Below are 115,343 nucleotides of genomic sequence, written 5' to 3'. Positions count from 1 at the left end.
CTAAAAGAATTAATTGATGAGTTAGATGCCATTACATTAGTCTCAAAAAAGAAGTTAATTAAAAATACGCAGGAAGGGAGTATTGTAAACGTACAAGAAAGCATTCTAACAAAAGGAAGTACCGCATTACAATTGTTAGAGCGTTCACCAGGAGTTATCTTAGATCAAAGAAATAATAGTTTTTCACTAAATGGAAAAAGTAATACAACTGTAATGATTAATGGAAAAGTAATCCGTATTCCTACTGCAGAAGTTATTACTATGTTAAATGGTATGAGTGCCGATAATATTGAACAAATAGAATTGCTAACCAACCCTTCATCAAAGTATGATGCCGATGGTAATGCAGGCATCATAAATATAGTAATGAAGAAAAATGAGAATTTAGGATTTCATGGTAATACAAGTATTTCTACTGGTTATGGTATAGGTGTTAAACAAACCAATAGTCTCTCTCTAAATTATGGTACCGAAAAGCTAGCAGCGTTTGGCACTTATTCATTTGCTTATGATGATACTTTTGATGGTTTTCGAGGTATAGGGAGTACAACTCTTCCTGTTATAGGTGGTACTACTTTGATAGATTTTAACAGCGAAACCGCTAGAATAAATAGGAGTCATAATATAAATTTAGGCTTGGATTATCAACTAAATAAAAATTCAGTAGTGGGTGCTAGTATATTACTTAATAGTTCTAACCCAACTATTAATACTAAAAACAGAGGGCTATATAATTTTGAGGTAAATCCTTATTTAGATGCACGTATCAATTTGATAAGTAGATCCAGCTGGAAAAACTATAACGTCTCAACATTTTATGAGTTTTCAAACAAAGTTCAATCTTTCACAATGACCTCAGATTATATTAAATACAATAACCAATCTCCTAATTACGTTAGTAGTAGCTATTTTAACGAGTTGGGTGAACCATTTCAACCAGAGGACGATATTTATAATACAGGAAACCGTGGCTTCAATGTAACCAATATCAATGTAGGTGTAATTAAAGCAGATTATAAAAACAATGTAAATGAAAAGTTAGTTTTTGAAGCAGGTTTGAAAGGGTCTATATCTAAAACTGAAAATGAAGCACGTATTGAAATTGAAGAAAATGATGTTTTTGTTAGTGATGACCGATTTATAAGTAATATAGAAACTAAAGAACAAATTGCAGCTCTATATGCACAAGGAAATTATAAATTGAGCAATCAATTCAGCCTGCAGATTGGAGCACGCTATGAATACTGGAATCAATCTTTTGATGCATCTAATTTAAATAGAAGGTTTGGTAAATTGTTCCCATCAGCTTTTTTTACCAAAACCATATCTGATACTACTAGCTGGAGTGTGGCATATACCAAACGTATAACACGCCCAAATTATATCGATTTGGCTTCTTATTTAAGGTACAACTCCCCTACTTCGGTTTTTACAGGTAATCCACAATTACTACCAGCTATAACTAATTCATTAAACTTTACTTATAATTATAAATCACTTAGTTTTTCTTTAGTAGGCACTTTAGAAGATAACCCCATTGCCTACTACCAGGTAACCGAAGATGATCGTAGTGATTTAGCCATTATTTCTCCTCAAAATTTAGAGTACCAAAACAGTTTAGATATGCAATTCAATATCCCATGGCGTTTATCAAGTTGGTGGAATATTAATTGGAACAGCACACTCGGATACAGAGTATACAAGCTACTACACACACCCCAAGAAACTACTAATAATTATTTGCATTTTAATTTTAATATAAATCAAACATTTAACATTACTAACAACTTATCTTTAGAATTATCTGGATGGTATACCTCAAATCATTTTAACGGATCTTATAAAGTTGATGGTTTTGGTTCATTAAATACAGGGCTTAGAAAAGATTTTAAAAATGGAGGTAGTATCCAGTTTACTATTACAGACCTTCTAAAAAGCATTCATATAAAATCATCTATAGGAAGTTTAACTCAAGAAGCATATAATAATATCTTCGATGTTAGTTACAAGCCAGAGTCTGCAAGGTCCAGTATATTTAGATTGAGCTATACCTATAACTTTGGAAATTCCAAAGCTAAAAAAGGAAGTTCCCGAACTGGAGCTCAAGATGAAAACTCTAGGATATAATTAGTTAATTATATCCTTCTCTTTTATTAAATCGTCTATAATCAAAATAAACTCCCCCAAATTTAAAACTTAGAGTTTGTCTTTTGTAGAAAACAGGTATGTTGCTTAGGGTGTATAATGGACATCTTCCTTTTATTAATTAAACTAGGACTCTAAACCTAAAAAAAATGCTATTCATTTGTATCTCTACCCCCAAATGAATCATTAGGAATATCATCTGTCTGAATCGTTTTTCTTCTTAATTCCCAGAAATTCTTAATATGGTTATTTGATAATATATAAAGTGTTGAAAAAAACACACTTCTCCCTCCTATATGATTAAAAAAAGGAATTCCAGCAGATCGCATAGGAATGCCAATGGAATCTTCTACATTATAAACCTCATGCCACCACCATGGTGGGTTAAACAAAAGATCTCCTTGGTTTAAAACCGTATGATACTTAGTAACTTTATCGAATAACGGATAGTCCTCATTTTTAGATGTCGTACTAATTGGCGAACCAAAAAAAGCAGAGCTCTTTTTTCTACCTACAGTTGGGTACATAGCCAACGTATCTTTAGGATCTACAAACACCCATCTTTTTTTACCGTTTGCCATCAAAAAGAAATTGCTTCCACCTGCACAATGAAATGCGGATCCAGAGCCTTTACCTCCAATAAAAATCTCGTTCCTAAGAACCTTCATATCAAATAGTGCATTCAATTTTTTTACGTTTAGACGCTCTAGTACCTCTGGGTAATCAACAAAAATTTGGGAGCTGCTCACAACATTTGCCATTTGTCCCTTTTCAATTTTAGATACAGCCTCCCCTATAGATTGCTTTTTAGGAATAACATACTGCCATTTTTTACTAATTTCTGCTTCTTCATGAACAGGAACGATACAATCTGAATATTTTGTTTTTAAATCTTCCCAGTTCAAAACATTATTACCATCATATATGCCCTCAACTACAAATGGCTTTCTAAACTTTTTGGCAGTTATCCAGTCATCAAGTACAAAATCCTTAATATGCACGCGCTCAACTTCAACGGTTTTTCCCAAGGGCAAGCTTTCGTTTTTTTTGTTGAGTCGTTTTCTAATTTTAGCTTCAGACTTTATATTTAATTCAGGGTTTTCAAGAAGTTGTCTTCTTAGATAAATAAAGAAAAGTTTTGGTGGTATAGTCATCATGTATATATTAGTTCTTTACACGCTAAATAGCATGAATTGAAAATTGATTTTAATTCGTCAAATCCAAAATCTTCGATACGCTTACGTACACCACTATTTTCTGAGAAAACAGCTTTAATAAGCGGTAATAATTCAGGGTCTGCAGCACCAAACTTTACAGCAGAACATACTAAAAATAAATAATGGGTTAATGAAATCTCTTCGTAAGGAACCGACCTAACGGCTAAAGGATACTGAGCGGCAGCAACCTGATAGGCTCTCTGTGATTTATTTACTAAAATGTTACCATCTTCGTTAGACCATAAAATACCGCTATCGGCAACAATTTTCACACCTTCTTCCTCATTTGGAAAAAGCCTAAACCCATCCATATTTTCAATATCTTGATTGAAAAGCTTTAAATAAAGCCACGCCATGTTAGCAGAGATCACATGTGTTGGGATAACATGTTGTGTATACATTTCATATAATAAATCGATGAGAAGCTTTTTAAGTAATACCCCTGATTTATCGGCGGGATCATTCCTTAAAATCCTATTTCCAAACCCACTTACAAAAACCATGCGAAGACCTTCTGAACAATTTTCATCTAAAATAGGTTTGGCCAATGCTAAAAACGCAGGCTGCGTTATTTCAACAATTCCATTCCCAATTACCGAAACTAAGTTTGTTAATATCAGGTCATTTGCATTTTTTAAAACCTTATTTACCCAAGTTGCTTCTAATTTAGTCCCCAATTCATCAAGCTTGGCGTGAAGCACTTCAGCTGAATCTATATAAATCTGCTTTGAAAATACTCTTTGGTTAAGATCTGCTTGATTTTCTGCCAGGACACTATGGGTTAAATAATCTGTTACAAGTATGTCCTGCCATTCCCTGTGTCCAAACCTAATAAGGTTTTTACCAATACTCAGAAAAATGGTTCTTGAAATAAGTTTACTCAACAAGTTCTTGTCTTCTAATATTGAGAGCCCTTGTTCAAAGCAATGTGAATCTTGATGATTTAATTCGCCCCATTTCTCTTTTAAACCTATAACATCTTGTTCTATTTTCTCCAATTTTACTGCACCTAAGTTCTCCTTATAAAAAATCCAGGATATGATTGATAATGCCTGTAACCAGTCATTTACGGAGTATTCTTCGGGCAAATTACCTTGTAAAAGGATTGATTTTAATGCCGAAATAAAAATAGATGTTCTCGAGTCAAACATCTTGCTATCCATATTTTCGAGCATTGGTCCTAATCTATAAAGGATTAGTGGTGTAAGGATTAAGTCCTCCATTTTACTTTTTGAAACTTCCTGAACGATTTTCTCTATTCCAGGAAACCTCTTTTCTGCATTTTTAATAGTCAACGGCAAAATTTCAAGAACTTTAGTATTGGATACCGACAAATCTTCTTTAGCAGGAAGCGTACTTCTTAACCCCAGAATTACCTTAGAATTAGAATTTACTTTTTTTAGTAATATATTAAATGATTGAACGGAAATGCATGGGTTATTAATCAAAAACTCATCAACTCCGTCTAAAACCAATACTATTTTGTTGTCCGCGATTTTATTAACAAACCATTCTTCATTTGGTTGGTACGTTTTTTCCCAATTATTGTCATGCTCTAAATACTTTTGGTTAAATACCTTCTCCTCATTAGAATCTGTTAGTATATCAAAAAACAGATCTTTCCAATATTTACTAAGGTAACCCCAACCACCATTTATTAGATTTTCATCCAAAAAATCACCTATATGTTCGGGAACTACAGAAATTTGCTGCATTGGTAAGAACAAGAAAAAATCGTAATTAGAACTTCCTTGGATGTAAAGTTTTGATCTATGGCGTGCATATCTTCTCAGGACAAATGATTTTCCTACACCAGCTGCACCTGTTAAAATAATTCTTGATTGATTAGAGGTATTGACTATATTTTTTAATTCTTCGAAAACAAAGTTCTGACTGTTTTTAGTCGTAGACCAATTAGTATTAACAGTTTCAGAAGCAAAATCATCATTGACCAAAGCGGAGTTTGCATCTAGCCAATATGACCTTCTATACGTCAAATAAGCCGATGCCATTTCTGTAGTGAAATAGTAATTTATTTTATCTCTTATTGTGTAGAGCAATTTATCCTCACTAATTTTTCGTCCATAAAAGAGATTTCGATTTGTGGGTAAATGAAGGTAGCCAGGGGCTTCTTCTTTACGTTTTCTACTTAAACTAATGAATTTTGGAATAGGAATATCATTGTTATTCAGGTATAAAAGAAACTTTTGCTTTATATCATCAGACTCGAAATACTCAACGCTTTCTTTAAAATGATTTTTAAATTTTTTGAGTCTTGTTCTATAGGTCTTACTAAAGAATCTCCAAATTCTGTTTTTTAATAGTGCTAACTTATACCTTAAGTATGATTTGGTGTCAAAGAAAGCCTTGGAATAAATACGATTTGTTGAAGCATCAATTTCATAAAGGCATCTGGTTTTACTAAGTACTAAAGGGAGCAAATTTTGCGGTTTAGAAATTTTATCTTTCTCTAAGTCAACCACTTCTCTTAGTAGTATTGATTTTGCTATAACACCACCAATACCACGAGTTATAAAAAATAAATGCATGTACTTACTGGCCTCTTTTTTTACAAGTCCTGATATTGTCTTTGATATGTCTTCAATATTTTGATTTGCGTTAACCTTAAAATGACAAGTAAGAATATCGCAGTCTTCACTTAAGTGAGATACTAACTTCTTTGGAAAATCTGCCCAAGAAGATATAACGTCCTCATTAAAACCATGAATAAGAATTATTAATATGGATTTATTGGCACTTAATTTAGCATCATGTAGATAATGATTGCCAAGCAATTCTTTATTCCAAAAATTGATGCTCTCTTCTTTTCTTTGATCGTGATTGGAGTGCTCGGGTGTACCTAAGGTTTCTAAACCCTTCTCTGGTAATGGTTGCTCAGGTGAAATATGTTGACTGGAATATATAGATTTCTCATCCCTAAGTAGCTCCTGTAGTAGTTCATTATCACTTAGATAACTGGCATTTTCGATAAGAATTGTGATGAAATCTTTTATTTTTTGGTGGCGTCTAATTTGATCTAGCAAAAGCGTACAATAATCTAATTTTGCTATCCCACCAGGCTCTGGTAATGTTTCTCGGCTTATACCAATTTCATCAACAAAACGTAACAGCGTGATAAGATCAAAATCGTTTGCTAAAATACGTGCCAGATCATATTTTCGTTGATTCCAAGGTTTACTCATTGTTGGTTTAGTAAGGTGATAGGAGATTTAAAAAACTAATTTTAAAATGGTCTGATTCGACTTGATGCGTTGGTTAAAATTGTTGGTTAGTATCTGTATTTTGCATATGTTGTATAAATTAATTGTCTATATATTTTGATTGGATTTCAGGATTTTCCACTGAGATAACTTCCAAAAAATTATCAAACTCAGCTCTTTTGTATAAATATTTTAGTATGCCATGCCAGGTATTAACTGGTTTATTGCTAAAAGCAATAGAAGAGATATCAATAGCACTTTCATCTAATATCCGTTTTATATCTTCATTATCAACATATAGGTTTGCCAGAGTATTCCTTAAAATTGTTAAATCAGACGACCACGTTGTTCTGGAGATTTTTTTAATAGACATTTTAGGGCTCCCATTCTGGGGTTCTTCTATACTTTGATTACTTTTTATATGAGTAGTGGATGTGTTTCCCATGATTACTGGGATCCTTTCATCTCCAAACCCATCGATACCTACAACTCCCATTGCAGAATCAAAAGATTTAGAAACAGGTTTTCCCGAAAAAAAAGATGTATAAAAGGCTTTGGAAAAAAGTATTGCTGTAGTGTTAGCCACTTCCTCTTTCATACCGATCAATATCGGTGCATAAGATGGGGATATGTCTTTAATCTCTGCGAGACTATAACAAGCATTTAAAAATACACATTCTAAATGTTCTGTATAATTTTTTACAAACATGCAAAACTGTTGTACAGAGACATTTTTTTTGTAATTTTCTTTATCATGAAAGAAAAGCGACCCATTTCCTCCATGCCCCGAAATATGCAATACCTGGGGTTTGTAGGTTTCTAGATACTCGTGTAAATCATCTATGGTGACAGCTCCTTTAGAAATAATAGTATATTCATCCCTATAGGCACTTTTTTGAAGTACATCTTCTATAATTTTTATCTCCGAATCCAAGAAAAGATTGCTGGTTCCTATAGGATTAATTTTAATAAAAAGAATGGTATGGCTCATGTCGTTACAGAATTAGTTTAAGATCTATTTGGGTTATATCTTGTATGGCCTCATTACGCACATCCACATTAGAAAATATGAGCTCCTCTGGGGTATCGTCTTGAAAGAGTTCATTTGCTTCAGCAAACTTTAGGTTTGCAATCTTTTCTATGAAATCTACACGAACCTGATAGGTTTCTGCATCTTTAAAATTCATAAACAAATCTTCCTCATCATCGCCCCGCATCACTGGCCTTACTATACGTCTTTCTTCAAGTTTTCTTTTCTGACTCGTTAAAAAGCCTGTTCGGTGTAATTCTCCATTTTTTAGATAGTAAATAACTTTCCAAAACATATAAGGCAATTTTATAACCTCATCCTTAACTGGCGTTACAAAATCCGGATCGTTTTCCTGAAGTATTGGCCCTGTAAATAATGATATTTTTAGACTATTCTTTACAACTTCATGATGAAGGATATAATCTTCAATTCGTCGCCAAATACCACGATTTAACCTATCTACCTGTGGTACAGCATTAGTAAAGAAAAACGTAGACTCTGCGGCAGAAATGGCCTCATCATCTTCTGCCCCCCACTGGACATCCTCTCTCTTGGTAAGATGACCTTTATCAAAGTCACTTCTTTCGGCGGTATATAATTCTCGCCCTAGTTGATGTTCTTTTGGTATACGAGAGTCTTTGCTCCATTTATCACCTTTTCCCGAAAAAAGTTCTTTTCTAGTGACATGCTTGAATAATTCTCCGTCTATGTTTGCAATGGTGAAATACGGAAATTTTCTGAATGGGTTTTGAAACACACTATAATTGGAATAATCCAACATATATTGTGAGGCCTCTAAACCGTTTGTCTTAAATTTGTCTAACTCATTCTGAGCTATAACTGGCGGGTGAATAGCAGTATTCCCCAAAAAAGTATCTGAGTATCCCATAAACAAAAAAGTAAGATTTAATCTACACGAGTGTAAGATACAAAATATTTTGTACTAACATACCTACATGTTAAAAATATGAAGACATGGGTAAAATAAAGGAATCACAAAACAAGTTTGGGACTAGCGCCACACAGAAAAACTAGAGCTTTACAACTCTTTTAATACTAACATGATTATCTTTTCTAAGCTTTAGTATGTAAACGCCTCCATTAAAAGAAGATAAATTAATAGAACCTCCCTTCAAAGCCCCTTTAGTAATTATTTTACCTTGTAGGCTGTAAATTTCATATTTAACACCGTTTAGGTCTTTTGAATCTATAATGATTTGATTAGTGGATGGATTAGGATAAATTTTTACAGAATCAAAGGGGGAATTTGTGACTTCTTCTGTACTCAGACTTCCTGCCTCCAGATTAAATAATCGTAGCATTGCGCTTGTTACATAGCCACCGCTATCTGGAAATTCAATATTTACAATGTTATTTTCTTCTAATACATTGTATGGGACTTCGAGTTCTAACATTCCAAAGAAAGAGCCTTTATCGGTTTGTACATCGCCACGAAAATCTGATGGTACTGTTAACGTAGAACCGTTCATGGTTACTGTTGGTTGTAAAGACAGATTGTGGGCCCTACCTAAACCTAATCTTAATATTGCTGAACCATTGGTACCGAGAACCAAATTATTTATATTAAAACTAATTGGAGTATTTGCTTGAATTCCTTTTTTATATGCTGTTGCATAATTTCTTGTTTCAACAGATGTAAATTCTATTTCTGGTGCACTAGTTGTAGTATACACTAAAATCATTGTCCCTAACCCTCCTACTGTCAGGTTTCCCGGGAGACTATTATAATTGGCAGTATCTAATTTAAACTCCGAATTATCATAATGAAAATGCCTGGATGTAACCCCTGTAATGTTAGTTTCTAAAATTCCTAACTCATCAATACCCACAGTGACATCATTGTCATCTATATTATTTAAAATTAGATAGGTTTTATTGCCATGAGTATAGGCATCTACTTGCAAGTCTAGATCTGAAGTTTCAGTGACTAACCGTGTACCATTAACTCCTTCCCACAATTCAAAAAACTTGATATAGTCTGAAAAAACATCTTTATTAGGAAGATCGAGCCTAAAGATATTCCATTCTGGTGTCCATACAGCCATCATAAACGGAATTGCTTTTTCTATCATATCTGTGCGATCCATAAACTGCATCATCAAAGAATTTATAGAGCTTGTAAATAACCAGTCATGGATTTGAGTTCTTGTTCCACTACCCTCATGACAATGCGCTCTCCCACCATATTCAGTAATTAAAAACGGTTTTTCTTCACCTAACGCTAAATGATTGTAATGCGAGATAAGGTCCATAAGTGCTTCCAGGTTGCCACCTTTACGGTATTTTTGGTCAGACCCCAAACAATGCAAATCATAAATATGAAACGAATAGAAATCCATATCTGCCCCAGAGTTGTCAATAAACGTTTTCCAACGGGTATCCCAGTTAAAAAAGTTATTAAGTTCTGGATCAGGGAACGCCTCTGCAAAGCCCCCTACTTTAATTTCTGGAAACTGACTATGTATTTCTTTAGCTGCTTCTTTATGGAAAAGAAAAATTTCATTTAGTATATCTATTTCTTCTGATTGACTTGGTCCACCTCCTAACCACAAACGATACTTATCTATTTGTTCCCACAAAGGTTCATTAAGCAATTCTATGAATCCAGGACGCGGCATACCATTAACACCCCCTGTCCCTGTCGCATCACTCAAATAATCACTTATAAATGCTCCATAATTTTTTCCTGCTAAGGCATAATCATTACTTGCATTAGAAACAAAGACATCGTACAAATTATACTGCCCAGCAACCACCAAATCTTGAGAATCCTCGTAAGTGTGCGCGGTGGTATTATTGATGTAACTATTCTTCCAAGAATTTAGAGCATTTGAATAATTTGGATATTGGTTTCCAAACCCCGTAATAGCACCTGTTTCTCTGCCATAATACACTTCTAAATCATTGATTAGATAATCCATTAATGCCTGCTGGCCAATACTTAACTGCTCGTAATTAGCAGAATGAAGTGTTATAAATTTAGATCTTTCAAAGGTATCTACACCACCAACCATTTGTTTATGATCGAAATGAATTGATACATCTATTACCTGAGAAATCAGCGTACTAAAATTCAACAAACTAACAATTAAAAAGAGCATTATTGTTTTCATTTTCATTATTGTTTTATACTAAATTATTGACTATATAATACTTTAGATTGGGTTACATTTATTTTTGATTAAATTACTAAGTTTCACCTAAAAAATGATGAAAATCAACAAGATAAAAACTAGACAAGGGGTATAAATCATTTACTGTTACCTAAAAAACATCCATATATTAAACCTTTACGTAATTTTAATATGATGTTTTAACTATTTAGTATCCTACTGAATAATAAAACATAAACACTAACCCCAAATAATGTGTTATGAAAAACTTAAAATACTATCTAGCAATTGTTGTCATGATTTTTATGACATCATGTAATAGTGATGATTTTGATGCTGGCGACAACGATGCCATTTATCATGCCGACCCTGAAAATTTAGACGCAAACGGCATACCTGTACGCCTTTTTGATGCCCAATTACCGGTAATGCCAAGCAACCTTGAATATACTATTGATTTAAATCAATGGGATATACCCAATAACGGTACCGATGCCATTAAGACTACAGCTAACTTACAGGCCGCAATAGACTGGGCGCATCAAGAAGCTTATAGCAAGGTTATTTTACCTAAAGGGAACTATTTAGTTGGTAAAGACGTAAACGATATTTACCAAGGTGGTATCGAAATACATGGCGACACCGAATTTATCTTTAGTGAAGGCACTGTTTTAGAAATTGACACCAATAACAAATGGAATTACTGTGTAATTAGCCTAAAAGGGGATAATATAATTATTCGTGACGGTATCATAAAAGGAGATAGAAATACACATATTTTCACACCTCGTGATGGGGATGGGAAAACAGCTCATGATGAAGGTCATGGTATCTGCGTTTGGAATAAAAGTAATCAGGTATTAATTGAAAACATGAAAATTCATAATTTAACTGGAGATGGATCTTTAGTGCTAGATGCCAATGATGTTACTTTTACCAACAATGATATTTATAATAATAGACGTCAAGGAATCTCTATAGTTGGTGGCAAACGTATCGAAATAAAAAATAATGAAATCCATCACATTAAAGGTACAAGTCCTCAGTTTGGTATTGATATAGAAGGTCCTGGACGTATTGATGAAGATATTTTAATTCAAAACAATTATTTTCATCACAATACTGGAGGTGATATTGTAAATGCTAGTGGCGAAAATGTATATATCCTTGATAATGTTATGGAACAAGGAGAAGGAAGTACTTATGTAGATGGTCCTATTGTTAGCTGGCATAAAACACATAATATTATTGCCAGAAATACGATAACTATGAAAACGGGATCGGTTAACGGACGATTAGGATATATTCAATATTCTGGTGGTGGAGATAAAGGACATAATCGCGCTACTTATGTTCACGAAAATGTATGTAACAGCTGTGGCATGTATATGTATAAAAGTTCTGATGCTGATGTACGCCGTAACAAATTCCTTGGTTATTTTATGGCATTTTCTGAATTCGATAATGCTGTATTAATTGACAACCTGGTTACATACTCTGAAGAACACCCCAAACTAAGATATTGTTGGTCATATCGTTTTAATGATGTTACAGGTTTTGCTAGTGGAAATTACTTAGGAGATACCCTTGAAGATATTCCTTTATCGGAAACGACACCTCATACACTACAGTGTGTGTTAGATGGTTGGTAATGATTTATTTTTAAGTATTGAAAAATTGTACCCCCATTTGAAGCATTGTAAAAGAAAACCAGCTAATGTAATACTGATAAAACTAATTTATATGTTTAGGGTCATATCTAAATATAACGGTTATTATAGTTGATATTGTAAACATGATATTGGTAATTAAAACTTTTGTTGATGACACATATGACAATTCTGAAGATACTCCATAAGCTGTGAGATATAAATCTACATATTGAAAAATTGACAAAGTAGCTACTAAAATTAGTATTCTCATGGCTTTTGATTCACTGGTTTTAATAGTTAGAATGATATACTCAGTTAACAGAATTCCTAATATAAGCGGGACTACAAAACCAAATACACTAAACTTCATCAAGTTCCCTGTTGTTAAAGCAGAAATCAAAATATCTGTTACAGAAAATCCAAATGTTTTGAATATTAAATAAATAAAACACGCACCTGTCACCGCCAAGGCTCTAATTAAAGATTCCACACCAGAACTATAAGAAATTATAAGGCGGTAAATAATATATACTTTTCCAATAATACCGATAATAATAACAAAATTTAAAATAATAAATATTAATTTCTCATTCATTATGATGGTTGATTTTCAAAAAATAGGTTTTTTACTATTAAGATGAATACCCTACACAATACTATTAATTTTTTGTTCCTGTGGCTACCTATTATTTATACAAAAAAAACAAAAAGTGGGTAGTGCAAAACCTATTAGAATTGCTTGATTTTATAAAAATAGATTTATTTAATATCATTCCATATCACACGATCAAGTAAAAAAAGCTCCATATCAATATATGGAGCCTCAGTTTTTATTAAATTAATCAAATTATTACTCTAAGCAAAAACCTCTAGATACATTTGGGGAGTGTTTGCCTACATAAGAGCTATTAACCACCGTTCTGTCTTCTGCTCTAATATGAATGGTATAACCACAAGCAGGTAAACTTGCTGTATCTATTCTCCAGGTTCCTGTAATATAATCTAAATGACTGTCTTGATCATCTATAGAAATCGTCAAACTACCCGAAGATACCGTGGTATCACTTGATGCAATACTCGTTGTTTGAATGGTACCTGCTGGGTTAAAAGGCGCCAAACTTAACCTTACATAATCAAGATGTCTGTCGTTTTTAACTTCAAAGGTACCTTCAATAATCTGTCCTACAGTAAATTTACCACAATTACCACTTCCTGTTGTGATATCTATAGCAACAGTAGGCACGTCTCTATCTACCATAAACTTAACAATATCACTTTGCTGACCTGTATCACTTTCAACATATAACTCATGAATACCACGCTCTGTAGGTTTAAATAATGCTAGAATATCATCATTGACATGTTTTTGAATGATTCCAGTAGGTTTGGGTAAATAATCGTAAAAATCTCCAGTAGGTGATTGCAATACATTGGCATCAGATTCCGTACCTAAAAATGTATTGAATGTGGTAACAACAACATTAAAATTCTTATTGAAAGGTAAAAATGTCCCACCTGGTTCTTTTATCATCATTTTATATTTAGAAACGGGGTTTTGATTTAAAATTTTTCCCGTAACATAAACATTACCATCAAATGGGCTGTAATCGGCGACAATAGAATTTGCCATGCCACTTGGCCCTTTAGCTAAACCTGTTATTTGATTAATAATATCATTATCTACCCCCCCTACGCTTTCTATCCAAGGCTGGTTAACAAAACCTGGGAAGCCCTGTGGCAAAGGTTTGATCTCTGCAGTACAAATTTCCCAATCTCCCCATGTAGCCACATAATTAGGATTATTGGGAGTAGGTGGTGTATTCCATGACAGAATACCTTTTATTTTCACTTTACCTTCTTGGCAATACTTTTTTTGATGTGGTGTTAAATTTATTGGTAAGAAAGCATTATACCAAAGACCATCATTTGGTATTTGATTGATATCAAATACTGTAACAGACGAGGTGCCCATAAATTGCCAACCTGATCCAAAATCCATATAAAAGGCAACATATTCTTTACTTCCATTGCTACACAAATCTCCAGAATACCCCGAAGCTTTTTTAATATGAATGTCGGCATGCAACTCATTAAACTTCCTGTTTAAACCAATGCATTTTAATTCCTCATAACTTGTATTAAATTGTGGGTGTGTTAAGATGTCCAATATATTAGAAAAATCAATTTCAGCAAGCTCAAATTTGTTTTTACTTTTTATAATATCGCTTAAACTAAAATCTGTATCTACATTTTTTAATGCCATAGAAACCAAACGAGCATCATCGACCTCTTTTTTGTATATCTTTTTTAGTTTATCGAGGTTTACCAAAGGATTGATATTACTTAATACAGGTGGTATAATAATTTCAGGAATAATAATATCACCTAAACCAACTGGGTTCTCAAAGAATGGTGGAATTTGTAATTGCGGCCTAGGTGCTATCTGAATTCTTGCTTCTTTTACATTTCCCCATACTGGAACATAATTTGGCGTATTTGCTGGTGGGGCTATATTCCACGATAAAATGGCCCTTACATTAGGTAAAACAGGATCTGAGCTACATTTTTTGACGATTTTAGGCTTTATTTTTAGTTTAAGCCCATAACAAAGCCCTTTATGGTCTTCAATATCGTGTATTTTAAAACTTGTTACACCTACATCTTCCCAATTTCCATTGTTTTCATAATCAACATAAAACCGAACATATTCATAACTACCCGATTGGCAGTGATCACCAAGATATCCAGATTGATTTTTAATATGAACAGTACACCTTAGTTCTTTTGTTTTAGGATGATAACTAACACATTTAACTTCTTCATAAGTAACTGAAGACACTATTTTCTTCACAGGTTTTCCAAATGCCTTAATATCCAAATTACCATAATAATTTAAATTGGATAATAAATTAATTTTGAAACCAGAACGATCATCTAATTTTAATTCTTTTAATTTCATGATATATTTTTTAAATAATTAAGTAATAAAAATCAGAATTATTCTATATCACAAAAAGAGGCGTTACCTCCTATTTATAAGGGATTTAACCTATTAATTTTTCAGTGTTTCCCTTTCTTTTTCCCTCAACCTATTTAAAAAACACAATAATGCAAATAAGTTTGTTTTAAATCTGGAGCAATAATATTTTTTCATATCTTTACGTAAGTAATTACTTATACTCAATTAAATGCTTCCTAAATAACTATCATAATAGCTTGCATGATTGTAGTAACATGCTATTGTCTTAAGGGTATAATTTGTAGCAATCAGTACCTGATATTAAATCTAAAAACAAATATATTATGAGTTATTCTTACAAACCTGTTGTTAGAGCAGTTAGTGGTAATTATTATGGTGCTGCTTTGGTTGGTACATATTCTGTTATTATTGGCTGGACCTTTGATGACAAAAACCTACGCCAAGGACTTCACGGTTTTGGTATTAAACGCATTTCATTGGATCCCGAAACAGAAGAAGTTCTGAGCATTAAATGGTTAGGTGGCCATAAACGCTTTGAAGTCACAGATACAGGAAAGCTTGATGATGTGAGTTGTCTGGAAGCACCTTTTCAAAGGTTTCGTTGGAACGAATACTCGCTTAACCCCAAACGTGCTTACATTTATGAAGTTTATCCGATGCGTGGAACGCCCAAAAAACTGACACGTGATGAAGCCCCGCTAATTTTTAAAATTAGACCATCACAAGAAGTTGAAGATAAACTTGGGATTTATGTCAATCGGGGTGTTACATCATCTATGGCCTATTTAAGTAGATTTAAAAATAGGGCTCCGAAAGAAATTGGAAAAAAAGCCTACCAATGGTTATCTCGTGGTTTAAAAGAATCGTTACTTGATTTTATTGCATCGGCTAAATCGGGTGATACTTTACATTGTATTATTTATGAATTTCATGATAATGAAGTTGCTCAAGCTTTCTTGGCTGCAGAAGCCAAAGGCGTTCATGTAGAAATTATTCATGACGCTAAAGCTGGTAAGCATTCAACAGAAAAAACAGAGAAAGTGATTCACGATAATCATATGTCACACTTAACAATAGCTAGAGATATGGTGAATATAAGTCATAATAAAGTCGTAATACTTTTAAGAAATAATAAGCCGAAAAAGGTATGGACGGCTTCAGCAAATTTTAGTGAGAATGCTTTTAATTTTCAAACCAATGCAGCTATCACAATTGATAATTTGGGTGTAGCAAAAAATTATGAGGCATTTTTTCAAATCTTAAAACCCAACCCAACAAAGAAGGACACTAAAATTGCAAACAGAAAATATATGGATACTATTAATGCAATTCAGGACAGGTATGCAGCAAAAACCTTCTTCTCTCCTATTTCGAAAAAAGATATTTTGATTACTGCTTGCGATTTGATTAAAAATGCTAAATCTATGGTACTAATCAGTGCACCCTTTGGAATGGATAAAAAATTAGTTGAGGCTATGGCAGCTAACGATAATTCCATTATAGAATATGGCATCGTGAATAGCTCAGCAAAAAAGCGAATACAAGGATTAAATCATAATAACACTAGATTTTTCACACCCAATCGCTTAAAAACATACATGGGACGTTCTTGGGATGCCAAAGCATTTGGTGCGCATAAAATTCATACTAAAATTATTATAATTGATCCTTATGGTGACAACCCCAAAGTACTTTTTGGTTCTGCTAACTTCTCTAAGGCATCTTGTTCAGACAATGATGAAAATGCCATGTTAATAGTCAATAACAAACGTTTAGCAGCTATTATGACTGTTGAATTTATGCGTATGTACGATCATTATAAATCACGATATTATATAAAACGTACCGAAGATGAGAATAAGAGAATTAAAGAGAAGAATAAAGAGCGAATTTCACAAGGGAAAGCACCTAAACCTTTAAAGACGATTCCTATGTATCTGTCTGATGATTTTTCATGGAGCAGAACAACTTTTAATCCTACACCCTATAGCCATAAATTTCAGGATAGGATAGCTTTTTCTGGTAATTAATAACGAAGTGATTTAAATTATAAGGTAATTTGTAGAAGTTTTTGTTTTATTAAAAAACCGAGCATAAATATGCTCGGTTTTTCCCTCTAACTAACATGAGTTCAAAACAATTAGGAATATATTTATATAAAAAATAGTCCTTATTTTTCCATGTCAGGTTGAGTATTACGACTTACTTTGACTACACCCAACATAAATCGATTAACTTAAACAAAAATCGAAATTCATAAAACTATTAATTTTTAAAAACCTCTCGATCAAATGTATTTGCTTCCCTCAAAGCAAAGTTCATTTTTAATGTTCAGCTATACCCAAAATGACAATACCAATATTAATAAGATTGTTCAAAAAATAGATTTGTTTTTAAACTCACGGCAATTACAGTTTTTATTATATAAGTTACATTAAACAACTAATAGTAAAACAATTAATAAGTTCCTACTTCAAGTACTTCATGACCATATTTTTTGGAATATGCTTGAATTTCTTCAAAATCATCCTGAGATAATCCTGTTAATTTATTGAAGAACTCAAAAGTTCCTGAAGGAGTGAATGTTCCTATTAAACGCCCTTCTGAAGCACCTGTATTCGTAAATTTGTGAGGCACTCCTCTTGGAATATAAAGAAATGTCCCTGCAGGCGCTTTATATTCGGTTTCATCAACTTGGAATGTAAACTCGCCTTCTACCACATGAAGGCTTTCATCATTTTTATGATGGATGTGCAATGGAGCTCCTTGTCCAGCCGGAACCACCAGTTCAAAATAGTCAAGTAAATCGCCTGTCACATTCTTATCTGTTCGGTAAATGGCATCGAAACCTGTTATTTTTGTTTTTTGACCCTCGTTTGGTTTTAGTAGTCTTGTTTCACTCATAATTTTATTTTTTATATTATTTTGGTTGAATTATTTACAGTGGGAACCTTTTTAAAAGCTCATCAAAACCTCTTTGATAAAATTCTGAAATGGCATCTTCTTTATAATAAAATGTTGCAACCCATTGTACAATACTCGTGCCTCCTTTTAGATCGAATACGCGTAAATCTGAATAATATTTATGAATTGCTTCACCCCATTCGCCAGCATGCCACTTGTAACGGTAGTGAAAATTATCATTGTCCATCATAACCAATTCTTCAATGGCTTTAGGTTGACCTGGAAATGTAAGAAGCCTTCTTAGTTCGCGCGTTTCTGTTTGTTCCTTGATAACCTCAAGTTCTGTAATATCGGGATGCCATTCATGAATCGTGTAGAAACCACCGATAACTTCCCATACTTTTTCTGCAGTAGCTCCAACCTCAACAGATTGTACAACTCTCCAATCTTTGTATCCTTGTTCTTTTTCTGTAATAACTTGTTCCATAATAATTACGTGTTAATGATTTTTAGTATTAAGAATGATTTAAATTCAATGCTTTGCAAAAGGAAATACTTGGCGCAAAAAAATATTCACCACCACGTATCTTAACCAGGTCTCGATAACTAAAATCAATAGAAACTTTTTTTCCATCTATTTGAAGCTGCCATTTTTTTGCTGCTTTATCTGGTTTTGCATTTTGCCATCCAGTAATTGGATCTGTTCCTGTACCCTCATTGAGAAAATTAGGATTGTCAGACCAAGCACATTGCATAACTAAGAATTGCTGTTCTATATCGCTTTGGCATGAGAGAAAAAGTAATCCTGCATCCGTCCATTCGGAAGATGGAGACATCTCTTTAGAACCATAACTTATTCCTCTACGGGCTATTCGATGGTTTCGTTCACTGTGCATAGGAACTTGACTTTTTCTATTGGTATCTCCCCGTGGGTTTGTTTTTCTAATATGAGACTGAAATGGACATCCTAAGCCCTCTATATCTTCATCGTAATTAAAATTATTCAACAAAGATTTGGTATTTTGATTAGAATTTGCCACTAAGGTTCCATCTTTAAACCGTCCAAATGCAAGTGCGCCAGCAAATTCGGAGTCAATTTCTCGTCCAACGGCATCTGAAAGCAAAGATGCAAACTGTTTTGTTTGATCGTTAAAACCCTTTATATTTTGTTGCATCTTACGGTACACAAAATAGGATCCAAAACTATTAACGGCAGACCGACCACCAGGATCATTAACTGCTAGGAGCCCAAAAGGTGCTGACGGATCATAAAGATCTGTGCCTTCTTTTTCTTCCCAGCTTTGAAAATCGGATTTAAAAAATACAGGGTTACTAATACCATCTGCAAATCCAAAATGTTCTATAACCTTTCCTTTTCCGTTTCTTAATGTATAACCTTTTTCAATAGATAAAATAGTGGCTGTTCCTTCTATTTCGGCCTTAATCTTTTCTACAGCTTCGTCTAAATAGTTTTCACTCTTTTTAGATTCTAAACTTTCTCCACCGTAGGCAAGTATTAATAATGCATCAATGTTTTGTTTGAAAGGTTCTTCCCAATTTTCCAGGTGATCATTTAAAGGATTGATTGTACGCTTATGTAGTCCGCCAGGCCCTGTATCATATCTAAATTCAACGTCTTTCATCCCTGCTCTAAAAGCCTTGTCGTCTGGAATATTTTTATCTTCTATGCCAAGTGCCTTAAATCCAGAATAACTTAGCATAAAACCAGTAAACAGGTGTTCGTTTCCTGTTTCCTTAAAATCAAGTGACGTTTGGTGCTGTTCTAAAGCAGACGTTAATCGTGAAGCTATTTTACCTACCCATTCCCTATTACGAACTAAATCAGTGTTGAATTTCAAAAACAAATGACGGGAGTGGGAACGCCCATGACTCTTTAAAATATTGCCTTGAAAATCTTGGAAAACAACAGATAAATCTGAATCATTTATATCTAGCTGCGATTGACTTAATCTAATAGCAGGTCGATTAGTATCTAAGGTGGTATTTTGCTCTTGGTTAATTTTGGTAGATTCTAGTTTCACATCCTAAAAATAGAAAAAAAATCTATTTAACAAAAAAAAAGCTACAATTAATGTAAGATAAAGTTTTAATTTATTGCATTTTATCAAATAAAAACGTCATATAAGCAGTATAAAACCTTAATTAATTCCAGGTTTTTCGTACAATATTGACTTAATGTATTTTATTTCTTCTAAAGTTTCATCTTTATGGTTCGTTTCATAAATACCATAAACTTTGGAGGCTACTTCTCTTTCTGCCGACAACCAAAGTTTGCAAGATCCGAAATAACCAAGAATACTTATGACATAAATAATTGAGTAAACAAATAATGAAAATCAAATTTTTTTAAATCTTTTGAAAATAAATAAAGTGAATGTAAAGCACCCCAAGTAAATCATTATAAAAAAAGTATTTGATTTAATCCTCCGTCAATATTAGTAAGCGTTGGAGAAGCAAAAAATGATATGAATAAAAAAGATATTAAGCTAAATATAGTGATAACGACATTAGGCACATCAATGGTCTTTCTTAAATAGTCATATCCTTTTCAGCCCAGAGAGGAATAAACCCTTTGATACTTCAAGAACAATTTCGGCTGGATCCAAACCTTTAGGTGTAGCATATCCTTTGTCGTCAGTGGTACATAATTTTGTACGGTCATAAAAATGTAAATCTGTTTCTGTAAGTTTAAAAACATCTTTTACTTTTTTTGAGGCAAAAACATTAATTTTAGTTTTCTTAGCCATGATTAATTACTTTAAGACTGTTATTTTTATTAAAATCTCATCTACAAAGAAATTATTCATTGAACTGATAATCAATACCCAATAGAAGGCATATCGCTAACTGTTATATCCATGAAAAACCAAACCTGTACTCTTATTGATATATTTCAAATGCTTTCTCTTAATCCTTATAATATGGTAGTAATTTAATCACTTTATATTGTGATTGTACATTTTGAACGTCAATGGTTTGATTTTTACTACCTATATATGAGGGGATATAGTTTTTAGAATTGTTATAGTGAGAGAACTTCTTTATTGTTTTATTAAACGCTTTTAAGGATTGAACAAATATTAGCTTTTGATACATGGCATTTTTCAATATGTAATTATACCTAAAATCTTGAGGTCTTTTGGAACCTCCATATATTTCAAATTTATAAATACCGCCTTCTTCTAATTCATTTTTATTAGCAAAACTAAAGATCCAATGATAAGAACTATTTCTATATCTATTTTCAAAATCATCTTTTTGAAGTCTGGAAAGTTCATGTTCACTTAATTCTCTCGTATAATCATGAAAGACCGACTTAGATGGGATGGAAGAAAAATACTTTTTTTCAAATTCTTTTTTATGCTTATCAAATTTAGAAAGAATAACAACGTAATAAGGCTGTCCATAAAACGCGACAGAATCTTTAAACGAGGTTGTAGATATGGCTGCTTTTGATTTTAAATACACCCTTGCACTTAGTTTAGAGTTCGGGGTCACTAAAAGTACATCATCACTTAATATCTCAACTGATTTATTTTTAATTATCCTTTTTTTCTTTTTATGCCACGCATCAAAGAGAGCAGTTAGTCTCAATCCTGAACTTACTTTAAGCGACCCTAAATAATCCCAATAATCTGTTGTTAAATTACGTCTGTATTTCTTTAAATCATCTAAACCATACTTTGGGAGGTTATCTGTGGCTATTTTAGCTTTTTCTTTTTGACGCTCTTCGTAATCACGTATTCTTCTATTTGCCCTATAATAATTCTCCTTATATGACTTTAGTGTTTTTCCTTTTTCTGCTATAACTAATGCATAACCAGCCATGGCTATTGCATCTAATATCATATTTTGATTGGCACCATTTTGTTTTCTTGGTGCTAATTTTGTCTTCCAATAGCCCTTACCATCGCATGCGGGACACGTTCCGGTACCTATATCTTCTTTATCACAATATTTACATACACATTTACTACAAAAAACAGGTAATCCATTATCATCAACTCCTTGAGTCGTTTTTCCATGGCAGCTGCTACAAGCCACTTTTCCAACCCCAAAACATAAATAACAGATATTAAAATTATCTTGCGCATGGGCTTGTTTCAATGTAAGTATTACTGATAGCGCCGTGAGAATAACAATCAAGCGCGAGCTACGAGGTTTTTTGTTCATTCTATATTTACTGTCTAAATGATAAAAGTTATCAGCTATATTTTTTAGATCAATATTTGTAAGCTAATAGGCACATTTCAAATATATAGAATTTAACACATAAATTTTTATGGATTTTCATAATTAGTTATAAACAATAGTCGCAATATAAAAATAATACAACATCAAACCTACTTAACTATTCAAAGGGTTTAAAACATTATCCCCCCAAGGAGCTGGGTCTGCATCTTTTTCTAATTTGACATATAGTGTTTCTAGTTTTTCTTTTTCACGCTCTCTTTCTTCTTCGTTTCGGCTACGCATTCTATCGATTATAGCCTGTAGATTACTAGTTATAAAACCCACTTGAGGTTTGTCATTAATATCGTCATAATCTGGCAATTGCCCCGTAGACCTAAATGTTGTTAACACTTCACCTTCCCACATATTGGAATTGACATGAGGAAATCTAAGTAAGTGACGAATGATTGACGACCACCTTATCCCCCTATTGGCATCGCCATTTTGTATTTCTGTTGTTATAATAGTAGCAACGATGGTTGAAGCTATCGTGGCTAGGGCTCTTGCCTCTTCAAACAAAGGTTGCGATTTCGGGGTGTCTTTTGCCATTAGTGAATGGTTACCTACTGTTTCACCCGATGCCCCATTATCTGAGGCTTTATTTAGAATCTCTCTTTTACCACGCCTATCCAGTGCTACACTTCTTTTTATACTAATATCAAAATCCTTTTGTGCCATGGTTAAAAACTGCATAAGGAACCTACCTACACCACCAACAGCTTCAGAAAGCGATGATTGGTATTGCTTGTCCATTTTTAAATCAATCTCAAAGGCTTTTCGAAATGCTTCTTCCGCCTGATCATTTAAATACCCACGTTCTTTAAGCTTTGTAATGCCATCTTCATACTTGCCCGCTTCTAACTGCTCACGGTGTTTTACTTGTCGAGCAGCAAGAACATCTGCATCTTCTACCATTTCTCTTCGGTATTCTTCATTAAAAAGGGCACGCATTAAAACCAGTTCTGATTCGGACACAGGTGTATTAAAAGGTAATTCATCTTGTACTATATTTTCTGGATTCCCAGGTGCATTGGCTCTTTTTATATGCTTATCTATGTCTTCTACAACAAATTCCAAGTTACCAATAGCACCTATCATGGTATGAAACATGTCTTTTTCCCCAAAGCCTCCCGTATATATCAAATCGTAGGCAGGTCGAGAATCTTCTGTACTCGGGTCGGACTTAGACTTAAAAAGTGGATAACGTAATCGTCTGTACAGTTTTCGTAGCCACCTGGTTTTACTACCTACAATATCCCTTATTCTCCTATTTTCTTCGGCATCTTCTGAATAATTATGAGGACTGGAAAAATCATATGCTTTACTATAGCCTCCTTCGCTATCTGGAGGATTATCTATTTTGTAATTACGATAATTATCTAGGGCATGCTCGGCAAACCAGTTTTCAAAGCTTTCTTCAGACATATTAGAGCGCTGTGCTTTTAGCTCATTCCAAAGTCTTAGTTCTACATAATTTGAGTGAAAGAAATAATCTTCGATAGCATGTAAAATATGTCCCATTCTTACCAATACATCATGCCGATTCCTATTTTGTGATGATGCACGCCTTATACGTTTCCAATCATATTCAATCAATATAAGCTCTTCAACTATATATTTTATTTGCTCTTCTAAATAAATGATTAAACCTCTACGGCCTTTTTGGTATCTACGTTTTCGTTGTCTAGCTATTCCAGACTCTGTATAGGGTGGAAAATCTAAATGTTCATGAGGGTAGTATTGTGTATAAAACCTTGATTCTTCATTATGTCCATGCCCCTTAAAAACCCTATCAATTTCTCTAGAAGGCATGGTTGTTCCAACAAACATGTTTGGAAGCATGTCATTTAATTTGGCTCTTTTAGGAATATCATCAGCAAATATAATGTGTGTTACTCCTAAACAGAGTTGTTCAAAAAATTGAGCCAGCTTTCCATACCTCCTATTTTTCGGTGTTGCTTTCCCCATTAAGGCATCCATCCATTGCGTTGCTTTACCTACGCCTATTGCTAAAATTGGAAATAGTAAATATTCTGTTACCAGCAAACTGGAGACGACTAACGCCGATTTTGCCGCACCTCTTTTGTTTTTTTTATCAATAAAATCTATAATGGATGGGATAAGCGCAACACCCGCTAAAACAACATTGGTTCCGATAACATACGGATTTTCTCTAAACGCAGCCCTAGCTTGATTAAACATGGTTTTTTTAGCTGTAAGGTGCGCATATGGGTCTCTAAATTGAGAAATATCAGTCAAAAAATTACCCAATTCCATAAAAGCGTAATCTTCATCTCCTCTAATGTCACGAATCCTTTCCTGGTAATATTTATATATTTCCCCATGCCTTTTTATTTCCCCCATAACTAAATGTGTTTATACCTAAGAAGTTGGTGGTACCATTGAGGTCAAATCACCTGCTCCTCCTTCTGCCCATTTAATTTTGACATGAAAATTTGCTTTATCTGTTCCCTGGGTTACCGCAAAGCGTTCTTGGCCATTTACTGCTTTTATACCAAAGGTTATTTCGAATTCTTGTGGTTTATGATTGGGGTTTATGGCATTTATTTCGGCAGAAGAAATAATGGCAATATCTTTAATGATCCCTATAGAACCAGACAAATTACTTCCTGGGGAAATGCGATCATCTCCTCCAGGACTTATCTCAATCAATACGGCTTCATTATCACTGTAATATTGTTTGTATGTCGACATGTCGTTTCATTTAAAATTAATTAAGGCGCTTCATCTTCTGCTAAATAAATAGGCAATTCATCTGTCGTTGTATCCAGCCATACCAGATTGGTTGGGACTTTCATAAGCCAGGTATCAGGATCATCTTTACTTATTTCTACATCTTTATCCATATCATCAACCGTTATACTTGCTAATTCTTCAACTAGAGAACGATCAAAATGCGTATCGAATGCAAACGGAATGCTACTATCCCAATCATATCTGCCTGTAGCCTGATAAAATAATGTCGCATAATTAAACACGGGATTAACTGGAATTAAAACACGTGCTGCTCCCGATTTTAAAAATTTTTCAAATAAAGGGTCATTATCTTCTATAGCTAGCGTATCCAACCATTTACCCCTACGTCCCCAATAATATGGAAAGAATTCGTAGGTCATATTTTTCCAATCGAACGCCTGTTCAAAAAATTGGATTTTATCACTTTCGTTATAAGTTCTAAAAAACGAGATGTCTGGGTATCCATTGGTTCCTGCAAAAATTCTGTTTAGATCATTAAATCTATAAAATAGCCCTCTGGCACCGTAAATAAACAAAGAGATGCAGCTTTTTTTAAGCTCTTCCCGTTCTACGGCCCTATTAATTACAGGGTTTCGACCTGCGATTTGAACACCGTCCTGAATTTCTGCTGCGGCCAGCTTTTCTTCATAGTCTAGCACTTGTTTTTGAAAAGCACTCATAATAGCATTATAGGTTTCAACCTGCCATTTTTCAAAGGCCTCCTGAGTTAAAGAACAATGCATATCCACATATATAAGCAGATTTTCAACCTTTTTTCCGAAAGCACCAATAGGTAAGTTTTCTGACAAAGATGTTCTACTAAGAGCATCTAGCATAATTTCAAAGTAACCACCTTCATACCCCTGCCAGGAAAATTTCCACTTATGACCGCCATTGTATGTGTAACCATCTGGGATTTTTAAATCATCGAAAGAAATAGACCAAGGTTGATCTTTTTGAAAAGTACGGGCAACAACTTTTGATGAAATAATGTTAGATGGCGGCGGCGGATTCACACCTTGAACATTATATTTTTCAACCTCAGCTAAATAGTTGGTACGGTTTAAACTTTGAGGTGTTATTGTTGGTTTTATGGGCTCTTCTGGAAGTATTAGGTTTTCTAGTTTATATTGCTGCGCATGAATAAAAAATGCAGCGGGTTCTGGTACTGTAAACTCATACATGAGCCGTTTTCCATAATTTACAACTTTAGCCCTATAATATTTATCGACCCATCTGTAAATTCCCGAAATATGTTCATCTCCCTCTGAATTATCAAAACCATGCTCATTTATTTCTTCTGTTTCATGTAACGTACGGCTGGTTCGCTCCTCTCTTGTTTTTTCTATAATTCGAGACAAAGAGCGTTCTGAAATATCTTTAGCGTAATTCACAGCATTTTTATTAGATTCTACTGTAGAATTAGACGAAGCGAATTTGGCATAGGCACTGGCCTCAACAGGGCCATAACTTACAGAAACATCAACACCTGCTTTAAAAGAAGAGTCGGAACGAATTGTTTTTTGTGATTCTTTTTGAAGCTCAAATCGCTCGGTACTTTGTAAATCTTTTAGGTTTTCCTCGCTAAGGTCTGAAGAGGTAAAAATAATATCCTCGTTTTGATTTAATTGTCGGTGTTTTCGATTCCTTTTTTCACTTTTAAGCACATTTTCAATATGAGCAATTTCTCCTGCTCCATAATTTACTAATTTTTGTTTGACCACTTGAAGGTCTCCTATAAATGGTTTAATACGTGAAGCCATCTTATAATGATTTTATTGTTTCGTTAATATCGTCTTCTGAAAGTTTTCTTTTTACCTTGACAAAAGTTTTCCCTCTGGGAATAATTCTCTCTATAGTCATTAATTTTTCCAGTTCTGCATTTCTTTTTGCGAGCTCATTTTCTAATTTCGAAACAATCTCTGGAGATGTCGTTAGCTCTAAATCTATTTTACTTTTGGATAAAACCTTTTTAGTATTCTTTAATTTTATTTCGTCTATTTTTAATAGCCATGGTGCTTGTTCTGAGTTTTTTGATGGTGGTGATGCGAGCAATGATTCCTTTTTTAGATTAGAAGCTTCCAGTGTACCAAAATTTGAAGCATTAAAAACAATTTTATCCGTGGCTGTTTCTTGTGGGCTTTTGGTTTCTGACTTTAAATTTTTAAATTCCTGGTCGACGTATTTTTGATAATCAATCATCGATTGGTTGATAGAATCTATGGAGGTTTGAATACTAGCTAGATTTTTGTCTACATGTTTGGTATCCTTACATTTTAAATCATCTTTTATATGTGTTTTTAATTTAGAAGTAAATATGTCTTCCACTTCTTTTTTCGCATGATTTAACTTCTCTATCTCTTTTCTTTTAACCTGAATGGCTTTTACTCTAGATAAATAGGAACGGTCTGTTTCTTTAGAAGAATCAATTTCTTTGGAATCATCTCGGTCCTTATTGAAAAGCTCCTTTGGGATAATTGGCGTCAGTTTATTATAGCTATTTACCAATTCAATTTTTTCATTTACAATCATTTCCGAATTAATACCTTCCCATAATCTTAAGAGCTTAATCCACCTAACAATGATATCTCTATCCTCTGGAGATTCATTACTTAAAAGATTGGCATAAAAACTATCCCAGACTTGCTCTTTTAGATTTGAAAAATCTTTATCAATAACTTTGACATCCACTCCAATTTCTTTCACTAACTTTTCTTTAAAAGCCTTTAAATCGTTAGCATTATTTAAATTATCAGCACTCTCAATTATTTTTTCAATACGATCCAGATTAGGCGCATAAGCAGCCCATGTGTTTGAATTTTTGAAGTAAATATTTGATGATTGATAGGCTTTTGCCAGCTTTGCTTTTTCTTTGAAGTTATTTGATTTTGAAAGCTTTTCTCTGAGTACTGATCTTATTCCAGTTAAATCATATTTTGGATTAATTTCTGGAACTTTTTGTGGTGGTCGAACAGAAACAAATTTAAAAGTGTTTTCAGTTTTCATAGTGAGTTATTAAAAATGATTATTTTTATATAACTCAAACTTCTTGATATTATAAATAACTATCAACAGGAAAAAACCTAATTCCTAAAGGGGCTTTTTCCCTAATTTTCTGTGAAATCAATTTTAAAAAACCGAAATTTAAGATAATTCTAATCGGAATATTGCTTGCTATTTATTTTGCGAGTTTATCACATGTAATGTCGAAACGGTTTCACCCTCCATGGCTTTATGAAATAGCTTCATGGTATTTCTACTATTAGTAATATCGATAAAACCATCATTATCAATATCCGTCCGCTTTTCTCCAAGAGCAATACAACCATTGAGTTGCCTTGAGAAATTTGCAGCATGAAACTTACATTCACGACGGTTGGGAACATCATATATTTCCCATAAATCTTTTTGAAATTTGGGCGACCATTCTAACTTTAGTTTATAAATCCCCGCAGGGATGCATGATATATTTCTAGCATTATTTAACCAGCCTTTTTCCAGGCTTTGAGATGTAAACAAAATAGTGTTATTTTCATCTATTACAATACATAAGCCTAGGCTTAATTTTCTACCTATGATATCGCGAACAACAAGTACTTTTTTCATTTTTGAAAGGTTCTATACTATTTTAACTACCTAACATATAGCTATATTGTTACCCTCCATGAAAACAACATATATTTTCGACGTAATACACAATAATCCAAACAATTACTCTGTATTTAACGAAAATAATATAAAACCTAAAAGTTTAATTTTTGATCTTATATTATTTTAAAACACCCTGTTTTTTTCGTATCTTATAATGCTACTTTATAAGTATTTAACTTTGTTAAACGCTTAACAACTTTAGTCTCATATCGAGATTTAGAATGACAGATTAAAACTTACTTATTAAAACCTTTTAATCATGAATCCCATACAAATATTAAGCATCATAACCATTGTTTTCCTTTTAGCTGGTATACGAATTGTGTATGAATATAAACGAGCTCCTAAATTCAGGTTTGGTAAATACATAAAGACCTTAAAGCCTGGTTTTAGATGGATTATCCCAATTGTTGAAACTATACAAATTGTAGATATTCGAGTTATAACCATAAATATTGTTTCTCAAGAGGTTATGACCGAAGATAATGTGCCCTGTAGTATCGATGGGGTATTATTTTTTAAAATTAACGACCCTGAACGCGCTGTGTTAGAAGTTGAAGAATATAAATTTGCCATTACCCAATTGGCACAAGCAGCTTTGCGAGACGTTTGCGGTAAAGTAGAATTGGATACTATTTTATCAAAACGGGAAGAGATGGGAAAAAATATAAAAGCCATTGTTGAGATAGAGACCAAAGAATGGGGTATTGACATTAATGATGTAAAAATTAAAGACATTCAACTACCTGAAAACATGAAACGTATGATGGCTAATCAGGCTGAAGCCGAACGTTCTAGACGCGCACGCATCATTTTGGCTTTGGCAGAAGAACAAGCTGCAGGGAAATTACTCGAAGCAGGAAAGCTTATAGATCAATCACCATCTGCCATCAAACTAAGACTTTATCAAACCTTATCGAACATAGCTGCTGAAAAGAATTCGACCATTCTTTTCCCTTTTCCTGAAGAAGTATTGCCAAAAAACAATAAAAAAGCAGATTAATTTTTATTGAGCAGCACTAATTCTTCTATAATTTTTTCAAAAAGAATCGCAACGAAATAATAAGTTTCTTCTTCTTTATTTGGCACTTTCTTAGGCTATCAATATAAAGAGAAAAGTCAAAGCGCTTTGTCTACATCTATTGATTCTAAATCACCAGAATAGCTAATTGGCAATCTAGAATTTCCACTTAGCGTCATTCGTGCCTTTAAATTAGGATATAGCCTTATGAATACTTGAAAGCTTTCTGAATTACTTGTTGCTTGTAATGAGATTGTACAACTATTATCTTTATTTTGAACAACTTCATAATCTTCATAAGTACCATTAAATTGTATAGCACTATCACTACCATTATAAGCGACTTGCATGCGTCTTTCTCCATAATATGGCAAAAAAGATGAAATACTGTCTCCAGATATGGTTAAGAAATTACTATTTCCAATTAAACTAATAGCATTTGGTGTGTTACCTGGTTGTATCAATCCTGAACTAAGCACCTGTTGTACTGCATTTGTAACTTGAGGATATGCCCAATCTGAGTTAATACGAAACGTTTGCTCTTTTACAATTGAACTTAAAGCATCAATCTCAGCTTGAGTTGCTACAGATTTTGCCCCCTTACATGAAAAGAGCATTAGGATACCAATAAAAAAATATAGTAGTTTCATATTAATGGGGGATTAAACAGTCCTAAATTACAAAATAATTGCAGCAAATATTGTACCATATACCTTAAATTCAAACCATTAGCTAATATATCACAAAAAATTAGGCCAAATAACGAATGTTACTCGACCTAATCTGGTGACTGAATTATAAAATAATTGCTAAAAACCAGTCATGTTATTTTGGACTATTTGGACACCTGCTTATACTGGTTCCGTAATAACGATAGGTATTACATTCGTCAATAATAGGTGCTTTACCTTCTTGGAATAATAAAATAATATCGGATCCCCCAAATAAGAAATAACCAAACTCTTCTCCTTTGGCTATTTCCCTTTTTTCTGTTGCAGTCATATGTACACCAGATACCTGACACATCCCCACAGGAACGACACCTACAATCCCCATATTACCATATTCTGGTTTAGTAGCATCAATAGTTATAATTCCTCTAGATTGATTGAATTCATATCCCGTTTCTGGTGGTGCTGGTGAATCTGAATTATCAGGAGCATCAAATTGGTTGTTATCGCTAATGTTAACTTCTAAATAGGTCAATCCATTCACCGCACGACATTCGTCAACAATTCCAGATACTGGTGCATGAAATCTGTGGTATGAATAAGGTCCTAGAAAGTAGTGTACAAACGTACCATTGGCAAACTTGTTGGCATGTGGACTTCCCTCTAATAATTTAGCAATATTGCCAATAACATGAGTCTTCTTTAATACCGTATTTGTAATATTGGAATCGGCATCTATTTTATACATCTTTCTATAGGTACAGTCTGCTGGTGCTACCGCTACTGTATTGTCATTTGGTGCATCTATAGGACGTAAACCAGGGTTAAGTTCTCTTGCAAAAAACTGATTAAAAGTTAACCAACCACTTGGGTTGTTTGGTTTTCCGTTCACTAACGAATCCTCTATTCTATAGTAAGGCGCATATTCTTTAAAAGATTTCCAAATATCATCATTGAAAGATTCTGGTGTATTTAGAAAATCTCCCCACAGATTCGCGTAATCTACCAACCACTGTTTAAAGCCATCAATATTCTGTACTATAGTATCATCATTGGGTCCAACTTTTTGATCGATAAGAAAATAAAAATGGCATAAACGGTCATATACTTCTTGTGAATACCCCGTATCTGGATCTCTCCAACCAGGATTACCACTTTGGTTCGGAATCCAACGACTAAATTTTCTAATATAGCTTATCCATTCATCTACAGTTGTTGGCCAGTCCAACACGTCATATAAAGCTTTGTCTAATTTACTATTAGCATAACTTTCGGCTTTGTTAATAGATGCTACTAACAACTCTGATAGTGTCGGGTTACTTTTTAACCATTTTTCTATGTAGTCGATGGCATTATTAGTACTTGTAAATGAGGTTGTTTTCATAATATAAATTGTTTAATTGGTTAAGTGGTTAAGTGGGTATTAATTTTCGATGATGTATTTGCAATCGCAACTTGGGCTCTCACGCGAACATAAGGACCATTATTGGAATTTACATCAGGGGCAGGGTTTACAACTGTAAATTGCTTTATAGCGCCTTTTTGGAAAATCAGGCACAAACTTGAGCCTCCATAACTAAACGTTCCTAATTCTTCGCCTTTTTTAACATGGTCTCCTACCCCTACTTCTATTTTAATTGACGATATTTCGGTAATCCCAATAGGCATAACCGCTACCAATCCTATTTTTGGATCGTCATGCTTGATGATGATAAGTCCTCTGGTATTTACATTGGCTTCATAACCTTGTGAATAGGTACCAGCTGTTGGATCCCAGCCTTCTACAGGCAATTCACTAAACATATAGCCGTTTATAACGCGTGCCTCAACAATTTCTCCTGTTATGGGAGCTCTCCACCTATGATAGTCATGACCGCTTAAAAATGTTTGTAACACATCGCCTCCTTTAAACATATCTGTGTAAGGCGACCCTCCAAGCATATTTTTTAAGGAATAATTCTGGCTTTTAGTCTCAAAATTATCCGAAAGTTTAACATTTCTAGCCACTCTATAAATGGTACCATCATTGGCCGAAACTATTACGGCATCATTATCAGGGCCATCCAAGGGACGGCATAAAAGAATGATCTGGCGATGAAAATAGTCGTTAAAAGACTTAAATCCCCAATGTACAGGATCTTTAATTTTTGTTTCTTCAGTAACAAACTCGTTTAAATTATTTGCAATTACAGATGCTGGTGATAACCATCCATCTGGCTGTGTTGTCACCACACTCAGAGTTTCAGGGCTATCCAGAAAATCACACCAAGCCTGTAAAATGTTCCTTAAGGAATCATTAAATGCTTGGTTTTTAAAAACAATCCACCCAGATGGCGTTGCCATCATATACACAAACAACCCAGACATTGGAAAAGCCGAATGACTTACTTCTGGTTGAAATTTTGGTGCATTATGCAAGATATAGTTCATCGCTACAAAAAGATCATCCAACGATTTTATACCATATTTTACATCTGGTTCATACTTTTTATGAATTAAAAGTCCTTCTTCAATCATCTTGTTAACCTGACTCTCTAATTCTTTATTGTGAGTCAGCATGGCCTTCATTTCTAAAATTGAAGGAGCCAAGGTATAGTTAGCCCCAGCTGTTTCCTTTTCTTTATAAGAGTGTTCTACAAGGTCGCTTAGCCACTTGCCAATATGGATGATGTCCTTTGGCAAATAACCTGCAATAACACCAAACCGTCTTTGGTATTGTAAGCTGGTTTGTTCAAAATGTTTTGGGTTGTCAAGCTTTACTAAATCTGAAGTTTTCATGTATTTGGTTATTAATTACGAATAAATAAGTTTATACTTAATGATACCAAGTGCCAAAAATGGCATGATTACATTACAATTCATTATTAATTAACTAAATAGGGAGGTCTCGAATATATATAAAAAATCTTACAAAAAAGAAGATTTATCTTATAAAACTGTAATTATTCGATGAATTGCAGTAAAAATTCAAATTAGTATTCTCAAATATACCCTGAACTAGGGCATAAATTTTATGTGGTTGGCTTAGAAGCCAATCCTGTAGTTTTTAAGAATTTGTTGGAGAATAGTTCATACATATCCTTAGATAATAATGACTGTCTTTGTTTAATCCATTTTTTTGCTTGATCTCCATACATGTGTTCTACCAATCCTGGAAATGTCCAATCACTGTTTTTACCCCAATGTAAGGTAAAGGGAATATCATTTTCCTTCAAAACTTCTATCATGCGTTTAGAAAACTTTTTTAGGCTCATGATCTTTCTGGTTTCTTTCCAGAGTACACCATCAATTTCTAACATACAAGTAATTGGAAACTTGGTAAAGGCCATGGTGCCTTGGGATTGTTTAACAAATCGCATGGCAAAGATTCCTGGTATGGGACCTTCTTCTCTTGTTAACTTTCCTAGAAGTTCCATAGCTTTTGGAGCGTCTTTATGATCGACTCCAAAAGAACAGGCAAAAGCTGGCCCTTGGTAAGGGGCATCCCAGAATATTTCCTTCAACATCCCCGTAGTTTTATCATCTACTTTGGGCAAAATGGTATGACGTAAACGTTTTACTAACCACGGAATGCTCTTGGGTAAATTTTCCGCGAGTTTTACAAATAGATAAATAAGATCCCTGTAGAGCGATTCTTTTATTACAGGAAATGGATCGGGATAGGGTTCTTTATACTCCTTTTTGTACATCAACTCTACAACACATTCTGGATCGTTACTATATTGATTGATAAAAATTTTATAATGGTATGGTCTGTTCCCTTTTCCGTTTGAATCTGTTTCCTCGGGAATGGTAAATGAAGCATTTTTAAAATCCATTGTTTTTGCCAGTTCGTAAGCAACACTTTTATCAATTTTTTTCACATAACGCTTCAGTAAAAAAACAGGCTCTGCTTCTATAACAATACCATGAATGAACCCAAAACCTCCTAATCCAACCAAGGCAGCGTTAAATAAATCGTCGTCTCTTATAATCCTGGCATGAAACTTTTTTACAAAGTCATTACTTAAAACTGGTTTGGACGCTCTCTCCAAGTACACTATATCTTCTTTATTTGGGCCAATTATTAGATTGAGTCCAACAACATAATCCTGTACCGATCCCACATCTAAAGCAGCTCCATGTACACCCGTTGAGATGCAACCAGCCAGAGTCTGGCCGTTACTGGCACCACTTGTCTTGAGTGATTTACCATTTTCTGCTAAAATCTCAGACACTTCCTTTATAGTGGTTCCGCATTCAAATAAAAACAGGTTTGATGCATCGTAATTAGAGTTTGAATGGCAGTCACTATTATGAATAGGCATGGAAATATTCATAAAACCATTATAGTGCATTCTATCTTTATGACTGGCAATGTTGTTCATAGACCAAGCCGAGCCATAAGCACGAAATCCGTCTCCATCTGCGTGTGTTTCTTTTATTAAACGTTGGATTTCTTTTGCAGCATCATTATAACGATCCCACTTTTTAGGCATATTACGTTCACCCTCCAACTTAGTCTGATAAAGGATTTTTAATGGAAATGGTCCGTTTTTATGTAACGTATTCCATTCATTTAAAAATTTGCTTTTAGTTGTAGCCATTGCCTAATTTGTTAATTTTTCACATACATACTTAATTTTCACCTTTCGTTTCCTGCCGAATGTGATAGCGCTCAATAAAACGCCTCCAAAAGTATTACGATATTCAATAATGTTTAGTTTTCCCGATTCGCAAGCTTCTTTTTCTTTAATCAAATAAGTAAAATCTTCTGAGCTAACTTTTATACTAATAACTGTATCAAGCTCTACAACAGCCATGCCTCTGTAATAGTCATCTCTTTCTGAAAATGGATCTGGCTGCGGTGCACCATTTACATTACGCAATCTCACGGAATAACAAGCTGTTAAAATGCAGCAACAAAAAGCTATTAGTAAGTATTTAAGTGGTTTCATTTTTAAATAATTTTAATATTAAAAATAGATGCTACTAATCGTTTGGATAAACAATACATATGTTATAGTGTTAAATGTATCAAATACTCAGTTTCTCAAAATACCCTTATTACAGGTAATTTGTTAGATAGAAAGCTGTATTATAATTCTAATAGGGAGAGATTAATCACTTACATAAACGAAGCGATTGGTATAAATATAATAAAAATATTTTAGAACTTTTATTTCGTCATGTAAGATGTGAGTACATTTATACTGCATTGGGTACAAAAAAAACCATCCTGATTAGGATGGTTCTATATGAGAGTGAGTTAAAAACTCTTTATGAAAATCAAATGTTTAATAATAGGTAAAACTCTTATTTAGCATATGAATCTATTTCTTTACCTAATATGATATCTCTTTTAGCAATATACAAGCCCTCTTTTTTATCCAATTTTAAAATTCTATCACTTACCTCCGATCGTTTTACTTTCGAACGCTTATCGTTTAATAACGGGTCGTCATCAAAAAGATATGTTTCAATCTTATACTCAGGCTTTCCTGGTTCTTTAACAATTGGCAATATCTGTTTTAATTCGTTACCGTATATGTACTTTCCAGGAACAAAGGTGTAAAATGTATAATGACCGTCTGCATCTGTTCTAATCCAGCCTCTATGGTGCACATAACGTTTCTTGTTATGCCTCCTTAATTCGAAGTTTCCATTTTCATCGGCTTGATGTATAAAGAGAAGTACATTTTTTGCAGGGGTTACGCCATCACTTTCGTATATAGTCCCAACAATTTTTATTTTATTTTTCTTTGATGCAAAACCTGGTATGGTATCTACATTATTTAATTTTTTTTCTGAATAATCATAAATAGGACTACGCTTTTTATAATCTTCAGGTTTTTCGTCTAAAACACTTGCAGACTCTTGTGCAGTGATCATATGGCAACAGCATATCATGCATACCAAACAAAGATAGGATATTAGATTTTTCATAGGACTAACACTTAAAATTTATATAAAATTAAGGCATTAAATCCGTAAAAAATTAAAAATCATGTGAACTCTTAAATTACACGATGAAATGATTTTGTTGACAAAAATCATCGACAAAACGAACTGTTTTTTTAAAATTATCACATATTTTTCGTAAACAAAAACCTACTGATCAGCTAAATATTAACCTATAAGACATAAATTTTATAATATAAAAATTGCTTCTTCTGGCACATTTATATTTTATATTTCCTTGTCCATATCTAATACTTTTTACTGGTTTAATAGTTATTTAACATATAGTTAATGACTTATTATGAATTTTTCTTAAGAAGTCTAACAGTATATTAACATCGTATTCTGATATTTTTATATAAATTCGCCCAGCGAAAAATAAAAAATAGTGTGTTATTTTTTTAAGTATCGAATGTTTATATGAAATTTCTAGTCTCTCTAACTTTTTTAATCCTATCTGTATTTAGTTTCGGACAGGTTAAGCCTCATACCATCGAATTAATTGATTATTCAGATTTTCCGTTTGCAAAAACAAAAATAAACGTTGAAAATCCAAGTAGTGATCAAACTAATATTAATATCGATTTATTAAGCTTAACAAAAAAACACTGGGATACTACAACCTACAATCCGTATAAAAATGCGAAGATTAATTTTCCTGTGGAAATTAAATTCGACGATAGTACGTATACCTCGCCTATTAGTTTTAAAAAAGTGGTTACATCTCGTTATGGTTGGCGAAGAGGGCGGCCTCACAGGGGTATAGACCTTGACCTTGTTACTGGTGATAGTGTTGTTTCTATGTTTGATGGCGTTGTACGTTTTGCCCATTACAGCAGAGGACATGGAAAAACAGTGATTGTAAGGCATCCTAATGGTCTAGAAACCGTTTATGCGCATTTATCTAAATACGCAGTGAAGGCCAATGATATTGTGGAAAAAGGTGAGCTTTTAGGATATGGAGGTCGTTCTGGTAATGCCCGAGGAAGCCATTTGCACTTGGTTATTAATTACAAAGGTGTGTCTATAAACCCAGAGTATTTGTTCGATTTTAGCGAACAGAACGCTATACGTTCTAAAAATATTTGGGTAACCAAAAACTGGGTACAGCCTGGACTTCATAATTCTAAAAGGCAAACAAAATTGACTGTTTTAAAAACCAAAGAAGAGGCTATAGCTAGTTTAGAAAAACAAAAAAAGGTTTATATTGTTAAACGTGGTGATACACTATCTGGAATTTCATCAAGAAACAATGTATCTATAGCTTCTATATGTAAGTCTAACTATATTAGAAGAACCACGCCAATACGAGTTGGTCAAAAACTAATTCTTGAGTATGTATTTTAAATCTATATCGTTTTAATCCAGTATTCTATCTATTTCAACAAACCAGTCATCAATAGTAGTCTCATTAGTGTTTAAAGCCACACTACCATTACCATAAGGTTGGTATATATTCATATTTGTTACCGAAAAGAAACCAACTGTTGGTGTTAAAGAAGCACTAGCCAAGTGCATAACACCGTTATCTGCCGCAATAAACACCGAAGTGTTTTTAATAATAGCTGCCATTTCGCGAATATCTTTACTGTAAAAATTTGGTGCTTTAAACGAAATTTTTGAAATATTCTCAATAGGTAACATTTCTATAACATTGTAATCAGGATAGACTTTCTCTAAACGTCCGTAAACAGTTTCCCACCAGTCTTCAGAATAACATTTTGCTCCGGTAGCATTCGTATAGATACAAATAGTCTTTTTATCATTTTTAACAATAGCATCTAATATTTTCTTTCCATTGGATAACTCTTCCTCGCTAAGTTTAATATTTAAAACAGGGAGTTCATTATGATTTTTAGGAAATCCTAACTTCTCTAAAAAATGCCTTAAATTATAAATTGGATATTTTGAAATATGTTCATAATCTTTGTAATCAGCCTCAATGGCTTCATCAATATCGCCAAAAACCTTGTAAGTCGCTTTTGCAAATTGAGTTGACAATCTACCCGATGACGAATTTTTATCGCCATTAATTACTAAATCATAACGTTTCTTTTTTAGTTTTAACCAACACCACCCATATTTGAACAAATGGTTAAATGGTTTTTTAGGTAATTGAATAATTTTGTCAATTTGTTCGTAATTTTCAAAAACAGGATGAGCCACGCCACCTTTAACAAACAAATCTATTTTACAATTAGGAAAGGTATTAATAACTTCTTGTACCAAAGGTGTTAACAATAATTGATTCCCCAATCTGTGATTAGGTCTTGAAATAAGTATATTTTTTATTTCAATCTTATTATTTGAAGCTCTCTTGGGAATGGCATATGAGTTGCCTATATTTTTAGTAAGCCCTTTCATTATCTTACGCCTAAAATTGTTAATCTTTCCAGGTACCTTCATCAAATTAAATTAATATAGTTAGATATTTTGTATCAAAAATGCGCAAAATACGAATAAGCCAATAGCTAGCCAAATACATATTTATACAAAATTACAACTACATTTTTATTAAATACTACCTAGCTGAACCGTGCTTCATAAAAATATTTTAACATTAAATGCAACCCTCTATTTATTTTGTTGTCTATAATAGTAGCTTAAAAAATAAAACTATTTTTAAAGCAAATTAGAGCTAGCAAAATAATTGGAGACCAATATATTATACACTCATAAATCACTTGTTGAAAAAAGCAAGTTGGGAGACAGAAATGCGCAGTACAAATTGTATGAGCTATATGTCGACGCTATGTATAATATTAGTATGCGTATGATGCATATTAAAGAAGATGCCGAGGATGTTGTTCAAGACAGTTTTATTGAAGCATTTAATAATTTATCATCTTTTAGGTATGAAAGTACTTTTGGTTCCTGGTTAAAACGTATTGTCATTAATAAAAGTATCAACCAATTAAAAAAGAAAAAAATCCCGGTGGTACCAATAGAAAATCAAATGTATCATATAAAGGAAGACACAGAAGATGTATCTCCAGAAATTGATATCAAAAATATAGTTAAAGGCATCAGGTTATTACCTCCTGGTTATCAGCAAATAATAAACCTATATTTAATTGAAGGTTATGACCATATAGAGATTTCAGAAATATTAGAGATTAGCCCCTCCACTTCTAAATCGCAGTATCACAGGGCAAAGAAAAAATTAATTGAAATTGTAAAGACATTATAAATGGATAATTTCGAAAAATATATAAAAGACAACAAAGCACTTTTTGACGTACATAAAGCAGACAAAAGTAAACTTTGGGCAAATATTGAATCTGGATTAAATAAACCGGAATCTAAAACTAAGACCATTAAATTATGGAGCCATCCTATCTTAAAAGTTGCTGCCACTGTAGTTGTAGCCTTAGGTTTGTTTTCGCTAATTAATATATTTATAGTTGGTCAAGCAAATAAAAACACTCAAAACTATGCAGCTTTACAAGAGCTAAACGATATTGATTCCCATTATAAAGGTTTAGTCGCTTATCAAGTAAAACTGGTAAATAAAAGCACACAATTATCATCTGAAGAGAAAAAAGAGTTTTTATCCTTTATGGACGAATTAGATATTGAATATGGATTATTGAAAATTGAGCTTCAAAAAAATGTAGATAGCGAACGAATTTTAGAAGCCATTGTAATTAATTACAAAAAGAGAATTGAATTAATAGAGAACTTATTAGAACAAATTAATAGTTCTAAAAAATTGGACAATGATGATGTATATACTTTATAAAAAAATAATTCCAATCGTTTTATTACTACTAAGCTTTTCGATGTATTCGCAAGAAGTTTTAACAAAAACTATTGAAGAAATATACGAAATGACCAATGCTGGGGAACTACAATTAGATAATAAATATGGCAACGTAACTATTAACGGTTGGGAGGAAAATGATATTTCCATAAAAATAAATGTTAAAGTAACCAATAAGAAAAAAGAAAATGCAAGAAATCTTTTAAACCGTATTGTTGCCAATATTAAAGCAGTAGACGACTATGTTAGCATTACCTCGGAAATTTTAGAAAAGAATACCAGCCTTTTTTCTAAATATTTTAATAAAGTAAACCCTTTTGAATTTGATAAAAGCAATGTTGAAATAAACTATACTATTTATTTACCAACTAATGCCGAAATTAATATCACAAATAAGTTTGGTGATATCATCATTGATAATTGGACAGGACGCTTAAAAGCGAATATAGAACATGGGGATTTGTGGATTAACGAAGCTATTAGTAATGCCAGAATAGCCATGAAGTTTGGTAAACTAAGAAGTCAATCTATTGCATATGGAACCGTTAGTTTAAAAAATGGCGCCTTAGACATCCAATCATCTAATAAGTTACTATTAAAAACCAGCGGGACAAAAATTGAAATTGATCATGTTAAAGACTTAGAAATTATTTCAAGCAAAGATGAAATATTTATCCAAAAGACTGAAAAAATTCAAGGTGAGCTAAATTTTTCTAATGCTGAAATAGAAACAGTGGAAGAAAAAATTAACCTTAAAATGAAAGTAGCCGAACTACGCATTGCTAAAATTAACAAACCCGATGCTTTTGTTTCCATAAATCAAGAATCATCAGATATTAATATTAGCATTACCGATTTGTCTTTTATGTTCAATGCGACCTTGGAACAAGGTTTGCTGAGGCTCCCAAAAACATTTTATAATATAGAAAACAAAATGATAGACAAAAGTAAAAGAATACGAGAGATAAGTGGTGCTTACGGAAAATCCACTTCTGGTATTTTCTCTTTTAAAGGGAAAAAAGGCGTTATTGTCTTAAACGAATAAAATTACTGATTGAAAAAAAATTAAAAAAAAACATTTTGAGATGCAACCAATCGCAAACTGCAATGTCTATAAATATAAACCTAAATTAATAACCATGAAACGCATCAGTGCTTTCCTTTTATTGCTAATACTTCATAACTTACAAAACAACCTAAATGCCCAGGAAGAAGATTATATTGAATTTAACGATCGTAAAAACACAGTGCATGGTGTTTATTTAGGCTTGGGATTTGGTTATGGAACTATTGATAAAGCTGAAACCTATACATCTAGCTTTAAAGTGGCTTATGTTGCCAATCAACAATTCGAAATTGGCCTTATTCTGGCAGGGCTATATTCGGATATAAATAGGCTTGGCCTAGACAATAACAATAGAGATTTGGCAAGTGTTTATGGTGGCTTGCATATAGAACCTATATTGTTTAGTAAATCTAAAATCAACCTATCATTTCCCTTACTTATTGGTGGTGGTGGTGTAGCACTAATTGATGATGATGTTGAAGACCCTGTTATAGATGATAATGACTGGAAGCATGTTTTTGTTGCTGAACCCGGTGTAAATGTACTTTATAATATAAATAGATACATACAATTAGAAGCTGGAGTAAAATACAGATTATCCAGTAGAGTAAGTTTGCAACCTGAATACTCATTAAAGAGAATAAATGGTTTTTCTGGAGGTTTTGGCATTAAAATAGGCGTATTCAACATGGGAAGAAACCGTTATAAAAAAAATATAGATGATGAATAAGAAAAAAACAAATGGCATGAATTCACAATATGTGCATACTAAAAACAACAAAGTATATCTAAAAATTGACCATGAGATTAATGAATGGTATCCTATTAATTTTCAATGGATTCCTGTAATAGAACTTAATAAAAATATGAACCAGTAGTATCAATTCAGCATCAATCAATCAATCAATCAATCAATCAATCAATCAATCACAATGAAAACGAACAGATCATATTTAGCATTAGTGCTATTAAGCCTTATTTTATCATCATGTAGTGATGACCTCCTTACAAAGGCAAAAGAACGCGTAACATCTAGGGATGTAGATATTACCAATTACTCTTCTGTAGAAGTATCTAACGATTTTATAGCTTATATCACATTTTCTGATACAGAAGAATCCATTAAAATAGAAGCAAATGATAATTTGCATGACCATATTATCGCTACTAAAAAAAACAATGAGCTCCTGATACGCCTTAAAAACAATCTAAAAATTAAAGGTAAACGAACATTAAATGTCTACATTACTACAAAATCTATTAAAAGCTTTACTGCGGTTGATGATTCTCAAATTTATTTAGAAAACACTTTAGCCGAAGATCATGCGAAAATAAAAGTAACTGCCGATAGTTTTTTTACTGGTAGAGTTGATGTTGATTACTTGGAGCTTACAGCTGCTGCTGATGCTCATGTAGATTTATTGGGCTCTGTAAATACTTTAAATGCAAATCTTTCAGCAGATACAAAACTTTCGGGTTACGATCTAAAAATTGAAGATCTAAAAATGAAAATGTCGTCAGATTGTCAAGCCAGCGTAACGGTAACAAAAACCATAGATATCGATGCCATAGCAGACTGCACATTACGTTACAAAGGTAATGCGATGATTATCCGTGAAAACTTAAAAGCCGATTCTAAGGTTATTAAAGTCAAATAAAACATATTATTTTACCCGTTGTTCATTAAAAGTGAAATCTATTAATATGGTTTTTGGCTGGTAGGTTCTAGCTCTTAACAAATTTTGGGTTAATGCTTTAAGAACCGACACGTTTTTTGGTTTATAGATTTCAAAATGTGCAACGGGTTATTTTTGTTTTCCCTTATACAAGATATTCAAAACTAACCCTCCAATAATTAGTGCAATACCTAATAAACTCCAAAAGGTATAAACTTCACTAAAAATGAAAACACCAAGCAAAACAGTATAAATTACTTCCAAATATTTAAGCGGAGCCACTTGGTTTGTCTTAGCTATTTGAAAAGCTTTTGTCATAAATAACTGTCCAAAATACCCAAAAACTCCCAATCCAAATAATAGCAACCATTCAATACTCTTTGGAGTTATCCAGTTATTTATAGACAACACCCCGCCTACTATCGTTGAAATAATCATGAAATAATTAACAATGACTACTGGATGGTCATCTTTACCGATCTTACTAATGGTTATATAAACCAATCCACTAAAAATGGCAGAGATAAAAGCTAATAATAAGCCATAACCATTTAGCTCGGCATCAAAACCCTTTAAAATCAAAACACCTGCAAATGCCATTGCAAAAAAGAACCATTGCCATAACTTAATCTTTTCTCGCAACAGGAAAATAGCAAAAATAGCTGCAAAAATGGGAGCCATATATCGTAATGAAACGGCAGTCCCTATAGGTAAATATTTGGTAGACATAAAAAAGAAAGTCATCGAGGTAACTCCAACAAATCCCCTTATAACCAAAAGCCTTTTTTTATTTCCTACAAATGGGATTTTATTTTTAAGTAGAAAAGTAAATGTAAAAACGAGAGAACTTATCGATCTAAAAAACACAATTTGATAAGCATTAATATGCAATAAATGTTTCACAGTAGCATTCATACATGCAAATGCCAATGTACTAATAAGCATAAATTTTATAGCACGCTTAACTTCCAATGGTTTTGGTTTTTATCCTTTTGCGGGATGTAATAAAAAAAACGCCTGTTAAAAGAATGCATGCAGCTACGATGGTTCGAGTTGTGATAACTTCATCTAGAACATACCAACCCAGTATGATAGCTACAATAGGATTTACATAAGCAGATGTAGAAGCTTTCTCTGTAGAAACCATTTTAAGTAAATAATTAAATGCCGTAAAAGCGATTACACCTCCAAATACAATTAAAAGAATTAAAGCCCCTTGTGCATTTTGGCTCCAATTAGTGGGTGACACCCAATTTTCATTTAAAAGCAAGCTTATCAATATTAAAAGCACACCTGCAATACTCATTTGATAGGCTGTACTAACAAAAAAATTTGAGGGTAAATCTGCCTTGGCAACAAATACACTAGCATAACTCCAAGATAAAACACAGGTAAACGCCATGAACATGCCAAGTAACGTCTCATCATTGGTAATTAGTTCTTTCTGGCTTACTAAAAGATACATTCCAATAAGCCCTAACGCCACGCCTATTAAAGATTTTAATTGCATCTTTTTGCCATCTATAAGCCGCATTAATAATAATACAAAAAGTGGTTGGGTAGAAGCTTCAAGAGCAGCAAAACCACTATCTAAATATTTTAAGGCCCAAATAAAAACACCATTACCATATACTAGAAATAAAAAACCTGCTATAGTACAATTAATAAATTGCTTTTTGCTAATTGACAATCTAAGTTTCATAAACTTAGCTATCACAAATATAATAGCGCCAGCAATGAGAAAACGAATAGCAGCCACAAAAAATGGTGGTATTTCCGTTACTGCTATTTTATTGAGAAGGTAGGTTGATCCCCAAATAACATAAATAGCAAAGAATGCTGATATAATAAGAATCGTTTTTCGCGATATACTCATTTATGTTTGTAATATCGAAATAATAGAGGAGACCATACTACAATTATAAAAAGTTTAAAAAGATGTATTAAATCTTTTTTACTCGAACCGCGTTCATACCCTTTTGACCGCGTTCTAACTCGTAAGTTACTTTGTCGTTTTCTTCAATAGGTTCAAGTACCCCACTAACATGTACGAAGTATTTTTCCTGATTTACGCTATCGATTATAAAACCAAAACCTTTAGAATGATCGAAGAATGAAACCTTGCCTTCTTTGTTTGCTGGTTCTTCTTCCTCTCGGTCTTCTTTCTTAGGAATTCCCAACTCAATACTCTCAGCTTCAATTTTCTCACGTAATGCTGGATCTGGAGGCGTGTCTGTTAGGTTGCCATTAAAATCTACATAAGCAAATTGGATACCTTGAGGGTTTTCCTTAGCTTCAGCTCTGCGAGCTTCCTTTCTTTTTTGTTTTTCTTCTCTTTTCTTTAATCGTTTTTTTTCTTTTTCAATTTTGTTAAAAGTAACTTGAGATTTTGCCATAGTTTATAATACTGCGCTTGTTTAATGTGAATAGTTGCAAACAAAGATACGCCTTATTTTAAGGATGTTATAATAATTTGGAAGTTAAATAATATAAAAACACTCTAATCTTCTGGCGGATATCCATGAATAGCTTCAAAAACGGTATCAAAATTTGAACGTAAATAAGCATTTAGCTTTTTTCTGTAATCACCTTTTAACCATTCTACAAAATTATAAGTACTCTTACTTATACACTTAGTATAGCGTTGTATTCTAAAATCAATATCATCACCCAACATTTTTGCCAATCCTAAGGCATCATAGACATCTTCACTGTTTTCAATACAGATTTTTGCATGTTGTTCTATGGAGCGCTCTAAAACAACTTTTGAGGATTCACCACTTCTAATGGATTCGATGTAGGTTCTTTGTATATCGAAATAAACTTCTTTAGACTTAGAGAACTCCTTACGCAATTCGTCTGGCATTTCATATCTAAAATTACTTTCTAGTTCTTCATCACTTAAAATAGCATCTAAATAGTAATTTGGCGATTTAAAAATACGTTGCCAGTCTAAATTGTCTCCCCAAGGGCCAAATCGATGAAAATTATTTCCTAAGTCAATGACACTAAATGAATTCTTATCTTTTAAAATACGAGAACCACGACCTATCATTTGATAGTAAAGTGTCAATGATTTGGTTGCTCTGTTTAAAATGATGCTCTCAACCGTTGGTTCGTCAAACCCTGTAGTTAAAATACTTACCGAAGTTAAAATGGCATCTGGCGTCTTTTTAAACCATTGCAAGATAAGTGCACGTTCTTTTTTAGTGTTTGTATTATCTAAATGAGCAATAGGATATCCTGCCCTTCTAAAAGTATCGTAAACATGCAGCGAGGTATTAATTCCATTATTGAAAATCAATGTTTTTTTACCTTTAGATCGTTCTTCATAAGCCTGTAACAGCTTACTAAGCATGTCATTATCAGTATATAAGTCCTCAGAAGATTTTACCGTATAATCTCCATTGGCACCAACTACCAAAGATGTTAAGCCTACATTGTAAGAAAACATTTCAGCACGGGCTAAAAATCCGTTTTCTATCAAAGACTCTATGCTTTCCCCAACAATTAACTCATCGTAATTATCGGTCATTGGCAATTCTATACTAGAACTTAAAGGTGTTGCTGTAACTCCTAAGATAAACGACTGGCTAAAAAATTTAAAAAGCTTGGTAAAAGAATTATAATGGGCTTCATCAATAATTACCAATCCAATATCCGAAATATCCAATTTGTCATCTTGCAATCTATTATTTAAGGTTTCAACCATAGCTACAAAACAGCTATATTCGGCTTGATCACTTAAATCGGCTTTACTATCAACCACTTTATTGTTTACTCCAAACTCTGTAAGGACGTTAGATGTCTGCCTACACAATTCGATACGGTGGGTCATTACCAGTACTTTCTTTTTATGGGTTTTAAGATATTGCCTAACAATTTCAGAAAAAATAACTGTTTTCCCCCCTCCTGTTGGTAATTGATATAATAAGTGATAATCATGAGGCGATTCATCAAAACTCTTAAAAATTTTATCGATAGCCCCTTTTTGGTAGCTATACAAGTCTTTTCCAGCTTTTCTTTCTTCTAATTCTGTTATTGAAACGGACATCCCTATAATTTTATGACGTGCAAAAATAACACCTTTGTAGGGTTTATCAAGAATGTTTATTACGAAAATTGCAAATGATTATTTTTCATCACTGATAATGAATAAGTTAAGAAACAGATTAAACTTATTTCCTTTTATTGGGTCTTAATTAAGAATAAATAGTATAATTCCCAAGAACTAAAAACTTAATATTTATGATTCGCTATATGTTTATTTACTCATTTTTATTGGTGTTTTTTTCCTGTAGCAACTCTATAGAAGTCGTTGATAATAATGAAGAAACCCAAGAAACTCCTCAAAATACAACGCCAAATATTCTCCTTATCATTGCAGACGATATGGGTCTCGATGCCACTCCAGGCTATAATATAGGGAGTGTGAAACCTAACATGCCTCATTTACAAAGTTTGATGAATTCGGGAATAAAATTTACAAACCTATGGTCCAATCCAACCTGCTCTCCAACAAGAGCTACTATTTTAACAGGAAAATATGGATTTAGAACAGGTGTTCTTGATGCAAGTGATATATTGTCTACCTCTGAAACTTCTTTGCAAAGTTATATTGATGTTAATACTAACACATTATATAATCATGCCGTTATTGGTAAATGGCACCTATCAAACAATGAGAACCATCCAAACATTATGGGGATAAACCATTTTGCAGGTCTTATAGGTGGTGGTGTTCCATCGTACTGGAATTGGAACCTGACCACAAATGGCACTACTACCAAATCAACGACATACACAACAACTAAATTTACCGATTTGGCTATTAATTGGGTAGCAGAGCAAACGACACCCTGGTTTTTATGGCTGGCTTACAATGCGCCGCATACACCTTTTCACCTACCTCCTAACGATTTACACTCTCAAGGGGCACTGCCATCAGATCAGGCTAGTATAGACAATAACCCACTACCCTATTATATGGCTACACTCGAAGCACTGGATAGCGAAATGGGTAGGCTAATCAATTCAATGTCAAAGGAAGTACTAGATAATACAGTTATTATCTTTATTGGAGATAACGGGACTCCTAATCAAGTGGTACAAGAGCATCCATCAACAAGAGCTAAAGGAAGTATATATCAAGGAGGAGTTAATGTCCCTATGATTATTTCTGGAAAAAATGTGACACGCATTAATGAAACCGAAAGCGCTCTTATAAATACTACCGATTTATTTGCGACCATAGCCAATATTGCTGGAGCATCTGTAACAGAAATTAACGACAGTAAAAGCTTTAAAGGTTTACTCACTAACCCTGATGCCAATAAAAGAACTTATGTTTATACCGAAAATAAAGATTTTACCATTAGAAATACCACACATAAATACATTTATTTTGATAATGGCTCTGAAGCTTTATTTAATTTAAATAATAACCCATTAGAAAACCCCAACCTTCTAAATCCAAATCAATTACCTTTGAATAGTAGTGATAGTGCGATGAAAGATGCGTTAGCAACTAAATTATCTGAGATCAGAAATTGATACTTTATTCATTTGAAATAAAATTTTCACACGAGTTTGTAACAAAATTCATTTTTTTTCTTCTAACTAAATATCAGTATATTAATACGATAATTTGTTTTTAAAATAACAATTCTATAATCCATATCAATCAAATGAAAACGACTATTTTAAAACTAAGCAGTGCATTAATATTCTTTTTATGTACAATAGCTCAAACGAATGCCCAAGACATTGTTGGTTCTTGGAAAGGAAAACTATCTGTTCAAGGAACAGAAATACCCCTACTATTTGATATTAAAAGTGAGGATGACGGTTACATATCGACCATGGATAGTCCGTCACAAGGTGCTACAGGCATACCAATGGACGAAACGCTGTATGTAAACGATACCCTGACCATTAAATTTAAACAAGCAGGAATCAAATATGTGGCTTCATTAAAAGAAAACACATTGTCTGGTACATTTTATCAAGGTGGTCAGGAATTTCATTTGGTATTGTCTAAAACCAAGAAGACCCTACCCGGGAACACGGCGCTTCCTACCTCTGATGAAGATTTAGAAAAACTAGCCAATTGGAACCCCACTAATTACAAATATGCTGTTGAAGATTATTTTGCAAGACCAAAAGCCAGGTCTTTTAGTTTTTCACCAAATGGTACCTACCTATCATATCGAGAAAAAGATGAAAACACAAAGAATCATGTGTACGTAAAAAATCTTGAAACTAATGAGATCACCAGGGTTATTGAAGAAAAAGACGAATTAATTCGTGGCTTTGGTTGGGCCAATGAAGGCAGACTCGTTTATGTCATGGATAAGGGAGGTAATGAAGATTACCATTTGTTTGCGGTAAATATCGATGGTAGCAACGCTAAAGAACTAACCCCTTTTGAAGGTGTGAAAGTGAATATTTTAGAAGGCCTTAAAGAGGATAAAGATCATATGATTATTTCAATGAATCAAAACAACCCTCAAATATTCGAACCTTATAAAATCAATATAGAAACGGGAGTCTTAGAACAATTATACAAAAATGAAGATGCCGCTAATCCTATTAATAGTTACGTGTTTGATAAAGATGGGAACTTACGTGGTTTTTCTAAACTACGTGATGGTGTAAACATTGACTTATATTATACCGTAGACGGAGAAAATTATGAAATAAAGAAACAATTAAGCTGGAAAGACAACTTTAACATCTCTTCGTTTAATTATGCCTCCAGCAATCCTCATGAAGCCTACATCACATCTAATTTAGACAGCGATAAGGCTCAAATTTATTTATACGACCTCAAAGAAGATAAAACTATTAAAAAACTTTTTTCTAATGACGATTATGATGTTTCTGGATTAGGTTTATCGAGACATAGAAACTATGAATTAGATTATTTTTATTACGAAGGCGAAAAAAGGCATATTATACCAGTAAGCGATTATTACAAAAAGCTACATAATAAAATCATCACTAAATTTCCTGGATATAACTATTCAATCCCAGATGTTACCGATGACGAAAGCAAATATTTGATCTTCCTTCAAAGTGATAAATTATATGGTACTTATTATTCATACGATGCCAAAAAGGATACATTTAAATTACTTTATAACCTCATGCCTAATCTTATTGAAAAAGATATGGCAGAAATGCGCCCCATTAAATTTAAGAGTAGAGATGGTATAACTATTCATGGCTACATTACGTTACCTAAGGAAGCTCTTGATGGCAAAAAAGTACCTGTTATTGTAAACCCTCACGGTGGACCGCAAGGTATAAGAGATTCTTGGCGCTTTAACCCAGAGGCCCAATTGTTTGCCAGTCGCGGTTATGCTACACTACAAGTGAATTTTAGAATTTCTGGAGGTTACGGAAAAGAGTTTTTGAAATCAGGATTCAAAGAAATAGGAAGAAAAGCTATGGACGATGTTGAAGATGGTCTGCAGTACGTCATAGATCAAGGCTGGGTAGATAAAGATAATGCGGCTATTTATGGTGGTAGCCACGGTGGATATGCCGTATTGCGCGGACTGACAAAAACGCCAGATTTATATGCCTGTGGGGTTGATTATGTAGGGGTATCCAACTTATTTACTTTCATGAAAACAATTCCACCTTATTGGAAACCTTATTTAAAAATCATTAAAGAAATATGGTACGATGAGGATATTCCAGAAGAAAAAACCATTATGGAAGAAGTTTCTCCTGTATACCAAATAGATAAAATTAAAAAACCGCTTTTTGTCATTCAGGGTGCTAACGATCCAAGAGTTAATATAGACGAATCTGATCAAATTGTAAGTGCTTTGCGAGCTAAAGGCTTTGAAGTGCCTTATATGGTTAAGTATGATGAAGGGCATGGTTTTGCTAAAGAAGAAAATAGTATTGCGCTTTACAAAGCCATGATGGGCTTTTATGCTAAGCATTTAAAAAAGAAAATTGAACAGCCTTTAAAAGATTAATATTTGAAGATACCGTTATTTCCCGATAACATCATCAAATTCAATTTGAAGTCTAACTATAACTTTTATAAAAATTTTATAGTTAGACTTTTCTCTTTTAATACTGATTGACTTGGTTTGAATAGTTCTGATTTATAGAAAGTGCATTTACCACAATCTTTAATTTATCAAATAGTTACAAACAGGTCTTAATTCTTGATTCTTACTACAAAATAGTCTCGTATCTTCAATCGGATATTTACAAGAATAATTTATACATTTACACCCTCATTATTAGCGACTCTAAATATGCAAATCAACGACAAATCTGAAACAACAAACTATCAAGCTTCCAACAACAGATATGATGCTATGACCTATAAAAGGTCTGGAAAAAGCGGCGTTCTTTTACCAGCAATCTCATTAGGGTTATGGCATAACTTTGGCTTTGTTGATAATATACAAAATGGCAGAGACATTATTAGATGTGCATTCGATTTAGGTATTACACATTTAGACCTAGCCAATAACTATGGCCCTCCGTATGGATCTGCCGAAGAAAATTTTGGAACGATTTTGAGAAAAGACTTTAAGCCATATAGAGACGAATTATTTATTGCTACCAAGGCTGGTTACGATATGTGGCCTGGACCGTATGGCAATTGGGGGTCGAGAAAGTATTTAATTTCAAGCCTAGATCAAAGCTTAAAACGTATGGGCTTAGATTATGTTGATGTTTTTTATCACCATAGACCAGACCCAGAAACACCGTTAGAGGAAACTATGGGAGCATTGGCAGATATTGTACGCCAGGGAAAAGCACTCTATGTAGGAATTTCTAATTATCAACCCGAAGAAACCCAAAAAGCTGCTAAAATTCTTAAAAACTTGAATGTACCTTTTATTTTACACCAAGCACGTTATTCTATGTTCGACCGTTGGGTTGAAAAAGGGCTTTTAAATACTTTGGAACAAAACGGTGTAGGCTGTATTGCTTTTTCACCACTGGCACAAGGCATGCTAACCGAAAAGTATTTAAAGGGAATTCCAGAAGGTTCCAGAGCTGCAAAAGACCTCACCTATTTAAATGTAGATACCGTGAATAGCAATATTGAAAAAATTCAACATTTAAATGCTATTGCTCAGGAACGTGGACAAAAATTATCGCAGATGGCCATTGCCTGGATTTTAAGACAGCCGCAAGTGGCTTCTGTTTTAATAGGAGCCAGTTCTCCTGGTCAATTAAAAGAAAACATAAAAGCTGTAGATAATTTAAGTTTTTCTGAAGAGGAATTAACGTTGATTGACAAAATAGTATTTTAAATTTAGTCTATAAATACTAATTTAATGATAGAAAATGAATCTATTCAATTATTAGAAACAAAGGCCCAAGATCTTCCTCAGATTATCGAAATAGAAAAAAAGTACGTACAATTTGTTGGACAATATAATTTGGCTCAACATAAAAAAGTGACAACCAATCAGAATGAAAAACACCTCTCTGTTTTTAATAAATCTGACAACGCCCTTATTGGCTATGTGATACTTGCAGGTATATTGAATAAAAATCGTGTTATTGAATTTAGAAGAATAGCATTGCTAAAAAGAGGTTTAGGTTACGGTAAACCGATTGTTAAATTAATAAAGGAAATTTGCTTTAAACAATACAAAGCCAACAAAGTATGGCTGGATGTTTACACGGATAACGAAAGAGCTATTAGACTATATGTTAAAGAAGGTTTTGTAAAAGAAAAAAGGGTAAAACAACCAAATAAAAACGGGCGTTCAGTTTACATGATGTCCATAACAAAATAGTAAACATTACTCCTTTACAACAATAATAGTAGCTTTAACACCTGTAGCTAGATTCCAACGATTAGAAGAAATCAGACTTCCCTTATCATCAACAACTCTAAATTCGGCTGTATTAGGGCCTGATTCTCCTTGATTTAGAGCCAAGAAATCTATCTTGTTAAAACCTGGCTGTAAATCGAGTTTAAAACCTTTAAAACCACCTGTTAAAAATACCCTGGCGTGAATGATATCATCATTTACCAAAACTTGAATCACATCACCATCAACATAGCCATGATCTCGATATACAACATTCACAAACTTGGCCTTGCTTTTATAATCACCAAAATATTGATCCGTAGTACTACCATTTTTCATTTCTAATTCTTCCTCACTTAGCTTCAAGTGATCTAAGCTTTTATTAATTCGCTTATCGTAAAGTTCCCCTGGGTTACCGAATTCTTCTTCGGGAAACATAGAAAACTGCTTTTTAGGCATATTAAGGTTGGTAGATGTACGAGGTGTATTGATGTTATTAATATTTCTATTATTATTTATTGGTTTTGATGGTAATAAAGGGTTAGCATCAATAGAATCTTTGCTTTTCACTGCAGGAATAGCAATAGATTTATTCTTCGCATCAATCTGAGCATAAGTAGATAGCGAAAAAAGGAGTCCTATAAAAAATGAAAAATAAAGTCTCATTTGTTTTATTATTCCATTAAACCAATGTTCATAATATATTTCAAAGATATTTTTTTATCTGAAAACATATAAACTCTTACTTAATATTTTGTATTCATTTAACACAATAACCATTCCTAAAATGTTTAATGAGTCTAAAAAAGTAGTTATTTCTTACCATAATCCTACAAAAATTGTTAAAATATGCTAATTTATTACTTTGTTATGCATAGTACTGTAACATTTTCGATTTTTGGTCGTCTATCTAGTATAAATCAATTAAAAAACAACAATTATGAGAACATTAAACAACAATCAATTAAGCGGAACTTTAACAGGTACTAAAAGTAATCATTGGAATAAAAAGAGACGTTATAGATAAATTCGTTTCATTTTAAAAAACATCAATCAATCAATCAATCAATCAAAATTAGAAATCATGAGAACATTAAACAGCAATCAATTGAGTAGCACATTAAGCAACACCAAAAGCTACAGTTGGAATTGTAAAAGACGTTACAGATAAGTAGCGTCTTTTAAAACAAACCTTTCATCAATCAACCCAACTGAACTCGTTTCAGTATCAAAACAATCAAATTATGAAATCAGCAACAAAAATATCGAGATACTTAAATAGTATCACTCAAAAAAACTTATTTACAGATAGTGTCATCCCAAAACATTATAATTCACATGATGATGTTTGGAAACGCCTAAAACATTATGCGTATTAAAAAGGGATGTAATTAAATTACATCCCTTTTTTGAAAAACTATAAATAGCAGTGGAATATCATGAATTATTACATCGTAAACTTACCATACAATCGTCCAATAAATAACTTTATTAGACGATTCTTCTAAGATAATTCCATTTGAAAACCCATGAAAATTACCTTCTAATAATGTTTTATCTTTCAAAAACTCTCCTTTTTTATGATTAAATACTACATATTTTCCATCACTGATTTTATCCTTTAATTCATTGAAATCATCAGTAATATTAGGAACGGGAAAACTCTGCTTAGAACAGTGTATTTCTTTTTTAACTATTGGAATATAGACATTACAGGTATCTTTGATTTTAGACTCGAAAAAATTCTCTGTCCTAATTTTTTTAAGTATTTTACTAAAATCATTAACATTATGTTCATACTGTATAAATACACCACAATAGTTAGATGCATAAATTGATTCTGGAAATATTATATTTTGAGATAAGCTATTTCTAATTATTGTATTACTTAAGGGTAACAAATCAAATACTTCTGAAAATGTAGTTTCCTTAAATCTATCTATCATTAACTGTTTATGTGACTTATCCGTAGTGCAACTTAAAGCCAGTAATAAAATTAAGCCTAAATATCTGATAATTTGAATTTTAAAAGTGGTTCATTATAATTTTTCTAACCAATAAATATAACTGAATTACTCCCCTCTTCATCTACAGCCCCTTATGTTTATTGATTTCCCATGATTAAACATAACTATTATGCTAAGTGTAAAACTTCGTATCTATTACTCCTAAGTACTAACATACAAAAAAGTTATTCTATTTCTAAAGTAGTTTCTTAACTTATTTTAATTTACTTGATAGAGAGGCTTCGAAGTTGCAAACCAAGGCCATAAGAAACTCCTCTATTTAAGTTCTTTATTTCAGAAATACTCAAGATAAGTCAAAGTCTAAGTAAGTGATAAATCTTTTTAAAAATCAAAAAAACATTTATAAAAAACTAAACAGAACTCTATACTGAGACCTTATGGTATCGTTTTTGTGATTTTCTTAACATATTAACATTTAAATCTATAATTATGAGACAATCAAAACTAATGCCTGAAGTAAATGCAGGATCTATGGCAGATATCGCATTTTTATTACTTATCTTTTTTCTTGTAACGGCAACCATATCTTCAGACGAGGGTATCAATAGAGTACTTCCTAAAGAATGTCCACCCGGGACTATTTGCGATGCCAAAATAGCAGAACGTAATATACTTCGCATTATGGTAAATAATGACGATGAAATTATGATAGAAAATAATGTTGTGGCTATTTCTGAATTAAAAGAGATCACCAAAAACTTTTTGGACAATAATGGTGATGGTACTTGTAATTACTGTCATGGCTTAAAAAGCCCAAAAGCATCTGATAATCCCGAAAAAGCAGTAGTGTCTTTACAAAATGGTAGACATACCTCTTATAAACAATTTGTTGCTGTACAAAATGAACTCACAAAAGCATATTACGAACTAAGAAATACCTATAGTGTAAATGTCCTTAAAAAACCCTCAGACAAACTATCAAAAGAAGAGCTAAAACAAGTAAAAGCTGCCTACCCTTTTATACTTTCGGAAGCAGAAACTAAATGATATAATAAAAGTAATATATCATTTAGTTATAAATTGAAAAAAGCATTTTTAGAACTAAAAGATCATATGTTTATTGGCTATCTGAAAAGTAAAGCATATTGGCCCTTCGACTACGCTCAGTTTCGACAAGTGTCATACTAAGCGTAGTCGAAGTACTCAATCTGACAAATCAAATGATAATGATTTCACGATCAGTCTTTTCTTATTTAGCGACCACTATAAAAATCCAACCTTATGCGATCTGTGGCTTTTTCTTTAAAATACGTTCATAAATTTTACTACCAATAAATTGGGCTTTATCTCCCAAACTACGTTGAATACGTAAGTTCTCGTTCCACTTTATCATACGTTCGCTTCTTGCGAAAGAACCTACTTTCAACTGTCCTGCATTTGTAGCCACTGCTAAGTGAGAAATAAAAGCATCTTCTGTTTCTCCAGATCGAGCAGAAACTACCGGTAACCAACCTGCTTCTTGTGTTACTCTTATGGCTTCGAGGGTTTCTGTTACCGTACCTATTTGATTCAATTTTATCAATACCGAATTAGCCAAACCTGCCTCAATTCCTTGTTTTATACGTTCTATATTTGTCGTAAAAAGGTCATCCCCAATAATCTGAACCTTATCACCACAAACCTTATTAAAACGCTTCCAGCTCTCAAAATCGGTGTCTGCAAAAGGATCTTCAATAGATATGATTGGGTATTTGTCACACCAGTCAATCATTAAATCACAAAACGCCTCAGGGCTAAACGATTCGTTAGTCAGTTTAAAATGATATTTTTCGCCATCAAAAAGATCGCTAGCTGCAATATCTAAAGAAATAGCGACGTCTTTGCCTGCTACATAACCAGCTTTTTCAACAGCTTCTAAGAATACCTCAAAAGGTTCCTCATTGGTAAGGTAATCAGGCCACCAACCACCTTCATCGGCTATACCGACACATTTACCACGTGCCTTCATAACTTCCCCAGCAGCATGATAAATATTATGTGTCATCTCTAGGGTTTCCTCATAAGTTTTAGCACCAACGGCTATAACCAAATAGTCTTGAATGTCTATTGCCCAAGCAGCATGAGCCCCTCCTCCTAAAATTTGAATTTCATTAAGAGGAATTAAGGTTCCTTTTCCTTCACCTAAATATTCGTACAAAGGAATTCCTTTTTCATTTGCTGCTGCATTAGCAACTGCCATTGAGACTCCAAGAATAGCATTAGCGCCTAAGTTTGATTTATTTACTGTGCCGTCTAAGGCAATCATTTTTCGATCTATCTGCTCCATATCGAAAACCGAAGTTCCTTTTAGTGCATCAGAGAGTATTGTTTTTACATTGTTAATGGCTTTAAAAACTGATTTACCCCTAAAACGAGAACTATCATTATCCCTCAACTCCAAGGCTTCAAACTGACCTGTAGAAGCTCCAGATGGTACCAATCCATATCCCTGAGTACCACTAGCTAACGTTACTTCAACTTCAAGTGTTGGAAATCCTCTGGAATCATATATTTGATAAGCATCTATATCTTTAATTTTCATAATACTATTGTGTTATATTTTAACCATTTATTTTTAAAGCATTCAAAACTATTATTAGCGGAAGGTAACTCTTGATATACAAAATCCCTGATTATTTTTTTCTGAGAAGCATTTAAATACTCTACTGGGGATTTACCATCAACCCTTGCTAGCATTAACATAAGAAGCAAGTGGATTAGCTGTTTTTCAAAACCCTCATTTACAAGTATTTTTGCTTCTTTCTTATAACTTATCCAAACTTCTTTTGCCAACTGCATAAGCATCTCTATATCTTCAGATAAATAAAGGGATTTCAAAACGAAGTGATTTAATAAAAACGCGACATCGAATACAGGGTCTCCATACCATGCCACCTCACAATCTAACACCACCAAACGATTGGGACTTACTAAAATATTTTTAGGACTAAAATCGCCATGAACCAAACATATCTTTTGCTCACTTAACCTAACGGCTTCCTTTTGAAAATATGATGCTAATTCTGGGTGCCTTTCTCCAGTTTTAAGTAAATATGGATCTATACGTAGCTCATGAAAATTAGCCAGTGTATCAAAATCCTTTGCCACTCCTCGATCTCCTGCAGATTTAAAATGAATAGCTCCCAATAGCTCGCCAGCCTTTTTTGCAAATGCTACATCATAATTTTTATTGAGGAGTTGTTCCTTCCAGTTTTTTAAACCATTTTCCAGCATTTCCATACAAAAAAAATGATGTTTACTATCACTGTAAATGATAGCAGGAACCGAATCAAAGAAAAATGTCGCTACATACTTTAGGTAGCGTTGTTCAATTTCATTTCTTTTTACATCTGCAAACCAATCGTCTTCAACTTTTAATTTTTCTAAAGCACGTTTTAATACAAAACGTTTTTTTCCGTCATCTATTAAAAGTATTTCGCAAGACACGCCTCCACTTAGGGGTACGATATCCACTTTGGTAGTCGTCAATACGTCCTGTTCTACCAAATACGCTATTAATTTAGCTATTTCCATTAGTTAAATCGTAACAGGTTCTGCGATAGAGAGAGCACGTGTATAATCAAACAATGTTTGCACACTATTAACACCACCTCCATTACCGCTTCCATTGACACCTCCATAAGGAAGTCCATAGGCAAATACATTGTGGGCATTTATCCAACTATTACCAGAAACCATAGATTTAGCAACACGTTCTGCACGTTTTTTATCGGAAGTCCAGACACTATTAGCAAGACCATAATCCAGACTGTTTACTTGGCGAATGGCATCGGCCTCATCAATAAACGATGTTATGTAAGCTACTGGCCCAAATATTTCTTCTTTGAAGCAAATATTATGTTCATCTCCTCTTAATAATGTTGGAGCCACATAGTACCCTTTATCAAAATTAGCATCTTTAATACGCGCACCACCACAAATCACTTCAGCGCCTTCTTTCACACCTTTATCTATATAATCCAGAATCGTATTCAACTGCTTACTGCTAACGACAGGCCCCATTTCATTTTCCTCAATCATCCCTGGGCCTATTTTAGTTTTTTCTAACTCTTTTTTCACTTTTTCAACAAAGCTATCCATCACTTTTTCGTGAATGATCCACCGGGTAGCAGTACAACAAACTTGACCTGTATTTAAGGTAATAGCTCCTGCCAGACCTACGGCTGCAGAATCCAAATCGGCATCATCAAAAACAACAGCAGCTCCTTTACCTCCAAGTTCTAATTTTGAAGGTTTTAGGTTAAACCCACATGCCTGTCCGATTATTTTTCCAACTCTAGATGATCCTGTAAAGGACACACATTTCACTTTTGGGTGCGATGTTAAAACTTCCCCAGCTTCTGGTCCATCTGCAGGTATAATATTTAAAACGCCATCTGGAATTCCAGCTTCTTTTGCCAACAAACCAAGATACAGGGTACTTAAGGGTGTAACTTCTGCTGGCTTTACCACTACTGTATTACCAGCAGCTAACGCAGGTCCAATACCCCACATACATAAAGTAAGAGGGAAATTCCATGGAAAAATAAAAGCCACCACTCCAAAAGGCAAACGAACAGATTTACTTTCAACACCATCAATCGATAATGTTTTCTCAAAAGTCTCTTTTTGAATTAAATTAGCATAATAACGTAATGACTCAACACCAAATGGCACATCAAACCCTCTAGCATTATTAACCACCTTTCCTACATCTAGTGCTTCCAATTGTGCCAATTCTTCAGCATCTCTTTCGCACAAATCTGCAAATTTATTTATAATAGCGGCGCGTTTCTCTGGGCTTACATTTTTCCATTCAGCAAAGGCTTTATCTGCTGTTTCAATGGCACTTTTAGTATCATTGGCATCAGCTTTACTTACGTTGGCGAGTAATGATTGATCCGAAGGATTTTCAACGTTAATGATCTTATCTTCAGAATTTTTCATCCATGCACCTCCAATAAAAAGAGGAATGGGGTCTTGACTAAGAAACTGTTTTACTTTAGCTGTGTACGATACCATGACTTATATTGATTTAGTTATACTATATTGATAAGTTATTCTTGAAAAATATCAGATACTGATTTACAATAACTTGACGTGCATGTCAACAAAATTATTAACAAATTATAAAGATTATAAATCTTATATATTTCTATTTATGTACTATATTGTCTTTTTAGTGTAAATTATTTTTCTTAGGAATTCCATAAGTGATCGAAACCTTTTTCTTGCCCCAATTTCTTGCTGCTTTGACATCTGTTCCCATATAAATGTCGATGCGTTTTTTCCAACGGGCATTCATTTTGTCCTTGACCAAATAAATACTATCGCAACCTTCAATTTTGACAGGTGTATTATGTTTTAACCCTAATTTTAATAAATCTCGAGATACAGCAATACATTTCATTCCAGGCTTTAAACTATCTCCAAAAGCTCCAATACTTGGGCTAGAATCTGTTTGATATGCTAATGAATTGTAGGCAGATGCAGTAACACTTATGGTTTTCCATTCGTAAATATCCTTATCTTCTTCTTTTCCTTTGCAATAAGAGCAGGTTTCTTTGCAGTAAAAGCAGGTCAAAATGATAATTAATATGAAGTATTTATTTTTCAGCATAACATGTAAATAGTAAAAACCGATTATAAAATGCTTAACTAGTGGTTTTTTCTAAAGCCGTAAAACAACTGCTTAAAGAAGTTTTTAGGCATTTTTATATCACCAGAATATCCCAAGGTCAAATTCCCACTAGTTTCTGGGATATAATTTGTTTTAAAAATATAATCCCAAAGACTTAAACTAATTCCAAAATTAACACCATAACTCCGTTTTTTTGGTAAAGCATATGCATGATGATACAAATGCATAACGGGATTGTTGAATATATATTTGAAAGGTCCGTATGTAAGCTTGATATTGGCGTGATTGAAATGCCCAATAGCTATGGCTATAAAGTGCACAATAAAGGCTTGCTCTGGCTCAAAACCACCCAGTAACATAACAGCAAATATTTTAAGGGGCTTATAGAAGATGTTTTCCATCCAATGATAACGTAAATGAGCAGCAAATCCCATCTCTTTAACAGAGTGATGCACTTTATGAAAACGCCATAAAAAATTAAATCTATGTAATAAAACATGTGTAAACCATTGCATAAAATCTGATACTAAAAAGAATATCAGTAATTGTTGCCATATAGGTAAATCTTTCATATTTACTAGGGAGACCGATGTCATAGTAATTCCCAAACTCAAAAAAACCTGTTCTAGGATAGCATAAAACCCGCTTATAATAATAGTAAAAACAAAGAAATTGAAAAACATATAAACGGTATCTGTCCAAAAACCTTTCCTAAAAATAGCTTGTTCTTTTCGCCAAGGAAGTACTATTTCTAACCCCCAAACAGCTATAGATATAAAAACTAATCCCCAGAAATAATTAGTATACCAAGGCACCTTAAAAAGTATAGAATCGATAGTCCAATCTACAGTTCCCAAAAATTTATTTACAAATATATCTATAAGCGTTTCCATGCTTGGTTTCTAATATTCCAAAAGCATTTTAAGTGCTGCTTCAAACTTATCTTTTGGCAGATATTGTGTCTCTAATTGACTTGCAAACGGTATAGGCGTTTCCATACTGGCTACACGTTTCACTGGGGCGTCAAGAGCTTCAAAGCAATGTTCCATAATGAGTGCAGAAATATCGCTGGCAATACCACCAAACAAAGAATCCTCTTGCAAAATGATAGCTTTCCCAGTTTTTCTAACAGATTTATACAGTGTTTCTGCATCTAAAGGCTGAAGTGATCTTAAATCTATGACGTCTGCTGAAATTTCTGGATTCCGTTCCAAGGTCTCTAAAGCCCAATGAACAGCTGCTCCATAGCTAATAATTGTAACATCGTTACCCTTACTAAGTACAGATGCTTTGCCTAAAGGCAATGTATAATAATCGTTTGGAACTTCCTGTCGAATACTTCGGTACAACCCTTTATGCTCAAAAAATAAAACAGGATTAGGGTCATTAATAGCAGTAGCCAATAGTCCTTTAGCATCATAAGGAAAAGCTGGATAAATCACTTTTAAACCTGGTGTTTTTGTAAACCAAGCTTCGTTTGTTTGCGAATGAAAAGGCCCTGCAGCTACACCACCACCACATGGCATTCTAATAACAACATCGGCCTGTTGTGCCCACCTATAATGAGACTTAGCCAAGTAATTAACAACTGGATTAAACCCAGAAGTTACAAAATCGGCAAACTGCATCTCTACAACACTTTTCATACCTGCTATAGACAATCCCATGGCCGTTTCAACAATTGCAGATTCGCAAATGGGCGTATTCCGTACACGTTCTTTTCCAAACTGGGCAACAAAACCATCAGTTATTTTAAACACACCACCATATTCAGCTATATCTTGCCCCATAATTATTAAATCGTTATGGCGCTCCATACTTTGCCTTAAACCATTGGAAATAGCATCAATAAAACGAATATTATCAGACTCACCGCTACCCAAAACACTATTATAATCAAACATTTTATAAACATCATCCAATTCTTTTACTTCATCTGGAATTATGATTTCTTCCTTAAAAGCAACATCTAAGTGTTTGTTAATTTCTGTTACAATCCCCTCCCTTATCGCAGTACTTTCATCATCATTTAAAAAGCCATGATCCTTTAAGAATGTTTCATAATTTAAAACTGGATCCTTAACAGCCCAGGTATCCATAAGCGCTTGCGGAACATATTTAACACCACTAGCCTCCTCATGCCCACGCATTCTAAATGTTTTGAATTCCAGTAAAATGGGTCTTGGATTCTCCCTAATGCTTTGTGCTAATTCACTAACTTTTTTATAAACTTCAATGATATTATTCCCTTCAATAATATGCGACTCCATACCATACCCCAAGCCTCTATCCGCAATATTTGCACAATTATATTGTTCGTTTGTAGGTGTAGACAATCCGTAGCCATTATTTTCAACACAAAATAAAACTGGCAACTGCCATACTGAAGCCACGTTTAAGGCTTCATGAAAATCACCTTCGCTTGTCCCTCCTTCTCCCGTAAAAACAGCTGTGACATTATTTTTATTTTTCAATTTAGAAGCTAAAGCAATACCATCAGCAACACCCAACTGAGGGCCTAAATGAGAAATCATACCAACTATCTTATATTCCTGCGTTCCAAAATGAAAAGATCGATCCCTACCTTTTGTAAAACCTGAAGCCTTTCCCTGCCATTGTGCAAATAGCCTATATAATGGAATCTCTCGGGTAGTAAACACCCCTAGATTTCTATGCATGGGTAATATATATTCGTCTGCATTTAATGCCATGGTAACTCCCACAGCAATGGCCTCTTGTCCAATACCTGAAAACCATTTACTTATTTTTCCCTGACGCAATAGAATAAGCATCTTCTCCTCTATCAGTCTTGGCTTTAAAACATTTTTATATAATTGTATTAATTTCTCTTTGTCTAGGTTTTCGACATGATATTCTATAATAACCGATGTGGATTCTTTAGTCATGAATTGAATATATTGCTTTATCAAATATACCATAAAAAGGCAAAAAGAATATAAAAGTTATATAAAACACAGTGCTCTAAACTTTACAATGTTTTTGTACATTTGTAATACATCCATAATAAATAATAACGCATGACTAGCATACCGAGTGTAGATTTAAATGATTTTATTTCTAACGACCCTAATAAAAAACAACAATTTGTTGATGCTATAGGAAAAGCTTATGAAGACATTGGCTTTGTTGCTTTAAGAGGTCATTTTTTAAATGATACCTTGGTTGAAAACTTATATAAAGAAGTTAAACGTTTTTTTAGTTTACCAACTGCAACCAAACAAAGCTATGAAATTCCAGGAATAGGTGGCCAAAGAGGCTATGTGTCTTTTGGAAAAGAAAGCGCCAAAGGTAAAAAAGAAGGCGATTTAAAAGAGTTTTGGCATTTTGGACAATATGTTGAAAACAATCCTAAACTTGAAGCAGAATACCCTAAAAATGTTATTGTTAGTGAACTTCCAGAGTTTAACACTATAGGGAAGGAAACATATAAAATGCTGGAAAAAACAGCTAAGTATGTACTGCGTGCGTTGGCATTGCATTTAGACATTGAAGAAACCTACTTTGATGAGTTCATTCATAATGGTAATTCTATTTTAAGACCTATACATTACCCACCTATTACAGAAGAACCCAAGGAAGCTGTTCGCGCTGCTGCGCATGGAGATATTAACCTGATAACTCTATTAATGGGAGCACAGGGTCGCGGTTTACAGGTACAAAACCATGAAGGTGAATGGATTGATGCCATTGCGCAACCAGACGAACTTATGATTAACGTTGGCGATATGCTTTCCAGGCACACTAATAATAAATTGAAATCTACGATACATCGTGTCATAAACCCACCTAAAGAACTTTGGGGAACATCGCGCTACTCCATTCCATTTTTTATGCATCCTATAAGTGACATGAAATTGGATGTATTGGAAAGTTGTATCGATGATGATAATCCTAAAGCATTCGATAATATTACTGCTGGCGAATTTTTAAATGAACGATTAATAGAATTAGGATTAATAAAGAAATAGATAGCCATGTTCATTTAACAGTAGACTGTCAATAAAACCGCAGAGCAAATACTGCCAACTGAACACTGCTAACCGAATATTAAAAGATGGATTTACAAGACCAATTGAAAAACCTGTTTCCAGATCACGTTCAAACAGAATCTGCTGAAAGCGATAGTGAGACACCCAAAATATGGATGCAGGACGATCCTATTATTTGCAAATACGAAAAACGCAAAGGGAAACCTATCACCATATTAGAAGGTTACACAGGTGCTAATAAAGATTTTAAAGCTTTGGCTAAAGAAATTAAAACGACCTTAAGTGTTGGCGGTAGTTTTAAAGATGATAAAATTATCATTCAAGGTGATTATCGTGATAAAATAATGGACATGCTCCAAGAAAAAGGTTTTAATGTAAAACGTGTTGGAGGATAATTTATGAGCAAGCGAATACTTCATATTACCAATGGAGACGTTTTAACGAACTATCTGGATGAACTGGATTTTGTTGGAGAAAAACTTACCTGGAAGGAAATGCTTTGCGAAGGCCCAACTGTTGTAGAGATTAACTCGGACAAGTTTTTAGATCTTAGAAAATCATTTTTTAATACATTTTATGATATTGATTTAGATACAGAAATAATAAAGCTCGAGTTAAACAAATTGGATGCCTATAAAGAATATACTGAAATTATTTTGTGGTTCGAATATGATTTATTTTGTCATATCAACATGATTGCTGTCATCAATCTTATCATGCAAAAGCAAATAGACCTTCCTATTTCTTTAGTTTGTAGTGGCAGGATTAAAGGCAGCAAAATATTGAAAGGTTTGTCAGAACTCACTGCTGAGCAACTCATAGATCATTACAAAAACAGCGTAAAACTTACTCCTGAAGATTTAGAATTAGCTAAAACCATCTGGGGTATTTACTGTGGTAAGGACCATAATTTGTTAAAACCATACATTACAACAGTATCATCTTTTAAATATTTAAGTAATTGTTTAAAAGCACACTTAGAACGTTTTCCAGACTCAAAACACGGCTTAAATGTATTGGAAAAAAACATTTTGGAAATTGTTAAAAACAATACCATAAAATCTGAACACCATCTGTTAGGTTATGTACTTAATTATCAAGGGTATTATGGCTTTGGAGATATTCAAATATCCAGAATTATAGAAAAACTTCGTGCATTTTTCACAAATGACGAACAACAAATTATTCTAAACAGGAAAGGGCATGAAGCTTTGTTAGGTCGACATAATGTTGCCACTGAGATTGATAACAATATGGTATATGGAGGGCTTAAAAAATTTGATTTTCAATTTAATAAAAAGCAAAATAAGCTTATAAAAACTGTATTAAATGCCCATTAAAGAATCTGAATTAATATTAAATCCAGACGGTAGTGTTTATCATCTCAATTTAAAACCTGAAAACATTTCTGATACCATTATTTTTGTTGGTGATCAAAACCGTGTTGAGAAAGTATCAAAACATTTTGATAGTATTGAATTTTCTACTCAAAAACGCGAATTTAAAACTCATACAGGCCACTACAAAGGTAAGCGTATCACTGTAATTTCTACGGGTATAGGTCCAGATAACATCGATATTGTTCTAAACGAATTAGATGCTCTTTTTAATATCGATTTAACCACCAAAGTTCCAAAACAAACCATTACAAGCCTCAATATTATAAGAATAGGTACTTCTGGTTCGTTACAAAAAGATATTCCTATAGATTCATTTCTTCTAAGTACTTTTGGGTTAGACCTTAATGGTATGCTACATGCCTACCAAATTGATACTATTAATACTCCTGATATTGAAGAAGCTTTCATAAAGCATACAAATTGGCATCAAAATAAAGCTAAGCCCATCATAATTAAAAACAGTGATGTCCTTGAAAAACAATTTGAAAGCAACAAAACCCATAAAGGACTAACTGCCACTGCTGGTGGTTTTTATGGACCGCAAGGCCGTGTTTTACGATTGCCTGTTCAAGATCCAGATTTAAACAATAAAATGGATACTTTTAATTTTAATGGTATCCGTGTAACTAATTTGGAGATGGAAACATCTGCTATTTATGGCTTAGCTAAGTTATTGGGGCATCATGCCCTATCTCTAAATGCCATAATTGCGAATAGAGCTTCTGGAACTTTTAGTAAAAACCCTGCTGAGGTTATAGAAAATCTTATAAAATATACACTCGATAAAATTGCTGATTAACAGATAGATTTAATGAAGAAAGTAAATATTGGTGGCGTACCAGAGCATTTTAACCTAGCTTGGTACTTAACACTAAAAAATGGAGATTATAAAAAAGAGCATATTAATTTGCGCTGGCACGATTACGCTGGTGGCACAGGTGCCATGTGTAAAGCACTTCGAAACAAAGAGATTGACATAGCTGTTATTCTTACCGAAGGGATTATAAAAGACATTATAGCAGGCAACCCCAGTAAGATTGTACAGACTTTCGTAGATACGCCTTTAATTTGGGGGATACATGTAGCCCATAGTTCATCTTATAAAACGATAGAAGATTTAAAAGGAACTAAAGCTGCCATAAGCCGATATGGTTCTGGTTCCCATTTAATGGCTTATATAAATGCTGAAAATAATGAATGGGATTTGGAAAAAGATCTCGATTTTGAAATTATAAAAAATCTAGAAGGTGCTGTAGACGGATTAACTTCTGGAAAGGCAGATTATTTTTTATGGGAAAAATTCACTACTAAACCACTGGTTGATGATGGTGTCTTTAGGCATATAGGTAATTGCCCTTCACCTTGGCCTTGCTTCGTCATTGCTGTTCGAGAGGATTTTATTGAATCGAACAAAGCGGATTTAAAAACGATTTTAGAGATTATCAATAATACGACTACTGAATTTAAAGAGATTCCGAGTATAGACAAAACAATTGCTAACAGGTACAAGCAGCAACTTGAAGATGTACAGGATTGGTTAAATATTACAGAATGGTCTCAAAGCTTAATTGACAAGCAAACTATTATGACAGTACAAAAGCAATTACATATGCTAAACATTATACCTGAGATTGTAGATTACAAGAAACTAACCTGTAAACTATAATAGTTATTTTCACGCTACCGCCTTGTGGATAAGCCCCTTTAATGCCTAACAAAATGTTAATAAACAATAAAGTTTTGTTAAGATAGTTTATTTTTGACCGAATAATAAACCAAAAAAATGAAAAAAATACTTTTTTTAGCACTTGCAATAGCCACAATTGCTTGTGAAAACGCCCCCAAAGATTATGCAACTTTATCCGGTAAAATCACTAATAAAAATAGCGATTCCTTAGTCGTTAGAACACGAACATATTCGAAAACCATTAAAGTTAGTGATGATGGTACATTTAGCGATACTTTAAAAATAGAATCTGGGGTTTATAATTTTTTTGACGGAAAGGAGATGGCCTTCATGTTCCTTAAAAACGGAGTTGATATTCATTTAACTATGGATGCACAGAAAATTAATGAAAGTATTAAATATACAGGTACTGGTGCAGAAACAAGTAGTTATATAGCAAAAAAATCTTTATTACAAAAAAGTCTGTTTACACCAGATTTATTAGATTTAGAAGAAGATGCATTTAAAGCTAAAGTTAATGAAATAGAAAATAAACTAAGTGAGCTTTTAGAAAACAGCAAAAATATAGACTCGACACTTTATGCAAGTGAAATAGCTGGTTTAGAAAAACTTAATGAAGAGTTTTCTGCTGCTTATACTCAGAAAAAAAAGAAAGCTGTTAAATTTACCGATTTTGAGGGCAAGCCTTCACCTGAGTTTGTTAACTACGAAAATCATAAAGGAGGCACAACATCATTGTCAGATTTAAAAGGCAAATATGTTTATATTGATGTATGGGCTACCTGGTGCGGCCCCTGCAAAAGAGAAATTCCTGCTCTTAAAAAAGTTGAAAAACAATACCATGGTAAAAACATCCAGTTTGTTAGTATTTCAATAGATGATGAAACATTGCATGATGCTTGGAGAAAAATGGTTACAGATAAGGAATTGGGTGGTATCCAGCTATTAGCAGATAATAATTTTAAATCAAAATTTGTTCAAGATTATAACATTCAAGGTATTCCTCGTTTTATTCTTATAGACCCAGCTGGCAATGTTGTTGATGCTAATGCTCCAAGACCATCCAGTCCAAAGCTAGTCGAATTATTTAAGTCTTTAAATATTTAAAAGACACAATATCTAATAAAGTAAAAAGAGGCTGCCTGAAAAGTAAAATGTAAGTCATATTGAGCCTGTCGAAATATTTTTAACTTACTGATAATCAATATCGATTTCGACAAGCTCAACCTGACAAATTAAACTATAATGACTTTTCAGACAGTCTCTTTTTTTAGTAAATAGAATTTAACATAAGTAATCTACTCCTAATAATCAATGAAGGGTAGCTCAAAATATTTTCAGCTATACAACCCTACCCTACCATTCATCATGACAATAAGTTTCCGAGTTCGTTAGGACAGTTTCAAGCTCTTCGTTAGAATCTACTATAATTTCGTCTCCATTCAATGCTACTAAAGTTATCGGGTATTCTATTGTTACATATGCACTATCCAAATTTATAATTAATTCATTATCGTCTGTTATAGTTACAGGTATAATTTCATCGGTTTGGAGATTAATTTTATTGATCACAAATGGGTATTTGAAATTTATACAGTCATTAGAGCGCCCTTTATCTAAAGTACAATCTTCAAAATAATTTACCAATTGGGATTTCCATATAGCTCTTGAAGCAGTTCCCCCCGGCGATGTGAAGTCAACTAAACTAACTCCGACATTATCGATAGTATAATTTGAATTATTAGTATTGTTATACTCCAATAAAGCCTGTTCTACAGCTGTAATACCACTGCTAAGAGGTATTGGGTTGTCACTTAATGGAATATTATCAAAAAACAGGCCCTCTATGATAACATAATGTGCATCACCAGAACAATTATAATTAACACCAGACAAAGGCAATGGTTCACTATTATGATGTCGCTTATCACCTTCAAAACTGCAATCTTCAAAATATTGAATGAAATCTTCTCTACCTGATAGTATACCTCCAGAGACCGTGCTATAATCAATTAATAAATCTAAAAATAAATCATCATTGGTAAACCGAATGCCTGTTGTTGAAAAGGTACTTTCTCTAAGTACAGCTAATTGTTCCTGTATATTTTCTCCCAATGTTAGTGTAAATGCTGCATAGTCACCTTGATTATTTATAAAGTGTGCCATAATAGCACCTTCAATACAGTTAAAATTTATGAGGCTATAATCATTCTCTGAAATGGCAGTTTCAACCATTTTATCCGATAAACTTGATGTAATCTTTTCATCCGATATTTTTTGGCTTGTCTCCTCTCCAGACGAGCAGGATAGTAATGTCCCTAAAAATAAGGTTGTAATAAGTAATGCTTTAAAAAAATGTTTCATATTATTATGTTATTTGGGTTTTGTTGTTATGAAAACGATTGTAAATCACAAAACCCTCTATTGTATTTATAAAAATTATTGTACTATGCTAAAAATCAACATTTAACGATACATTAGGCGTAAATTCCAATCCATATTTATCTAATATTTCTATATTATTTTGGTCTTCTGTTAACGCATAATAACGGTTAAGAATATTCTTTTTATTACCTATATTAATTAAACCTACTGTTAGTTTATAATCGACCTTTTTTGATATATCAAAATCATAACTTACCGATGCATCAAACCTCAAATAATCTAATAAGCGCTCTTCATTTGGTTCATTATAATTAATGGTATTAAATTTTCCTTCAATAATTGGTGATGCTTCATTTATTGATGTAAAAGGCTTCCCAGAGCTGTATTCCATCCCTAAAGAAAAATTAAATAATTTGTGTTTCATATTTACCCCAGAAATAATACTATGCCTTATATCATTATTATTATAAAAATGAAAAACATTAAGGTCTTTATCCTTGAACTTGTATTTGTTTTTACTATAATTATAGCTTATCCAAGTATTTAAAAGATGACTTTTATAGTTATAATGAAACGTATAACCATTAACAGTATAGGAGCCGAAAAGATTTTCAAACTGGTTAAGATTTTGAAAGCCTTGATTATTAGTAGTAATTCCTTTTACGGTTTTAGCATAAACACTCGAATGAAGCATGTGCCTTCGTTTTTTAAAACCAAAGGCCAATTCTAACTGTTTACTTTTTTGTAAAGGCGCTATAATATTGTTTGCTAGAAACCATCTTCGCTTTTCTATACCCAGAAAATTATTTTCCAAATTAACAACCTGGGAAATATTTTGGGTTTTTCTTTCGCCTCTTAACTGAATATCTATTTCTGGAACAGGATTGTAAGTTAAGTGGAATCGGGGTTCAAACTGAAATGATTTTAAAAACTCATAATAAACATGTCTCAGGTTTAAACCTGTATTTATTTTATTTCCATAATAATTAAGCGTTCCAAACAGTCCATAAATATTACTTTGCTGTTTGGTTTGACTTTGAAAAAACTGATTAAAATTATCAATCTCATTTGAAACAGTTAAATGTTCTTGAGAAACCCCTATTTGATATGCAACGCCAGGAATTTTGAATCTCGAACTGTATTTTAAGGTCATTTCGTAATTCTGAACGCTATTACTCTGGAAACTTGAAATGTCTCTTGATAACAGAAAGTTTCCGCCTTGTAGTTTATAATTTGAATAGTTAACAAGTGTTTCTATTTGAGATTTATTGGAAAATGTGTGCTTCCAATTAAACCCTAAAGCCGTGTTTTCTTGCTTTAAACTACTTTCTTTACTAGCGTTAACGTCCGTTTCAGTATATAATAAATTGTTTGCCAAAAGCAATACATTCAATCCTATACTATTAGATTCGTTAATTATTAATTTATATTGTATCTGTGAATCATGAAAATCGAAAGTATTTCTTGCATTTACAGTATTTGTATTTGGGGTATTGAATGTTTTTATATTTGAAGATTGAAATGCCTTTTTAGCATAATTTATATACGTTGGTGAATCCCAAACATCTGTTAACGATTTTCTTGTTGAAAGCAATATTTCAGATCTCAGGTTTATAGGTACTTTAACATAACCGTCTGCACTTAAAAAATTAACGCCAACACCGCCCGTTATTTTTTTTGAAAATGACTGATCATGTTCCAAACTGATAACACTACTTGTACTATTTCCATATTCTGCTGGGGTCGCATTATCATACAATGTAATTCTAGAGAGCAAGTTTTCGTTAAACGCAGAAATCAATCCAAAAAAGTGACTGTTTTGATAGACTTTTACATCATTCCATACGAATAGGTTTTGATCCTGTGTGCTTCCTTTAACGATTAAATCTGAAATCGATTCACTGTTACTGGTAACCTGAGGTAGGTTCTCCAAGTTTTTAATAACATCGTGAGTCGTTAATCCTGCCAAGGCTCCTACCTCTTTTGTTTTTATAAAAAAGGTACCATCTTTTTTCTTATAAGTTCCCGTAGAAAAGAACGGATAGATAAATAGGGTTTCTAACCCTTGAATTTGCTTGGCTATATATATTCTATTCGTATTTAATTTACTAATATCTATACTTTGCTTACCATAGGTAATATGAGATATTAGAATTTTTTCAGGTATAATGTTCTCAAAAACAACTTTCCCCTCTTCATTAGTCATCCAATTTTTAGAGCTGTTCAAGTCCGCAATTAAGATATGTTCTAAAGGCGTATTATCTTCACTGTCGTAAAAATATAGCGTATCTTTTTTTAAAGGTCTAACTACAATTTTATTTGAAGAAACCATTGCAAAAGACACCATAAATTCTCTTTCTAAGTACTCTAAATGAACCTTTAAAGAGGCATTTTCATTATAAAAACAATCTATACATAATTTGTCTTTGATTAATGAGGATTCATAATTAAAAGACACTTTGTGGAAGCTTTCAATTCTTTTTAAATGATCAGCAAGTAAAACAGTATTTTTTTGGGCAAAGCTGCATATCGAAAAAAGCAAAAGGATTGTCCATACATTTGCTGTAGGCTTTTTTAGGGTCATTTACTTATTATTCAAATAAATACTTTTATCTTTTTTGATATACGTTAAGTTTAATGATTGACAAAAAACATCTAAAACCGTTTCTAATGAATCATCATAGTGGTAACTACCTGTATATTTTAAGTTTTTATTTAAATGATTGCCCATAATAAATTTTATATCATATTGAATACCGATATCGGCAATAACATGGTCTATTGGAGTGTTTTCAAAAACTGATGTTTTTTCAATCCAATGCGGTTTTGTTTTAACCATGGCATTTTTTTGAATCGTCTTGTCTAAAGTTTTTGAATTGAAACAGCTATTCGCTTTTAAAACGGTTTCTTTTCCCTTGTGCATAACAGATACCCTCCCTTCATAACAATACACTTCAAAATACGTATCTCGTTGTTTTACATTAAATTTAGTTCCTAAAACTGTTACAATACCTTGGGATGTTTTAACCGTAAACGTTTTACCTTTAGCTACTTCAAAATAAGCTTCTCCTTTTAAATTTATTGCTCTTGATTTCTTCCATGATTTTTTATAAGCTATTTCCGATTTTGCATTTAACCAAACTTTAGAAGCATCGGGAAGTGAAATTTGTGTAGACTCTCCTGCTAGTGTATGATGCTTCAGATTATTATTTATGCTAAACAAAGTAACAGAAACTAATAACAATATAGAGGCTGCTATAGATATAGTCTTCCATTTTTTGTACAATGGAATGACTTGTTTTCCACTTGTAGAAGTTTTTAAGCGTGTTGAATCCAACTTTTCTAAAACACCTTCTTCATTATAATCTACAGCTTTAACATGATCGAACAACTCCAAGACTTCCTTGTATTCTGAATACGTATCAGAGTTCTTGAAAGCTTCTTTTTCTTCTTCTGAAGAAAACTCAAAATTTAAAAACTTCTTTATTTTATTAGAATTATTTTCCTCCATAACTATGGTCATTAAATATGTAACGTTTCAAATCAAAAAAACCTCCTCTAAAATCGTTTTTTATTAATTTGTAATTCTCTTTGTAGAAATTCCAAAGCATTAAAAATTCTTTTTTCTACAGATTTTACTGTTACCTCCATTATTTCTGCAATCTCTTTATATTTCTTTTTATCTACTCTATTCAATAAAAATGGAACTCTATATTTTTCTGGCATATTATCGAGAACACGGTTCAGTTCTTGATGAAATTCTTTTTCTTCAAAAATATATTCTGGAGTTTGTCTCTCTATAGTAACAGATGTGTGTTTTTTATACTTTGAAATACGATTAGTGCTTCTAAAAGTATCAATGATCTTATTTTTAGAAATTGTATATAAATAGGCTCTTACATTTTTTAAAGGCACACTTTTACAGTTCTTCCATAAAGTTAAAAATGCTTCTTGTATAATATCTTCGGCAAGTTGTTTGTCTCCATAATTGAACACTAAAAAGTTAAAAACTTCTTTGGAGTGTTTCTTATAAGCTATGTTGTAATTATATTCTTCACAAACGGAATCTTTAGATGAGTAATCATCACAATTCATTAATCTTAATATTTTGAGGTTCCTAAATATATTAAATAAACGTAAGTCTAAGCTCATAAAAAATATCAATTTTTAAGACGAACTCACGATAATTAAGTAGTAAACGTTTGAAATCGAAAAACCCTCTATTTTTAAGATGTTTTTTTTAAAATGTATTTCACACAAGAGCCACGAACTATCTCTACGCTTTTTCCTGTTCTTGTTCTGTCGCTTCTGTGGGCTGTTCTGGTTGCTTAAATAAATCTATAAAAGCTTGGCCTAAATAGTCTATAACATGACTCGCAACCAAACTTTGATAGCCAAAATCTTCAACTGCAATATCTGCTGATCTTCCGTGCAAATAAACTCCAAATACGGTAGCCTCTAAAGGTTCATATCCTTGTGAGAGGAACCCCGTAATAATTCCAGTTAATACATCGCCGCTTCCCCCAGTAGACAGACCAGGATTCCCTGTAGTATTTATATATAATTTATCTCCAAATACCGTTATGGTATTCGCCCCTTTTACAGCAACGATACATGTGTATTTTTTAGAAAACGCCTTTACTTTTTTTAGCTTATCAAAATCATCTTTCCAAGCCCCTACTAAACGTTCTAACTCTTTAGCATGCGGTGTTAAAATAGTGTTTTCTGGTAATAACTTTAAAAGTGTTTTCTTTTTGGCTAGCATATTAATTCCATCTGCATCAATAACCAAGGGGATTTTATTTTTCTCTAAAAAAGCTTCAAAAGCACTAATCGTTTTAGTATTGGTTCCCAAACCTACTCCAAAACCTATAACCGTAGGTTCTATATCGAATTCAATAGCTGTAATTATTTCCTCGTCTGTATCTGTTATAACCATAGCCTCTGGGAACGAGGCCTGCAAAACCATATAGCCACATTTAGGAACGTATGCGGTAACCAAACCTGCTCCAGCAGATAAAGCCGCTCTACTTGCCAAGGTTACTGCACCTATTTTGCCATGGCTCCCTCCAATGATAAGGCTATGACCAAATTGTCCTTTATGAGAAAATTTTTCTCGTGGTTTGTATAGAGGTAATACTTCGTGTTTCCCAATTAATTCAGCTTCTGTATTCGTTGTATATAAAAACTCTTGATCCAAACCAATATCCAATACTTCCCATTGTATCGTATACTTCGCAGTTTCTGGTAAAAAGAAAATTAATTTGGGTGAGGCAAAACTCAATGTATAACCAGCCCAAACCGCTGCATCTTCATCTTCTAAAACTTTATCTGTACTTAAACCTGAAGGAATATCAATAGATAAGGTAAATGCCTTTGTTTTTCTAAAATGTATAAATAATGATTTCACCCAATCATCTACTGGCCTATTAAGCCCAATACCAAAAACAGCATCTACTATAATATCGTCTTGATGAATCTCAGGAAAATCTTCAGTGCAACTTAAAAGTGTTGGCCAATCTTTGGTCACATTTTTAATGCGATCATAATTAATTAAAAAGTCCTTTGACCTTTTATCACTGCAATTAATAACATACGTTTTAACATGGTATCCATCTAAAATTAAATGTCTGGCCAATACCAATCCATCTCCACCATTATTACCAATGCCACAAAAGATATGAATAGGTACCTGAGCGCCTTGCATACGCATATGCATCCAATTAAAAATTTGCATACCTGCCCGCTCCATTAAATCTGTTGAAGATATTTTTTGGCGTTCTGCTGTTAGTTTATCACCTTGGTATACTTGTTCTTTAGAAAATAGTTTCATGAATATGAAAGATATTTATGTTCAACGTAAATAAGATCACAATTTAGGCAATAAAAAAATCCTTAGCTAAGTTTTAGCTAAGGATTTGAATATATTTTATTTAAAATACTGTAAATAAATAATATATAAACAGCTACTATTCTCTAATAAATTTAACTATTCCATGGTTTTCTATTTTCAGAAGGTATAGTCCTTTATTTAAAAACTTAACATTTGTCTTACTATTATTTGCTATTATTCCTTTTGCCACTTTTTTTCCTAATACATTGTAAATTGTATAATTTTTAGCTGCACTTAAACCAGAAAGACTAATGTAATTATTTGTTGGATTTGGATATATCTTAATTTCTGTTTTAAAGTTTACTTCCTTATCAGGCAATATACTCGCGTCTATTGTACTTACAACAGTCACCTGACCATGCATTTGCATGACAATGAAAAATGAAAGTATTATTAAGTGTTTTTTTATAAGTAATTTTGTTTTCATTTTGCAGATTTTTTATAATTAGGCCTACACTAATATAGTTAAAAATTCTTACAAAAAATATTTTTAGACGTATTAAAATGGTATTTTAACTATGTTTTACATTCCTATAAAACAAATTAGATATAGAAAAGGCATGAAAATCTAGTTAATTTATTAGATTTAAATAAAAGTGAATGACTTATTAGTTATAAGGCATATTCTCTTTAAAAGGCTCATTTTAATATTATCATTTTTTTAATTCCAAATCAAATAAGTTGATTTTATTAAATGAAAATAGCTAGTATATAAGAATCCTGTAAAAAAGCAATTTTTGTTTTTTAATTGGGGTTAAAAGTGATACTTTTGAATTGTATTATATAGAATATAATGAATCATTTAAACCAAAATACAGATATACATTTTTCTTCTTTAACAGAAGGAACTCCTGCTATTTTTGGAACAACTACAATTATTACAACCCTTTGGGGTTGCTAACTATATATTCTTCAGGCTATCGTTGTAATTTTTACAATTACGACATCAAAAATATTTTTTTTAATTATCAATTCATTAAAAAATGAAGGTTTTAAAATTTGGTGGAACTTCAGTTGGTTCTGCAAAAAACATAAATAACGTTATAGATATCCTTACTGGATATTCAAAAAAAGATTCTATTATCTGTGTTGTATCTGCTGTTGGCGGTATTACAGACAAATTGCTTTTAGCTGGGAAACTAGCTCAAAATAAAGATACAGGTTTTAACGACACGTTTAGTACCATTAAGGATATTCATTTAAATATTATAAATGAATTGAACCCTAGCAATGCAAGCTCAATTATAGAATATACCGAAACCAGACTAGATGAGCTAAAAAATCTACTGGATGGTATATACCTAATAAATGAACTGTCTCCAAAAACATCAGATAAATTAGTAAGTTTTGGTGAATTATTATCATCATACATTATTTCGGAAACTATGAAAAACCGTAGTTTATCTGTAGATCGTAAAAATTCTCAGGAGTTAATCATAACCAATGCTAATTTTACTAAAGCTGAAGTTGATTATAACCTAACTAATAAAAATATAGTAGACTACTTCAGTTTAGCTACTCAACAAATTACAATACTACCTGGTTTTGTTTCAAAATCTGTGGCTGGAGAACAAACAACTTTAGGACGTGGTGGCTCCGATTTTACTGCTGCTATTGTTGCTGCAGCATTAAAAGTAGAACAACTTGAGATCTGGACGGATGTTAGTGGTATGTACACAACCAATCCTAAATTGGTAAAACAAGCCTACCCTATCGAAAAAATCTCATATCAGGAAGCTATGGAACTGTCTCATTTCGGTGCCAAAGTTTTATACCCGCCAACCGTACAACCTGTTTTAGATTTAGAAATTCCTATTCATATAAAAAACACATTGGAACCAGAAGCCATTGGCACTATTATTTCTAATGATGAAACAAACGCTACATCTCCCGTAAAAGGGATTAGTAATATAGGTAATATCGCTTTATTAACACTAGAAGGCAGTGGTATGATTGGTATTCCTGGTTTTTCCAAGCGCTTATTTGAGACTTTATCTCAGGAAAAAATTAATATTATATTAATCACCCAAGCATCATCTGAGCATTCTATTTGTTTGGGAATTGAAGAAAAAGATGCCGATAATGCCAAGCAAGCCATTGATAGTGCCTTTGAAAATGAAATTGCTTTAAATAAAATAAATCCTATAATAATTGAATCAAATCTTTCAATTATTGCCTTGGTTGGTGACAATATGAAAAACCATCAAGGCATTAGTGGAAAAATGTTTAGTGCTTTAGGGAAAAACAACATTAATATTCGTGCCATTGCTCAAGGTGCTTCAGAGAAGAATATTTCTGCTGTTATATCAGAAAACGATGTAAAAAAGGCTTTAAATACCTTACATGAGCAATTTTTTGAAATAGAGACCAAACAACTCAATGTGTTTATTACTGGTGTAGGCAATGTTGGAGAAAAATTGGTTGAACAAATAAAGCAGCAAAATATCTACTTAAAAGAAAATTTAAAAATCAACATACGTGTTGCTGGATTATCAAATTCCAGAACCATGATTTTTAATGAGTTTGGTATCGATTTAGAAAACTGGAAAGAACAGCTTGCATCGGGAGAAAAAGCTACTTTGGAAGGCTTTTTTGAAAAAACGAAATCATTGAATCTACGTAATAGTATATTCGTTGATGTAACGGCAAATTATGATGTTGCAAATTTATATGCTAATTATTTACGCCAAAGTATTGGTGTTGTAGCTTGCAACAAAATTGCATGTTCTAGTGATTACGAAAACTATAGTTTATTAAAACGTTTATCACTCAAATACAATGCACCTTATTTGTTTGAAACAAATGTTGGTGCAGGCTTGCCTATTATTGATACTCTTAATAACTTAATCGCTTCTGGTGATAAAATTACGTCCATACAAGCCGTTTTATCCGGAAGCCTCAATTTTGTATTCAACAATTTTAATGATACAACTAAATTTTATGATGTTGTTAAACAAGCTGCTGCAGAAGGCTATACAGAACCAGACCCCAGAATCGATTTAAGTGGTGTTGATGTAGCTAGAAAAATATTGATTCTAGCAAGAGAAAGTGGTATGCAAATGAATTTAGAAGATATTTCTAATACACCATTTTTATCAGAATCAGGACTAAAAAGTGATTCTGTAGATGATTTTTATCAAACGCTGGTTGAGGATGAAGCTCATTATCAAGGTCTATATGCTTCCGCAAAAGCGAAAAACTGTCAATTAAAATATGTCGCGCAATTAAACAACGGTGAAGCCAATGTCGGCCTACAGGAAATTCCAGAAGGACATCCATTCTATAATCTTGAAGGCAAGGATAATATCGTTATGTTTTACACGCAACGCTACCCGGAACAACCTATGATCATTAAAGGTGCTGGTGCTGGTGCCGAAGTAACAGCTTCGGGGTTATTTGCAGATATTATTAGAATAGGTAATAATTAAAAAGATATAAGAATAAAGAAAAGAGAACTAAGACACTAAAATTTCGTCTTTTTCTTTTCTCTTTTTCTTCTTTATAAAAAGATGAGCGAAATAAAAATATTTTCTCCCGCAACAGTAGCCAATGTAGCATGTGGATTTGATGTTTTAGGATTCTGTTTAGACAATATAGGTGACGAAATGGTCATAAGAAAAACTGATAAAAAAGGAATCTGTATTACTAAAATAGAAGGGTTTGATTTACCATTTGAAGCGGAGTTGAATGTTGCCGGTGTTTCTGCCTTAGCCATGTATGAAGCTGCAAAACCAGACTGTGGTTTCGAAATTGAAATCTATAAAAATATAAAACCAGGTAGTGGAATTGGTAGTAGTGCTGCAAGCGCTGTTGGTAGCGTTTTTGGGATGAATGCGCTTTTAGGTAATCCCTATAACAAAACCGAATTAACTCAATTTGCCATTAAAGGCGAAGCCCTGGCAAGTAAATGTGAACATGCAGACAACCTTGCTCCTGCTATCTTCGGAGGATTTACTTTAGTTAAGAGCGTGGCGCCTTTAGAGATTTTAGAAATCCCATCCCCAGATGATTTATATGCAACCATCATTCACCCACAAATAGAAATAAAAACTTCGGAATCCAGAGCTATACTTCCTAAAAAAGTAGCTTTACAAGATGCCGTAACACAATGGGCCAATTTTGGAAGTTTAATTCATGGTTTACATACAAGTGATTATAACCTAATCCAAAAATCGCTACATGATGTTATTGTAGAGCCACATAGAAGCAAGCTAATTCCTCATTATAATGAAGTAAAAGAAGCTTCATTACAAAATGGTGCCTTAGGTGCTGGAATATCGGGCTCAGGCCCATCTATTTTCTCATTGAGTAAGGGGTTAGAAACCGCAAAAAACGTAAAGAATGCTATGAAAAATGTATATTCTAAAACAGGAATAACATTCGAAATACACATGACGAAGATTAATACAGAAGGGATAAAGATTCTTTAAGACAGGTAATCAATGACCGAATTCGGTTTGATGAATATGATGCACACATTTAGAAAAAATATTAATTAAAACTATCACAAACCGAATTCGGTCATTCGTCTTCTGTCTGTGGTCAATCTAAAAATGAATTATTACAGTTTAAACAAACAAGCGCCAAATACATCTTTTAGAGATGCTGTTATAAAAGGATTAGCACCAGATAAAGGATTGTATTTTCCAGAAAGTATTACGCCTCTAAGCGATGATTTCTTTAAAAATATAGACCAATTATCACATACAGAAATTGCATTCCAGGCCATTAAGCAATTTGTATCTCCAGAAATTCCAGAAGATGTTTTAAAAACAATTGTTGAAGAAACCTTATCTTTTAAGTTTCCTGTAGTGCAATTAAACGATCATATTTCCACTCTAGAACTGTTTCATGGACCAACTATGGCATTTAAAGATGTTGGCGCACGCTTTATGGCACGTTGCTTAGGGTATTTTAATAAAGATAACACCAATGAAGTTACCGTTTTAGTAGCAACTTCTGGTGATACTGGTGGTGCCGTGGCAAATGGCTTTCTTGGTGTTAAAGGTGTCAATGTGATAATCCTATATCCGAGCGGAAAAGTAAGTGATATTCAGGAAAAACAATTAACAACACTTGGACAAAATATTACTGCTTTAGAAGTTAATGGCACGTTTGACGATTGTCAGGCCATGGTAAAAAGGGCTTTTTTAGATGACGCATTAACAAGCAAAATGCAGTTAACTTCTGCCAATTCTATAAACGTCGCTCGCTGGTTACCACAATTATTTTACTTCATATTTGCATACAAACAATTACATAAAAAATATAATGACATTGTGTTTTCTGTACCAAGTGGAAATTTTGGAAATGTTTGTGCTGGTATGATGGCGCAACAATTAGGATTACCTATCAATCATTTTATTGCTTCAAATAATGAAAATAATGTGGTGACTGAGTATCTAAAAACTCAGTTGTACACACCAAGACCATCAGTACAAACCATCAGTAATGCCATGGATGTTGGAGATCCCAGCAACTTTATCCGCATTCAGGAGATCTATAAAAATAAGTTTGAAACCTTAAAGGACAATGTATCTTCTTTTAGCTTTTCTGACGATGAAACCAGAGAAGCCATGCAAGAAATCTATACACAATTTAACTACGTGGCAGATCCGCATGGTGCTGTTGGCTATTTAGGATCTAAAGCCTATTTAAAAGAAAACCCCAACGCCCATTGCGTCTTTTTAGAAACAGCACACCCAACCAAATTTTTAGACGTGGTTGAAGCCGTTATAAAAGAAGAACAACCGCTTCCTGAACAAATTCAATCGGTTATGGATAAAGAAAAAGTATCTGTGTTGATTTCTACTTATGAAGATTTGAAGAATTATTTATTAAAGTGATTTTTTAGTTAGACGTCACTAATCATTTTAGCTGCTATACTTAAAAAGCCCATAGTTTTTGATTAAAAACTATGGGCTTTTATTTAAAGCTAAATCAGAATAATTTGACATAAACGGCGCTGGTGATTTATATAGACAAAAGAGCCCTGACAGGTTTTTTAAACCTGTCAGGGCTGATTCCATGTGATATTTTATTTTGATTCAGCTATATATAATGATTAACTCAATTCCAATAAAGGAATATCCAAAAAACTTCTTACACTTTAACTTTCGAGTTAAAAAACAGGTAAATCCAAATGGTTCTTGATACCTTATAATTTAGGGTACTAAGCAAAATAGCAGATAGAACGATTGTAAAAAAGGAAACCAGAAGAGATAATCCAAAAATAAAGTAAGACATTACAAAAACACCAATAAATTCGGCTACTGCTAGCGCATAACTTACAAACATAGCTCCAAAGAAAAAACCTGGCTCCTTTTCAAATTTAAAATTGCATTTTTTACACGTATCATTCATTAGTGGAATTTGAAACAACAACAAATTACCCTTCGAACTAAAAATGTTATTTTTTCTACACTGCGGACATTTACTCTTTAAAATTAGTAATAGATTCATCTTATATCATTGAAAATCATTTGACAAAGTTAACATATCATTTAAAAATAATACTCTTAAATAATACGCCATTTTTTGTATTTTTAGGACATAATAATATCTTATGAAGAACATTCCTGTTTTAAATATTCAGCAGTTTGAGCAAAGTATACCTATGTCAAACTTCTACAGTAACGACCTAAAGAGTCATTTAGAAAAGAATAAAGACTTTTTTAATAAGCCGCACCGGCATGATTTTTTTCTTTGTGTTTTGTTTTCTGAAGGTTCAGGCATTCATGAGATAGATTTTAACACTTATCAAGTAAAACCTGGCAGTGTATTTTTTTTAAGGCCAAGTCAAACGCATTATTGGATATTTGACAATCAGCCCGATGGATACATATTTTTTCATACACAGAACTTTTACGAACTGCATTTTTCAAAAAGCAAACTGGAGCAGTTTCCATATTACTATTCATATAAAAACAGACCAACGCTTCATTTAAATTCAAACGAAATAACAGCAATAGAACCAATATTTAAGAGCATTAATGATGAGTACCGAAATAGTTTGGTATATAAAAAACAAAAAATAGCAAGCCTTATAAATACTGTTTATATAGATCTAGCAAGGCAATATAGTACATACGAATCCATAAAAAATGTTACATCTGTAACTTATGTAGAAACATTGCGATCTTTAGAAAAGGATATTGATACTCACTACAAAACAAAAAAATCTGTAAAATTTTATGCTAACAGATTAAATATTACCCCAAAACACCTGAACAGAATTGTAAAAACAACTTTAGGGAAAACGACCACAGATTTAATTACCGAGCGGGTAATCCTTGAATCTAAACGTTTAATCGTTCATTCCAATAATTCTTTATCTACTATTTCGGAGCTGATAGGATACCAAGATTATGCTTATTTCTCTAAAGTTTTTAAACTAAAAACAGGAAATACTCCATTAGGGTTTAAAAAAGTGTATCAATAACTTTTTATAATTTGAATTAAAGGACAGAATTCCATAATAATTTGGACACTTCACTTTTTAACAAAATTTTTTCAATAGTAATCTTGCGAATTTGTGTAGTTTTGCGCTACAAAATTTAATTATTAATAATTAACTATGAAAAACACTGCATTAACATCAACTCACGAAGCTCTTGGAGCTAAAATGGTACCTTTTGCAGGTTACAATATGCCTGTTCAATATGAAGGTGTGAATATAGAACATGAAACCGTTAGGCAGGCAGTTGGTGTGTTTGATGTATCGCATATGGGTGAATTTTTAATTGAAGGCGAACATGCTTTAGATTTAATTCAAAAAGTATCAAGCAACGATGCTTCGAAATTAACAATTGGTAAAGCACAATACAGTTGTTTACCTAACGATGACGGAGGCATTGTAGACGATTTAATCATCTATAAAATAAAAGAAGAAACCTATTTACTAGTTGTTAATGCAAGTAATATTGAAAAGGATTGGAATTGGATTCAATCTAAAAATGATGTTGGTGCTACTATGCGCGATTTGAGCGAAGATTATTCCCTTCTTGCCATTCAAGGGCCAAAAGCTGTTGAAGCTATGCAACCCCTTACCAGCCAAGACCTATCTGCTATAAAATCCTATAATTTTGTAGTTGGCGATTTTGCTGGTATAGACCATGTTATTATCTCTGCTACTGGTTATACAGGTAGTGGGGGTTTTGAAATTTACTGTAAAAATAGCGAGGTAAAACAAATTTGGAATAACGTATTTAAAGCTGGAGCAGGTTACGATATTAAGCCTATTGGATTGGCAGCACGAGATACCTTACGACTGGAAATGGGCTATTGCCTCTACGGAAACGATATTAATGATACCACCTCCCCTATTGAAGCTGGTCTAGGTTGGGTATGTAAATTCAATAAAGAATTTACAAATTCTAAAGCCTTAGAAGCCGAAAAACAACGGGGTACAGAACGTAAATTAATTGCCTTCGAGCTTGACGAGCGTGGTATTCCAAGGCAAGGGTATGATATTGTTGATGGTAACGGAAACAAAATTGGAACGGTTACCTCGGGAACCATGTCACCATCATTAGGTAAAGGTATAGGCTTGGGCTATGTTCCAACTATTTTTGCAGATATTAACAGTAAAATAAATATTCAAATACGCAAAAAAGCCATATCGGCAACGGTAATAAAATTACCTTTTTATAAAGGTTAACAAAAGTATTTTCTATTAAATGAAAGGGAGGGGGAAAGAGAGTAAACATAGAATTTTAATACTGGGTGCCAGTGGTTTTTTAGGCAACGCTATTTATAAAGAGCTCTGCGCCTACTTCAAAACATTCGGAACATACAACACATCGAATAAACAACATGAAAAGAACAAACACTTCTTTCAATACAACATTGAGGAAGATGATGTTTATGAAATATTAGATATCGTTAAACCTACCATTGTTATTTCCGCGCTTCGTGGTAACTTTTCGGCACAATTAATCGCACACCAGCACCTTGCGGAGTATGTTTTTACAAATAAAATAAAACTTATTTTCCTATCCTCTGCCAATGTTTTTGATGCCTACAGTAAATATCCCAGTTACGAAACCGATAAAACTTTAAGCCATAGCATTTATGGGCATTTCAAGATTAAAATTGAAAATATGTTATTGCGTATGCCTAAAAAACAAATAGTCATTTTAAGATTACCAATGGTCTTTGGTGCCCAATCCCCCAGAATAACAGAAATACATGAACAGATAAAAGCAAAAGAAGCCATAGAAGTATTTCCAAACTTAATTATGAATGTGACCAATGATGCGAGAGTAACACAGCAAGTTCACTATATAATCAATCGAAATAAATCGGGAATTTTTCATTTAGGAAGTAGCGATTTGGTACATCATGACGATTTTATAAAAGAAATTGTTGATTCCTTTGAATTAAACAATAAAGTAATTTATAAAAATGTTTATACCACTAATGATGATAGATATCTGGCGGTATTGCCTAAATATAACTTATTGCCCAAGCATCTTCAACTTAAAAGTCAAGAAATAATATTGGAATTAAAAATATAATTGATTTTAATTCTTGAAATCGTTAAATTAGTAAAATCACATCTACCTAAATATCAAATTTTATGAGCAAACTTTCAGAACAAGATATAGAAAAACGATTATTACATTTTCCAGATTGGGATTATTACGACAATGCTATTCATGCCGAATTTGAATTCGAAAATTTCAAAGATTGTTTCAGTGCTATGAGTAGAATTGCCTTTGAATGTGAAGCTTTAAACCATCACCCAAACTGGTCTAATGTATATAACGTCCTTACAATTTCATTATCCACCCATGATGCCAATGGTATTACCGATAAAGATTTTAAGCTAGCTGGCGCTATAGAAGCCATAGTTGAACCTGATGAAGAATAATTTGTTTTTGACAGCAAGCTTTTTAACTTTGCGAGGCTAAATTATTTATATATTAAAATAGATTCCTTCCTTATGAGGGAACGAACATAAAAGAATTTATATTATGGGAAGAGCTTTTGAATTTAGAAAAGCAAGAAAGATGAAACGTTGGGCAGCCATGAGCAAAGCCTTTACTCGCATAGGCAAAGACATTGTTATGGCAGTAAAGGAAGGTGGTCCAGATCCAGACAGTAATTCCCGCTTAAGAGCCGTTATACAAAATGCCAAGGCTGTTAATATGCCTAAGGACAATATAGAACGTGCCATTAAAAAAGCAAGTGATAAAAGTCAAGGTGATTATAAAGAAGTTATCTTTGAAGGCTATGCACCGCATGGTATAGCAATTTTAGTTGAAACTGCAACCGACAATAATACCCGAACCGTAGCCAATGTACGCAGTTATTTTAATAAGTGTGATGGTAGTTTAGGAACATCTGGATCTGTTGTGTTTATGTTCGATCATACCTGTAATTTTAGAATTAATGCTGAAGGTTTAGATCCTGAGGAAATTGAACTAGAATTTATTGACTTTGGTGCCGAAGAGGTCTTTGCAGACGAGGATGGGATATTAATCTATGCGCCTTTTGAAAGTTTTGGAGCCATTCAGGCTGAACTAGAAGCCCGAGGTATTGAAATATTATCTTCTGGATTTGAACGAATCCCTCAAGTAACAAAACCGCTTACTGTAGAGCAAACTGCTGATGTTGAAAAACTTTTAGAAAAGTTAGACGACGACGATGATGTGCAAAACGTATACCATACTATGGAAGAAAATGCAGAATAAATTTTTCTCAATTTAATAAGACCACATGCCAAACTCTCAAAAATTAAACAGCTCTGTTAGGTGGGGAATTATTGGCTGTGGAAATGTTACTGAAGTTAAAAGTGGTCCCGCTTACAAAGCAACGGATGGTTTTGAGCTAACAGCCGTTATGAGACGAGATTTTAATAAAGCCAAGGACTATGCGCAAAGACATAATATAAATAAAGTTTATGCTAATGCAGATGACTTGATTAATGATAATGACATTGATGCCGTTTATATAGCCACACCTCCAGATACACATAAATTTTATGCATTAAAAGTTGTAAATGCAGGAAAGATATGTTGTATAGAAAAACCAATGTCTCCTTCCTATAAAGATAGCCTTGAAATATACAATGCTTTCAAAAATCAAGATTTACCTTTATTTGTTGCATATTACAGAAGATCGCTACCTCGTTTTAATCAAATAAAGAATTGGTTAGAAAAAAATTATATAGGAGAAGTGAGGCATATCGATTGGCATCTAAGCAAACCTGCCAGCGATATAGATAAATCTAAATCATATAACTGGAGAACAGATTCTAATATAGCTCCTGGTGGTTATTTTGACGATCTGGCAAGCCATGGACTAGACTTGTTTTCACACCTACTTGGTGATATAAAAAATGCTTATGGTATAAGCCTGAATCAGCAAGGGCTTTACACGTCAAAAGATGCCGTTACTGCCTGTTGGGTGCATAAAAACGGTACTACAGGGTCTGGTTGTTGGAATTTTGGTTGTGATGATCATACCGATAAAGTTCAAATTTTTGGCAATAAAGGAACCATTTTGTTTTCTGTGTTTCACAACAATCCAATCATTCTAAACAGTGATACAAAACATGAAGAATTGGTTATAGACAACCCAAAACATATCCAGCTTCATCATGTAGAAGGCATGAGAGACATGCTAGTCAAAAAAAACTATATACATCCCTCTTCTGGTAGTTCTGCTCTTCATACTAGTTGGGTTATGGACAAAATTTTAGGTAACCTCTAAGCCCTAGTCACTCATCTTTATCATAAACTTAAACGATATTCTCAAAATAAACGACATTAGAAACGTCATTGTTATTTCAAAATTACTTTACCATTCATGCGAAAGCAGAAAGCCATTTCGAATGATGATGATGATGATAGGTTAAATTTAGTCCATTAAATCTATAACAAATCACCTGTTCCTAACATAAATCAATTTAAACCGTCCATTGCTTTGATCGCGTTGTTCAATTTCAAAATGATCCAACGACTTAAAAAGCGGTGTTAACTTATCAAAACCAAAATTTCTAGAATCAAAATTAGGTTGCTTTTTTAGTATCAAAGAACCAACATCCCCAAGAAATGCCCAGCCATCATCATCTGCGGCATCAGATACTGAATTCTTAAGAAGCCTTATAACCTTAGGTGTAATATTATATAAGTTTTTCTTTTTAGAAGGTCCCTCTTTAGTGTCCTTTTCAACATCCTTTTGAAGGATTTCCAGATAAATAAACTTATCACAGGCTACAATAAAAGGATTTGGTGTTTTCTTCTCCCCCATCCCATACACCTGCATCCCAGCTTCTCGTAACCGTGTAGCCAATTTTGTAAAGTCACTATCGGAAGACACCAAACAAAAACCATTGACTTTTTCCGAATACAATATATCCATCGCATCAATAATCATAGCGGAATCTGTAGCATTTTTTCCAGTAGTATAGCTGTACTGCTGAATTGGTGTAATAGCATTTTCAAGCAATATACTTTTCCACTTAGATAAATGGGGCTTAGTCCAGTCTCCATAAATTCGTTTTATCGTTGGCGTTCCGTATTTTGCTATTTCTTCCATCATTTCAGAAATGTATTTTGATGGAATATTATCGCCATCAATGAGTACGGCAATCTTAGTGTCTTTTATCATAATGGTTAAAGATACTGATATATTGTCTACTATAAGTCTTTAAAACATACAACATTAGATTTCTTTTAACATTTTTTTATAGATATAAGCTATTCTTTATCTCTAATTTTATAGCGACTAATTCTAAACATTCAATATAAATTGAATTCTAATCGTTTTAATATTATGAAATTTAAAAATTTACGAACGGCAAAACTTATTTGTTTTGTATTGACTCTCATGTTTTTTGCTGTATCTGAAAATGCACAAGCCCAAAAAAAGAAAAGAGGAAAGAAAAAAAATCAGACAGAAATTGTTCCCAAGCCTGTCAAGAAAAAAACAAAGGAAAAAACGATTACAGAACTGGTTAAATCTAGTAAAAAAATTGATGGTCTATTCACTATTTATCAAGATACAATAACAGGATCTATAAGAATGATAATCTCTGATGATCAATTAGACAAAGAGTATATCTATTTTAGTCAAATTGCAGATGGTGTTATGGATGCTGGCAGAATTATTAGAGGCTCCTACAGAGGCTCCAAAGTATTTAAAATTCAAAAATATTTTAATAAGATTGAATTTATAACACAAAACATCTCTTTTTATTTTGACCCAGAAAGTGAGCTTTCAAAATCTAAAGATGCCAATATAAGCAATGGTAACATGGCTAGTATAAAAATTGAAAGCCAAGATAAAAAAAAGGGACTGTATTTAATAAAAGCCGATAATCTATTTTTAGCCGAAACCTTGTCACAAATTAAACGACCAAGATCACCCAGATCTACTCCAAACGCCTTTAAATTAGGAAATTTAAATAAAACAAAAACCAAAATAGCTGCCATTCGTAATTATGATAACAATACAGATCTTGCAGTAGAATATGTGTATTCTTCTCCCTCTGTATTAAACAGAGGTTCTAATGCCGTTGCCGATGGAAGAAATGTTAGCATTAAAGTATTTCATAGCTTAATAGCCATGCCCGAAAACGATTACGAGGCTAGATACGATGACCCTAGAGTAGGTTATTTCACAACTAAAGTAGATGATCAAACATCTACCAGTGCGACGCCATATCGTGATCTGGTACATCGTTGGAACTTAAAAAAGAAAGACCCAGATGCTACTATTTCAGAACCTGTTAAGCCTATTACTTGGTGGATAGAAAACTCAACACCTGCAGAATGGCGTGAAACTATAAAAAAAGCAGTTTTACAATGGAACGTCGCTTTCGAAAAAGCAGGGTTTAAAAACGCTATGGCTGTAAAAATTCAGCCAGATGATGCCCATTGGGATGCTGGAGATATAAGGTATAATGTGTTGCGTTGGACATCTTCTCCGCAACCTCCTTTTGGTGGATATGGCCCCAGTTTTGTAAACCCAAAAACAGGTCAGATTTTAGGCGCAGACATTATGTTAGAATATGTACATTTTACTAACAGGGTGATGTATGATAAATTATTTGATTTAGCATCGTTGCATGAGACTTTTGAGAATACAAATATAGAAGAAGATCACAATATGTATTGCTCTTTAGGACATGTTATGCATGAAAATACCCTCTTCGGAAATATTGTATTGAAAGCTACAAATGCTTCAGATTTGGAGATGAAGCGTATGAAAAAAGAAGCCATGACTGCTTTGATTATGCACGAAATTGGGCATACATTAGGTTTAAACCACAATATGAAGGCTAGCCAATTATTCACCCCCGAACAATTGGCAGATGCCGATTTTATAAAAGGTAAATGCCTTACAGGCTCTGTGATGGATTATGCAGCTATTAACATCACAAAAGATCGAACCAAGCAAGGTCAATATTACGATACAGCTGTTGGCCCTTATGATATTTGGGCGATTCAATTTGGTTATACCCCTTTTAAAACAAAACCTGAGCGGACAAAATTATTAAATCAATCAACCAAACCAGAGCTTATTTTTGGTAATGATGCTGATGATATGCGTTCTCCTGGAAAAGCTATTGATCCCAGAGTCATGGTGGGAGATATGTCTAATGATCAAATTAGATATTCTATCGATCGGTTTGAAACGATCAATACCATGATGGGTAGTATAAAAGAGAAATTTACTAAATCAGGGCAATCTTATCAAGAGTTAAGACAAGCCTATTATATTTTAAGTAGCCAAAGAGGAAGTGCTGCCAATGTTATTTCAAGATTTATTGGTGGTGTATATGTAGACAGGTCTATGGCAGGACAAAATAATGAAAAACAACCTTATACACCAGTTAGTTTCGCAGATCAAAAACGAGCTATGGCCGCTTTAAGCAAATATGTATTTGCACCTAATGCCTTTAATGCCCCCAACGATTTATATAACTATCTAGCAATGCAAAGAAGAGGGTTTAATTTTAGAACGCCTGAAGACCCTAAAATACATAGCCAAGTACTTGGGTATCAAAAAAATGTACTCAATCACATATTACACCCCAATACTTTACAAAGAATCACAGATTCTGAATTATATGGTAACACCTATAGCCTATCAACTTTTATGAATGATTTAAATAGAGCTGTTTTTAAGGCTGATATTTATTCCAACATCAACTCTTTTAGACAAAACTTACAGTTGGAATATACTAATATGCTCATAGACATGCTAACAGGTAAACAAAGCAGCAGGTATACCAATAATGCAAAATCTATGGCTTTATATAATTTAAAAAATATTAAAGCTATGGCATCTAATACAGGGAATATAGCATCTAGAGCACATAAGCAACATTTAAGAACACTTATTGATAATGCTCTAAAAGATACAAAATAACATCAAACAAAAATATTATAAACGAAAAGCTACCTCATTTACTAAGGTAGCTTTTTGTTTTAAGTGTTATAGAAATGTTTCTTTTTAGGAACAAATAATTGTTTACTTTATGTTTCATTTCTAATAATACAATAAATAATATTCAAAATTTATGCCATATTTATGACAAATCAAAAAAATACTACGAATATTCGACGATCCTACCTTTTACATCTTTAAAATAATCATACATAAACTCAAAATCGGTTTCTTTGTCATCCGTTGGGTAAAAAGGCTCAGATATTTTGTTCTGTTTATTTTTGAAATCAAGAGTAATCATTATAATAGGCACTTTGGCCTTCTTGGCTATATAATAAAATCCTGTGCGCCATTTGTCAACTTTTGTACGAGTTCCTTCGGGCGCTAAAGCCATTCTGAACTCTTCTTTTGTTTCAAATAGTTTAGCGATTATATTTACTTTGTTTTCTTTGGTATGCCTATCGATAGGTACGCCACCCAAAGCCCTGAAAAACCATCCTGTTGGAAATACAAATAATTCTTTTTTACCAATAAAATTTGTTTTTACATTTAACACAGAACGCAATAGAATAGCCATATAAAAGTCATGCCAACTTGTATGGGGTGCGGTTATAATTACTGCTTTTTTAATTGAAGGTTTAGAGATGTCTACATTACCAACAACTCTCCACCCTAATAACTTAAAATAAATAAGTTTAGCCAGCCATCGCATATTACATTTTTTGATAGAGCGCCCTCAATTTTTCACGTGTTATCGTTTTTTTCCAACTCTTTCCTAAAGCATTTTCCCAAAGTGGTTCTAAACTTAATGAAATATCGATCATAGTATTAAATTCATCATCAGACAAATTAGCGCAAATACCTTCTGGCAATTCAATATGATGTTTTGCTTTCATTTCCTTAAAAAGCTTTACGCCTTCAGGGTAAAACTCTTCTAAATGATTAAAAACTATACAATTTCCAATGCCATGTTTTGTTCCCAATAAATAAGATAAACCATAGCTCATCGCATGAGCAACGCCTACTTGAGAATAAACAATACTCATACCACCATGCCAGGAGGCCATCATTAATTTTTCCTGAGCTTCAACCTCAGAAAGGTCATCACTTAAAAAAATCTCTTTGCATAAATCCAGAGCCATGTCACCATAACTTTGACTAAAAGCATTTAAATAAGTACCATTTAACGATTCCACACAATGTATGTAACAGTCCATTCCAGTGTAAAACCATTGGTCTGTAGGCACATTTTTTGTAAGTTCAGAGTCTAATATAACTTGGTCGAATGGTGTAAAGTCTGAATTGATACCAAGCTTTTTATGAGGCCCCGTAAGAACGGTTGTTCTGGAAACCTCAGCTCCTGTGCCAGATATCGTTGGAATACCAACATGATAGATGCCTTCGTTTTTCACTAGATCCCAACCTTGATAGTCCTTCGCTTCTCCTTCATTTGTCAACATAATGGCTACTGCTTTGGCCAAGTCTAAAAGCGTACCGCCTCCTATACCGATAATTCCAGATGGGCGTTCTTTTGTTAATAAAATAATTTCTTCAACCAACACATCTACTTGAGAGGTTTTAGGCTCTTCTTTTGAAGAAATAAAAATGATCTTGTCATCGTATGATAGTTGTATTCTTGAGGTTAACCAGGAATTATTCTTAAAAACATCGTCTACCAAATAAATAAAAGGCGCATTGATGTTCAAACGTTTTGGGGACAAAATATCGTTTAACTGATTGAAACTACCTCTGCCAAAAATAACTCTTGGCACCATTGGAAAGTTTTTATAATTCATTTAACAGATTTTTTTTACAAAAGGTAAAAATAATATTTATTTTAAATTTTATTGATTTAAGTATTCTTGAAGTTTTTCGGAAAATAAACCTACATGATAGCCATCAACTAATGCATGATTTACATGAATAGAAACATTCATCATGAGTTCTTTATTAACTTCATTCATCTTACTGAATGCAATTTTTGGCACCGAATCCAACTCTCCAGAAACGGGTTCTTTATGTCCAGAAAAGTGGAACCAAGGTATTGCGGAACAGTGTATGCAGTTCAGTCCATTTTGAGGAGGATACAATACTGTTGAGTTTTCAATTCTTTCTTTTTCATTTCTTATATTTTTTACAAAAATATTCAAATCATTGTGATATTCAATAAAAGAAAAGCCAAACGTTTTATCATTTCTCATAATGGTAGCCGAGGCATGAATGGTTTCATAATCTACCACATTTCCACCTTCTATTCTATATCTAAAATTATCAATCGCATTAATAGCTTTCATGCAATCATGTAGATACTTAGCAAAAAAACTTATGCTATTCTCTTTCGAAAACTTATATGCTTTGGTAACATTAAAAGGAATGATTACGCCAAAATATGGATCCTTTAACCCGCAAAAATGCTCATAATGCTGTTTTCTATTCCAAGTATTAATATCTATTATCTTCAATTATTCTAATAATTTTATAATATCTCGCAAACTACTTATCGTTTTATAAGCTTTTCCGTTAGTATCTTTTTCTGTGACTTGCTCATGCGCCCAAGTAGTATGAAAAGGTACATGAACTGCATGAGCACCTATATTGACCAATGGCAATACGTCGGATTTTAAAGAATTTCCTATCATCAAAAACTCAGACGGTTTAATGTCGAGATGGTTTAATAGTTTAGAATAATTAGATTCTTGTTTATCACTTAAAACTTCTATATGATGAAAATAACTTGTAAGCCCCGATTTCTCTAGTTTTCGTTCTTGATCCAACAAGTCGCCTTTAGTAGCAAGAATTAAACGGTACTTTTTCGAAAATATTTCCAAGACCTCTTCAACACCATCAAGTAATTCTACTGGTTTTTCAAGCATATTCTTACCAATATTGAGTATGGCTTCAATAGTTTTATGCGGCACATTATAGTTTGATAATTCTAAAGCGGACTCAACCATAGATAGCACAAAAGCCTTAACCCCATATCCATATACAGGTAGGTTGGCCATTTCCATTTTAAACAATTCTTGGTCAATTTTATTGGGAGTCTCGTAATCTGACAACAATTTACCAAATGTTTCTTCAGCTTCTCTAAAATAGGTCTCATTGACCCAAAGAGTATCATCTGCATCAAAACCAATAACCTTAATGTTTTCGTATTCTTTTATCAATTTGTCTTCATTTAATTCATTGCTAAAACATGCATTCTGAATTCTGTTAAGAAAGTTTAGCTCTGATTATTTCCATAATTTTTTGGCGCGTTCCAAATCTTCAGGTGTGTCAATCTCAACACCTTGAACATCTGTTTCTACCATTTTAATTCGTTTTCCATATTCTAAATATCGAATGCACTCTATTTTTTCTGAAGCTTCTAATGGTAACATTGGTAGCTTGTAAAAATCTAGTATGGCTTCTTTTCTAAAAGCATAAACCCCTTTGTGTTTATAGTATTTTACGCCTGTATTTTTTTCTCTCGGATATGGGATTGGGCTCCGAGAATAATAAAGCGCAAAATTTGATTGATCTACAATCACTTTTACGGTATTTGGATTGTTAATCTCATCAAGATCTGTAATATGAACCATTAAAGACGCCAGGTCGATACTTTTACCAGGGTCATCTTTAAAAACTTCAATAAGTTTAGCTAGTGACTCCTTATCTGTAAATGGTTCGTCCCCTTGAACATTTATTACAATATCCACGTCCATAAGCTCAACAGCCTCTGCGATTCTATCACTACCACAATCGTGCTCTTTTTTACTCATGATGGCCTTACCGCCGTTATTTACAATTTCATCATAAATAATTTTGCTATCGGTAACTACAAATACGTCATCGAACAAATTAGTAGCCACTGTAGCTTCATAAGTACGCAATATGACCGTTTTTCCCCCTAGGTCTTGCATAAGTTTTCCTGGAAATCGCGATGCACTATAACGCGCAGGAATCATTGAAATTATTTTCATAATTATTTTGGTCAGAATCTAGTTCAAAAATATAATAATTATTATTAGGTTTTGATGTATATATCCTAAACTTTCAGACAACACGAAAAATCAAGAACAATATTTACAGCAGTTGGTCATTAAAAACCGTTACCTTATAAAGTCAACTACGCATAAATTAAGAAAACTTGCGACTAAAACTAAATATTAACTGTATCGACAAATACTTACAATTTTTTATCGAAAAGACTCAAAGAAAATATTAAATAACTGTAACTGACGCCTACTAAATACCGATTCCCCAAATCAATCCTCCTCAAAAAAGTCATCTTTAAAACCAATAAGATATAATTTTTCTTTGGCACGAGTTACCGCAGTATACAACCAACGTAAATAATCTTTATCTATACCATTTGGCAAATAAGGTTGTTCTACAAAAACAGTATTCCATTGCCCCCCTTGCGATTTATGGCATGTAATCGCATAAGAAAATTTTACCTGAAGTGCATTAAAGTGCTTACTCCCCTTTACTTTTAAGAATTTTTTATACTTACTGGATTCACTTTCAAAATCTTTCATAACCTCTTGATAGAGTCTATTGGAATCATCGTAAGATAATGATGGTGTTTCAGCTTCAATAGTGTCCAAAAGTAAAACCGTTTCAAAAGGTCTCATTTTGGGATAATCAACCATGCGTATTTTCACTTCTGCAAAACGGAATCCATAAAGCTCTTGAATACTAAAAATTTCGAGAACTTCAATAATATCACCATTCGCAATAAAACCTGCTTCTGTTGTTGGTTTAAGCCAAAAGTAATTATTCTTGACCACCATTAAATAGTCGCCAGCCGATAGTTCACTTTCATTAAATAGTATTCTGTTACGTATTTGTTGATTATATAAGTTAGCACGTTTATTGCTTCGAACTATAATAGCAGTGTCTTCTTTACCTAAATCACCATATGCATCATTGATAGCATCCATAATCTCATGTCCATCAATTAACCTGACAATATCTTCAAAATCTGCTAAATCGAATTTAAAATGATCATACATATTATGCGATAGCGCTTCTCTTAATACGGTAGCGTTGGCAAGAATACCAGAATCTTGCCCTTGTCTCACGACTTCATCTAATTCCATTCTAGTAACTTCTTTATTGTAATTTAAACCTAGAGAATCTTCATTTAAAGCAGGGCTTATATCTAGCTTAACAGGCGGTAATTGAGCTGTATCTCCAATTAAAAGTAATTTACAATGATGGCCAGAATACACATACTGCATCAAATCGTCTAACAACGAGCCATTTTCAAAAAGTTTTGATTCTCCTGGAGTATCTGGTATCATAGATGCCTCATCGACTATGAAAACGGTGTTTTTATGCTTATTAGGTTGTAGAACAAATTTAACACCGCCGTTTTTTTCCTTCTTGGGGAAATATATTTTTTTATGAATAGTAAATGCTTCCTTCCCGGAATAATTAGAGATGACCTTAGCTGCTCTACCTGTTGGAGCCATTAATACTGCACTTTTTTTTGCTTTCCATAAATTAGTAACGATCGTTCCTACAATAGTTGTCTTACCGGTACCAGCATATCCTTTAAGTACATAAAGAAGATTTGGCGTTTTGTTAAAAATGAATTCTGAAAGCTGTTGTAGAACAATATTTTGTTTAAGTGTAGGTTTAAACGGAAACTGCTGTTTTATAAGGGAATAAAATTCGGATGATGTCATTTAAAGCTTAGACAAATTAAAAATTATTCAAAGATAGAAATGATTTTTACTCTCATAGGTTTTTACGGTTAAAAAAAAATTGTAGATTTGCGAAAAGACTTTTTAATATAAAAACATCCTATGGTGACATTTATTCTTATCGCAGTAGCAGTGATACTGGTTACAATTGGCTTGGTAAAGCTGGTTGACAAATTCATACCTTCAAAATTTAAACCTATTCTAACAATTGCTCTTTGGGTATTGATTGGTTTTTTGGGTTATCAAACGTATATGTCTATCTATGAACCTATTCAATTTAACAAACTTAAAAACAAACGCTACAAACAAGTTATAGAAAGTTTAATTGACATCAGAGACTCTCAGCTTGCACACAAACAAGTAACCGGAAAGTTTTCTGGTAATTTTGAAAACTTAATTAAGTTTATTGACACAGCAAAATATACCATTACACAACGTAGAGATTCTACGATTATAGATGAAGAGTTAACAAAATTATATGGCGTTGACACAACTAAAGAAATTGTTATTATTGATACTTTAGGCTATGTATCTGTAAAAGATTCTCTATTTAAAACGTCTCAGCGTTACAAGACGATGATGCAAGTACCAGCGGGAGAAGTTGGGTCGAAATTTAAATTGCAAGCTGGGTATTTAGAGCAAAATGATATACAAATACCTGTTTTTGAGGCTTCTGTAAAAAAAGATGTTATTTTATTTGACCAAAATCCAGATCTTGTTATGCAAGAAAATCAGGTTATTTCTGTAGATGGTGTAAACGGAGATGTATTAAGAGTAGGATCTATGGAAGAGGTTAAAACAATAGGAAATTGGCCAAAAACTTATGGCTCTGCCGAATAAAAATCCTGACAAATTAACGAATCTAGAATTGTCCATTCAAATAAGTTTGAGTGGACTTTCTTTTTCTATACTACAAAAAGATACTCATACCATTTCTGCTTTAAAGCATATTGACTTCAATAAAAAACTCACACCTTTAGAGCTTTTAGACCATACCAAAAATATTTTTAACTCAGAAACTGTTCTACAAGAAGCATTCTCCAATGTTTTTGTGATTCATGATAATGAATTATCGACTGTAGTGCCTAAGCCTCTATTTAATGAAGATAGCCTAGCAGATTATTTAAAGTTCAACTCTAAAATTCTTAAATCCGATTTCATTACCTACGACGATATTGCTTTAAATGATAGCGTTAGTGTATATGTGCCATATATAAACATTAACAATTTTATATATGAAAAATTTGGTTCTTTTACCTTCAAACATGTTTCGACAATACTAATCGAAGAAATCCTGCTTATTGAAAAAAACTCCAGTTCTCCTAAAGTATATTTAAATATAAGTAAAAATCATTTTGAAATTATCGTAATAGAAAAAGGAAAACTTTTGCTATACAATACATTTGAATATACAACAAAAGAAGACTTTATTTACTATGTCCTGTTTACAGCAGAACAGCTCAGTCTGAATCCAGAATCATTAAATTTAGTTTTTATAGGCGATGTGCGAGAGACCGATGCCTTATATCAAATCGCATATAAATACATAAGACATGTAGGTTTTGGCAACCGGAATGACCATTATAAATATCAGGAAAATCCAAAATATGGTCATTCAGATTTCACACTAATAAAAAGTTTTTAATGCGAATTATTTCAGGTATTTATAAAAGTAGAAAAATTATAGCACCAAAAAATTTACCAGTAAGGCCAACTACTGATATGGCTAAGGAATCCTTATTCAATATTATAAATAACCTGTTTTATTTTGATGATATTTCCGTTTTAGATCTGTTTGCCGGTACTGGGAATATCAGTTATGAATTTGCCTCCAGAGGCACCCAAAACATTATTTGTGTAGATCAGGATTACGGTTGTATTAAATTTATAAATCAAACAGCAGAAGCTTTTAAAATGCCAATAGACACTATTAAAAGTGACGTTTTTAAATTTTTGGAAAAGTCTGGTTTACAAGCTAATATTATATTTGCGGACCCACCTTACAATTTTTCGGAAGCTCAATTTGCTAAAATTCCAGAATTGGTTTTTCAAAATAGTATGCTAATGGAAGATGGTATTCTAATAATAGAGCACTCTAAGCATACCAATTTATCTAACCTAAATCACTATAGCTATTCTAAAAGTTATGGTGGGAATATGTTTAGTTTTTTTGAAATAGCCTAAACTCATATCCTTCTTTTTTTTGTTAATTTATTTTTTTTCAGTACTTTAGGGATTACTCCCCTAAGAGTCCCAGGCTCTATTCATACTTTATCTCATAAAAAAGCGCCTCTCTTTTTGCTTATGGTTTGATTTGAGAACTAACTTAAAAACCATAAATGAAATGAAAAAAATTCTTGTAATGCTATTAGCAGTGACTCTTTTTATTGCTTGCAAAAAAAAGCCGCAACGTTACTTTGCTGAGTCGGCAGAAATTGAAACATTAAAATCTGGGATAAATGCTTACGAAACGGGCAACTGGGATAAATGGAAAAGCCATTTTTCTGATACTGCTAAAATATTTGTTAATTCAATTAAACCTTTATCCGTTGAAAAAAGACTGGAAGACTTAAAAGCTATGACCAATACAATGTCTGCTTATGGCTTTAATCATGACAAAGAATACATTGAAATGGTTTTAGACAAAGAAGACGAAACCTGGGTCTATTATTGGGCAACACATGTAGGTACTTTTGCAGCAAACAAAAAAGAATTAACTATACCCGTTCATTTAGCCGTACAATTTGTTGAAGGTAAAATTGTAGAAGAACATATCTACTTTGATGGCACTGCGATGAATTCTCAATTCGCCGCCTTAGCAGCTGCTGAAGCTGAAGCAAAAACTGCAACCAAAGATTTAGAAGACTAAAACCGCTAACTAACTAACTAACTAACTAACTAACTAACTAACTAACTAACTAACTAACTAACTAACTAACTAACTAACTAACTAACTAACTAACTAACTAACTAACTAACTAACTAACTAACTAACTAACTAACCAATAAATTATGAAAACAATTAAAACAACTTTAGCATTAGTATTATTATTGTCTCTAACATGTCAACTATCTCAAGCACAAAAAATGTTTATGGTACATCAGGACAATGTAAGACCTTCCATGGTTATGGAGTATGAAAAAATCGCAAAAGAATTCAATGCAGCGTCTGTAGAACACAACCTTCAAACCCAATGGTTCACAGCAGCATCCAATGATTTTAGATATTTTTATATCACTCCAATTGAAAACTTTGCAGATCTAGATAAACGTCCCTTTGCAGATATGGCAAAAGCTATGGGCGATAAATTTGGAGAGATGTTTAATAATTTTGATAAATGCTATGATTCGCATGGAACATACATAGTTGTACATGATGAAGAATTAAGCTATATGCCAGAAGGTTCTAAAGAAGCCCAAGAAGGACAAAACTACCGCAAATGGTTTTTTATGTATTACACACCCGAAAATGGCAAAAAAGTAAAAGAAGGCATGAAAGCTGTTAAAGAACTCTTTAAAAGTAAAGGATCAACAAATTATTACCGCATCTACCGAAATGGATTTGGTTCTATGGAAAATTACTATATGGTATCCATCTCGGCTAAAGACGAAATAGATGGTGCTACAAAAGCCAAAGCAAATGAAGAGGTTTTGGGCCCAGATCGCTGGGAAACTTTTAACAAGGTATTAAAATACATATCTAGAATGGAAGAATACAGTGGAGAAATGAGACCAGATCTATCTTATGCTCCCAAAAAAGAATAATTACTAACCAAGCTTTTTTAACCGAAAAAGAGGCTTGCCTTATAAAAGCAAATTATTTATAAGACAGCCTCTTTCTATTTATCGAAAAATCAATCTGTAGTTATCATTGATTTAATCAATAAGCATTAGATTCATACAGATTCTCCTTATAGTTCTTTATCTATTTAAGAACTAGTTTATCAATTAATGTTCGATTAGCGATTTTTAACTTAATTATATATATACCCCTATTAAAGTCTCTGGTGCTCACCTTAGAAATATGACCACTGAATATTTTAGAAAAAACAAGCTTCCCTTGCATATCCAGTATCTTTAGATCTGCATTGATAACTTCATTTTTAAATAAAACGTTCACTTGATCTTTGGCAGGGTTTGGATACAGTACCATTTTAGGAATCGAACCCTCAATAGGGTCTGAGTTAGTTCTACTTTCACGAGACTTTTTGCTTTGCGAACCAACAGCCCTACTAGCAGACATATTACTACTACCCCCTACTCGGGTTAACGTGATTTTATCGAGATTCCATTGCCAAGTATTGCTTCCCGATGCGGTCAACCGTATAGTTACAGAGCCAGATGGCAGAGCAACACTACCGCCATTTAAGGCCCCATAGGTGTCCCAGGCACCATTATTAGGCACATTAGTAGTTGATGCTACAGTTTCACCTATAGAGAGCTGAATTTGGGCATTATTAGAAGGCGTAGAAATATTATATTCTATATTATAATTTCCTGCTGTTCCCACATTGATAGTATACTCGACCCAATCACCACTATTTACAAAGTTAATCGTATTGGCAGTAGCATTTGCCCCCAAGCCAGGTCCACCAAAACCAGCATCGTTAAATGTCCCGCTAGTATTATTGAAACTCTCGGCCTCAATAACGATTTCATCATCTGGAGGCGGTATGTTATTGTTGACTGTAATAAATGCGCTTGCAGGAAAAGATCCATCTTGTGTGGTAACTGTTATTGTTGCAGAACCTAAAGCAACTGCAGTTACAAGTCCATCGGCATTTACCGTCGCAACTCCAATATTATTTGAGCTCCAAGTTACGGCCTTATTTGTAGCATTAGATGGTAGTACTGTTTCATTCAAATTCAATGTCTGCCCCACATTAAGTGTACCTGCTGTAGGGCTTACAGACACTCCAGTAACTGATACTGGTGAAGGATTAGAACCTCCATCTGTGACGGTAATAGTACTCGTATCGGTCTTACCGCCACTTAATGTGGTTCCAGTTATTATAGCCGTACCTTCACCCACAGCTGTAACTAAACCTGTTGTATTCACAGTAGCAACATTGATATCAGATGAAGACCAGGTAACAGCTTGCACCGTAGCATTGAATGGAATAACAGATCCTGTTAATTGAGCTGTCTCTCCAACCTCTAATGTTGCACTTGCAGGCAATACACTAACTCCAGTAACATCAATAGTGTCTGGTTCTCCATCTATAGGATCACCTGCAACGCTAACAATGATATTATCGGTAAAACCACCGTCAAAAGTTTCAACCGTAACAACAATATTTTCTGCTTTAATACCTTTTACAAGCCCTTGACCATTAACAGTAACAAAATCAGTATTGGCAGATGACCACGTCACAATTTTTTTAGTAGCATCAGCTGGAGAAATCAAAGCATTCAACTGAAAAGTTTCACCTGGACGAATAGTTACGGTTCGTGGTTGTATTGAAACACTTGTTACGGGCACCTTACCGCCAACTGGAACCGCATCATAAACCCTTATCCAGTCAATTAAAAATAGATTTTTGCCATTTACATCGTCAAGCTCATCTGAAGTTGGATAAATATTTAAATTACTAAGCCAAGACTGCTGCTCCATATTTATAATGATATGCTGTGGTTTACTCAAACCTGTTCCACCAGTGTAGCCATATTTGTCAATCGCATCAAAATCGGTGGTATGTTCAGACAAGTTTCCTTCTGGATCGAGAAAGCTATGTGTATTCTTTTTTATAGTTCGAACTTTAATCCCATTAATATAATACTCAACATGGTGTGGGTTTACCCAATATACGCCTATATCAAACCATTCGCCTCTCCATGATGCTTTGTCTTCTTCATAATACCATGTACCAAAAACTTCTTCTTCATCTCTTGGTTGGTAATCGGTAAATGGGTTTCTGATAAATACATGATGGCTCAGATGGATACGCTGATCAAGCCATTCTCTACCTGTTTGACTATTGGGATAAGATTCCAGCATATCCAACTCTTCGGTTTCATCGCCACTAATCATCCAAATGTTATTAGCTAGCATGCAATTGGCCTGTTTTACTCTAGCTTCCATATACATCGGATAGGTCATTTGAGCTTTAGAAGAAATACATCCTGTATATATAATTGAATACTGACTATCTTGAGCGGCGTGAATATTTAAATATCCGCCTGTTGTCCATGAATGGTCTTTATGAAAAGAGGTATTTGATGGTCCTGAAAAATTATTTATATACAGGTCATTCCATCTGCTAGTAAACGCTTCTGGTCGATTTGACCCTGTGGATTCATAGTTAAAACTATCTGAAACAGGGTTTAATTCCCATACCATTCCAGATGGTAAATTTGCTGGAACCGCCATTCCAGCCCAATCTTGTGCATTTACACTTAATGTCATACACATAATTAGTAATAATATTTTAAAAATTTTCATTTGTTATTTGTGTTTAGTTATGTAAAATATTTGTGTCGTGGTTTAAAATTTGAAAACAACATATTATCTAGACATTTCTTTTATTGCTAAAGTTTAAGTTGTAATCAAATTAATCCATACTCTATTAATCAATTAGGATATAATCCTAAAGTTAATTGTGGACAAATGTCATCTAGCCCCTGGTTTGTTATCAAACTGGAGAATCTATGTGTTAAAAAAGGGGACTGGACATAAAGCTTGCATAAATGCAACCAACGGGATCAGTATACTAAGGAGGATTTTTATATTTCATTTGATAAAAAATTAAGTTTAGTTTAAGTTTTTCTTTCCTGTATATTAGATACAGTTACCTTCAAATTAGTTAGTATTTTTTATCAACGACAAATGCCAATGGCATTTTTTAGCCATATATATTGTAATTGGCTGATCAATTAATTGTAATAACAGAGAAGCAAGACCAAATCGTTTTGGTTTTTTCTTGTATTCAACAAAACAATTGTTAAATCATTATCACAATTGTAATATTTTTCCTTAAAACGTGTCGAATATACTACAAAAAAAACATATCAACCTAATAATCAATAGTTTTTATGTTAAAAAAATTAAGAAATGTCATTTCATCGAATATCAACCATAATCAAATTAAAGATAATCCTTAAAATAGATTAAAGGTGTTAATTGACAGTCAGTTATATCTGAACAGGTCATCAAATCAAAAAAAGAGGCTACCTTAAAAGGCAGCCTCTTTTTATAACAAAGTAAATCTATAAGCCGAATTCTGTTTTCCCTGAACTTGTTTCAGAATCCTCCAAAACAAATACAAAAAATCCTTATCATTTATCTGAGTGTATTGTTACCAGTACACTTTAGCTGCCTACCCTCCAGCATCGAGCGTGCAGCCCTCAAACACTGGTTTACATGGCATTGCACCACATAGAGTTTACCTGATTTCACTACAGCATGACCTGTACATACTTTCTGTTGCACTTTTCCTAGTCTCACGACTGGTGGTTATTAGCCACTATGTTGCACTTTGGTGTTCGGACTTTCCTCCCTTATACTAAAGTAAATTCAGCATATGAGCGATAAGGCAATCTACTTAAAGCAAAATTACAATAAAGAAATTTTAAATCTTAAGTAAATAAGGTAATTCTATACCCTATAAAGACTTTTCACTTAAAGTTGTTAATAACTCGCTTTAAATTTTACATCCTTTGCCTCTAATTTTAAGTTGAATTTTTAACTTTGTTAAACATTCAACAAGAACAGAAATAAATTCAATAAAATTGGAACATTTTGTAGTATCGGCTAGAAAATACAGACCTCAGACATTTAAAGATGTTGTTGGACAACAAGCTATTACAAATACTTTGTTGAATGCCATAGATAATAATCATTTAGCTCAGGCCCTTCTCTTTACAGGGCCTCGTGGTGTTGGTAAAACAACTTGTGCTCGTATTCTAGCCAAAATGATTAATAGTGATGGCACGGAAACAAATGATGAGGATTTTGCCTTCAATATTTTTGAACTAGATGCTGCTTCAAACAACTCTGTTGACGATATTAGGAGTTTAACAGATCAGGTTCGCATTCCTCCTCAAGTTGGAAAATATAAAGTTTATATTATTGACGAGGTACACATGTTATCTCAAGCCGCTTTTAACGCTTTTCTTAAAACACTGGAAGAACCACCAAAACATTGTATTTTTATTTTAGCTACTACAGAGAAACATAAAATTATTCCAACTATTTTATCTCGTTGTCAGATTTTTGATTTCAAGCGTATTACTGTTAAGGATGCCAAAGAATATTTAAAATATATTGCTGAAGAACAAGGAATAACGGCCAATGATGATGCTTTACATATCATCGCTCAAAAAGCCGATGGTGCAATGCGTGATGCTTTGTCTATTTTTGATAGGGTTGTTAGTTTTTCGGGTAAAAACCTGACAAGGCAAGCAGTTACAGAAAACTTAAATGTATTAGACTACGAGACTTATTTTACCAGTACCGACTTAATTTTAGAAAATAAAATCCCTGAATTATTATTGCAATTCAATAATACATTATCTAAAGGCTTTGATGGCCATCATTATATTGCAGGTTTGGCATCTCATTTCAGAGATTTGCTTGTAAGCAAGACCCCAGAAACTATTGAATTGCTAGAAGTAGGGGAACAAACCAAAGTCAAGTATTTAGAGCAATCTAAAAAAGCCTCTCAAGACTTCCTGCTTAAAGGCATAAATTTGGCCAACGATTGTGATCTCAAATATAAAACCAGCAAAAATCAACGCTTACTTATTGAGTTATGCTTAATGCAACTTGCCTCTATCACTTTTGATGGAGAAAAAAAAAATAGCAGACATTACATAATTCCTGCTTCTTATTTTAAAAAGAAGGGTATTACTCCTATTCCAGTAACACCTCCTAAGCAAACCGTTTTACCCAACTCAGATAAGGAAGAGGTTCACATAAAAAAACAAGCATCAAATACTAATATTACAGCTTTTCAAGTTAAAGAACCTCCGAAGATTGTTTTAAAACAAGAAACCAAAAGAACATCTGGGCTTTCATTAAGCAGTATAAGAGCAAAAAAAGAGCATCTTATTAAGCAGATGGATGTTGTTATTGATGAAGAAGATTTGCCTAAAGAAGATTTTACCGAGAAGGAACTAATAACTGTTTGGAATACTTACATAGAAAAAATACGAGAAAAGGGAAAACATAATCTGGCCTCCATATTGTCTATAGACACTCCTAAAGTTAAAGATACCACAGTTTATTTAGAGTACCCTAATGCTACAAATAAGGTAGAAATAGAACGCAATCAATATGATCTTTTAGCTTTTATTAGAAAATCTTTAAACAATTTCGACATTAATTTGTCTATTAGTGTAAACGAAGTTATGGAAAAGAAATATGCTTATACTACAATGGAGAAATTTGAGAAATTAAAAGAAAAAAACCCAAATATTGATCTTTTAAGAAAAACTTTCGATCTAGATATATAAAAAATTAGATATGAACAAGTTAGTAGTTTTTACTTTAATCTCCATTATAACTTTAGCTAGTTGTGATGGCAGAGACAGAAAATATAAAAGTACTGTGGAGGTTTTAAAAGAAAATAAGCTTTTAAAAGTATTTTCTCAAGAAATAAAATATGTTCCCGATACTTATGTTGAAATTAAAACCGATACTATTTTAAGCAATGGATTTGAAGTAAAAGTAAACTATCATTCCTTAGAAAACGATTTTGTGATAGAGACTTTAAAATCAGAAAGAGATTCCATAAAAAAAATCCATTATAAGAATTTTGAAGCACAACTTTTAGTATTAAAAAACAACACCATAATTAATAAAAGCTTAATCAATAAAGCGCTTTTTTATGAATATGAAAATACTCAATTTTGGACTCATGCCATCATGCAATTTTTATGGATAGATGATGATGCTTCAAATGAAGAGATGCTTTACTTAAATACTTCTTTTTGTATTCCGAACACAGAGGAATGTAAAGATTTCACACTGAAAATTAATGACAAAGGAGTTATTCAAATTGAAGAAATAAATATTTTTTCCAATACCATATAATAATGCTAGGATTAAAACTCCCTACGGATCCACGTTGGGTTAATATTGCAGAGAAGAACATCGAAGAAATACTTACTGATCATGCATTTTGTGAGCAGAAAGCAACAAGTACAGCTATTTCATTAATTGTAAGCTTTCCTGAATATACAGAATTGGTTCAAGAAATGACTGCATTAGTGAAAGAAGAAATGAGTCATTTTAAAATGGTACATGATAAAATTATAGAGCGCGGATGGACTCTTGGTCGTGATAGGCGTGATGATTATGTCATTCAACTTGTAAGGTTCTTTCCTAAAGGAGGCAGCAGGACAACACAGCTAGTACATCGTTTACTATATGCAGCATTAATTGAAGCTAGAAGCTGTGAGCGTTTCAGGTTACTATCAGAAGAACTTCAAGATAAAGAATTAGCAACCTTCTATAGAAATTTAATGGTTAGTGAAGCTAATCATTATACCATGTTTTTGGGTTTTGCCCGTAAGTACGGTAATAAAAAAGAAGTTGATGCCAAATGGCAACAACTTCTTGAATATGAAGCTGAAATTATGTCTAATTTAGGAAATACAGAAGCAATACACGGTTAAAACTTGTAACCTATACCTATTTGTATATTTGAATTTTTAGCCTCTACGCCTAAATTATCGTCAAAAATATTCGAAAAGCCATAGGTATACCTCACGTCAGCAAATAATGCATAATTAATTTTGCATTCTAAACCACCTACACCAGAGTAAGCAAAATTTTTGACACCATCTCCTTCTTTATGCACCTTTATCCCGACTTGCGGTCCTACGCCTAAATAAATTTTTTCACTTAATCTAAATTTTAAGAAAATAGGAGCCTGTATATAGTCCAAATGTAAAGGCTCTGCATTGGCACCTTCTGCAGAAAATTGTATTTCTGGCATTAAAGCAACAGCTTTAGACAAACCAATGTTAGCAAAGAAACCAAGATAAATACTATTTCTGTGCTTATTTACAAAAGCAGTAGTATTCGTATCGAAATCCAAATTCGATATGTTATAACCGCCTCTTACACCATACTTTATATCTTGAGAAACGCCATAAATTGAAAAACTAAATAGGATTGCTAATAGTAATATTTTTTTCATAATAAATTAGGTTTGGGGTATAATTTTAAGCAATTATACGCCTACGAATATATATTATAAAATTAAAAAACAACAACAATAAAAGGTGAAGTGCAAAATTTTACTGTGTATTACTAGAAACAGTATCATAATAGATACTTTTAATTATACCATCTGCCAAACCTATTTTTGGTACGTAAATATTTTTTGCGCCACTCCATTTCATTGAAGAAAGATAAATTCGCATAGCGGGAATAATAACATCTGCTCTATCCTGGTTTAAACCAAGTTCGGTGATTCTTTCTTCATAAGAATAGCTCTGAAGCGTATGATAATATGACGATAAATAAAAATATGTCAACGGTTTACCTAGAGCCTTACCAGATATCTTAAATATTTTATTAATATTACCTCCAGAACCAATAACTTCAATTTTATGGTACGATTTTGCGTATGTCCCAATCCACTGCTCCAATTCTTGCCAAGACTCTTTTTTAACAATATCATTAAGTAGTCGAACTGTACCTATTTTAAAAGACTTTGAAGCCACTTGTTTTCCTCTATGGATCACGGTAAATTCGGTACTACCGCCACCTACATCAACATAAAGATAGGTTTTATTGTTATCAATGTACTTATGTAAATCGGTTGCAGCTATAATTGCTGCTTCCTCTTTTCCTTTAATAACATCAATACTTATCCCCGATTCTTTTAAAACCAAATCAACCACTTCTCTCCCATTTGCAGATTCTCGCATGGCTGACGTTGCACAAGCTTTATACTTTACAACTTTATGAGATTTCATCAACAATTTGAATGCCATCATAGTATCAACAATTCGCTGAGTATTTTCTTTGGATATTTTATTTTTAACAAACACATCAGCTCCTAAACGTATAGGCACACGAACCAATGAATTTTTCTTAAATTGAACAGGTTTCCCTTTTTGTTCAATAATATTTGAAATAAGTAACCTTACAGCATTTGAACCAATATCTATAGCCGCATATTTCTTTATTTTAAGCATATTATCCCTCTAACTTTTTTAAATAATAATTATAAGTAGCAAACTGGGACCTTACTTTTTCTTTATCATTTATTCTATAATTATTTTCTTGTGATTCACTCAATAACCTTGCTTTAACATTATCGCTCCAACTAATATTAAACGTCTCTATAATTTCTTTTTTAATATCGTCATCATATATTGGACAACTTACTTCTACTCTATTATCTATATTTCTTGTCATCCAATCTGCAGAAGAAATATAGATTTTAGAATCGCCATTATTACCAAATATATAAATTCTGGAATGCTCTAAAAATTTATCTACAATACTAATAACTTCAATATTCTCACTCATACCTTCAACCCCTGGAATCAAACAACATATACCTCTAACTATCATTTGAATTTTAACGCCAGCTCGACTTGCTTCATATAGCTTATCAATCATTTTATAGCTAGAAATACTATTCATTTTCAATCTAATACTACCCGATTTACCATTCTTGGCACTCTCAATTTCAGCATCTATTAATTTAAAAATTGCTTTTTGAGTATAATGAGGAGATGTTATTAAATGTTTGTATGTAAAAATCTTATAATTGGTCTCAAAGAAACTAAAAATTTTATTTACATCTTTTAAAATACGTTGATCTGAAGTAAATAACGTATAATCGGTATAAATCTTTGCGGTAGATTCGTTAAAATTCCCAGTACTTATAAAACCATATCGCTTTACTTTTTTACCTTCTTCGCGCTCTATAACACACATTTTACTATGCACTTTTAGACCTGCCACACCAAAAATCAAATTAATTCCTTCATCCTCCATCTGTTGAGCATAATCTATATTTGCCTGCTCGTCAAACCTAGCTCTTAGCTCTATAGATACCGTAACCGATTTACCATTAACAGCCGCATTAATAAGTGAACTGGCTATATGTGAGATTTGTGCCAAACGATAAATAGTAATTTTTATAGTTTTTACGTTTGGGTCTAGAGCCGCTTCTCTTAGAAACTTTACAACATAAGAAAAGGTTTGATATGGTGCCTGGAGCAAATAATCTTTTTCTTTAATGGCTTCAAAAATACTAGCTTCTAAACTAAGGCCTTTAACAGGTAAAGCTTCAATTTTATTATAAAGAAGGTCATTTCTACCTAAACTAGGAAACCCCATGTAATCTCTTCTGTTATGATAACGTCCACCAGGAATAACACTATCAGTATCGTCAATTCCCATCTTAGTCATTAAATACTCCAAGGTATCCTGGTCTATGGTCTTATCGTACACAAAACGAACAGGTTCACCAATTTGCCTATGCTTGACACTATCGGCTATCTTCTCAATAAAACTTTTGCTTAAATCACTTTCAAAATCCAATTCGCCGTCACGAGTAATTTTAATCATATGTGCAGAAATGCTTTTATAATCGAAAATATTGAAAATATCACTTAAACAATGGCGAAGTAAATCGTCAATCATTATAAGATAGCTCTTTTCCCCATCTTTTGGCAATTCAACAAATCGATTAAAAGTTTTAGGTATTTCAATTAGCGCAAACTGTTTTTCATTATTAGCCATTAACATTCTAACCGCTAAATAAGCTCCACTATCCTTCAAATTAGGTAGCACTACAGAATCATTTAAAATAATAGTTACTAAGGCTGGGCTTACTTTTGTTAAAAAATATTTCTTTATAAAGTCATGTTGCGCATCATCAATTTGATTTTCGTCAATGATATAGATATTTTCATCCTCTAATCTTTGATGGATGGTATTTAATATTTCTAAACTTTTACTTTGTTGCTTTATTACAATTTGAGTAATAATTTCCAGCAACTCTTTTGCTTTAATACCTCCTAAAGCATTTTTTCCTCCTTTTCCAGCTTCGACAATGCGTTTAACCGTAGCATACCTTACCTTAAAAAATTCATCTAAATTATTAGAAAAAATCCCTAAAAACCTGAGACGCTCTATTAAAGGTACATTTTCATCTGAAGCTTCCTGTAGAACGCGAGCATTAAACTGCAACCAGCTAATTTCTCTATTTATGTAATTATTGTTTTGTATTTCTGATTTTATCATTAGAACAATTCATGATTTAGAATAGAAACACAAATATATTCTATTTAAGCTTAATATTATCAATAAAAACTGTTATGAAAATGGTAAGATTTAAACGGACTGATTTTTACATAACCCATTCTAATAATGTGTTAAAAAATCATTTTAAATCCCTAGGAAATAAAGTCCACATCGTTTTCCCTTTATCTAAATTTTTCCAGTTATCAATATCAAACGCTATAACAACAACTCCGCTAGTTGGCACGTTATCTATATAACTACTACCATAAGTATTTACAAAGGAGGTAATAGCATGGTTATGACCAAAAACCATGAGTGTATCAACAGAATTATCGCATGTTTTAATAACCTCAGTAAGGTTAGTTCCAGAAAAATCATATAAGTCATGATTTAGATGCACTGTATACGTATCGACACCTAAATTAGAGATAAAAATGTTAGCCGTTGTTTTTGCGCGCATGGCATCACTTGACAAAATCAAATCAATATTTAAATCTCTGGCTTTTAGATTATTTGAAACCAAATCGGCATCTTTAAAACCTCTTTTATTTAGAGGCCTCTCATGATCTATCACATTATGTTCCCATGAAGATTTAGCGTGTCTTACCAAAATTAAATTTTTCATAAAATATCAAGTTTAGCTAATTTTTTTCTACAAAATCCATTGCTTTTTATTTTGACTAATAAAATACACATAAAGATAACATAAGTATTAAGAAAAGTTAAAGCTTAAGTTATTTTAAAGCCGTTTCTAGCTTGGAAACCGATAAAAAACTGATTATACCGACCAAAAGTTTTTTAAAATCTTTTAATCGAATTTATAAGTGATTTACCATATATTTTTGAACAGATAATGGTATATGCGTTTTTTTGTACTACCTACTAAAACATTTTAAAGTTATGAACCTGAATCTAATACCATATAAAAACACAACATTGTCAATCAATGTTTTTCCCTCACAGTTTTTTCCCTCGAAAACTTTTTTAATAATTAACATAAGTAACTCATTGTGACTATTTCGGCACATTAGTGTTTAATATATATAGCATTTAAATAAAAAATTTTACTGAACCATGAAAAATAAAACGACGATAGCGCTTTACTCTTTTCTATTATTGTGCTGCTTTTCCTTTTGTGTAAGCGCACAACAAAATGTATTTGATTTAGAAATAGTTAATTATAGTGACAAGCCAGATGCTAGTGTTGAGCATTTGCATCTCCTATCACTTAAAAATAATTCCAATAAAACATCAAACTTCGATCTTTCAAGTAATGAAATAGCATGTAAAGCGAAATATAATGATGTTATCAGTAACAAAATTGGAAAAATTGATAGTGATGAAGAAACACTCATTAATACCTCTAGCGTAACTGTTGAAATCTATAATAGAACATTAAGTAAGAAGGTTAATAAAATCACTTTAAACCCAAACGAATCTATCTCATTTTATGTAAAAACAACTCGACAAAACAATACAGAAACAGGGACATGGAAGTGCTTAAAAATAACAGCGAATCTAATAGATAACAAAAATCACAAAAAGATTGGAAAATCTGTGATAATAAGGTCTTTTATACCGAACCCTAACATTTTAGGTCACTAAAATTTATAAAATATTAATTAGTTAATTAAAGGCTTATGAAAATCTTTACCAAATTTATAAACTATCATAAAGCAATACTTATAGTTATACTTTTAATAAGTGCTTTTGCTCAAGCCCAGTTGAAAAACTCTTTTGACCCTCGTTTTAACGAAGCTGTAAATGGAGATTTCACTATTATCGCGAATAATATGATTTCCACAACAGCCACTGGTGATTATAATGGTACAAGTGATAATGATCAAATATCTACTCTAATTTATGTTGATATTGATAATGACAATACAACATTCAATTCAAGTAGTGCCAATTTTGCTAACCCAGCTCCAACTGCAAGTTGTTTAACAATTAAAAAAGTACTCTTATATTGGGCGGCTGCAGATCAAGAACCTGATGAGAATGATCCTGATTCTGAAAACCAACCTAATTGGAATTACAATGATATAAAATTGATGCTGCCTTCTGAAACAACCTACACAACATATACAGCAGATGAAGTTTTATATAGAGGCCGAGAAGATCATGTTGGACCTCCAAATGATGGTCATTTTAGTAATGATCCATACATATGTGTAAAAGACATTACAAACTCGGTAACTAATTTAGTTGATAATAATATAAGTCCTTATGGTACATATCAAGTAGCTAACGTTGAAGGGAAAATAGGATCTTTAAACGATCATGACACTGGAACGCCCACTGGTGTTTCTGGAGGTTGGCAAATGGTTTTTGTATACGAAAGCCCTACATTACCGTTAAAAAACATTTCAATTTTTGATGGATATGGCCATGTCGTAAGTGGGCAAGGCAGTTATAATATTGATTTCAATGGTTTTCAAACAGTTCCAGCTGGAAGTGTAAATGCCAATATCCTTATTGGTGCTTTAGAAGGAGACCTTGGACTAAATGGAGATAGATTACAAATAGAAAACACCTCTAATACTTTTGTAGATTTATCAACAGCACCTATAAACCCCATAAGAGCTTCTGACAATTTCTTTAATAGTAAAATTACAATTGATAATGCGAATTTTACGAATAGAACGCCAGCTAGCACAAACACATTAGGCTTTGATGCTGCTATTTTTGAATTATCAAACCCTGGCAATACAGTTATTGGAAATGGTCAAACCTCAGCAACATTTAGACTGACCTCCAATCGGGAAACTTATGGTTTATTTTTATTAGGTTTATCTGTCGATGTTTGGTCTCCAAATTTAGGACCTATTCATTTAACATTAGATACGCCTAGTACATCTCTAAATCCTAATGCCACCTTTGGAGCCAGCTTTACTGTTGAAAATACAGGAAACGACGATGCTAAAAGTTTAGAAGTATCTACAACTTTACCTCCACAGGTGACTTTAGTTGAACCAATATCGCCTGCACTCCCTGCAGGAATCACTTATAGCTATAATACCACAACAAACTTATTGGAATTTTTTGTTGCAGATGGAATAGCAGATTCTGGAGCACCAGCTGTAAATGTTGATTTTGATTTACAAGTTAGAGACGAATGCTATTTCTTAGAAACAAGTTGTGACCTTCAATTTGAATTACAATTAGAGGCGAACTACATAGGTGATCAAAACCCAACACCTCAATCAACCGTTAGTTCTGCTAATTTAGATTCTTGCGGTGTTGGTATATTAGATCCTATAGTTATTAATGTTACGCAACCTTCTATATCTTGGGATACTGCTGTTGATACTTTAAACAGAGAATTAGAATGTAATGACGCAGCAGGTTTAAATACTGCTCAAGCATTAGAACCTCAAACTAATAAATGTAACCTAACATTAACAAAAACATCTGGTGTATTTGTTTCCAACCCAACTTGTCCTAGTACTGGTACTTATACAAATACCTGGAATTTCACTGATGCCTGTGGCGTTACTATTGCCGATTATGTGCAAACAATAACGATCGTTAATACAACAGCCCCTGTAGTACCTGTAGATGCCAGTTCAAGTGTGGAATGTATAGAAGATGCAACACAACCTACAGCTCCAATCGTTACCGATTCCTGTGGTAATAATATTGTCCCTGTGATTACTCAAAACACAGATCCAGTATGCCAAGGAGATAAAATATATACCTTTACTTATACAGACTGTGCTGGAAACACTTCTGTATATACATATACTTATACTATAAATGATGCAACACAACCTACAGTATCTGGAACTATTTTAGATTCTGTATTACAAGGGTGTAATGCTACTGGAGTAACTCCTGCGGAAAATACAGTGAGTGGACTTGAAGCTTTAGGACTTACTATTTCTGACAATTGTACTGATAATACAAATCTTATAGTCACTAGTGATGATAATATCTCTGGTACTTGTCCAATTGTTGTGACTAGAACATACTCGATTACTGATGCATGTAACAACACTACAACTGCCACTCAAATTATTAATATTAACGATACGACGTTGCCGACAGTTTCCGGTACCATAGCAGAATCTACAGTGGAAGGCTGCCTAGCTGCTGATGCTACAGCTCCTGTCAATTCAGT

Annotated in this window: 98 protein-coding genes and 1 other RNA gene (1 of these 99 running past the window's edge); 43 read left to right on the top strand and 56 right to left on the bottom strand. The window is 33.0% G+C overall.

Going from position 1 to position 115,343, the window contains the following annotated elements; genetic code table 11:
* Positions 1 to 2,127, top strand: partial view of an outer membrane beta-barrel family protein gene (locus HHX25_RS18905; protein WP_169676689.1) — the 3' portion only. 300 nt of this gene lie to the left of the window's left edge; only the last 2,127 of its 2,427 coding nucleotides appear in the window; its start codon lies off the left edge, out of view; its stop codon occupies positions 2,125 to 2,127.
* A 170-nt stretch (positions 2,128 to 2,297) separates the two neighbouring features.
* Here HHX25_RS18905 and HHX25_RS18900 read toward each other — a convergent pair whose 3' ends face one another.
* From HHX25_RS18900 to HHX25_RS18880, 5 genes are all read right to left on the bottom strand, one after another.
* Positions 2,298 to 3,302, bottom strand: coding sequence for a cupin-like domain-containing protein (locus HHX25_RS18900; protein ID WP_169676687.1), 1,005 nt, complete (start codon positions 3,300 to 3,302; stop codon positions 2,298 to 2,300).
* Complete coding sequence (locus tag HHX25_RS18895) at positions 3,299 to 6,565, bottom strand: NACHT domain-containing protein (RefSeq protein WP_169676685.1); 3,267 nt, start codon at positions 6,563 to 6,565, stop codon at positions 3,299 to 3,301. The genes HHX25_RS18900 and HHX25_RS18895 overlap by 4 nt, the downstream gene beginning before the upstream one ends.
* A 118-nt stretch (positions 6,566 to 6,683) precedes the next feature.
* Positions 6,684 to 7,574, bottom strand: coding sequence for a CHAT domain-containing protein (locus HHX25_RS18890; protein ID WP_169676683.1), 891 nt, complete (start codon positions 7,572 to 7,574; stop codon positions 6,684 to 6,686).
* 4 nt (positions 7,575 to 7,578) lie between these two features.
* Positions 7,579 to 8,502 (bottom strand): DNA/RNA non-specific endonuclease, encoded by a 924-nt coding sequence (locus tag HHX25_RS18885; RefSeq protein ID WP_169676680.1) that lies wholly within the window; start codon positions 8,500 to 8,502, stop codon positions 7,579 to 7,581.
* A gap of 142 nt (positions 8,503 to 8,644) precedes the next feature.
* A complete protein-coding gene (locus HHX25_RS18880; protein WP_169676678.1) occupies positions 8,645 to 10,747 on the bottom strand; it encodes a T9SS type A sorting domain-containing protein in 2,103 nt (700 codons plus the stop codon).
* A gap of 260 nt (positions 10,748 to 11,007) precedes the next feature.
* Here HHX25_RS18880 and HHX25_RS18875 point away from each other — a divergent pair, with 260 nt between their 5' ends.
* Entirely contained in the window at positions 11,008 to 12,399 is a 1,392-nt protein-coding gene (locus HHX25_RS18875; RefSeq protein WP_169676676.1) for a right-handed parallel beta-helix repeat-containing protein, read from the top strand.
* A gap of 82 nt (positions 12,400 to 12,481) precedes the next feature.
* Here HHX25_RS18875 and HHX25_RS18870 read toward each other — a convergent pair whose 3' ends face one another.
* Both HHX25_RS18870 and HHX25_RS18865 read right to left on the bottom strand, forming a co-directional pair.
* On the bottom strand, positions 12,482 to 12,994 hold the full coding sequence (locus tag HHX25_RS18870) for a hypothetical protein (protein ID WP_169676674.1): 513 nt from the start codon (positions 12,992 to 12,994) through the stop codon (positions 12,482 to 12,484).
* 255 nt (positions 12,995 to 13,249) lie between these two features.
* A complete protein-coding gene (locus tag HHX25_RS18865; RefSeq protein WP_169676672.1) occupies positions 13,250 to 15,358 on the bottom strand; it encodes a hypothetical protein in 2,109 nt (702 codons plus the stop codon).
* 344 nt (positions 15,359 to 15,702) lie between these two features.
* Here HHX25_RS18865 and HHX25_RS18860 point away from each other — a divergent pair, with 344 nt between their 5' ends.
* A complete protein-coding gene (locus HHX25_RS18860) occupies positions 15,703 to 17,409 on the top strand; it encodes a phospholipase D-like domain-containing protein (protein WP_169676669.1) in 1,707 nt (568 codons plus the stop codon).
* Between the two features lie 427 nt (positions 17,410 to 17,836).
* Here the strand turns inward: HHX25_RS18860 and HHX25_RS18855 are convergent, their stop codons facing one another.
* From HHX25_RS18855 to HHX25_RS18810, 10 genes are all read right to left on the bottom strand, one after another.
* Positions 17,837 to 18,283 (bottom strand): cupin domain-containing protein, encoded by a 447-nt coding sequence (locus HHX25_RS18855; RefSeq protein WP_169676667.1) that lies wholly within the window; start codon positions 18,281 to 18,283, stop codon positions 17,837 to 17,839.
* A gap of 34 nt (positions 18,284 to 18,317) precedes the next feature.
* Positions 18,318 to 18,770 carry an SRPBCC family protein gene (locus tag HHX25_RS18850; RefSeq protein ID WP_169676665.1) on the bottom strand — a complete coding sequence of 151 codons (453 nt, stop codon included), beginning with the start codon at positions 18,768 to 18,770 and terminating at the stop codon, positions 18,318 to 18,320.
* 28 nt (positions 18,771 to 18,798) lie between these two features.
* On the bottom strand, positions 18,799 to 20,325 hold the full coding sequence (locus tag HHX25_RS18845) for a Dyp-type peroxidase (RefSeq protein ID WP_169676663.1): 1,527 nt from the start codon (positions 20,323 to 20,325) through the stop codon (positions 18,799 to 18,801).
* 516 nt (positions 20,326 to 20,841) lie between these two features.
* Positions 20,842 to 21,051, bottom strand: a complete 210-nt coding sequence (locus HHX25_RS18840) for a hypothetical protein (protein WP_169676661.1) — start codon at positions 21,049 to 21,051, stop codon at positions 20,842 to 20,844.
* A gap of 160 nt (positions 21,052 to 21,211) precedes the next feature.
* A complete protein-coding gene (locus tag HHX25_RS18835; RefSeq protein ID WP_169676659.1) occupies positions 21,212 to 22,477 on the bottom strand; it encodes a DnaJ-like cysteine-rich domain-containing protein in 1,266 nt (421 codons plus the stop codon).
* A gap of 174 nt (positions 22,478 to 22,651) precedes the next feature.
* Positions 22,652 to 24,901 carry a hypothetical protein gene (locus HHX25_RS18830; RefSeq protein WP_169676657.1) on the bottom strand — a complete coding sequence of 750 codons (2,250 nt, stop codon included), beginning with the start codon at positions 24,899 to 24,901 and terminating at the stop codon, positions 22,652 to 22,654.
* Between the two features lie 18 nt (positions 24,902 to 24,919).
* Positions 24,920 to 25,252, bottom strand: a complete 333-nt coding sequence (locus HHX25_RS18825) for a CU044_2847 family protein (protein ID WP_169676655.1) — start codon at positions 25,250 to 25,252, stop codon at positions 24,920 to 24,922.
* A gap of 20 nt (positions 25,253 to 25,272) precedes the next feature.
* Complete coding sequence (locus HHX25_RS18820; protein ID WP_169676653.1) at positions 25,273 to 27,057, bottom strand: hypothetical protein; 1,785 nt, start codon at positions 27,055 to 27,057, stop codon at positions 25,273 to 25,275.
* A 1-nt stretch (position 27,058) separates the two neighbouring features.
* Entirely contained in the window at positions 27,059 to 28,300 is a 1,242-nt protein-coding gene (locus HHX25_RS18815) for a hypothetical protein (RefSeq protein ID WP_169676651.1), read from the bottom strand.
* 168 nt (positions 28,301 to 28,468) lie between these two features.
* Entirely contained in the window at positions 28,469 to 28,900 is a 432-nt protein-coding gene (locus tag HHX25_RS18810; protein WP_169676649.1) for a DUF5675 family protein, read from the bottom strand.
* 304 nt (positions 28,901 to 29,204) lie between these two features.
* Here HHX25_RS18810 and HHX25_RS18805 point away from each other — a divergent pair, with 304 nt between their 5' ends.
* On the top strand, positions 29,205 to 29,948 hold the full coding sequence (locus tag HHX25_RS18805) for a slipin family protein (RefSeq protein ID WP_169676647.1): 744 nt from the start codon (positions 29,205 to 29,207) through the stop codon (positions 29,946 to 29,948).
* Between the two features lie 116 nt (positions 29,949 to 30,064).
* Here HHX25_RS18805 and HHX25_RS18800 read toward each other — a convergent pair whose 3' ends face one another.
* From HHX25_RS18800 to HHX25_RS18775, 6 genes are all read right to left on the bottom strand, one after another.
* The gene (locus tag HHX25_RS18800) at positions 30,065 to 30,616 is read right to left on the bottom strand and encodes a DUF4251 domain-containing protein (RefSeq protein ID WP_169676645.1); all 552 of its coding nucleotides are present in this window, start codon (positions 30,614 to 30,616) and stop codon (positions 30,065 to 30,067) included.
* A 175-nt stretch (positions 30,617 to 30,791) separates the two neighbouring features.
* Positions 30,792 to 32,021, bottom strand: a complete 1,230-nt coding sequence (locus tag HHX25_RS18795; protein ID WP_169676643.1) for a phosphatidylserine decarboxylase — start codon at positions 32,019 to 32,021, stop codon at positions 30,792 to 30,794.
* A 20-nt stretch (positions 32,022 to 32,041) separates the two neighbouring features.
* Positions 32,042 to 33,415, bottom strand: coding sequence for a phosphatidylserine decarboxylase family protein (locus tag HHX25_RS18790; RefSeq protein WP_169676641.1), 1,374 nt, complete (start codon positions 33,413 to 33,415; stop codon positions 32,042 to 32,044).
* A gap of 233 nt (positions 33,416 to 33,648) precedes the next feature.
* Positions 33,649 to 35,223 carry an FAD-binding protein gene (locus HHX25_RS18785; RefSeq protein WP_169676639.1) on the bottom strand — a complete coding sequence of 525 codons (1,575 nt, stop codon included), beginning with the start codon at positions 35,221 to 35,223 and terminating at the stop codon, positions 33,649 to 33,651.
* 3 nt (positions 35,224 to 35,226) lie between these two features.
* Positions 35,227 to 35,574 carry a hypothetical protein gene (locus HHX25_RS18780; RefSeq protein WP_169676638.1) on the bottom strand — a complete coding sequence of 116 codons (348 nt, stop codon included), beginning with the start codon at positions 35,572 to 35,574 and terminating at the stop codon, positions 35,227 to 35,229.
* Positions 35,575 to 35,932: 358 nt separating this feature from the next.
* Complete coding sequence (locus HHX25_RS18775; RefSeq protein WP_169676637.1) at positions 35,933 to 36,562, bottom strand: dioxygenase family protein; 630 nt, start codon at positions 36,560 to 36,562, stop codon at positions 35,933 to 35,935.
* Positions 36,563 to 36,997: 435 nt separating this feature from the next.
* Between HHX25_RS18775 and HHX25_RS18770 the strand changes: the two genes are divergently transcribed.
* On the top strand, positions 36,998 to 37,924 hold the full coding sequence (locus HHX25_RS18770) for a M23 family metallopeptidase (RefSeq protein ID WP_169676636.1): 927 nt from the start codon (positions 36,998 to 37,000) through the stop codon (positions 37,922 to 37,924).
* 12 nt (positions 37,925 to 37,936) lie between these two features.
* Here HHX25_RS18770 and HHX25_RS18765 read toward each other — a convergent pair whose 3' ends face one another.
* Entirely contained in the window at positions 37,937 to 38,941 is a 1,005-nt protein-coding gene (locus HHX25_RS18765; RefSeq protein WP_240964576.1) for a glycosyltransferase family 9 protein, read from the bottom strand.
* Positions 38,942 to 39,227: 286 nt separating this feature from the next.
* On the opposite strand from HHX25_RS18765, the gene HHX25_RS18760 reads away from it, so the two are divergent.
* From HHX25_RS18760 to HHX25_RS18735, 6 genes are all read left to right on the top strand, one after another.
* Positions 39,228 to 39,767: an RNA polymerase sigma factor gene (locus HHX25_RS18760; RefSeq protein WP_205958071.1), complete on the top strand. Its 540-nt coding sequence runs from the start codon at positions 39,228 to 39,230 to the stop codon at positions 39,765 to 39,767.
* Positions 39,768 to 40,319 carry a hypothetical protein gene (locus tag HHX25_RS18755; RefSeq protein WP_169676634.1) on the top strand — a complete coding sequence of 184 codons (552 nt, stop codon included), beginning with the start codon at positions 39,768 to 39,770 and terminating at the stop codon, positions 40,317 to 40,319.
* A 40-nt stretch (positions 40,320 to 40,359) separates the two neighbouring features.
* Entirely contained in the window at positions 40,360 to 41,385 is a 1,026-nt protein-coding gene (locus tag HHX25_RS18750) for a hypothetical protein (protein WP_169676633.1), read from the top strand.
* A gap of 94 nt (positions 41,386 to 41,479) precedes the next feature.
* Entirely contained in the window at positions 41,480 to 42,136 is a 657-nt protein-coding gene (locus tag HHX25_RS18745) for a hypothetical protein (RefSeq protein WP_169676632.1), read from the top strand.
* Positions 42,126 to 42,284: a hypothetical protein gene (locus HHX25_RS18740; RefSeq protein ID WP_169676631.1), complete on the top strand. Its 159-nt coding sequence runs from the start codon at positions 42,126 to 42,128 to the stop codon at positions 42,282 to 42,284. Before HHX25_RS18745 ends, HHX25_RS18740 begins: the two co-directional genes overlap by 11 nt.
* Positions 42,285 to 42,338: 54 nt before the next feature.
* Positions 42,339 to 43,064, top strand: coding sequence for a head GIN domain-containing protein (locus HHX25_RS18735; RefSeq protein WP_169676630.1), 726 nt, complete (start codon positions 42,339 to 42,341; stop codon positions 43,062 to 43,064).
* A gap of 147 nt (positions 43,065 to 43,211) precedes the next feature.
* On the opposite strand, the gene HHX25_RS18730 is transcribed toward HHX25_RS18735, so the two are convergent.
* The 4 genes from HHX25_RS18730 to HHX25_RS18715 all read right to left on the bottom strand — a co-directional run bounded on the left by HHX25_RS18730 (position 43,212) and on the right by HHX25_RS18715 (position 47,136).
* Positions 43,212 to 44,027, bottom strand: coding sequence for a DMT family transporter (locus HHX25_RS18730; protein WP_240964577.1), 816 nt, complete (start codon positions 44,025 to 44,027; stop codon positions 43,212 to 43,214).
* Positions 44,028 to 44,043: 16 nt separating this feature from the next.
* Complete coding sequence (locus HHX25_RS18725; protein ID WP_169676626.1) at positions 44,044 to 44,958, bottom strand: EamA family transporter; 915 nt, start codon at positions 44,956 to 44,958, stop codon at positions 44,044 to 44,046.
* Positions 44,959 to 45,025: 67 nt separating this feature from the next.
* Positions 45,026 to 45,478, bottom strand: a complete 453-nt coding sequence (locus HHX25_RS18720) for a cold-shock protein (RefSeq protein WP_169676624.1) — start codon at positions 45,476 to 45,478, stop codon at positions 45,026 to 45,028.
* A 104-nt stretch (positions 45,479 to 45,582) separates the two neighbouring features.
* Positions 45,583 to 47,136 (bottom strand): DEAD/DEAH box helicase, encoded by a 1,554-nt coding sequence (locus tag HHX25_RS18715; RefSeq protein WP_169676622.1) that lies wholly within the window; start codon positions 47,134 to 47,136, stop codon positions 45,583 to 45,585.
* A 194-nt stretch (positions 47,137 to 47,330) separates the two neighbouring features.
* Between HHX25_RS18715 and HHX25_RS18710 the strand changes: the two genes are divergently transcribed.
* The 4 genes from HHX25_RS18710 to HHX25_RS18695 all read left to right on the top strand — a co-directional run bounded on the left by HHX25_RS18710 (position 47,331) and on the right by HHX25_RS18695 (position 52,870).
* On the top strand, positions 47,331 to 48,635 hold the full coding sequence (locus HHX25_RS18710) for a sulfatase-like hydrolase/transferase (RefSeq protein WP_169676621.1): 1,305 nt from the start codon (positions 47,331 to 47,333) through the stop codon (positions 48,633 to 48,635).
* 134 nt (positions 48,636 to 48,769) lie between these two features.
* On the top strand, positions 48,770 to 51,076 hold the full coding sequence (locus tag HHX25_RS18705; RefSeq protein WP_169676619.1) for a S9 family peptidase: 2,307 nt from the start codon (positions 48,770 to 48,772) through the stop codon (positions 51,074 to 51,076).
* Positions 51,077 to 51,364: 288 nt separating this feature from the next.
* Positions 51,365 to 52,378, top strand: coding sequence for an L-glyceraldehyde 3-phosphate reductase (gene mgrA, locus HHX25_RS18700; protein ID WP_169676617.1), 1,014 nt, complete (start codon positions 51,365 to 51,367; stop codon positions 52,376 to 52,378).
* A 24-nt stretch (positions 52,379 to 52,402) separates the two neighbouring features.
* Positions 52,403 to 52,870, top strand: coding sequence for a GNAT family N-acetyltransferase (locus tag HHX25_RS18695; protein ID WP_169676615.1), 468 nt, complete (start codon positions 52,403 to 52,405; stop codon positions 52,868 to 52,870).
* A 6-nt stretch (positions 52,871 to 52,876) separates the two neighbouring features.
* On the opposite strand, the gene HHX25_RS18690 is transcribed toward HHX25_RS18695, so the two are convergent.
* Entirely contained in the window at positions 52,877 to 53,554 is a 678-nt protein-coding gene (locus HHX25_RS18690) for a hypothetical protein (protein WP_169676613.1), read from the bottom strand.
* Between the two features lie 578 nt (positions 53,555 to 54,132).
* Here HHX25_RS18690 and HHX25_RS21375 point away from each other — a divergent pair.
* Entirely contained in the window at positions 54,133 to 54,267 is a 135-nt protein-coding gene (locus HHX25_RS21375; protein ID WP_262888897.1) for a hypothetical protein, read from the top strand.
* 81 nt (positions 54,268 to 54,348) lie between these two features.
* Here the strand turns inward: HHX25_RS21375 and HHX25_RS18685 are convergent, their stop codons facing one another.
* Positions 54,349 to 54,834 carry a hypothetical protein gene (locus tag HHX25_RS18685; protein ID WP_169676612.1) on the bottom strand — a complete coding sequence of 162 codons (486 nt, stop codon included), beginning with the start codon at positions 54,832 to 54,834 and terminating at the stop codon, positions 54,349 to 54,351.
* Positions 54,835 to 55,344: 510 nt separating this feature from the next.
* On the opposite strand from HHX25_RS18685, the gene HHX25_RS18680 reads away from it, so the two are divergent.
* The gene (locus HHX25_RS18680) at positions 55,345 to 55,902 is read left to right on the top strand and encodes an ExbD/TolR family protein (RefSeq protein WP_169676609.1); all 558 of its coding nucleotides are present in this window, start codon (positions 55,345 to 55,347) and stop codon (positions 55,900 to 55,902) included.
* A gap of 232 nt (positions 55,903 to 56,134) precedes the next feature.
* Here the strand turns inward: HHX25_RS18680 and eno are convergent, their stop codons facing one another.
* From eno to HHX25_RS18650, 6 genes are all read right to left on the bottom strand, one after another.
* Positions 56,135 to 57,436 (bottom strand): phosphopyruvate hydratase, encoded by a 1,302-nt coding sequence (eno, locus tag HHX25_RS18675; RefSeq protein WP_169676607.1) that lies wholly within the window; start codon positions 57,434 to 57,436, stop codon positions 56,135 to 56,137.
* Positions 57,433 to 58,428: a phosphotransferase family protein gene (locus HHX25_RS18670; protein WP_169676605.1), complete on the bottom strand. Its 996-nt coding sequence runs from the start codon at positions 58,426 to 58,428 to the stop codon at positions 57,433 to 57,435. Before HHX25_RS18670 ends, eno begins: the two co-directional genes overlap by 4 nt.
* Positions 58,429 to 58,431: 3 nt before the next feature.
* Positions 58,432 to 59,916: an aldehyde dehydrogenase family protein gene (locus tag HHX25_RS18665; protein WP_169676603.1), complete on the bottom strand. Its 1,485-nt coding sequence runs from the start codon at positions 59,914 to 59,916 to the stop codon at positions 58,432 to 58,434.
* 157 nt (positions 59,917 to 60,073) lie between these two features.
* A complete protein-coding gene (locus HHX25_RS18660; protein ID WP_240964575.1) occupies positions 60,074 to 60,514 on the bottom strand; it encodes a 3D domain-containing protein in 441 nt (146 codons plus the stop codon).
* 38 nt (positions 60,515 to 60,552) lie between these two features.
* Positions 60,553 to 61,428, bottom strand: a complete 876-nt coding sequence (locus tag HHX25_RS18655) for a sterol desaturase family protein (protein WP_169676601.1) — start codon at positions 61,426 to 61,428, stop codon at positions 60,553 to 60,555.
* Between the two features lie 9 nt (positions 61,429 to 61,437).
* Positions 61,438 to 63,441, bottom strand: coding sequence for an alpha-ketoacid dehydrogenase subunit alpha/beta (locus HHX25_RS18650; protein WP_169676599.1), 2,004 nt, complete (start codon positions 63,439 to 63,441; stop codon positions 61,438 to 61,440).
* Positions 63,442 to 63,573: 132 nt separating this feature from the next.
* Here HHX25_RS18650 and HHX25_RS18645 point away from each other — a divergent pair, with 132 nt between their 5' ends.
* From HHX25_RS18645 to HHX25_RS18620, 6 genes are all read left to right on the top strand, one after another.
* A complete protein-coding gene (locus HHX25_RS18645; protein WP_169676597.1) occupies positions 63,574 to 64,524 on the top strand; it encodes an isopenicillin N synthase family dioxygenase in 951 nt (316 codons plus the stop codon).
* Positions 64,525 to 64,610: 86 nt separating this feature from the next.
* On the top strand, positions 64,611 to 64,940 hold the full coding sequence (locus HHX25_RS18640) for a translation initiation factor (RefSeq protein WP_169676595.1): 330 nt from the start codon (positions 64,611 to 64,613) through the stop codon (positions 64,938 to 64,940).
* A 3-nt stretch (positions 64,941 to 64,943) separates the two neighbouring features.
* Positions 64,944 to 65,885: a DUF1835 domain-containing protein gene (locus tag HHX25_RS18635; protein WP_169676593.1), complete on the top strand. Its 942-nt coding sequence runs from the start codon at positions 64,944 to 64,946 to the stop codon at positions 65,883 to 65,885.
* Entirely contained in the window at positions 65,875 to 66,744 is an 870-nt protein-coding gene (locus HHX25_RS18630) for a nucleoside phosphorylase (protein WP_169676591.1), read from the top strand. The genes HHX25_RS18635 and HHX25_RS18630 overlap by 11 nt, the downstream gene beginning before the upstream one ends.
* 12 nt (positions 66,745 to 66,756) lie before the next feature.
* Positions 66,757 to 67,611, top strand: a complete 855-nt coding sequence (locus HHX25_RS18625; protein WP_169676589.1) for a substrate-binding domain-containing protein — start codon at positions 66,757 to 66,759, stop codon at positions 67,609 to 67,611.
* Between the two features lie 117 nt (positions 67,612 to 67,728).
* Positions 67,729 to 68,739: a TlpA family protein disulfide reductase gene (locus HHX25_RS18620; protein WP_169676587.1), complete on the top strand. Its 1,011-nt coding sequence runs from the start codon at positions 67,729 to 67,731 to the stop codon at positions 68,737 to 68,739.
* A 249-nt stretch (positions 68,740 to 68,988) separates the two neighbouring features.
* Here the strand turns inward: HHX25_RS18620 and HHX25_RS18615 are convergent, their stop codons facing one another.
* The 6 genes from HHX25_RS18615 to HHX25_RS18590 form a co-directional block, all read right to left on the bottom strand.
* Positions 68,989 to 69,996 (bottom strand): hypothetical protein, encoded by a 1,008-nt coding sequence (locus tag HHX25_RS18615; protein WP_169676586.1) that lies wholly within the window; start codon positions 69,994 to 69,996, stop codon positions 68,989 to 68,991.
* A gap of 88 nt (positions 69,997 to 70,084) precedes the next feature.
* Positions 70,085 to 72,601: a TonB-dependent receptor gene (locus tag HHX25_RS18610; protein WP_169676584.1), complete on the bottom strand. Its 2,517-nt coding sequence runs from the start codon at positions 72,599 to 72,601 to the stop codon at positions 70,085 to 70,087.
* Positions 72,602 to 73,528, bottom strand: coding sequence for a FecR family protein (locus HHX25_RS18605; protein WP_169676582.1), 927 nt, complete (start codon positions 73,526 to 73,528; stop codon positions 72,602 to 72,604).
* Between the two features lie 47 nt (positions 73,529 to 73,575).
* Positions 73,576 to 74,112 (bottom strand): RNA polymerase sigma factor, encoded by a 537-nt coding sequence (locus HHX25_RS18600; protein WP_169676579.1) that lies wholly within the window; start codon positions 74,110 to 74,112, stop codon positions 73,576 to 73,578.
* Positions 74,113 to 74,293: 181 nt separating this feature from the next.
* Positions 74,294 to 75,850: an NAD(P)H-hydrate dehydratase gene (locus HHX25_RS18595; protein WP_169676577.1), complete on the bottom strand. Its 1,557-nt coding sequence runs from the start codon at positions 75,848 to 75,850 to the stop codon at positions 74,294 to 74,296.
* 136 nt (positions 75,851 to 75,986) lie between these two features.
* Positions 75,987 to 76,337 (bottom strand): T9SS type A sorting domain-containing protein, encoded by a 351-nt coding sequence (locus tag HHX25_RS18590; RefSeq protein WP_169676575.1) that lies wholly within the window; start codon positions 76,335 to 76,337, stop codon positions 75,987 to 75,989.
* Positions 76,338 to 76,893: 556 nt separating this feature from the next.
* On the opposite strand from HHX25_RS18590, the gene thrA reads away from it, so the two are divergent.
* The 3 genes from thrA (at position 76,894) to thrC (ending at position 81,756) form a co-directional block, all read left to right on the top strand.
* A complete protein-coding gene (gene thrA, locus HHX25_RS18585; protein ID WP_169676573.1) occupies positions 76,894 to 79,338 on the top strand; it encodes a bifunctional aspartate kinase/homoserine dehydrogenase I in 2,445 nt (814 codons plus the stop codon).
* 81 nt (positions 79,339 to 79,419) lie between these two features.
* On the top strand, positions 79,420 to 80,340 hold the full coding sequence (locus HHX25_RS18580) for a homoserine kinase (RefSeq protein ID WP_169676572.1): 921 nt from the start codon (positions 79,420 to 79,422) through the stop codon (positions 80,338 to 80,340).
* 123 nt (positions 80,341 to 80,463) lie between these two features.
* Positions 80,464 to 81,756, top strand: coding sequence for a threonine synthase (gene thrC, locus HHX25_RS18575; protein ID WP_169676570.1), 1,293 nt, complete (start codon positions 80,464 to 80,466; stop codon positions 81,754 to 81,756).
* Between the two features lie 256 nt (positions 81,757 to 82,012).
* Here thrC and HHX25_RS18570 read toward each other — a convergent pair whose 3' ends face one another.
* Positions 82,013 to 82,273: a DUF983 domain-containing protein gene (locus HHX25_RS18570; protein ID WP_240964574.1), complete on the bottom strand. Its 261-nt coding sequence runs from the start codon at positions 82,271 to 82,273 to the stop codon at positions 82,013 to 82,015.
* 202 nt (positions 82,274 to 82,475) lie between these two features.
* Between HHX25_RS18570 and HHX25_RS18565 the strand changes: the two genes are divergently transcribed.
* The 6 genes from HHX25_RS18565 (at position 82,476) to HHX25_RS18540 (ending at position 87,628) form a co-directional block, all read left to right on the top strand.
* The gene (locus HHX25_RS18565) at positions 82,476 to 83,351 is read left to right on the top strand and encodes an AraC family transcriptional regulator (RefSeq protein ID WP_169676566.1); all 876 of its coding nucleotides are present in this window, start codon (positions 82,476 to 82,478) and stop codon (positions 83,349 to 83,351) included.
* Between the two features lie 135 nt (positions 83,352 to 83,486).
* The gene (gene gcvT, locus HHX25_RS18560) at positions 83,487 to 84,569 is read left to right on the top strand and encodes a glycine cleavage system aminomethyltransferase GcvT (protein WP_169676564.1); all 1,083 of its coding nucleotides are present in this window, start codon (positions 83,487 to 83,489) and stop codon (positions 84,567 to 84,569) included.
* A 19-nt stretch (positions 84,570 to 84,588) separates the two neighbouring features.
* Positions 84,589 to 85,428 carry a sugar nucleotide-binding protein gene (locus HHX25_RS18555; protein WP_169676562.1) on the top strand — a complete coding sequence of 280 codons (840 nt, stop codon included), beginning with the start codon at positions 84,589 to 84,591 and terminating at the stop codon, positions 85,426 to 85,428.
* Between the two features lie 62 nt (positions 85,429 to 85,490).
* Positions 85,491 to 85,784 carry a 4a-hydroxytetrahydrobiopterin dehydratase gene (locus HHX25_RS18550; RefSeq protein WP_169676559.1) on the top strand — a complete coding sequence of 98 codons (294 nt, stop codon included), beginning with the start codon at positions 85,491 to 85,493 and terminating at the stop codon, positions 85,782 to 85,784.
* Between the two features lie 103 nt (positions 85,785 to 85,887).
* Complete coding sequence (locus tag HHX25_RS18545; RefSeq protein ID WP_169676557.1) at positions 85,888 to 86,607, top strand: YebC/PmpR family DNA-binding transcriptional regulator; 720 nt, start codon at positions 85,888 to 85,890, stop codon at positions 86,605 to 86,607.
* 25 nt (positions 86,608 to 86,632) lie between these two features.
* On the top strand, positions 86,633 to 87,628 hold the full coding sequence (locus HHX25_RS18540; RefSeq protein ID WP_169676555.1) for a Gfo/Idh/MocA family protein: 996 nt from the start codon (positions 86,633 to 86,635) through the stop codon (positions 87,626 to 87,628).
* Between the two features lie 171 nt (positions 87,629 to 87,799).
* Here the strand turns inward: HHX25_RS18540 and HHX25_RS18535 are convergent, their stop codons facing one another.
* Positions 87,800 to 88,528, bottom strand: a complete 729-nt coding sequence (locus HHX25_RS18535; protein ID WP_169676553.1) for an NYN domain-containing protein — start codon at positions 88,526 to 88,528, stop codon at positions 87,800 to 87,802.
* Between the two features lie 165 nt (positions 88,529 to 88,693).
* Here HHX25_RS18535 and HHX25_RS18530 point away from each other — a divergent pair, with 165 nt between their 5' ends.
* Positions 88,694 to 91,294 (top strand): zinc-dependent metalloprotease, encoded by a 2,601-nt coding sequence (locus tag HHX25_RS18530; RefSeq protein ID WP_205958070.1) that lies wholly within the window; start codon positions 88,694 to 88,696, stop codon positions 91,292 to 91,294.
* Between the two features lie 181 nt (positions 91,295 to 91,475).
* Here the strand turns inward: HHX25_RS18530 and HHX25_RS18525 are convergent, their stop codons facing one another.
* From HHX25_RS18525 to HHX25_RS18500, 6 genes are all read right to left on the bottom strand, one after another.
* Positions 91,476 to 92,024, bottom strand: coding sequence for a 1-acyl-sn-glycerol-3-phosphate acyltransferase (locus tag HHX25_RS18525; RefSeq protein WP_169676551.1), 549 nt, complete (start codon positions 92,022 to 92,024; stop codon positions 91,476 to 91,478).
* 1 nt (position 92,025) lies between these two features.
* A complete protein-coding gene (locus HHX25_RS18520; RefSeq protein ID WP_169676549.1) occupies positions 92,026 to 93,108 on the bottom strand; it encodes an iron-containing alcohol dehydrogenase family protein in 1,083 nt (360 codons plus the stop codon).
* A gap of 48 nt (positions 93,109 to 93,156) precedes the next feature.
* A complete protein-coding gene (locus tag HHX25_RS18515; protein ID WP_169676547.1) occupies positions 93,157 to 93,774 on the bottom strand; it encodes a CatA-like O-acetyltransferase in 618 nt (205 codons plus the stop codon).
* Positions 93,775 to 94,479, bottom strand: coding sequence for an HAD family hydrolase (locus tag HHX25_RS18510; protein WP_169676545.1), 705 nt, complete (start codon positions 94,477 to 94,479; stop codon positions 93,775 to 93,777).
* A gap of 66 nt (positions 94,480 to 94,545) precedes the next feature.
* A complete protein-coding gene (kdsB, locus tag HHX25_RS18505) occupies positions 94,546 to 95,274 on the bottom strand; it encodes a 3-deoxy-manno-octulosonate cytidylyltransferase (RefSeq protein ID WP_169676543.1) in 729 nt (242 codons plus the stop codon).
* A 285-nt stretch (positions 95,275 to 95,559) separates the two neighbouring features.
* Positions 95,560 to 96,987 (bottom strand): ATP-dependent DNA helicase, encoded by a 1,428-nt coding sequence (locus tag HHX25_RS18500; protein WP_169676541.1) that lies wholly within the window; start codon positions 96,985 to 96,987, stop codon positions 95,560 to 95,562.
* Between the two features lie 120 nt (positions 96,988 to 97,107).
* Between HHX25_RS18500 and HHX25_RS18495 the strand changes: the two genes are divergently transcribed.
* From HHX25_RS18495 to HHX25_RS18475, 5 genes are all read left to right on the top strand, one after another.
* A complete protein-coding gene (locus HHX25_RS18495; protein ID WP_205958069.1) occupies positions 97,108 to 97,845 on the top strand; it encodes a hypothetical protein in 738 nt (245 codons plus the stop codon).
* Positions 97,829 to 98,650 carry a DUF3822 family protein gene (locus HHX25_RS18490; RefSeq protein WP_169676539.1) on the top strand — a complete coding sequence of 274 codons (822 nt, stop codon included), beginning with the start codon at positions 97,829 to 97,831 and terminating at the stop codon, positions 98,648 to 98,650. The genes HHX25_RS18495 and HHX25_RS18490 overlap by 17 nt, the downstream gene beginning before the upstream one ends.
* Positions 98,650 to 99,189 carry a 16S rRNA (guanine(966)-N(2))-methyltransferase RsmD gene (gene rsmD / locus HHX25_RS18485; RefSeq protein ID WP_169676537.1) on the top strand — a complete coding sequence of 180 codons (540 nt, stop codon included), beginning with the start codon at positions 98,650 to 98,652 and terminating at the stop codon, positions 99,187 to 99,189. The genes HHX25_RS18490 and rsmD overlap by 1 nt, the downstream gene beginning before the upstream one ends.
* A 160-nt stretch (positions 99,190 to 99,349) precedes the next feature.
* Positions 99,350 to 99,874 carry a nuclear transport factor 2 family protein gene (locus tag HHX25_RS18480; RefSeq protein WP_169676535.1) on the top strand — a complete coding sequence of 175 codons (525 nt, stop codon included), beginning with the start codon at positions 99,350 to 99,352 and terminating at the stop codon, positions 99,872 to 99,874.
* Between the two features lie 143 nt (positions 99,875 to 100,017).
* Positions 100,018 to 100,770: a hypothetical protein gene (locus HHX25_RS18475; RefSeq protein WP_169676533.1), complete on the top strand. Its 753-nt coding sequence runs from the start codon at positions 100,018 to 100,020 to the stop codon at positions 100,768 to 100,770.
* Positions 100,771 to 100,930: 160 nt separating this feature from the next.
* Here the strand turns inward: HHX25_RS18475 and HHX25_RS18470 are convergent, their stop codons facing one another.
* Positions 100,931 to 103,447 carry an Ig-like domain-containing protein gene (locus tag HHX25_RS18470; RefSeq protein ID WP_169676532.1) on the bottom strand — a complete coding sequence of 839 codons (2,517 nt, stop codon included), beginning with the start codon at positions 103,445 to 103,447 and terminating at the stop codon, positions 100,931 to 100,933.
* Between the two features lie 751 nt (positions 103,448 to 104,198).
* Positions 104,199 to 104,549: RNase P RNA component class A (gene rnpB, locus HHX25_RS18465), an RNA gene on the bottom strand.
* 184 nt (positions 104,550 to 104,733) lie between these two features.
* Between rnpB and dnaX the strand changes: the two genes are divergently transcribed.
* From dnaX to miaE, 3 genes are read left to right on the top strand one after another with little or no spacing between them, the layout of a single operon-like run.
* On the top strand, positions 104,734 to 106,458 hold the full coding sequence (dnaX, locus tag HHX25_RS18460; protein ID WP_169676531.1) for a DNA polymerase III subunit gamma/tau: 1,725 nt from the start codon (positions 104,734 to 104,736) through the stop codon (positions 106,456 to 106,458).
* Between the two features lie 10 nt (positions 106,459 to 106,468).
* Complete coding sequence (locus HHX25_RS18455) at positions 106,469 to 107,038, top strand: DUF4738 domain-containing protein (RefSeq protein WP_169676530.1); 570 nt, start codon at positions 106,469 to 106,471, stop codon at positions 107,036 to 107,038.
* Positions 107,039 to 107,040: 2 nt separating this feature from the next.
* Positions 107,041 to 107,622 (top strand): tRNA-(ms[2]io[6]A)-hydroxylase, encoded by a 582-nt coding sequence (miaE, locus tag HHX25_RS18450; protein ID WP_169676529.1) that lies wholly within the window; start codon positions 107,041 to 107,043, stop codon positions 107,620 to 107,622.
* Here the strand turns inward: miaE and HHX25_RS18445 are convergent.
* The 4 genes from HHX25_RS18445 to HHX25_RS18430 form a co-directional block, all read right to left on the bottom strand.
* On the bottom strand, positions 107,619 to 108,149 hold the full coding sequence (locus HHX25_RS18445) for a porin family protein (protein WP_169676528.1): 531 nt from the start codon (positions 108,147 to 108,149) through the stop codon (positions 107,619 to 107,621). The two genes, miaE and HHX25_RS18445, sit on opposite strands and share 4 nt — an antisense overlap.
* Before the next feature lie 100 nt (positions 108,150 to 108,249).
* Positions 108,250 to 109,155 carry a Ppx/GppA phosphatase family protein gene (locus HHX25_RS18440; protein ID WP_169676527.1) on the bottom strand — a complete coding sequence of 302 codons (906 nt, stop codon included), beginning with the start codon at positions 109,153 to 109,155 and terminating at the stop codon, positions 108,250 to 108,252.
* Between the two features lies 1 nt (position 109,156).
* Positions 109,157 to 111,220, bottom strand: coding sequence for a polyphosphate kinase 1 (gene ppk1 / locus HHX25_RS18435; RefSeq protein WP_169676525.1), 2,064 nt, complete (start codon positions 111,218 to 111,220; stop codon positions 109,157 to 109,159).
* 139 nt (positions 111,221 to 111,359) lie between these two features.
* Complete coding sequence (locus tag HHX25_RS18430; RefSeq protein WP_169676523.1) at positions 111,360 to 111,845, bottom strand: SixA phosphatase family protein; 486 nt, start codon at positions 111,843 to 111,845, stop codon at positions 111,360 to 111,362.
* A 449-nt stretch (positions 111,846 to 112,294) separates the two neighbouring features.
* Between HHX25_RS18430 and HHX25_RS18425 the strand changes: the two genes are divergently transcribed.
* Both HHX25_RS18425 and HHX25_RS18420 read left to right on the top strand, forming a co-directional pair.
* Entirely contained in the window at positions 112,295 to 112,825 is a 531-nt protein-coding gene (locus tag HHX25_RS18425) for a hypothetical protein (protein WP_169676521.1), read from the top strand.
* 35 nt (positions 112,826 to 112,860) lie between these two features.
* A partial coding sequence (locus HHX25_RS18420) for an HYR-like domain-containing protein (protein WP_449404043.1) occupies positions 112,861 to 115,343 on the top strand: 2,483 nt, incomplete at its 3' end.

Source organism: Flavivirga algicola (genome assembly GCF_012910715.1).
GTDB lineage: Bacteria > Bacteroidota > Bacteroidia > Flavobacteriales > Flavobacteriaceae > Flavivirga > Flavivirga algicola.
Note: the sequence above shows the minus strand (reverse complement) of the source record. Positions and strands in the feature narration are given on the sequence as shown.

What these genes read in the sequence shown, in the direction of transcription:
- HHX25_RS18865 (WP_169676672.1), bottom strand. Translation starts at nt 15,358, where the DNA reads ATGAAATTAAAAGAATTAAAATTAGATGATCGTTCTGGTTTCAAAATT.
- HHX25_RS18790 (WP_169676641.1), bottom strand. Translation starts at nt 33,415, where the DNA reads ATGAAAACTTCAGATTTAGTAAAGCTTGACAACCCAAAACATTTTGAA.
- HHX25_RS18580 (WP_169676572.1), top strand. Translation starts at nt 79,420, where the DNA reads ATGAGCGAAATAAAAATATTTTCTCCCGCAACAGTAGCCAATGTAGCA.
- HHX25_RS18440 (WP_169676527.1), bottom strand. Translation starts at nt 109,155, where the DNA reads ATGCTTAAAATAAAGAAATATGCGGCTATAGATATTGGTTCAAATGCT.
- HHX25_RS18755 (WP_169676634.1), top strand. Translation starts at nt 39,768, where the DNA reads ATGGATAATTTCGAAAAATATATAAAAGACAACAAAGCACTTTTTGAC.
- HHX25_RS18490 (WP_169676539.1), top strand. Translation starts at nt 97,829, where the DNA reads ATGGCTCTGCCGAATAAAAATCCTGACAAATTAACGAATCTAGAATTG.
- HHX25_RS18880 (WP_169676678.1), bottom strand. Translation starts at nt 10,747, where the DNA reads ATGAAAACAATAATGCTCTTTTTAATTGTTAGTTTGTTGAATTTTAGT.
- HHX25_RS18615 (WP_169676586.1), bottom strand. Translation starts at nt 69,996, where the DNA reads ATGAAACATTTTTTTAAAGCATTACTTATTACAACCTTATTTTTAGGG.
- HHX25_RS18825 (WP_169676655.1), bottom strand. Translation starts at nt 25,252, where the DNA reads ATGTCGACATACAAACAATATTACAGTGATAATGAAGCCGTATTGATT.
- HHX25_RS18610 (WP_169676584.1), bottom strand. Translation starts at nt 72,601, where the DNA reads ATGACCCTAAAAAAGCCTACAGCAAATGTATGGACAATCCTTTTGCTT.
- HHX25_RS18860 (WP_169676669.1), top strand. Translation starts at nt 15,703, where the DNA reads ATGAGTTATTCTTACAAACCTGTTGTTAGAGCAGTTAGTGGTAATTAT.
- HHX25_RS18640 (WP_169676595.1), top strand. Translation starts at nt 64,611, where the DNA reads ATGGATTTACAAGACCAATTGAAAAACCTGTTTCCAGATCACGTTCAA.
- HHX25_RS18665 (WP_169676603.1), bottom strand. Translation starts at nt 59,916, where the DNA reads ATGGTATCGTACACAGCTAAAGTAAAACAGTTTCTTAGTCAAGACCCC.
- HHX25_RS18740 (WP_169676631.1), top strand. Translation starts at nt 42,126, where the DNA reads ATGATGAATAAGAAAAAAACAAATGGCATGAATTCACAATATGTGCAT.
- HHX25_RS18605 (WP_169676582.1), bottom strand. Translation starts at nt 73,528, where the DNA reads ATGGAGGAAAATAATTCTAATAAAATAAAGAAGTTTTTAAATTTTGAG.
- HHX25_RS18630 (WP_169676591.1), top strand. Translation starts at nt 65,875, where the DNA reads ATGCCCATTAAAGAATCTGAATTAATATTAAATCCAGACGGTAGTGTT.
- HHX25_RS18900 (WP_169676687.1), bottom strand. Translation starts at nt 3,302, where the DNA reads ATGATGACTATACCACCAAAACTTTTCTTTATTTATCTAAGAAGACAA.
- HHX25_RS18425 (WP_169676521.1), top strand. Translation starts at nt 112,295, where the DNA reads ATGAAAAATAAAACGACGATAGCGCTTTACTCTTTTCTATTATTGTGC.
- HHX25_RS18645 (WP_169676597.1), top strand. Translation starts at nt 63,574, where the DNA reads ATGACTAGCATACCGAGTGTAGATTTAAATGATTTTATTTCTAACGAC.
- HHX25_RS18685 (WP_169676612.1), bottom strand. Translation starts at nt 54,834, where the DNA reads ATGATAGATAGATTTAAGGAAACTACATTTTCAGAAGTATTTGATTTG.
- HHX25_RS18530 (WP_205958070.1), top strand. Translation starts at nt 88,694, where the DNA reads ATGAAATTTAAAAATTTACGAACGGCAAAACTTATTTGTTTTGTATTG.
- HHX25_RS18855 (WP_169676667.1), bottom strand. Translation starts at nt 18,283, where the DNA reads ATGAGTGAAACAAGACTACTAAAACCAAACGAGGGTCAAAAAACAAAA.
- HHX25_RS18875 (WP_169676676.1), top strand. Translation starts at nt 11,008, where the DNA reads ATGAAAAACTTAAAATACTATCTAGCAATTGTTGTCATGATTTTTATG.
- HHX25_RS18550 (WP_169676559.1), top strand. Translation starts at nt 85,491, where the DNA reads ATGAGCAAACTTTCAGAACAAGATATAGAAAAACGATTATTACATTTT.
- HHX25_RS18620 (WP_169676587.1), top strand. Translation starts at nt 67,729, where the DNA reads ATGAAAAAAATACTTTTTTTAGCACTTGCAATAGCCACAATTGCTTGT.
- HHX25_RS18805 (WP_169676647.1), top strand. Translation starts at nt 29,205, where the DNA reads ATGAATCCCATACAAATATTAAGCATCATAACCATTGTTTTCCTTTTA.
- HHX25_RS18720 (WP_169676624.1), bottom strand. Translation starts at nt 45,478, where the DNA reads ATGGCAAAATCTCAAGTTACTTTTAACAAAATTGAAAAAGAAAAAAAA.
- rsmD (WP_169676537.1), top strand. Translation starts at nt 98,650, where the DNA reads ATGCGAATTATTTCAGGTATTTATAAAAGTAGAAAAATTATAGCACCA.
- HHX25_RS18655 (WP_169676601.1), bottom strand. Translation starts at nt 61,428, where the DNA reads ATGGAAACGCTTATAGATATATTTGTAAATAAATTTTTGGGAACTGTA.
- HHX25_RS18810 (WP_169676649.1), bottom strand. Translation starts at nt 28,900, where the DNA reads ATGAAAAAAGTACTTGTTGTTCGCGATATCATAGGTAGAAAATTAAGC.
- HHX25_RS18570 (WP_240964574.1), bottom strand. Translation starts at nt 82,273, where the DNA reads ATGAATGATACGTGTAAAAAATGCAATTTTAAATTTGAAAAGGAGCCA.
- HHX25_RS18870 (WP_169676674.1), bottom strand. Translation starts at nt 12,994, where the DNA reads ATGAATGAGAAATTAATATTTATTATTTTAAATTTTGTTATTATTATC.
- HHX25_RS18745 (WP_169676632.1), top strand. Translation starts at nt 41,480, where the DNA reads ATGAAACGCATCAGTGCTTTCCTTTTATTGCTAATACTTCATAACTTA.
- HHX25_RS18800 (WP_169676645.1), bottom strand. Translation starts at nt 30,616, where the DNA reads ATGAAACTACTATATTTTTTTATTGGTATCCTAATGCTCTTTTCATGT.
- HHX25_RS18670 (WP_169676605.1), bottom strand. Translation starts at nt 58,428, where the DNA reads ATGGAAATAGCTAAATTAATAGCGTATTTGGTAGAACAGGACGTATTG.
- thrA (WP_169676573.1), top strand. Translation starts at nt 76,894, where the DNA reads ATGAAGGTTTTAAAATTTGGTGGAACTTCAGTTGGTTCTGCAAAAAAC.
- HHX25_RS18565 (WP_169676566.1), top strand. Translation starts at nt 82,476, where the DNA reads ATGAAGAACATTCCTGTTTTAAATATTCAGCAGTTTGAGCAAAGTATA.
- HHX25_RS18770 (WP_169676636.1), top strand. Translation starts at nt 36,998, where the DNA reads ATGAAATTTCTAGTCTCTCTAACTTTTTTAATCCTATCTGTATTTAGT.
- HHX25_RS18595 (WP_169676577.1), bottom strand. Translation starts at nt 75,850, where the DNA reads ATGAAACTATTTTCTAAAGAACAAGTATACCAAGGTGATAAACTAACA.
- HHX25_RS18850 (WP_169676665.1), bottom strand. Translation starts at nt 18,770, where the DNA reads ATGGAACAAGTTATTACAGAAAAAGAACAAGGATACAAAGATTGGAGA.
- HHX25_RS18835 (WP_169676659.1), bottom strand. Translation starts at nt 22,477, where the DNA reads ATGAACAAAAAACCTCGTAGCTCGCGCTTGATTGTTATTCTCACGGCG.
- HHX25_RS21375 (WP_262888897.1), top strand. Translation starts at nt 54,133, where the DNA reads ATGAAATCAGCAACAAAAATATCGAGATACTTAAATAGTATCACTCAA.
- HHX25_RS18680 (WP_169676609.1), top strand. Translation starts at nt 55,345, where the DNA reads ATGAGACAATCAAAACTAATGCCTGAAGTAAATGCAGGATCTATGGCA.
- HHX25_RS18520 (WP_169676549.1), bottom strand. Translation starts at nt 93,108, where the DNA reads ATGAATTATAAAAACTTTCCAATGGTGCCAAGAGTTATTTTTGGCAGA.
- HHX25_RS18780 (WP_169676638.1), bottom strand. Translation starts at nt 35,574, where the DNA reads ATGAAACCACTTAAATACTTACTAATAGCTTTTTGTTGCTGCATTTTA.
- HHX25_RS18765 (WP_240964576.1), bottom strand. Translation starts at nt 38,941, where the DNA reads ATGAAAGGGCTTACTAAAAATATAGGCAACTCATATGCCATTCCCAAG.
- HHX25_RS18750 (WP_169676633.1), top strand. Translation starts at nt 40,360, where the DNA reads ATGTATTCGCAAGAAGTTTTAACAAAAACTATTGAAGAAATATACGAA.
- HHX25_RS18555 (WP_169676562.1), top strand. Translation starts at nt 84,589, where the DNA reads ATGAAAGGGAGGGGGAAAGAGAGTAAACATAGAATTTTAATACTGGGT.
- HHX25_RS18735 (WP_169676630.1), top strand. Translation starts at nt 42,339, where the DNA reads ATGAAAACGAACAGATCATATTTAGCATTAGTGCTATTAAGCCTTATT.
- HHX25_RS18795 (WP_169676643.1), bottom strand. Translation starts at nt 32,021, where the DNA reads ATGAAAACAACCTCATTTACAAGTACTAATAATGCCATCGACTACATA.
- miaE (WP_169676529.1), top strand. Translation starts at nt 107,041, where the DNA reads ATGCTAGGATTAAAACTCCCTACGGATCCACGTTGGGTTAATATTGCA.
- HHX25_RS18725 (WP_169676626.1), bottom strand. Translation starts at nt 44,958, where the DNA reads ATGAGTATATCGCGAAAAACGATTCTTATTATATCAGCATTCTTTGCT.
- HHX25_RS18775 (WP_169676637.1), bottom strand. Translation starts at nt 36,562, where the DNA reads ATGAAAAATCTAATATCCTATCTTTGTTTGGTATGCATGATATGCTGT.
- HHX25_RS18600 (WP_169676579.1), bottom strand. Translation starts at nt 74,112, where the DNA reads ATGAATTGTGATGATTACTCATCTAAAGATTCCGTTTGTGAAGAATAT.
- HHX25_RS18695 (WP_169676615.1), top strand. Translation starts at nt 52,403, where the DNA reads ATGATAGAAAATGAATCTATTCAATTATTAGAAACAAAGGCCCAAGAT.
- HHX25_RS18895 (WP_169676685.1), bottom strand. Translation starts at nt 6,565, where the DNA reads ATGAGTAAACCTTGGAATCAACGAAAATATGATCTGGCACGTATTTTA.
- HHX25_RS18455 (WP_169676530.1), top strand. Translation starts at nt 106,469, where the DNA reads ATGAACAAGTTAGTAGTTTTTACTTTAATCTCCATTATAACTTTAGCT.
- HHX25_RS18650 (WP_169676599.1), bottom strand. Translation starts at nt 63,441, where the DNA reads ATGACTAAAGAATCCACATCGGTTATTATAGAATATCATGTCGAAAAC.
- HHX25_RS18715 (WP_169676622.1), bottom strand. Translation starts at nt 47,136, where the DNA reads ATGTCCGTTTCAATAACAGAATTAGAAGAAAGAAAAGCTGGAAAAGAC.
- mgrA (WP_169676617.1), top strand. Translation starts at nt 51,365, where the DNA reads ATGCAAATCAACGACAAATCTGAAACAACAAACTATCAAGCTTCCAAC.
- HHX25_RS18660 (WP_240964575.1), bottom strand. Translation starts at nt 60,514, where the DNA reads ATGCTGAAAAATAAATACTTCATATTAATTATCATTTTGACCTGCTTT.
- HHX25_RS18430 (WP_169676523.1), bottom strand. Translation starts at nt 111,845, where the DNA reads ATGAAAAATTTAATTTTGGTAAGACACGCTAAATCTTCATGGGAACAT.
- HHX25_RS18445 (WP_169676528.1), bottom strand. Translation starts at nt 108,149, where the DNA reads ATGAAAAAAATATTACTATTAGCAATCCTATTTAGTTTTTCAATTTAT.
- eno (WP_169676607.1), bottom strand. Translation starts at nt 57,436, where the DNA reads ATGAAAATTAAAGATATAGATGCTTATCAAATATATGATTCCAGAGGA.
- HHX25_RS18625 (WP_169676589.1), top strand. Translation starts at nt 66,757, where the DNA reads ATGAAGAAAGTAAATATTGGTGGCGTACCAGAGCATTTTAACCTAGCT.
- HHX25_RS18500 (WP_169676541.1), bottom strand. Translation starts at nt 96,987, where the DNA reads ATGACATCATCCGAATTTTATTCCCTTATAAAACAGCAGTTTCCGTTT.
- thrC (WP_169676570.1), top strand. Translation starts at nt 80,464, where the DNA reads ATGAATTATTACAGTTTAAACAAACAAGCGCCAAATACATCTTTTAGA.
- HHX25_RS18525 (WP_169676551.1), bottom strand. Translation starts at nt 92,024, where the DNA reads ATGCGATGGCTGGCTAAACTTATTTATTTTAAGTTATTAGGGTGGAGA.
- HHX25_RS18710 (WP_169676621.1), top strand. Translation starts at nt 47,331, where the DNA reads ATGATTCGCTATATGTTTATTTACTCATTTTTATTGGTGTTTTTTTCC.
- HHX25_RS18840 (WP_169676661.1), bottom strand. Translation starts at nt 21,051, where the DNA reads ATGGCTAAGAAAACTAAAATTAATGTTTTTGCCTCAAAAAAAGTAAAA.
- HHX25_RS18830 (WP_169676657.1), bottom strand. Translation starts at nt 24,901, where the DNA reads ATGGGGGAAATAAAAAGGCATGGGGAAATATATAAATATTACCAGGAA.
- HHX25_RS18730 (WP_240964577.1), bottom strand. Translation starts at nt 44,027, where the DNA reads ATGCTTATTAGTACATTGGCATTTGCATGTATGAATGCTACTGTGAAA.
- HHX25_RS18535 (WP_169676553.1), bottom strand. Translation starts at nt 88,528, where the DNA reads ATGATAAAAGACACTAAGATTGCCGTACTCATTGATGGCGATAATATT.
- HHX25_RS18815 (WP_169676651.1), bottom strand. Translation starts at nt 28,300, where the DNA reads ATGAAAACTGAAAACACTTTTAAATTTGTTTCTGTTCGACCACCACAA.
- HHX25_RS18705 (WP_169676619.1), top strand. Translation starts at nt 48,770, where the DNA reads ATGAAAACGACTATTTTAAAACTAAGCAGTGCATTAATATTCTTTTTA.
- HHX25_RS18820 (WP_169676653.1), bottom strand. Translation starts at nt 27,057, where the DNA reads ATGGCTTCACGTATTAAACCATTTATAGGAGACCTTCAAGTGGTCAAA.
- HHX25_RS18690 (WP_169676613.1), bottom strand. Translation starts at nt 53,554, where the DNA reads ATGAGACTTTATTTTTCATTTTTTATAGGACTCCTTTTTTCGCTATCT.
- HHX25_RS18785 (WP_169676639.1), bottom strand. Translation starts at nt 35,223, where the DNA reads ATGGCTACAACTAAAAGCAAATTTTTAAATGAATGGAATACGTTACAT.
- ppk1 (WP_169676525.1), bottom strand. Translation starts at nt 111,220, where the DNA reads ATGATAAAATCAGAAATACAAAACAATAATTACATAAATAGAGAAATT.
- HHX25_RS18545 (WP_169676557.1), top strand. Translation starts at nt 85,888, where the DNA reads ATGGGAAGAGCTTTTGAATTTAGAAAAGCAAGAAAGATGAAACGTTGG.
- HHX25_RS18495 (WP_205958069.1), top strand. Translation starts at nt 97,108, where the DNA reads ATGGTGACATTTATTCTTATCGCAGTAGCAGTGATACTGGTTACAATT.
- HHX25_RS18540 (WP_169676555.1), top strand. Translation starts at nt 86,633, where the DNA reads ATGCCAAACTCTCAAAAATTAAACAGCTCTGTTAGGTGGGGAATTATT.
- kdsB (WP_169676543.1), bottom strand. Translation starts at nt 95,274, where the DNA reads ATGAAAATAATTTCAATGATTCCTGCGCGTTATAGTGCATCGCGATTT.
- HHX25_RS18890 (WP_169676683.1), bottom strand. Translation starts at nt 7,574, where the DNA reads ATGAGCCATACCATTCTTTTTATTAAAATTAATCCTATAGGAACCAGC.
- HHX25_RS18885 (WP_169676680.1), bottom strand. Translation starts at nt 8,502, where the DNA reads ATGGGATACTCAGATACTTTTTTGGGGAATACTGCTATTCACCCGCCA.
- HHX25_RS18590 (WP_169676575.1), bottom strand. Translation starts at nt 76,337, where the DNA reads ATGAAAACAAAATTACTTATAAAAAAACACTTAATAATACTTTCATTT.
- HHX25_RS18480 (WP_169676535.1), top strand. Translation starts at nt 99,350, where the DNA reads ATGAAAAAAATTCTTGTAATGCTATTAGCAGTGACTCTTTTTATTGCT.
- HHX25_RS18470 (WP_169676532.1), bottom strand. Translation starts at nt 103,447, where the DNA reads ATGAAAATTTTTAAAATATTATTACTAATTATGTGTATGACATTAAGT.
- HHX25_RS18635 (WP_169676593.1), top strand. Translation starts at nt 64,944, where the DNA reads ATGAGCAAGCGAATACTTCATATTACCAATGGAGACGTTTTAACGAAC.
- gcvT (WP_169676564.1), top strand. Translation starts at nt 83,487, where the DNA reads ATGAAAAACACTGCATTAACATCAACTCACGAAGCTCTTGGAGCTAAA.
- HHX25_RS18475 (WP_169676533.1), top strand. Translation starts at nt 100,018, where the DNA reads ATGAAAACAATTAAAACAACTTTAGCATTAGTATTATTATTGTCTCTA.